This window comes from Paenibacillus sp. SZ31, from assembly GCF_012912005.1.
Classification (GTDB): domain Bacteria; phylum Bacillota; class Bacilli; order Paenibacillales; family Paenibacillaceae; genus Paenibacillus.
In genome coordinates this window covers 1-115,343 of record NZ_JABBEA010000014.1, presented here as the reverse complement: position 1 = coordinate 115,343, position 115,343 = coordinate 1, and the positions used below count along the sequence as shown (strand labels likewise).

Below are 115,343 nucleotides of genomic sequence, written 5' to 3'. Positions count from 1 at the left end.
TCAATTGTCAGATAACCGGTGTAACCAATCTCCTGAAGCGCTGCAAAGTATCCGTCAAAATCAACGCCACCCTCGCCCAGCGGCACCTCACGGAAGAAAGTCCCGGAAGAGACCATCTCGGCAATCTTATCGTGATCCATAGGGGCATAACCGACCGCTCCGTATACGTCTCGTGGGTCAACTTCCTTCAGCCGCACACCATCCTTCACATGGGTATGTACGATGTAATCCTTAAGCAGATGAACGCCCCGCGCCGGATCATCTCCGGTCACCATCACCATATTCGCCGGGTCAAAATTCACCGATACTCCGTTGGTCGACAGCGTATCCAGGAATCCTTTTAAGTCAGCAGCCGTTTCCGGTCCTGTCTCAATGGCAAAGTATGCGCCAACACTTTTGGCGTATTGGCCCAGTTCCTCACAAGCAGCGTGCAGCGTGGCATACACCTCCGATGAAGGGTCGTGTGGAACAATGCCGATATGTGTTGTGACGATGTTGGTGCCCAGATCAAGGGCCAGATCCACTATCCGCTTCGACTTCTCCACTTTCCACGGATTATCTTCCTTGACCTGAAAACCATGTCCACCCAGGTCGCCAACCAGTGCTGAAATTTCAAGACCCAGAGAATCGATGTAACTCTTCAACTCTTTACGCGCCGCAGGTGACAAATTTTCAGGGTCCATCTCTCCCTTGACGGCGTAGATCTGCACACCTTCTGCACCTACGTCTTTGGCTTTGTTCAACCCTTCCCGTACACCTACGCCAAAGCTATCCACGATGACACCGATCTTATTCGTTAATTTCATGTCATACCTCCTGAAGATTACGTATTTGGATTCACTGGAACAAGTTTAACCGACTTAATTTCGTACGGTTTGAATGTCAGTTCGAATGTGCCGTTCGGACAAACCAACGGATGGATCTCATCCTCCAGCAGATTAATGATGGACGCTTTGATTTCCTTTTCAGCCCACTGAACCTGTACCGTTTCCCGACCTCCTGATGATTCGTAGAAACGCAGCACCGTTCCCGAGCCATCTTCCGCAGCCTTAATAGCATCTAGAATGACATGCTCACTACGGAACTGAACCCAAGCATGTTCAGCTGGCAAGTGACCGGAAGACTGACTCGCTGCCACAACTTCCACCGGATAATTAAGCTCCATCGCCCGGCGAACGACGGCAGCTTGTCGCCAATCGCCCTGGTGGGGCAGGATCGAGTACGTGAATTCATGATCGCCCTGATCGGCATGTTCATCCGGCCATTTCGGGGCACGAAGCAGGGACAGGCGGATCGTCCGATCCTTGATGTCGTATCCGTACTTGCAATCATTCAGCAAACTCACACCGCTATTGCCCTCCGAGATATCCGCCCAACGATGCCCACAGACCTCGAACTGCGCCTGTTCCCAACTGGTGTTGTTATGAGTTGGACGCTCCAACGCTCCAAATGGAATCTCATAGGCTGCTTTGGCTGCCAACAGATCCACCGGAAAGGCCACCTTGAGCAGCTTATGGCTCTCCTTCCAGTTCACTTTCGTATGGAAATCAACACGCCGCTGGTGGCGATGTAAAATGACATCCTGGCTGATCTCCGACTGATTCAGCCTCCATACAAAACGTAGTACATCTCGCGTATCCCCGCGCTGTACAACCTCTCTGGAGATCAACTGCACGGCACCTGCTCGCTGGGATTCAAATCGTGGATCGATATCCCATGCATCCCAGTACGTCGGTTTGTCGTGGAAAAACTGCCACTCATTCGCCCGATCACCGGGCTTCAGCCAGTCGCGTCCTACCGTTTTGTCATACCATCGGGTGATCTCTCCCAAGTCATTGAACTCAAGGGTGTAAAATTCGGTTTCCCATATGGAAGGGAATTGTTCTTCTTCCCTTACTGGAAGGATAACATCCGATGCTTCGCGCAGCCATATGGTTGTATACCCAAAAGCAGGAATCGACGGAACATGCACGAGCAACGTATACTTGTCTTCCTTTTGTTCAAGATCACAGGCCAGACGGTTTCCTTGACGATCAAATGCAGCCATCCTGGCGAGGTGAGCATCCCCTGTAATGGTGATATTTTCTCCGCGTTTCCAGCCGAGGCTGTTGAATATAATATAGGGGAGACCATCGACTTCATCTGTTGCAATGTTCTCCGCAAGGGTATCCAGCGTTTCCCGCAGTGCGGATGTACCCAGTGCAAATACCTTCGTGTATTCCTCGGTGGACGTTACGTAAACTTCAGGAATCGACGTTCCCGGAATAATGTCATGGAATTGGTTGAGCATAATCAACTTCCAGCCTTCATCCAGATCATTCTTCGTGTGTATGGCGTAAGCCCCGGCAAATTGCCCCCAGATCTCCGCTTCCCGATATAATACCTCTGCCTTACGGTTGCTACGTTTGTTCCTTGCATGGGTTGTGTAAGTTCCGCGATGCAGTTCCAGATACAAGTCCCCGTGCCATTTTGGCAACGTCGGATTATTTAATGATATGTCTTCAAAAAAAGCGCCAGCTGTGCTGAATTTGCTGATTGGCTGTCCCACCATCAAGTGGGATCGCTCCGCAAACTCTACCATCTCATTGGTTACTCCACCACCACCATCGCCATGTCCGTAAAGCAACATTTGCTCAGGGTGCACATCTTTTTGTTTAAATGATTGCCAATGTTCATCCACATCTTTGGGACGCGTATGCTCATTCACGCCATGGTTCAGATACGCAAGCACCGAAGTACCATCAATGCCTACCCAGTCGAAGAGGTCATAAGGAAACGCATTGGTATCATTCCAATTCAGCTTGGTGGTCATAAAATAAGGAATATCCGCAAGCTTCAGCATCTGCGGCAAAGAAGCACAGTAGCCGAAGGTATCCGGTAGCCACTCGATGTTGGAGCGCTTGCCAAATTCCGCCTGGTAGAAGTTCTGTCCATACAAAATCTGCCGAACCAACGATTCTCCACTCGGAATATTCAGATCCGGCTCCACCCACATGCCTCCAACCAATTCCCAGCGTCCTTCGGCAATGCGGGCTTTAACACGCTTGTACAGCTCCGGGTAATTATCCTTCACGAAGGCATACAACTGCGGCTGGCTCTGGGAATACACAAAATCCGGGTATGTGTCCATCAACGTACACATGGTCGAGAACGTGCGACTGGACTTGCGAACCGTCTCACGTACAGGCCACAGCCAGGCAATATCAATATGGGATTGTCCAACCAGATGCATGAAGCCACTTCTATACTCCTCCGGGTCTTCCTGCTGTACCGACTGTACTAATCCATGTTCAAAGTTCTGTATCCAGGCTGCATCACTCCAGCGGTTCGGGTCATTGTACATGTCATCCATCACCTGATGAATGGCTTGAACAAGTGCCATCCGCTTGGGTTCCTTCTCGTTATATGCCCGGAGCGACTCGGCGAGTACCGTCACGCTGTACATTAGGCTCTGCAAAGGCTGATTAACATGAACCAGTGCTGCCCGAATGCCCTGAATAGGCGGCTGAATAACGGCTTGTCTGTTGAGTGGATCCTGCGGCTCGGGAATCGGATCGTAGAGTTCAATCTCCAACTGCGGCGTATCACCTACCCGACTTCTCGGCAGGGGTACGAATCCGTGGTTCCGGTCCAGTCCATGATAAGGTAAGCCATTCACCTTCAGCAGCCCTTCTCCTCCAGCCTCGAAGATTAGCCCAACAGCTTGATCTTGCCATTCCGCCGGAATCTCCACACGATTACTCAGAAAATACGTCGTGCCGTGTACGCTGTTCAGCGGATTCAAGCTTTGCATGGCCTTGTCTGCCTGCTCATCTTCATTTTCATATCCCTGCTCGTACTCGTATTCCCCTGGCCGAATGTATCTGGCCCTCTGCATCTCCCACGCTGGAAGCTCGATCGTATCCAGCCATTGCCGCTGCTTCAGATCTTCGATGAATCGCTGAATTCGAATCATACCTCCACCCCCACCTTCTGGATGTGCAGACTGCAGGCGGTCCAATCCATAGAATTGCGGCCAACCATGAGCCTGAATTCACCCGGTTCTACGACAGACTGGAGACGAGAGTCGATCAGTGCGAGGTGTTCTTTTTGCACAGGGAATGTAACGGTCTGGGTCTGTCCTGGCTTCAGATGAATTTTACGAAAACCCTTAAGTGACATTTCAGCCCGCGTAACCGAAGCCGACACATCCGTGATGTACAACTGCACAACCTCGCTTCCCGCAACCGCTCCGGTATTCGTGACTTCAACCATCACCTGAGCTTCATCGTCCGGGCCGATGATTTCTGGCATTACTCTTACATTCTCGTATTTGAATTCGGTGTAGCTCAGTCCATATCCAAACGGGTACTGCGGCGCCAGATCCATCTCCAGATACCGTTTGCCACGAGTGCGTTTGGCATGATAGTAGACCGGAAGTTGCCCAACATGCTTGGGAATGGAGACGGTAAGGCGGCCAGATGGATTCACATCGCCAAACAGAATATCCGCAATCGCGTTACCACCTTCCTGTCCGGGGTACCACGCTTCCACAATCGCATGGACATGCTCATCAATCCAAGGTTCAGCAATGGGGCGTCCGTTAATATACACCACGATAACGGGTTTCCCCAGCCTATGTACCTCCTGCACCAGCTCTAATTGAACACCCATGAGATTCAGGGAAGCCCGGTCAATGCCCTCACCACACTCCATGTCGTTCCAAGGATCATCGGTCACCATTGAAGCACCTGTCCGCAAATCGATCGTACCTTCACCAAAATCGCGGGCGCTGGAACCACCCATCACCATCACGATGACATCGGCCTGTTCCGCACAGACGAGCGCTTGTGCAAAGCCCTCTCTGGAATCGCCTTTAATCCGGCAGCCAGGTGCGTACAGCACCTGCCCCGAATCCGCGCCAAGCTTGCGCGTAATGCCATCCAGTACGGTGACGATCTGTTCTCTCGGCTGTGGCGAGGTATAGTCCCCAAGCTGGTTATAGATATGGTTCGCGTTCGGACCAATGACAGCTAGCTTTGGACCTGTTTTGGCAAGCGGAAGAGTATTTCCCTCATTTTTCAGTAAAACAATCCCCTCTTGTGCAACTTCCCTTGCCAGCTGAATATGATCTTCACATCCAATAACCCGCTCTGCAAACTCTGGATCAACGAAAGGCTTTTCAAATAGCCCAAGTCTGAATTTCATCTCCAGCACTCGCCACACAGCCAAGTCCAGATCCTTCTCTTTGATCAATCCCTGCTCAAGCGCCTGACCAAGATGTTTGCGGTACATGTACCCGGACATCTCCATGTCTACACCTGCCTGAAGGGACTGTGCCACGGCCTGCTCCCCGTTCTCGGCGGTGTTATGTCCATGAACCAGCATCTGAATGGCACCAAAATCAGTAATGACAAATCCCTCAAAACCCCACTGCTCGCGCAGAAGGTCATTCAGCAGATACGTACTGGACGTGCACGGTACGCCATCTATCTCGTTATAAGCGGTCATGACGGAACAACCCCCGGCTTCCACTGCTTTTTTGAACGGCAACAGATCTATTTCATGTAATTCACGTAATCCCATATGCACAGGTGCTGCATTACGTCCACCCTCTGAGCTGCCATAAGCCGCAAAATGCTTAAGTGTAGCGACAATCGTCTGGTTGGAGTCGAGCCGATCACCCTGTAGTCCCTTCATGGCTTCTACTGCAAATTCACCGATTAGGTATGGGTCTTCGGCAAAACATTCCTCTGTCCGTCCCCATCTCGGGTCACGTACCACATCAAGCACCGGGGAATACGTTGCCGCTCCCCCCTGGCTCCGGGTCTCCACAGCGATGGCTTCACACATCTTGCGGTATAACTCCATATTCCACGTGCTACCCACCATTAACGGTACCGGAAATACTGTCGCCCCGATCGCCATATGCCCGTGGGAACACTCTTCCCCGAACAAAATGGGAATGCCCAGCCGGGAATGCTCCATGGCATACTGTTGAATAACATTCGTGGCAACGGCTCCCTGCCGTGGGGTAAGCCCCGTTTCCAGCGTCACTTCAGTCCATGGATCGGCCCGGAGCACACCATACAGAGAACCGACACCGCCCTGTTCAATGTCCGCTTTGAACTCTTCCGTCACCTGTACTGTACCATCAGGTGCTTTATCATACGTCTTCCACCCCATCGGCTGAATGAGTTGTCCAATCTTCTCTGCCGTTTTCATCCGTCCGATCAGATCCTGAACCCGTTCCTGAATGGGAAGCGAAGCATCTTTATAGTCCATATGCACATTCTCCTTATGCGTTCGGAATTAGTTAGGCGCATGCACTCACATGGCTTTGCGGTAGTCACTTGGTGCCACACCCACCACGTTCTTGAAAGCCCGGTTGAAGGAATTATAGTTCGTGTAACCCACTTCCTCACTGATCTCCTGAATAGCCTTATCCGTCTCCTGCATGAGCAGCTTGGCTTTTTCAATGCGATGACTAATGAGCAGATCCACAAACTTCTCCCCAATCTCATCCTTGAAAAGCTTACTCAGATACTTCGGATTAATATCGAATAGATCACTAAGGTAGTTCAGTGACAGATCAGGATTGTTGTAATGCTCTTCGATGTATTTGCGAATCTCCAGAATATGTGATCTGTGTTTTCGGGAACAGTGCAGTGTCTGCATCTGCAACGCCAGTTCTCTGAACCCTTCCCAGCACAGCTCACGCAGATCGTCTAACGTCTCCCAGCCCTCCAGCCTTGGAAGAAGTGGGGTGAATATAGCGGCCCATGACTCCTGATACTCTCGTGGAAGTTCGGCGAATTCCCGATTGTAATGTTGAAATAACAATTGGATCGTATTCATAATCTCCTGACGGGACAGAACGGACTCACTGATTTGTTCAAACAGTCTCTCAAAATGCTTTTCCCACACATCGTCCGATAAACGCATCGCCTGCACCAGCAGTGAGATGGTCTTCAGAAACTCATACACATCATTGGTCGAATTCGGCACATCACTACACGGAATGATGCGATTTATGCCCAGTACAGCCTTGTACTCCAGCGCGTGCACAGCTTCTTTCAATGAAGCTCTCAACCCCCGAATATCAACAGCGACCCGACCAACACCAATGGTCACAGTGAAGTTCAGATACTGATCGATTCTGTCCAGATAACCAGCCAGCAATCGGTGCTCGGTCTCCTCGGCCTGTTCCATTGCCGGAATCCAGAGGATGGCGTACAAACGCTGATCGGAGATCCATTCAGCCCATACTTCCGTTCCTTCATGACGCGCACTCTCCTGCAGGATACTGGATAACACAAATTTCAAGAGGGATTGGTCCTGATCATGATACTCCGTCACAAATGCATCATACCGATCCATTTCAACTACCATGACGGCCCAATGATGCTCCAGCTCAGGCAGTTTGAACTTCTTCATCTCCGCTGTCAGCTCCGTGCTCGTAAAGTCTCGTGTGCCCTCCAGCAACTCCTGAAAGAACATTTTTTTCTGCAAAATCAGATTCTCTTCGTGCTCCTCCTGATATTGTCTCGTCTGATCAATCATGCGTTCCAGCGTTGTATGGATGAATCGAAACTCATTCTCCTTGCCATAGTTGAGCCCCGATTGCTTCTGCGAAGAGACGGTCTGAATTAACGTGACAATCTGCTGAATCGGCTTGTAGTTTCTGCGGGTAACATAGATCACCCACACCACACCAATCAACACAACCACTACAGCAAAGGCAAACCAGATATTATAAAATTGCAGCGTCCATTTGACGATTTTTCCATTGTTAAGACCTGTCTGCACCTTCCAACCACTATAACTCGACGTAAATTCGGAGAAGACTTCTCCCGACGTGGTTTTAGTATAAGCTGCAACCCCTCCTGGCATGCTGCTATCCCACAGATTGCCGCCCGAACGGTTGAAGATGTTCACAAACGTAAATTCCGGATCATACATCTGCATAATGGATTTCCTCAGGGTACTTAGGTCCACGTTTGTCACCACAAGTCCTTTGCCGTTTCCTACAGTTCGCACAATCGTAATCACCTGCTCCGTCGCTTGCGAAGGAAAAGCTCGGAACGCTCGTGCCCCTGCCCACTTCTGTTCATCCCTTGACCGGCTATCTGCAATAAAGTCTGCATCCGGGAACTCTTCAATCGGAACAGCCTTCCCGTTACTGAAGACCGTGCCATCCCCGTATCGAACGAGATAAATTGAATCAATCAGCGGATACTCTATTTTCAATTCATCAACCACCTGGACCGCCTGAATGCCGGCATACACATCATCGCTGCCAGATACCGAGAAATAATTCTTCAAGTTAGGGTTGGTCAAAATCTCACGCAGTACCTTGAAGTCGATGGAACGCAGGGAGTTGTCCAGATATTGCGTGACCTGAGAGGCCAGAAATTCATTGGCCTTGAGCGCTTCTCTGCGGTTCTGTTCATTGAATACTTGAAAGAAAATAAAGAATAGAATGGTCGTCACAATAAAGAAAACAGGCAGATACGATAACAGCAAACGTCTAAACCAATTGTTGTTCATCTCCGAGATCCCCCCACCGTTACTGTTCATGCTGAATGACGACAAACATCTGTGCTGATCGCTAATTTTCCATAAATATTCAGTACATTATATCGGATGACGTGGGGTTGTCATAGGAGAAGACCGTCCCGGTCACGGGTGACAGACGGGACAGCCTCTATATTGAATCCTTCAATTATTGATTCTTCTCAATGGCACGCTGGTAGATCTCAAGGTAATTACTCAGTCCGAGACCATCAAAGCCTTTGACATACGAATCCCATTCCTTTTCAATGCTCTTGCTGCCAATAATGAACTGTGCCATATTCGTCTGCACATAATCCTTGATGGCCGTAGTCAGTTGTGCAGCTGATTCCGTATCCTCTGGACGAATAAATACGTTCGCAGGGTATACTTCTTTGGGTGCATAAGGTTCATACACATTGGTAGCTTGAGCCAGACGTGTACCATAACCCTCTGCTTCTAAAGGATTCTGTCCTTCCGCAAACAGATTACGGAACGTGTTGGACAAGTCATGTGCTCCGATCTGTGACCAACTCTCGTTCACAACAACGTTTGGATCACGCTCAGGCAGGTTGTAGTAGCTGTATTTGGCCGGCTCACCATTGATGTTTTTCTCATCGGCATCTGCCTTCTTCCAGCCTTTTCCTTCAGTTGGTCCATACTCCGCGTACAGCGCACCTTCTTCACTGAACATGTAGTCTACGATTTTGATGGCGGCAATCTGCTGTGCTTCTGTCGCTTTGTTCGTAATGGCAAACTCAAACTCACCTACGCTCTGCGTGGCGCCTGTCGTCTGCACTCCATCTGGTCCTTTCAATGGAGGAACGATCTCCCAGTGCTGGTGACGGGTGATGTCTTTGTCATAAGTATTCACGAGATAACTGACCAGCGCCGTTGTAATGGAGCCGACCACTTCATCGCCTTCCTTGTTCCCCAGCTGTCCAATTGCCTGATCATTCTGTGTAAAGGAAGCCGGATCAATCAGGCCATCTGCATAGAGCTTGTTCATGTACTCCAGCCCTTTCTTCCAGCCTTCCTGATTGGCGGCAAAACTCACCTTGCCATCGTTCACGATCAGATATTTGTCGTTGTCATTGTATATAAAGCTATTCATCAGGTAGGCATCAATGTTGCCATTCCATACATACTTGTTCGGTGCGCCTGTAAGTGGAATCTCGTCCGCTTTCCCGTTACCGTTTGGATCTTGTGTCTTAAACGCCTTCAGAACGGTATACAGTTCATCAGTTGTGGTTGGCATTTTCAGGCCCAAATTATCAAGCCACTCCGTGTTGATCCAGTATTTCTGTGCATACGTACAGTGGTAACATTCATTGAAGATCGGCAGCGCATAGATGTTGCCATCCGGTGCCGTAATAGCTTCTTTGAAGTATGGCTTCTCTTCCATAATCTTGGTCAGATTCGGACCATACTCCTGAATCAGATCTTGTAGCGGAAGGAACACGCCCTGTTTTCCATAGGTTTGAAGATCTGAGGTGGTGAACTTGCCGTGAAGAAACACTTCGGGATAATCACCACTAGCCAGCAGTAATTGTCTGCGATCCTGCAAAGCGTCCGTTGGGGCCAGATCCCATTTTAGGGTAACGTCGAACTTGTCTTCGATAAATTGGGTGAATTCATTCTCTTCCATGGACGCTTTGCCTTGCGGAGCAAAGAGGGTCATGGTTACAGGACCGCCGCTCTCCCCGCTACCGTCGCTACTTCCACCCGATTCCTCGGATGAACTGCATGCGGACAACAAAGCCATCGAAGCAAAGACCAGAAACAACATCGAAATCCAAGATTTTCTCAATCTGACTCCTCCTTTTTGTTCATAACGGCAAATTATTGACTTGTACTGCACGTTTATAAAATCGACCCCGGAAGCCGGCGTGTTCCTTCCACCTCCTTTCAAGAGGCAACCAGGCTTAACTCACAAGGATTAACCTTTGAGGGAACCAACCATGACCCCTTTAACAAAATGCTTCTGTACAAATGGATACATGATCAGAATTGGAATACTCGCCACAACGATCAGTGCATATTTCAACACCTGCTCGAACCCTTGGTCCCGCATCTGTTGGCTGGTATTGGCGAGCATCGCCGGATCAGCCGCGTTCAGGATAAGCAGATTGCGAAGCACGTATTGTAGAGGGAACAATTTCTCGGAACGCAGGTAGATCAATGCATCAAAGTACGCATTCCAGTGGCCTACGGCATACATAAGTGTCATGACCGCCAGAATGGGCTTTGATAAGGGAAGAACTACGCTGATCAGATACCGGATATCCCGGCAACCGTCCATTTCCGCGGCCTCCCCGAGTTCTTCCGGAATGGAAGATTGGAAGAAAGTTCTTGCCACGATGACCTGGAATACTGCGAGCGCCCCGGGCAGCCACATCGCCCAACGTGTATCGAGCAGGTGCAAATCCTTCATCAAGAGGTAGGTGGGAATCAGACCACCATCAAAGAACATCGTGATCATCATGAAAATAATGATGGCACCTCGTCCATAGAACGATTTTCGTGACAAAGGATACGCCAGCATGACGGTCAGCACCACGTTAATGAACGTGCCCACCACGGTGTAGATGATCGTGTTATAAAAACCGAGCATAAGCTGTTGGCTTTTGAAAATGGAGATGTACGCCTTGATGTTAAAGTCTACCGGGAACAGCCACACCTGACCGGATGTCACGGCTCGTGAAGAGCTGAACGAAGAACTGATGATATACAAGAGTGGATAAAACACTGTTAGCAGTATGGCGAACAGAAAAATATAGTTAAATGTCATGAAAATGCGGTCACCAAGCGGGTCCTTGATCCGGTTACGATTAATCAGGTTGAACATGGATAAGCTCCTCCTTTACCACAAGCTGTTCTGGGATAGTTTGCGCGATATGCCGTTGACGATAACCAGCAGGATCAGGTTGATAATGGAGTTGAAGAACCCTACTGCCGAGGAGAAGCTGAAATTTGCCCCGATCAGACCTACCTTGTACACATACGTGGAGATGACCTCCGAAGCGCTTGTGTTGAGTGGATTCTGCATCAGGTATATTTTCTCAAAGCCCACGCCCATAATGCTGCCCAGACTCAGAATCAGCATGATAACGGTGACTGGAACGAGCGACGGGAGGTCGATGTGCCATATTTTCCGAAGCCTTGATGCGCCGTCCATCTTTGCTGCTTCATAGAGAGATGGATCAACACCAGCAAGAGCTGCGATATATATAATTGATGAATATCCCATGCCCTGCCACACACCTGACCAGACATAGATCGATTTGAAGTATTCCGGAATACCCATGAAGTTCGTCATCGGGAAGCCGAGCAGTGTGAACAGCTTGTCTACCACGCCGACATGCGGGGAGAGCATCAGAATGATAATGGATACCATAACAACCGTTGAGATAAAATGCGGAGCGTAAGTGACCATCTGCACAGTCTTTTTGAAGTAACCCGTTCGAATCTCATTCAGCGCCAGCGCCAGAAGGATCGGAATGGGGAAACCGGCAATTAAGGAATAAAAGCTGATGCCTATCGTGTTTTTGATTAACAGCCAGAAGTTTGGAGATTGGAAGAAGGCTTCAAAGTGTTTGAATCCGACCCACGGGCTTCCCCAGATTCCTTTGACTACACTGAAGTCCTTGAAGGCGATCTGGACACCCACCATAGGAATGTACTTGAAGATTAACAGATACAATACCGGGGGCAACACGAGCAGGTAGAGTTCCCAGTGTTTCTTGAGGCTTTTGATGAATGGATGCTGCCGCTTGGGCTCCACATGTTTCCTCTGTTGGAGTTCCATCTTGGCGGGTATGCTTTCCGTAGCTCGACTCATTTGCGTCACTCCTTCTACACCTCAAGTGTAATAATACATTACATTTACATCCCTTAAATATCCTTTTTTCTGTTCATAGTTCCTTGTTCAACAAATATGATGTAAACATTCATATCAGGTAGCGCTTTCTTGATTTGATAGTACATCGCCCGATAAACTTTTATCAATTTGCAATTTTCTCCGACTTCTCTTTATTCCATAAATCCTTGTGTGACAAGCGATTACGAGCCGTTTCTATCGGAAATTGTATTCCTTATGTATGAATAAAAAAATCCCGGAGGTGGTTATATCTCCCCCGGAATTGACATGGCATTCTATGCGCTTGTGACCAATCTGAACGTATGTGTGATGGGCGCTTCACTCGTTGCAGCGGATTGGGGCAGATCCACAAGAAGTCCGTCTCCCGTTTGCTGATACGAAAGTACGTCATCGCTACCGACGAGTTCGATCCGCTCTACCTTTTCCAGATAAGGAATGGTTAACTGTGGTTGTACGGTCTCATTCTCGTTTCGGTATAAACGGAAGGCATATACGGTGTTGATCTCTTCCTTCTGGGTGAAAGCCCAATCCTTCGTAAAATATGGCCCGCAGATCCGGGTTCCATAGACGCCTTCTCCATGAGTACCCAACCATTCACCGAGGCCCTTGATGCCTCGAATAGCCCCTTTTGGCAGACGCCCATCGGGTTGCGGTCCTACATTCAGTGCCAGGTTACCACCCTTGGACACGACTTCGAGTAGAATATGTGCCAGCTGTCTTCCCGTTTTATACTGATCATCAAATCCAAAAGCAAAGGAGTTCCCCACGGTAATACAGCTCTCCCATGGAATGTTCATCGGATGTTCCGGTATGGTCTGCTCGGGGGTAACGATATTCTCATACGGCCCACCCACGGTGCGATCTGCGGACAGAAGCCAAGGTTGTGTGGTCTGACGCGCCCGTTCCACGACTTCTCCCAGCCTGATATCCTGACCATGGCGACCTTCGCGCACCCAGCCGGCATCCAGCCACAGACATTCGATCCTCCCGTAATTGGTCAGCAGTTCCATGATCTGCTCATGTGTGAACTCTACGAATTTCTCCCACAACCATGGATACTTATGGGGATCATACGAAGGGCCGCGCCACATATGACGTCCACGCTCCATGCCCGGTGCCCAGTAATACGGGGTATGCCAGTCCGCTTTGGAGAAATACGCTGAGATGCCCAATCCCTTGGCCCGAAAAGCGTCAAACAGTGCTCGACAGATGTCCGCATACTTATGGGTATGAAAAGGCGTGTTCTTACCCGTAATCCGGTAATCCGTCGTCTTGGTATCCCACATGCAGAAACCGTCATGGTGCTTGGTGGTGAACAGGAAGTATTTGAACCCGTTATCTGCCGCCATCTGTGCCCATTCCTCGGGTTGGAAACGAATCGGATTGAAGGTTTTATTCAGATCGAAATATTCCCGCTTGAAGTCTTCCATGTCATCCGTCCAGTCGATGTCATCGCGCGACCAATCGCCATCCTCGTCGCTCAGCGCCCAGGATTCCACGAGACCAAGCTGGGAATAGGGTCCCCAGTGCATCATCAGCCCCAGCTTCTGATCCTTGAACCACTCCAGCCGCTCATTCAGCAGCGGATCTTCCGGTTTGATCCATTCATCCTCTTTGCTAAAATTGTGCACGCCGGCTTCGACGATCTGCTCTTCCTGCTCCAGTAAGGTTTCATTGGTTTCGCTCATTCTGTTTCATCTCCTTTGGATTAGATAAAAGATAAACCTTGTATGTTACGCCTGGTCACTCCGAGTGCAGTACCATCTTTTGATCGCTGTTATCCCCAGATTTCTTTTATTTCACTTTATAATTGTTGGAAATCCGGGGATAAAGGCGAGCGCTTCGCTTCTTCAGATTGGTTCTGCACTCTACGTTTTGGCGTAAACGCTAGTTTAACTATTAAGGGGCGTAGTAACTTTGTTATTTCGATTGCGGTGCCATCTTCAATTAATATGAACCCAATTTCCCTCTTTTCTATAGGGAAATCCAAGCGACTGATCCTGGCGAATGAGTAAAGTTTTTTTCTAAGGAACTCAGGGCGTCTTATTTAGCCTTTTGGTCCTCTTTTTAAATTGTAAGAAACATCAGACACGTTATTTTCCGAAATTAGGTGGTAAAAACGCTGTAATTGGCTGTTTGTTCTGATATAGCGTGTCTCAGGTTCCTTAGATTTCTGCTAGCGCTCCAAATCCTTGAATAAGATGCCTCAGATTCGTTAGTGCTCGCTCTCTGCTCCAACCGTGAGCGGGGAGGAAGAATCCGAATCCCGCCGGAGCGGAGCTAGATCATTGGCAGGAGAAAAGTGCTCATAACTTTCAATGCCACGGGAGTAGTAAAGTATCAACGTGATTATCAACGCATTACAGTTCTATCTCTATAGTGTAATTTCGCGACCTTGGCGGGCTGATTCGTATATGGCGCAGAGCATTTTCATTACCTCGACGCCATCCTCGACGGGACTAAGTGTCTCTTTGCGGCCCTGCGTGCTATCTATAAAATGGTTGATTTCATTGCGGAACGAGCCCATAAAGTCAAATGATTTGAAATCCACCTGTGGAGTCATGTTCAAAATGGTGTTGAATTTCTCGCCAATGATCGAAATTTCCGGCTCCAGCTCTGCACCGCCTTTGTCGCCATATAGTTTGACCGAGGTCTCATCCGCTTTGGCATGGAGCGTGAAGCTAACGTCCACGAGTAGGCTCGCACCGTTCTCGAAACGAATCAGGGCATTCGCCATGTCCTCAACGGTGTTCTGTTCCGCATCATAATCCGCTGCTTTGTAGAATGACAGATTGTTAATGTTCGAGCGGTTCCCCAATCGGTTAGATACGTTAGCGGAGACGGATTTTACCTTTGGTCTGCCCATCAGATACCAGCAGATATCGATCACATGCACCCCGATATCGATCAGCGGACCGCCGCCGGAGCGGTTAATATCCGAGAACCAGCCACCCGGATTGCCCAGACGCCGTAGACTGGAGGCTTTGGCATAATAGATCTCGCCCAATTCACCTTCGTCAATAAACTTCTTCAGAATCTGTGCATTGTCGCTATAGCGGCGAACAAAACCGACCTGCAGAAGCTTTCCGCTGCGATGAACGGCCTTCTCTACTTCGAGCGCATCCTCAACGGTTTGGCAGAGCGGTTTCTCACACAGCACGTTTTTACCCGCGTCCAGAGCAGCAATGCTAATCTCCGCGTGAGAGTCGTTCCATGTACAGATGCTGATGGAATGGATCTCGGGCAGTGCGAGCAGTTCCTTGTAATCGGTAAACACATGAGGTGCATTATATTGCTTCGCCACTTCTGTGGCACGCGCTTCATTAAGGTCACAGATGGCGTATATTTCAACGTCGGGATTACTGGCGTAGGCTTGCAAATGACAATCGGATATGGATCCGGCACCGATAACGGCGACTTTCAATTTGGACATAGTGCTGATTCCTCCATCGTTTTCATATGAATTGACTCAAGAAATTATACTCGGCTTAACGTAACGACGGTGAATGCTTGGACTTTCGGCCGCTGTTGTCTGCAAATTTCTTTTATTGACCGCTCTAGCGGTTGAAATCCGCATACAAAGGCGGTCGCTAACGCTCCTACAGTTCCAAGCTTCACCTCTGTTACTCACGCCTTCTTTAAAATTTGATTCAATTTTATTCATTTAAAACAAATACTCAGCCCTATGCCTCTTCCCATAGGCGGCGAACGTTATCCATGGCAATGCGTGAAGCCGTTTTGCAATCCTCCATGCCTTCAAATTCAACCGAGATATATCCGTCATACCCGGATTTTTTCAACACACGGAACACTTCAGGCATGTCGATATCGCCTTGGCCCACAATGGCACCGCGCAGGTAATTGCCATGCGAGGTTTGGAACCAGCCTTCACCGGGATTTCGGTACGAAGGTCTCCAGTAGAAGTCTTTGGCGTGCACGATCGACGCGTACGGAATGTTATTTTTTACGGCACTCACCGGATCTTCATCCACACAGAGGAAATTGCCGACATCCAGCGTAGTCTTGAAGTTATCCCGCGCCGTTTCGTGGAGCACACGCTGAATCCGCTCACTCGACTGCACATAATACCCATGGTTCTCCACGCTTGTTGTGATTCCAAAACCCGCTGCATAATCAGCTATCCGCTGACAAGCTTTCACTAGTACCGGCAGGTCGATCTCGAACTGTGCTACGGTTCCCTCTGGTGCGGGGCGGAAAGCCACGTCATGACGCATCAGCTTTACTCCCAACGCAGCAGCCACATCCACATGTCGCATCACATTCTGGATCTCTTGCTCCAACGCTTCGGCGTCCTCCTGAACAGCGAAGTTTGCGCCGATGGCGTAATTGGAAATGTCGATCCCGACCTCTTTTGCCACAGCTTTAATCTCATCAATCAACTCCGGATTATCAATCAGACTGAATCCCATCGGTACAATCTCCACATGTTCCCCGCCCTGATCGGCGATCCAGCGAATGGCATCTGGTACGGTCAATTCTTTGCGATCCAATGCTTGTTGCAGACTGTAGGTGCTGAGTCCAACTTTCATTTTCCCTCATCCTCTCCTGTAGGACGTGTCTCAAAACTCACTGAAGTGCATCTTTTACCGCCTTTTCGCCCCCTGCTGCGTCACTTTCCCTTGACGTGCCCCGGCACGCCTGCGGAAAATCTCCTTGCTTGGAACGAAAATTCGGCAAAATCTGCGTCCTTCGGAGTTTTCAGACACGCCCTAGTCAATGTCCATACCCAACGTACAACGTATACCTTTTTCCGGCGGACACGACAATTCTCAATAATCGTTTGGCTCACCTATTTTCCTTTTCCTAGCCCAAATCCGGTGTATCTACAAACGTTACAGCCAGTTCAGTCGTCTGATGAAGCTCGAATACCATGATTTCATTCTCACCCTCGCGAAGGAGCGGAGCAGGTACATACCATGTTTTTTGCGGTCCTTTATCCCAGAAGCGCCCCAGATTGAATCCGTTTACAAATACAACTCCCTTGGTCCAGCTATCCAGTCGCAGAAAAGTATCTCTTACATCCGTGATATTAAACTCTACTCGATAAAATGCTGGTCCCTGTACTTCATTAACTGTTTCGTTAATTGCTTCGCTAATCACATCACTAAATTGCAAACCCGACAGATCAGTTAATGGCAGACAATGAATCGTCCAATCATATAAAAATTGAAAGCCGTGTCGCACACCCTCCGTAATGCCCTTCGGATCTCTCAGGTACGGGCCATAGTTGATTCGCCCCATATTTTCGACAAGGATCAATAGATCTGCGCCCTCCGGCGGCACTTCAAAGGAAATCGATAATGCCGTATTTCCCCGTTCAAGCACGCCCTGTAATTGCCTATCAACAAACACAAGCGCACGGTCACGCACCTCCTGAACCACCAGTTCCTGTCGCTCCCTAGGCCCGGATATTCGGGTTTGATAACAAATAAAGCCATAATCCTGACCCAGCTTCTCCATTGGTTCCGGATTCGTACGTTTCAACGGGGCTGATATCCGGTCCAACTGCGCCAGTAATGGCGCCTGCTGGTTCAACTCCACTCGCCCATAGGCGATGGTCCCCTTCGATTCTGGCAGCACAATCTCACCCAGACCTTCATCGCTATACCGAGCAATAAGGTCCCTCACCGCATGGAATTTCGCTGTCGGCTCCCCGGATTCGCTGAGCAGTGAATCGTAGTCGTAACTTGTAATCGTGGGTTCGTATTGATCCTTCTGCTGACAGTTCGCCCCGTTGTAAAATCCGAAGTTTGTTCCACCGTGGAACATATAAAAGTTGACTGAGGCTCCTGCTCGAAGCATCTCCTCAAATACACCAGCCACATCTGCGGCTTCTCGGGTATGGTGCGACTCTCCCCAGTGGTCGAACCAGCCATTCCAGTACTCCATGCACATCAAAGGTTCTTCTGCCTGATATTCACGCAGCTTGGCGAACGCTCCCTCCGTTCCTGATCCAAAATTGACCGTAGCCAGATGCCCCGCCACTGATCCCGCTTGCAGCATGTGGTCTGTCGGCCCGTCCGAGGTAAATAACAATACATCCATACCGCGCCCCACCATGCCATCACGTAAATATCGCAGATAACTGGCGTCGTTCCCAAAGCTGCCGTACTCATTCTCAATCTGCATCGCGATGATCGGCCCGCCATGGGTGCTCAGAAGGGGTTTTAATTTGGACAAAAGCACATCATAATAACGATCCACATTCGCCAGAAATTTTGCGTCATTACACCGCAGACGAATCTCATCATCAGCAAGCAGCCAGGCAGGTAATCCGCCAAACTCCCACTCGGCACATATATAAGGACTCGGGCGAACAATCACATGCAGACCCACATCCCCTGCAATGCGAATAAAACGTTCCAGATCAGCTATGCCTTCAAAACAATACTGCCCCGGCTGCGGCTCATGAACATTCCACGGCACATACGTTTCCACCGTATTGAAACCGCAGGCTTTCAACTTGAGTAACCGATCCTCCCAATAGTCGGGGACCACTCTGAAATAATGGAGGGCACCCGACAAAATCCGAATGGGCTCGTCACCATAGATGAATTGTGAACCTTTATACGTCAGTACCGGCATGTAACAGCCCTCCCCGTTCACTCAGATATATGCCTAACCCGGACAACGTAGGGTACCATCTGGATTCATGAATGGTTAATCGCATCTTTCTCGATGTGACCTGTGGGAAACAGCATATTCGCTTATACCCCACCACAGTCCCCGTGTAGAACGTTTCCCAACCACGATCTTCCCTCTGTGACTCCATTGTAAAACGCTCAATCCGTTGGCCTGTCTGGATATGTTCCATCAGTACCACTCGGTCAAATGATCGTTCCTCCTGCAAATCCAGCTCGATCCAAGCCTGCTCGGTTCCTTCAAAGGGACACCAATACGTATCCCGACGTTCCGTCAGCACCTCAAATACGGCATGTTGTTCATCCATCGTCTCCGATGCTTTTACCAGCGCCTGCAAGGCGAAATTTTCCTGAAAAATGGTGCGCAGCGAATCTCCCAATTCCTGTAGTCGCTCGACATCCGTTTCGTGAATGAGACCACGCGTATCCGGTGGCAGATTGAGTAAAAAGGTGGCATTGCCCCCCACTGCGCCGTAATAGACGGCGAGCAGTTCTTCCAATGTTTTGACCTGATCATCTTCACTGGCATGATAGAACCATCCCGGGCGAATTGAGGTATTCACCTCGGCAGGGTACCAGATCAGTTGCTCACCTTGGTAACAAATGACCTCCCGGCTTCCCAAATCACTATCCTGCGTATTGATCCTTGTGGCGAACTCACCATCATCCACCTGCTGCGATTGCTCCTGAATCTTCTCATTATCCTGCATATGCGCTGGCACAACGCTCCATTCCGATTCCCGCGTATGTCCCGCCTCATTGCCACACCAGCGAACATCCGGGCCGCATACCGAGATGACAGCTTCGGGCTGAAGTTCACGAATAAGCGCATAATAGGCGTCCCAGTCATAAACCTGCCTTTTGCCATTCGGACCCTCACCACACGCACCATCAAACCATACACAGAAGATGTCGCCATAATTCGTGAGCAGCTCGCGCAACTGTTGGAGGAAAAACTCGTTATATCTCTCCGAATCCCCGTAGGAGGTTTCATGCCGATCCCAAGGAGAAAGGTACACGCCAAACTTCAACCCGCCCTCACGGCAGGCATCGGCAACTTCCTGAACCAAATCACCCGCACCATTTCTCCACGGACTGGCTGCAACTGTGTGCTCTGTAAACTGACTTGGCCACAAACAAAATCCATCATGATGCTTGCACGTCAAAATCAGCCCCTTCATCCCCGCAGCCTTGCACGCCTGCACCCATTGCGCTGCACTCAGTGCAGAAGGATTGAAGATAGCCGGGTCTTCCTCCCCAGTGCCCCATTCGCGATCCGTGAATGTATTTACCGTAAAATGAATAAATGCATAGAACTCCATCTCCTGCCATCTTAGCTGGCGTTCGGATGGGCTTATCTGTGCTGCGGACTTAATCCATTCGGCTGGTTGCAGTTCATAATTCATGGCGTATCACTCCTTTTATTTAGCGCATCCCTATATCATTGGACCACCCTTGCTTGGACCGCTACTCAGTTCACTACTGTCCATGAATGGCTGTGATGCAAGCAATAACTGCTGCTTGGCTTCTTCGACCAAATGTGGATCAATGGGATAATTAAAGCTGCCTTCGTACCTCACGCCTGATCCCATATGGATTTCCATGATACCCGTCTGCCTCACTAGCGTTTGTATTCCCTCTATGGTGACCCCCGACCCTGCCATGACAGCGATGTTCAAGGTTTGCCCCAATTGCTGAAGTTGTTTCAGTTCCAGTATGGCTTCAGGCGCTGTCTGTTTCCCTCCCGATGTAAGCACACGCTCCACGTTGCCCAATGTGTTAATGGCCTTGAGCGCCTCGGTCAGGCTTGTGCTCACATCAATAGCACGATGAAACGTAACGCCCAAACCCTGAGCTTCGGCCATACATAATTGCATGGGTAAAAGGTCCACTTCACCATCTCCGGTGAGGGCACCGATTACGATGCCAGCGGCTCCAAGTTCCCTCGCCACGCGTACATCCCTGGTCATGGCGTGGATGTCATCTGCGCTATAGCGGAACGAGCGGCTATGGGGACGGATCATGACATACACCGGGATGGAGACTTGTGATACTACTTGCTCGATTACACCATAACTGGGGGTAAGCCCTCCTTCGGACATCGCTGACACCAGTTCAATCCGATCAGCCCCTCCCTGTTCAGCGGCTCTGGCATCTTCCACATCCACAGCGATGACTTCCAATACAGGCTGTCTGTTCATAAGGGTCACTCCCTTCATCCATATAAAATTTAGAGATGATAAGTAATCGTAGGACGTGCGCACATCAGAAATGATTAGCCCCTTTTCTCATCGACCGTTCCAGCATTCATAAACATTATCGTACTGGTACAGTGCAACGCTCCATGACATATAGGACCGACAAAGCGTATTATCAGCGCTCCTGCGGTCCTTCTTCATCGTTATGAGTGACGGTCAGCTTCCAGAACGCAATCCGATCCCTTTTCCACGTATAGGTGACATATAGATCCTTCTCTTGAGATACGATCGCCGGATACGAGTATTCCCCCGGTTCATTTTCCAACACATATTCATCACCCCAGGTCTGACCATTGTCCGTTGAAAAAGTAATCACCAACGGTGTTCGAGGGCTCTCTGTTGTATATCCACTGACCGGATTGTAGACAAGCGCAAGCAAACCATGCTCCATGCGTGTGGCATCAATTCCGCTATTGTTGTTGGGTAGTTCTGTAGCGTAAGCTTCACACCATGTGCGTCCACCATCTGGCGAATTACTGCGAAAAATAACCCCTTCGGTACTACGCAGAAGCATGTGCACACGCTCTCTACCAGAAGACCACAATGTAGGCTGGATCAGCCCCTTGGCAAACCAATGCTCCGCCCCAACATAGGTGGACAGGTCCATCGGCACATATGTACTTTTCGTCCATGTCTCCCCGTGATCTGTTGAGATATCGACAAATGACTCCCAAATCTGCTTGCCTAATACCTCAGGGTCCAATCGTTCAATGGATGCGGGAGCCAGCATTGTTCCATCCTCCAGCTGAATAGGTTTATTCCGGACCGGCCCACGACCACCAATATCTCCGGGCACCAGCTCCCGAGAAGCCGTCCACGTATATCCGCCGTCCCCTGAACGAATGATGCGGGTATGCCAATCCGTAATTTCATACCCTACTTCATAAAAGAGTATCAGCGAATCACCCTGTGCATATAGCACCGGGTTCCAGTGAGCAATACCTTGCTCATCCGCGACTTTACGTGGAACAGACCACGCTCCGCTATGATCCTGCCTTGCGAGCCAGATCGCTACATCACTCGCCTTCTCATGCTGACCTGCAAACCAAGCAACAAGCACTCGGCCATTTGGTAAAACAGCAACGGTGGACCCATGACTACTCTGAAAAGGCTGACCTTCCTGAAAGATATATTGTTTGTCGGCAATGATCTTCATGAATGGATTCTCCTTTGGGGACCGGAATGGGATAGCAAATAGAGAGTGCAACGGACATCATGTACTTTTCCTGATGAACTTTGTTATTTTAGTTATTATTAACGTTATTATTTATTAGCAATAGTCTAAAACGTTAGGTTCAGAACGTCAATACAAAAAAAGACACCCCGGGGGGTGTCTCCTGTCTTGGATAACCTTTCGGTTATCCGAGCTTATTCTATTTTTTACGCCGAGCCTTCGTCATTCGATTAAACATAATCAGTGCAGCAATGATCATGGCAATCATGGCAATATTACTCGCCACTTCTTGTGATAAGCCAAAAAGAACTCCCAGGTTAGTCACCAGGCCTCTTACAATCAGCGCCACTACAACCAGCAGGATTGGACTCAAAAAATTATAATTTCTCATTCTTCGCAACACCCCTGACCCCATTGTTCAGAACTTCAGAATCCCATAACACTATCATAACAGTAGCTATTCTGTGTTACAACAAAGGGCACCCGCGAACAGTGCCCTTTGTCATGTACCCACGTATTCTACTTTTGATGACAGAACAATCTTTAGATTGCTGTTATGACCTAATATATCCGATTATCTTCTACACCTGCTTGAATTCGATCCAATCAATCTGGAGCCCTGGTTTCGTGAAGTCCAGTTTCAATTCATACAGTCCTGCTTCAAGATCTACTTTGACAAGTTTCTGTCTGATCCATTTGCCTTCCGTACCATTCGTTTGGATGGTGGTCACCAACTGATCATTCAGGAGCAGGTTACATGCACTTTGAGCGAGTTCCGGCTCAGGGGACATGATCTGTACGATAATCCGATAATGGCCGGCCTCGTCCACTTTCATGTAGACCGGTTCAGCTACCGCAGGTTTCACCTGTGCGTTCTCAACCAGCGCCTGAGCTTGTGCAGTAGATAGGGATGCATTCGCTTGGAACGAAGCGACGTTCTCCACGATCTCGTGTTTTCTGCCGGACACCGGTGCATTCATGATGAACTTGCAGATGTTAATCGCAGAGCGTTGCAGTTCTCCGCGCGTAAGTGTTCCATTTTCCAAGGATTCAATCGTGTTATCGTCCCAGCCGTTAATCTCTGCGCCATAGTTCGGTACAACCATGTAGAGATCATTCTGCGCACGAATCATCCAGTTCGTGTATTTGCGATCAGCCTCGCCACCTTCCGTCACATCGTTCATAATCGCCCACCAGTCGGTCATTACGATACCCTCGAAATTCCATTCGCCACGCAAAATCGTGGTATTCAGGTCGTAGTTGGATGCCGCCCAGTGTCCGTTAACCGGGTTGTAGGAGGTCATGATGGAATTCGCTCCGCCTTCTTTTACAGCGATTTCGAACCCTTTCAGGTAAATTTCACGCAGTGCACGCTCAGAGACAACAGCATCTACTTTGCTACGGTGTTTCTCCTGGTTGTTGCAGGCAAAGTGTTTCAGTGTGGCATTGGAACCACCCTTCATAATGCCTTTCGTACATGCTGCGGCAAATACACCCGAGATCAGTGGATCTTCAGAGAAGTACTCAAAGTTCCGGCCATTGAGCGGGCTCCGGCGGATATTAAGTCCAGGTCCGAGCAGAGTATCCACCTGATTTCTCAGCAACTCCTGTCCTTCCATCACATACAACTCTTCAACGAGATCCTTGTTCCATGTCGCCGCAAGCAACGTACCGATGGATACCTGTGTTGCCTTCTCCCCACTATCCATACGAATACCAGACGGGCCATCTGCCGTACATGCTACCGGAATACCGTAGTTGAACAGGCTGTCGCTGACACCACCAAATGCGGATGCCGTTCCCGAAGTAACGAGCGGGCTACTCATGCCTTCACCACGGACAATTGCCGCCAGATCCTGATCACTCAGTTGAGCGATGAAGGCTTCCAGACTTACTTTGCCAGCCTTAACATCACTCAGCTTGTAGCCCTGGTTACCCGTCTGCTCCAGCGTTTGCGGGAGATTCTGCTCAATCCGGTTCGCCATGGATACCTTACGCTTCGGCACTTCCGCATAAGTCAGTTCATAAGATCCATCTTCCTTGCGCAAACCCGGTTTCATCCGTGTAAAATCTTCGGTTGGCGCCATCGCTTCTTGCAGTTGCTCCACCAATTCAAGGGATTCAATAACGTATCCATCCTGGCCATCGATGCTGATGTGCTGCACTTGTTTCACACTGGTTCCTACATGCAGTCGGTATGTGCCTTCTTCCAGAACGTATGCGGAAGCATGACCTGTAACACCCGCATCATCGTAGGATGCCATGGCATGGATCGGGAAGCTGATCGTCAGAAGTTCTGACTCGCCCGGCTGCAACAATCCTGTTTTGCCGAAAGCTACCAAAGCCTTCAGCGGTTGTCCCAGTTTGCCTTGAGGTGCTTCATAATAGACCTGCACAACTTCTTTGCCCGCATATGTTGTACCGGAGTTGGTCACATTGACACGAACTTCAATGTAGGTTTCGCCGTCTTTGGACACTGATTTTGCTTCTTCGTGCTGGGCCAAAAACGTCGTATAAGACAGGCCGTAACCGAATTCAAACTGAACACGCTCAGGTCGAAACGTTTCGAAATAACGATAACCTACATAGATATCTTCCTGATAAAGGTTCTTGAACTCATTGCCGTAGTTGCTTGTCGAAGGATAATCTTCGATGGAATATGCAATCGTATCTGTCAGTTTACCGCTTGGTGTAACGTCGCCCGCCAGCACATCAGCAATCGCATTGCCACCTTCCATACCACCATGCCAGGAGTAAATTACGCCTTGGATCGGATGTAGATACGTTTCGTTTAACCAGCTCATATCGATGATATTCGAGACGTTCAACACAACAATTGTGTGTTCAAACTGCGAAGTAACTTGCTTCAGCATCGCTTTCTCATCTTCTGTCAGCTGGTAACTTCCTGCCGCATCCGCATTATCCTGATCTTCTCCCGCTGTACGTCCAATCACGATAATAGCTTTGCTGGACTTGCTTCTGGCCTGTGCGACCAGTTCATCCGTCAAAGGCATTTCTTTCTGATTCCACGGCTCAGCCGCCCATACTTTTCCGCCATCATCAAACGGATTTTCTTCAATCCATTTCTCATAGACAGCTGCCAGCTCTTCGTTCACTGTAAAATTCTTTTTGCTACGAAGACCATCCAGCAGATTAGTTGTGTAGGCCACATGAACACTACCGCCCGAACCCGTACCGCTGCGATAATAATTGACTTGAATCCGTCCAAAAACTGAAACGTTTTCGTTTTCACGAAGTGGAAGCACTTGGCCTTCATTTCTGAGTAGAACGGCTCCTTCTGCGGCAACCGTACGACTAAACTCTGCAAACCCTTCCAATGGAACTCCGATTTGATGTGTGCTCAATGATTTCCCTCCTGATTGTCATCCCCATACCTACGAATCGCTATATATAAAATGAACTATATAAATTGAACTAAAGAATATTTACACTGGACACTCCGATGACAGAATAACCTTCCGATCGCTGTTATCCCCAGATTTTATGAATCCCCCTTATATGGGGAAAATCCGGGGATAAAGGCGAACGCTTTCGCTTCTTCAGGTTTTTTCTGTCCTCTCCGTTTCGTGTAAATGTTTAGTTCAATTTATATAACAAAACGTACACTCATTTTATATAAAAGATATTCTATGATCTGGTAGATTCACTTGTTCATAGTCTCATATTAACAGATTCTATCGGAGAAATTAAATTAGATTTGTGCTTTATTGATATTATTAAAGCTTGTCCCCGATTAGCGGCATAACAAAAAGCCACGGACGCCTGTTGTCCGTGACTTTTCTTCATTCTATTTTACTCATATCAAGTCGTAAGTTTCGCATACACCAGGAAGAATAACATGTCTTCGCCCATGATGACATAGCCTGGAACTCGATAGACCAGATCCACAAGGACAAATGCCACCAGCAGTCCTACCATCACCGCCAGATGACGTGGCCGGAGTCGTAGATGTGCGTGTCTGTAGCGATGGAACACAAGGGAAGTCGACAAGAAATACAGCAGCGCTGATCCAAATACAAACCCTATCATGAACACATAGTTCAACTGATTCTGATATAACAACTGAATTGATGCGGCGATCATGCTCATGGAGATGTAGATGAATAGATGGCCGTATATGATCGCTTGCCCGGCAGTCTGAATCTCTTTGCTGACCTTTTTCTCCACGTTGTCGAAGTACTGCCACCACATCGCAATGACAAATATGGACGTAAAGGCGGCAAACAAGATCGATTTCATATCCCAATGGTCGGCTTGCAGCACAGCGATAATGCTTACCACCGATTCACCCAGCAGGATAAGTGTAAAGAGTGCGAAACGTTCCAACAAGTGATGGGTCTGAACCGGTACTTTCACCAGATTTTTGCGTCCGATCAGCGGAAGCACAATGTCTACTGCAATGCCCACATACAGAATCAAGTATCGTAACCAGGAATCGAAAAACAGTGAACCCGATGAGATTAATATCCCAATAAGGAAACAGATGCCCAAGTAACGAGCCGCTTGCTGCTGATGCTCGCTTTTTGACTTGTGAGCCGTCAGATACTGAATGGCCGTAAACGCCCGTGAACCGATATACCCGATGAAGAAGGAAAGATAGTATTGGTCAAAATGGGTAGAGAGGCTTGCCGTCATGACCATAACGGACAGGAGCTGAAGGATGAGGAATATTCGATGGATCAGGATATCCTGACCATAGCGGTTAATAAACAAGGTCTGACCGACCCATGCCCACCAAACAGGGATAAAGATAAGCACAAATTTCATTAAATATTCAAACGTAATTACTCCGTGTTCGGCATGCAACAAGACATGACCCGCTTTTGAAACGGCTGCTACGAAGAGCAGATCGTAGAACAGCTCCAGCCAGGTAACCTTTTTCTCCATCATCCTTCAATGCTCCTTTGGTTATTCTCATAATCTAACGTCAGCTATATAAGTTGAGCTAAAGATGATTCACACATACACTCCGATGACAGAATAACCCTCCAATCGCTGTTATCCCCAGATTCTTTTGATTCCCTTTTCCTAAGGGAAAATCCGGGGATAAAGGCGAACGCTTCGCTTTTTCAGGTTTTTTCTGTCCTCTCCGTTATTGTGCAAATAGATAGTTCAACCTATATAGTAATAGAACTCTAATCAATTCGCAGCTGTAGCAGGTACGAGCGTTCTTACCACGATCGGTTGCAGATTATCCTCAATTTGTGGGCGGTATTTCTCAAACCACTCAGGCAGCATCAATTTTTGTCCAAGCAAATCAGCAGGTTCATCTTTGGCAAAGCCCGGAGGATCTGTAGCAATTTCGAACAGAATGCCGCCTGCCTCTCTGAAGTAAATTGCGTTAAAATACTGACGATCCCGAACTGGAGTCGGTTGGTACCCGTAATCACGTACAGCTTCGCTCCACTGTGCATGCTCCTCATCGTCTTTTGCGCGCCATGCAATATGATGCACGGTTCCTGCGCCGCCCATACCCAGAGGTATACGGGTCACTGGAACATCTACGACATTACCGATATCCCCGCTGGACCGGAAACGAGCATACTCTTCATTTTCACTCACTCTGACAAATCCCAAAATTTTCTCAAGAGCATCCATCGTTCTTTGCGGATTAACACTGAACAGGACAGCACCGCCGAAGCCTTTGATCGCTTTATCTGTTGGAATGCCTTCGTGTGCCCAAGTGCTGGTTGCTCCCTCTTCCCGTTCAACAAGCTCAAGCCGCAGGCCTTCGCCATCTTCGAATTGAAGCAGCTCTTCATTGAAGCGACTTGTTTTGGTTACCTCAATGTTATACTGTTCCAACCGGTTCTGCCAGAAGCCAATCGACCCAGGAGGAATGACATAGGAAGTGATGCCGACCTGACCTCCGCCAATTTTGCCCCGTGGTGATCCAGCGGATGGGAAGAAGGTGATGATGGTACCCGGGCTTCCGTGTTCGTCTCCAAAGTACAGATGATATACATCAGGCGCATCGAAGTTAATTGTTTTTTTCACGAGACGAAGTCCCAGAACTCCGGCATAAAAATCAACGTTGGCCTGTGGATCGCCTGCGAAAGCTGTAATATGGTGAATACCTGCTGTTTGAATAGTCATGATTAATTCCTCCTTGGTTTGGTAAGCATGTTTTGAATTGATTTATAGTAAGTTTGTATTATCTTTAAATTAAGATATATGGTCTAGCGAATTATATGCTAGTTGTTATTTTGATTGGCCTGTTCTTGTTTCAATTTATCAGGAGTCACGTCATCGCCGTTTGGATCATAGATGGTTGCATTCAGCAGAATGTCGTTGACCGAACCGCGAAAAGTTTGCAGATATTCCTGGCGAAGACGAACCTGTTCCTCTTTCTCCATCTCCGTCAATCCGCCCTCTTTGGCTTTTCTTGAAAGTTCATTTATTCTGGTCAATGTTGGGATCATCATCTTGATCTCTCCTCATGTTATGGATTAAAGATATTTGTTTGGGTTGTTATTTATATTTAAATTAAATATCTTAAGTTAAAGATAAATGATTTGTGATCGGTTGTCAACTCTTTTATCTAAACTAAATTAAATGAACCTGCTTCTCACTTAACACCCTGCTGCTTTAACTATGAATTCAGACAAAAAAAGGGCTAGCTCCGCAGTAATTTCACTTACTACGAACCTAGCCCTTCATGTATTTAATTCATTAGCCCAGCTTTTGACCACAATTTGGACAGAAGTTGGCTCCTTCATTTTTGGCTCCACAGTTCGGGCAGAAGTTTGGCTTCTTGTTGCCTTCTGTAGATGAAGAGTTACCTGAATCACCGTTGCTATTTCCCGCTGGTTTCTGGTCGTTATTTTGATTCTGGGACGAACCCGCATTATTGTTCTGATTTTGGCCTTGGTTCTGGTTCATGTTTTTCATCATTTCATTCGCCATGTTCATACCCATCATCATGCCCGCCATATCTGAGGCCGCGCCGCCGCCCTGTACTTTACCGGATGAGATGCCATCTGTCATGCTGACCTGCTGATACTTTTGCAGATTACCAATCATCTCATGCGAAGCGGTCTTCGTAATCATATCCTGAATCTCTTTTGGATAATTGAAGCTCATTACCTGGAAACCGGTAATCCCAATGCCGATGTCCATCATCTGCATATCCAGATCTTCCTGAATCCCCTTGGCAATATCCGATGCATTGGCCTGCAGGTTGAACATATCCTTCCCTTCACGGCTAATCCACTTCATTAGAAGCTGATCCAGCACGGAAGTGATTCGGATTTTGACATCCTCCACCAGATAACTCTGTTTGATGCCTGCAATCTTATCAATCAGGGTCACATAGTCACTTACTTTAAAATTAAATGTTCCGTTGGCTCGAATCGGCATCCCGCCCGGCAGTTGTGGTGTCGGAATCAATACAGGGCTTTGCGTGCCCCAGCGCACGGTGAACTCTTTTGTATTCACAAACAATACTTCGACCCGCATGCCGCTGTTGAATCCGAATTTGAACCCTTTTAAGGTAGAAAGAAACGGAATGATCTCCGAATCGATATTAAATGATCCTTCGTCCTCGAAAATGCCTTCCACTTTACCGTTATTCAGGAAAATGGCGTCCTGACCGGAACGGATGATGAGTTTACTCCCCTTCTTGATCTCCCGGTTGCTCCACTTCCAAAATATCATGTCATCTCTAAACTCTTCCCACTCCACCACATTCGAAAATTGATTTCTGAAAAATCCCATACTCGTTCCCATCCCTTCTAATTAAAAAATCCGCATACTCAATAGTGACTAGAACGAACCTCTACTTCCACTGTGTGAATGACCGCCTCGGGAGGTACCCCCTCCTCCTCCTCCGCCACCGTTGTTGTTGTTCTTCTCGATTTTGCGCTTGGTTACGGTTGTACGGATATAACGATCCTGACGATCAATTACACTGGAATTGCTTGAATCCTCATAAGTCGCACGATTGACTGTGACACGTCCCCCGGAACGATAGATCATCATACCAACAACAATACCGCCAAGAACTACAGATACTCCCAACTGAAACCAACCGTTGAACAAAATATTGTTCGGATTCACACCGGGTTCATACCCCATATATTTGTAAGAGAGCTCAATGTATTTCTCAAATGCGAGTTTATAATCTCCACTGGACAATTCAGAGGTAATTCGGGTACGGATAGCATCAAGCCGCTGATCGCTCAGATATTCTTTTGCCTTATAAAATCCAGCCAGATACACTTCGCGATTATTCATATCCATCGTCAATATGACAGCATTACCAAATTTCTTATCGTACCCTAACCCCTGCTCATCATAAAAATCTTCCGTTAAGAGCATAACATCCTGATTCTCAACATTATTGGAGGTATAGATAACAAAGTCCGTCTGCCGCTCGGCGCCATACTGATTCGCAAGTAGATTCAGTTCACTTATCTCCTGCTCACTCAGCAGGTTGGCCTCATCGTAGATGAGATTTTTACTCTCCGCTGCGGATGCCGATGACATGGGAATCAACGGAGCGGCAAGGGTTATCATAAGTAAAATGAGCGTAGCCATCACGGCCAGAGGGGTTCTTTTTCTCATAAGAATCCACCTCCCATCATCCAAGAAACCAGCTTCAGTGACAGCAAGGAAACCGCGGATACTCCTGCGAACCATCCGGCCACTTTGGCTTTGCTGATCGGTGGTTTACCGACCACTTTACCTGTCTGTCCATTCATGGCAAAGGTATACTGTGCACGATTATAGTCATAGTTGACCATCCACACCGGGAGCAGCACATAGTCCGCATGTTTGAGTGTGGTATCAATCTGTTTGTCCGTGTAGCTCACACTGCTATACCCAGATACGGTTGAGGCAATATAAGAATCAATGTAAGATCTCGTTTTATCCTTGGCCCGTGGAAAAAGTTCCTCGTCTGTATAACTGTATTTTTCCGCAATATACCCCGCCAGATACGGGGTCTTGAACAATTTCAACTGATTATATGGAAAAGGCTCGAGCTTATCCATCAGTTCATCCTTCATTTTCTCCGATGCATCGATGGGCAGATTCACGTAATTCAGCCGAATCCGGCGGTATATATCGAAATGCTGTGTTTCCGTGTAATGGTAGTCGCCCTGGGTGTAGGATCTAACCTTGGTGCCACGACCATGCACTTCGATTTTATTATGTAACTCGTACAACCAGAACGGCACATACATGCCCGTAATGCTCTGAATCCGATTGGCGGACATGAAGCCACTTGGCGTTAAGAGACCATTTTTGCACCACTTTTTGAAAGCCTGCTTGGCTTGATCCTTGTTGATCGAAAAGGGAATCACCATCGCAGGGGCTAGATTGCCCGTCAGCCGATCACTGAGTACAACCGCTGCACCGCAGAAGCTGCATGTCGTCGCACTGGTCTCCGGCTCTGTCACGATGTCAGCTCCGCAGCTGTTACAGTGGTATTCCTTGACCTCATTTTCCGTGAACACTTGTCTCTTCAACGGATCTGGGATCTGCTCTATGTTGTCTTGGCGGCCGCAGCTGGGACAGGATAATGCACCTGACACACTGTCAAAGATCATGCCACTGCCGCAGTTCGGACATTTATATTCAATAACCGGCATCTGCTCACCTCAATGTTAACGAAATGGTATAACGTATTACTTATTCTTCAGCTTCTCCTGGATCGCTGCGAGTTCTTCCTCTGCACTTGGCGACGCATTTTCATTATTACCCGCATCTGCGTTCATGTCTCTCTCCAACTGGGCAATTAATTCGTCCAAATCATCTTCCTGTGCTCCAGCGCGTAGTTCCTCCAAAGCCTCTGCTTCGTTCAGCGCCTGGTTCGCCTTATCTTCCATGGCCTTCAATGCGGCATCAGCTCTGCCCGTAGATGCTTTCCGTTCATTGGCCTGTTGCTGCGCTCTCGCATCTGCCATTCGACCTTTCAGTTCTGTATGCCGCGCTTCCAGTTGCCCCAGATCGGCAACTAGTTTATCATTCATATGCTTCATCATCTTGGCTTTGGCGGAAGCCCGTTCATAGGCCGCCTGTAATTCGTTCAATTTGTCAGCCAGCTTCACTTTCTTCTCCAGAAAACCACGTGCCTTGTCTTCGTCTCCCGACTCCGCTGATTTCTCAGCGTACCGCTGTAACTTTTTGACCTCGGCACTACACTCATCCAATGCTCGCTTCGCCCGGCTCTCATCTGACAGCACCGCTGCCGTCTCCGCTTTTACCTGACCCAGATCACTGCTCAGGCTGCGCATATAGTCATTCACACTCTTCTCCGGGTCTTCCGCCCGCGACAGCATGTGGTTCACATTGGCCTTCATCACGTCTCTAAACCTCGATAAGATTCCCATGACTTGTTCCTCCTCCGAAAAGTTCATATGTATACTATAATACATGAATACGCCGACATACGTTTCACATTTCACGATTGCAAGTGGAGTTAATACGATCCAAATCCATACTATAACAACGCAATATAAGAAAAGACGAGCACTTATAGTGTCGCCTCATGATCCAAAAATCCTCTCCTCATTCTCAGTATCTTTCTTCCTCAATCACAGTTCGTTAATGAACAGCACACTTTCCTCTGCAATCCGATCTGGATCCGTATTATGTATGTAATGACCACCATCTAAAACCTGATATCGTCCCATCTTCACAGACTCGATATAACCTATTAAGTACATTTGCCAATTCTCAATCGGTAACTCTTCACCATTAGATATGAAAAAATACATCGACACATCCGGAATTCCCTGTGTGGCAACTTTTGCTGCATTCTGTTTAATTATGTTGACTTCATCATTCATATTCGATGTCTGCGTATTCTTGTAGAATAGCGCCCGGTAAAGTTCCTCTTCCTGCGGAGACAGGTGATTCTCCTTAATCGCAGCGGATGAATCCACAATCCCGGGGAAAAAGCGTGTAATCCCTATTCGTGCTCCCAAACCTGTAAGACTCATCATACCTCCAGAGGGCAAAGGATATGCTTCATATACCTCTGGGATAGCAGGGTCCAATCCAATGATTGCCTTCACTTCGGTTGGATACTGTTGTGCCCAATATAATGCTTCAATGCCTGACATGGAATGTGGAAACAACACATACGGTGGATTCTGGCCTGCCAAAGTCAGAGCTGCTCTGGTTTCTTCCAATATCGTATCGATATCTCGTGACACCTTGGCCGTTTCACTGAAGCCATACCCTGCCTTCTCAACTACAGCAATTTTGTATTGTTCAGACAATCTGGAGTAAAGTGCCTTGAAATCCAATACAGGAGCGGATGTACCCCCACCTGACAGAAAGACCAGTGTCTGTGACCCAGAACCTTCTGTATAGACATGCATTTGGTGATTATTCACGTTAACCATTGCACCTGGCGGCAACAGAATACTCAACTCACTCTTGAGTTTAATCGTATGATTCGTGAAACTAATTACAATGAACAATAGCATGACACCCAATATTGCCAAGGCACCATACCCCAATCTCTTCAACACAATTCTCATTGGTTCCCCTCCAACATAATGTACACTCTTATTTATTTTACCATGTACATTGGAAGTTATATGAGATCTAATCCTTTTATCATCGCGCTCTAATAAATCGTTACCTAACTACGGTTCAACCGGAAGGCTCTCCACCGCTGTGAAAAACACATCCAGTAGCTCAACATTGTACGTAATGCGGACGTATTCGGTTATTAACGCCACATCCTCTTCCCTCTGATACTCCAGACATGGACGGCCTTCACTCCACAGCACCCTGCACGGGAACTTTCCGACAACATCCTTAATGATGTGATCCGGCTCAGCTACTTTATGAATGTCTCCCATATGAAATCTCCTTATTTCTCTGCACTTATCTTGTGCAATTATCCTTTAATTTTGGAATAGATGACGGTTTGATTCAGTGCACTTCATCACATTCAACTCAATGAGTTATGGCGACATACCAATTAGGCATTTTGCAGACATGACCGTGTTGGTTCCTCCAAAGGTGCCATTCCTTCGCAATTTGGCTATAATAAGGAGATCAATGATTTCTATAAAAGGCAGGAAAATTATGCGTACACGAGTTCACTTTATTGCTCCCTACGAATCGATGATTCCTATTATACAAGAGTGCATTCCTCGCTTTCCCCAGTTAGCCATTCAGACGGACGTGGGCGATTTGGCGAATGGTGTGGAATTAGCAACACAAGCTGAGAAAAACGGTGCAGAGATTATCATCAGTCGTGGCGGGACGGCTCAATTGATTAAGAAAGCAGTGACCATTCCCGTCATTGATGTGCAGTTATCGGGCTATGATATGATTCGTTCACTTACCCTGGCAAGCCAGTTTAACGGCCAAACGGCCATCGTTGGCTTCTCCAACATCACCTCTGGTGCACAATCCATTATTGATCTAATGGATCTGCCTCTCAAGGTCTATACCATACATAGCTCAGAAGATGTAGCGCGATTGCTCTTGGAGTTGAAGGCTTCTGGTTACCGCCAGATTGTCGGAGATGTGATCACCGTCAACACCGCGAAGACCTACGGTCTGGAGGGATTGTTGATTCAATCCGGCCAGGAATCCATCCTTAGAGCGATGGAAGATGCACAGCTGGTCTACCGTTATTTGAGCAAAAATCATGCGATATCGATCATACTGAATGACCTGGTTACACGGGAACATCCCAATTTACTTATTTTAAATGAACGGAATGAAGTTGTATTCGAGAAGCTGACCGATTTTGAGAAAAATCCGCTGACCGATAATCACATGTATCTGACCAATACCAGCCTGGAGTTCCATCAATCCCAGATCCAAAATGTGTTCATGGTGGACGATTACCAGCTTACGGTTAACGCCTATGAAACGACCCTGGACAACAAGAACTACAAGGTATATATGCTGGAAAAAGGACAACACTATGCCTTTGCACAATTCGGCATAACAACGTTCACGGACGCATCGATGGAGCCTATCGTTGCCGAATCCCCTGCCATGCAGGCGGTATTACAGAACATTCGAGCACTTTACGAGAATCATGAACCGATCTATCTGCGGGGCGAAGCAGATTCCGGTAAATCTTTTCTGGTCAAACATATTCATCAGATGTACTCCGGTGGCGGACTCTTATTACAGATGGATCTCTCGCAAGTTACGCCCGGTCATTTGCACAAGATACCACTCGCCAAAGTTCGAAATGTTGAGATTAATCATACGGAAGCACGTATGGAAGATCCGGAGTTGCTCGCCTTTATCCAGAGCTGCCTTCAAAATCAAATAGGGGTGTTTATACTCGGGGAACAGATATTTAACCCGCAGTGGTCACTCGATCTGGAGCTTAATACAATCATGATGCCAAATCTTGCGGACAGATCAGAGGATCTGGCTCCACTGATGCAGCATTTCCTTACGGGTTATTACCAGAAATATGGAACTACTGCGGTGAGGATAAAAGAAGATGCACTACAGCTGATCCGGGATCAGATCACACATATAAACGTCAACCAGTTGAAGCATTTGATCAAGCAGGCTGCACTTAATGAACAGGATTATGTAATTACCACGGCTACCTTGTCCCGCTTGCTGGATCAGCAACCTGTTTCAAGCCAAATGAAGTTGAATGGAACTCTGAAGGACATCGAAAAGGAAGTTATTCAGTTCGTGCTTCAGGAGGAAAATAATAATCAATCGAAGGCTGCAGAGCGTCTGGGGATTAACCGGGCCACATTATGGCGTAAACTTAAAGATTAACTTTAAGTTTGCGTCTTTTTTTTCGCCTTCATGTGTTGCATTTTTAAACAGTTAAGTGTGTATTTAAAATTTACAATAATTTATTGTTGCTATATTAAACGATATGGGATAACATAATCCCTGCAAGCGCTTCATAAAAACGATTACTTCATAAGGAGCTACTACTATGAACATTAAAGCAACTTTAGATCGCATCCCTGGCGGTATGATGGTCGTTCCCCTGTTACTTGGTGCTACCATTAATACATTCTTCCCAAATGCCCTGCGCATTGGCGGATTCACGGAAGCTCTCTTCGTTAACAGTTCCAGTACGTTGATTGCACTGTTCCTGTTAATTGCCGGTACACAGATTACGTTCAAAACAGCTGGTTCATCCGTCGGCAAGGGTGTTACCTTGCTAGTCGTCAAGTGGGCGATCGGTGCAGCACTTGGTCTCGTTGCCATTTTGTTTGCAGACTCAAGCGGGTTATTCCTGGGTCTGGCCCCACTTGCCATTATCGCTGCGATGACCAACTCTAACGGTGGTCTTTACATCGCACTCGCTGGTCAATACGGTAAAGAAGATGACAAAGCAGCCTATCCATTCCTCGCGCTCAGCGATGGTCCATTCCTAACCATGGTAGCGCTCTCCATCTTCGGTGCGATGGGCTTTGCCAACGGCATGTTCTCTCCTATGGCATTCGTTGCTGTATTGCTTCCGCTCATCGTTGGTGTCATTATTGGTAATCTGGACCGCAATCTGGCGGAGTGGCTGCACAAAGGCAGTGACAAACTTGTTCCGTTCTTCGCCTTCTCACTGGGTATGGGAATCAACTTCTCATCGATTATCCAAGGTGGACTTGGTGGAATCATGCTTGGTGTTCTGACCGTGCTTCTCACAGGCGGAATCGGTTTCCTGCTCTTTAAAGCCATCGGCTGGAATCCCATCGTTGGTGCCTCCGAAGGTTCAACAGCCGGGAATGCCGTAGGTACACCTGCTGCCATCGTGGCTGCTAATGCTTCATTTGGACCTATTGCTGAGATTGCAACAGTACAGATTGCCGCGAGTGTTGTCACTACGGCCATCCTGCTACCGATTTTCATCGGGTTTCTCTCCAAACGATTGGAGAAATCAGGCGGAGTCGAGAAATACAATCAACGACCTACCACATAAATGGTTTTCACCTGATCTAATGTGCTTAATCTGTGATTAATTGATTGATGATCTGAACGGACTTTTACTAAATTGTGCTTACAAAGGAGGGATGACTGCATGAAATTAGCCATTATTGCAGATGATTTGACCGGTGCCAATGACAGCGGGGTGCAGCTTGCCCGTCATGGCTTGAAAACCAGTGTTCTTTTTAATATGGATGAGGAGCCTCTTACGCGTTACGATGCCGTCGTCTTTGATACAGATAGTCGTTCCATATCACCGCAGGAAGCATATGACCGTGTATATCAGGCTGCTGAATTGCTGACGAACAACGGATTTGAGACGATTTTCAAAAAGATGGATTCGACCATGCGTGGAAATATCGGTATCGAGATCGATGCCCTGTATGATGTCGTCAAACCTGACTTTATGATGATAGCTCCGGGTTATCCGAAAAATAACCGTACCATCCATGAGGGGATTCATTATCTGAACGGCGTTCCGCTCGCGGAAACCGAGATTGCGAATGATCCGAAGACGCCCGTAACTCTTTCCTACCTTCCGGACCTGCTGAAACAGCAGACGAATTATGAGGTGGGCGAAATTACGGTTGCTGATCTGGAGGTTGGCCAAGACCATATTCAATTGAAACTAGAACAGTTTAAACAAAATAACATTCCATATGTACTCGTAGATTCCACAGAAGAACGGCATCTGGAGATGATCTTGCAGATGACTGGCGAATTGGACTATACCTTTGCCTGGGCAGGGTCTGCTGGCATTGCCAACTACCTCCCAGCTCACTACGAGCTTGAATCCAAGTCCGCCGAACTCACGATACCGGAGAATCCCGGTCCAATCCTGACGGTTGTGGGCAGCGTAAATAAAAACTCCCGCGAGCAGTTGTATCGCTTGCTGCGCCAATCTAAGATTGCATCCGTTTCTTTCCACTCCTTCAAGGCTGTGTCTGCATCAGCAGACCGAGCTGAGGAAATGGAACGTGTGTATGCAGAGGTCAGATCCAAAGCACTCGAAGGACAAGATGTCGTCCTCTACTCCACCGCAGAACAAGTCGATATTGAACTGGCACGGGCAACGGGCGACATTCGCGGTCTCAATCACACGGAAGTCAGCAACGAAATCGTACTCGCGATGGGCGAGATCTGTGCCAGACTGCTGGAAGAGGGACTTTTCAAAGGTGTGTCCATGACTGGTGGCGATACGGCAAAACAAATCTGTCTGAAATGGAATATTAGCGGCTTCGAGCTGCTGGATGAGCTTGAAATCGGTGTGCCGATCTCCAAGTTTATAGGGATTGATGATCTGCATGTGATTACCAAAGCAGGCGGATTCGGCAAACCCGATGTCTTTATCCATGCGATTCAAAAATTAAAAGGGGGTATTCTCGTATGAAACCTACAATTGGAATTACAATGGGCGACGCAGCAGGTATTGGACCGGAGATTATTATGAAAGCACTGGGTCATCAAGAAATGTACGATCAGTGCAATCCACTCGTTATCGGTGATACGAAGATTCTGGAGCGTGTGTTGCCAGTCATCGGCTCAAGTCTGAACGTTAACGCGATTCAAGAACCTTCCGAAGCCAAGTATGAATTCGGTACTGTGGATGTGATTGATCTAAATCTCGTTCCTGCCGATCTGGAATACGGTAAAGTATCTGCCGTGGCTGGAGATGCAGCATTTCAGTTTCTCGCCAAAGCCATTGACCTTGCCAAAAAGCAGCAGATTCACTCCATCTGCACAGCGCCTTTGAACAAAGAAGCTTTGCATCAAGGGGGGCACCTGTATCCGGGGCACACCGAGATTTTGGCTGACCTGACGGATACGCAGGACTTCTCAATGATGCTGACCACGCCTAATCTGAGAGTTATTCACCTGACAACACACATGGGTCTGATCGATGCTATTGCGAGTATTAATCCGGAAAGAACCTACACCGTCGTGAAGCTTGCTCATGATACGCTGAAAAAAGCAGGCTTTGAGAATCCGCGCGTTGCCGTATGCGGAATCAATCCTCATGCCGGGGAGAACGGCTTGTTCGGCAACGGAGAAGAAGAAGAGAAACTGCAGCCCGGCATTGAGCGTGCGCAGAAGGAAGGCATTAACGTCGTTGGTCCACTCCCGGCGGACACACTCTTCTTCCGCGCTGGTCGCGGTGACTTCGATATCGTCGTAGCCTGCTATCACGACCAAGGCCATGCGCCGATCAAAGTGATGGGCATCGAGGAAGGTGTGAACATCACTGTTGGCCTAAAAGGCGGGATCATCCGTACGTCTGTCGACCACGGTACAGCCTTCGATATCGCCGGCAAAAACATCGCCGATGATAAAAGTATGCTGGCCGCCATCCGCTCAGCTATTGAGCTGGCGCCAAAGGACTTGGTGTAAAATGTAGAAGCAAAACAAAAGGCAAACCCTCTATAAATCAGAGAGTTTGCCTTTTGTTTTATATATCCTCCACTTATGTATCTACTCTCATAGAAAGAATATTCGATGATAAGCTCACGCCTCAGATGGAGCTTTCTTGAAGTAAGATTCAAGCACACGCTTTGCTTCCTTCACACTTTTTTACATTTTGGTAAAAATTTTTAGATGTGTTTATTTCCTAACCTGCTTGTGGGTGTGGTGAATCATAAAATAAGGTAAGTTAAAAAAGTATTATGCAAAGTATAAGGGTTTTCATTCATTAGGAAGCCGATAAATAATAAAATTTATTAGAGGACTCTTTAGCAGTAAAAATTATACTACTATAAATATATTTGTAGAAAATATAGTGTTTAGTGCTTAGAAAATTGTATACTATTGGGAGTAGATAAAGAAAGGTGAGCTGTTTAATGAATGTGAATGATACTTCTATTGAAAATAGTACGTGGGAGAGTATTATACAAAAAGTAAAAAATCCAATAGATCATTTTCAGCCTCCTATTGGTATGAAACTTTCGACTAAAAATCTGATTACCATCTTCAAACAGGCTGCTGAGGAACAATGGGAGAGTATAAACTTAACTGGTGCTGGTATTAATGAAATACCAAAAGAAATTGGGGAAATTAAATCACTGAAGAGTCTATCTATTAGCAGTTTCGGATTTTTTCCAGATGGATTAAACAATACACTTAAAGTGTTACCTGATGAAATATGTGAACTTGTTAATCTGGAAAGTATAGATATTTCAGGAAACCCTATTTGTAGCTTTCCTTCGAGATTTGATAAACTGTCTGGGTTAAAATACATTGATTTACATTCTACAGCATTCGATTCTTTTCCCGAGGAGATTTTATGCTTTGAACACCTAGAAGAATTAAATATAGGTTGGTGTAATATAAAGGGTTTCCCCGCTAGATTAAGGAAGTTGGAAAAATTATCAGCAATATATTTTCATAGTACTGATATTGATGAATTTCCCGAGGTGATTTTAGACCTTACTAATTTAAAGGAGTTGAGTATTTCTCCAAAAATAAAACAACTCCCTCCAGATATATCCAAACTATGTAATCTAACTTCTCTAATACTTACTAAATCTCAAATAACAGAGTTGCCTGAACAAATAGGTACGCTTACAAAATTGGAGCGAATTTACCTCACTGAAAGTAAGATACAGAGCTTCCCAAAGACTATTAAAAATCTTATTAACATAAAGAAGCTTGATATTAAGGGAACAATATTCGAAGATATCATACCCCCAGAAATATTAAACCAACCTGCTTTTGACGTTGTAAACTATATCATAAGATATCAAGAAGATCCGAACAAATTAAAATTGAATGAATCTAAGATGCTTATTGTTGGTCAAGGAGGAGTAGGGAAAAGTTCTTTGTTACGTCGATTGATATATAACAGCTTTAGCATGTCAGAAGTAATTGAATCTACTGAGGGTATTGATATTGAACAATGGAACTTTCCTATTGATGGTCAGGACTACAAATTGAATGTATGGGATTTCGGTGGACAGGAGATCTATCATTCAACTCACCAGTTCTTTTTGACAAATAGATCAATGTATATACTAGTTTGGGATGCAAGACAAGAAGATGAATATGGGCGTATCGATTACTGGCTCAATACAGTTGAATCATTTGCTGGAGAAAGCCCAATCTTACTGGTAATCAACAAATGTGATGAACGTAAGAATATTAAACAAGTAGATCTAAAAAGCCTACAAGATAAATATCCTCAAATTGTTGATGCTTATAAAGTAAGTTGCAGTAGCGGAATAGGTATATATGATTTAGAGAAAACAATTAAAGAAGAGTCGGTTAAACTTCCTTTAACGAATATAGTTTGGTTATCATCTTGGATCAAGATCCGCAAACATCTTGAAGAATTGTCAAATTCACAGGATCTAATAACATACGCAGAATACCAAAAAATATGCTATCAGTATGACGTCAAAGAAAGTGAAGCAAAAAGTTTAAGTCAGTATTTGCACGACTTAGGAATTATACTGCACTTCCAAACCGATGTTTTACTAAAGGATTATGTTATCTTAAGTCCTGATTGGGGAACAGATGCTGTTTATAAAGTATTAGATGCTGAGGATGATTTATTACAAGATCGTAATGGAATGTTGTACATAGACGACCTCCCAGAAATATGGAAAAACAAAAACATTTATCCAGAGGATAGATACTCACTCATTCTAAGGCTAATGGAGAATTTCCAACTATCTTTTGAAGTAGAAAGAAATAAGACATTCCTTATTCCTGAACTAATGGAAAATGAAGAGATTCAGTTAAAAGAGATTGAGTTTAGTGATGAAACTTGCCTTACCTTTCAATACGAATACGAATTTCTTCCTGCTGGTGTGATGACTCGATTCATTGTAAAAGCTCACAATTATCTACTTAATGATAGTGAAGGTAATAGGCTATGTTGGAAGAAGGGGGCCTATTTAAATTACAATGGTTCTGTTGGAAAGATTAGATTATTCGATAATGTCTCAAATAAACGAATCGAAGTTCATATTTCGGGTACGAACAAAAGACAAAATCGAGAATTACTTCTACGCATACGCTCATTTTTCGATGAAATTCATAAAAGCATCAAAAAATTGAAATTAATTGAAAAGATTCAATGTAATTGTGATGTTGATTGTGATCATAAATTTGATTATAAAATGCTACTAAGGTATGAAGAACATGGACACGAAGAGGCGGTATGTGATAAATCAATGTTAAGGGTGTCAGTTTCTAATCTTCTGGATGGAATTGAATCATTTACAAATAGACAAAAAGAAAGAGAGTTATTTATGGATAAAACACCTCACATTATATTAAATAACACAATTAATAATGAAAACCACAACAATAATAACAGCAACAGCGAGTCTAAAAATATTAATACTAATAAGAATACTACAACAATTACTATAGAAATTAAGAACGTTATTGACGCTCTACAGGGTGATTTACTTGATATGAAGGAAGAGGTAACCGCTAAGGAGCCAGAATTAGCTAATGAATTCGATAAATTAGAGAAAGGGATAACTCAGTTAAATAGTGCAATGTCCAAGGAAGAAATTATCAGGTCAGGAGGACTTAAAAAGTTTAATCGTTTTATGCAAGAAGTACAAGATGAAGAGTCGCTACTTGGAAAAACTATAAAAAACATTAAGTATGGCACATCAATTGCTCAGGATATAGCAGACAAATATAATTCAATTGCTGAGTGGTGCGGTCTCCCTGTTGTACCTAAACTATTTTTGAATAAAAATAAGAATGGTGATAGTAACTAAGTCAAATGAATTACAAAGATAGAATTCGCAGTTGAAATAAGGGGGATGGATGAGGGAATTCCCATGGTTGGTAACGGCCGGTTGACAGGGTGTAGCAAGTATTCCTATTTATTTATCGGAACTGCGTCTGCAATGCTTCATTAATTAACAGCACTATCAGACGAGGATTTTTATTAGTAGATTAGAGACTATCAGGCTTGAGTAATGAGCTAAAGTAGCTTCAAAGCTAAGAGATAGGGAAAATGATTAGCCCTGTTATATTAAGCTCTAACCACAACCATGGGTAGACTCGAATGAGATAGAGAGCCCTGCCCATTAGGATACAATGGTACATATAGACATGCGAATTTTGCATGTCTGTTTTGTGTGTGCGCAATAACCTGTGATGATTGAATCATTCAGTATTTAATTCAATAACTTACATTTTATCCTTTAAAATCAATGCAGTTCTCCTTATCATCACATCGTCTTCTTTTCTGTCCATCACTCTCCTCTCCTCTCTCACTCTAGGTACCCAAGTGACTCGGGTCTCTCACCCACACGCATCACTTCCCGCTCGCTCTGCGATTGTCTGCTTCGGCGATATGCACTTGGTGACATGCCATTCAGTTTATTGAAGATGCGATTGAATTGAGAAAAGCTGGCGAAGCCGCACTGTGCCGCAATATCAGTGATTTTTTGGTTAGAGTTTAGGAGCATTTGTTGGGCGTTGCGAATTCGGGTCATCTGAATATACTCGGTAAATGTAAAGCCTGTGACTCTGTTGAATTGACGGGATAGATGATGGGCACTCACGAAAAACCGTTTGGAGATCTCCTCAAGGGACAACTCGTTCTGATAATGGCTGTGAATATACGATGCAATGGCATACATCCGCTGCGACATAGACGAACCTGTCTCTTCACGAACGTAGCTATTCTCCGCTGAGTATCGATGGATTGTACAGAGAAACTCAACGAATTTACTATGAATTGCAACCGAATGAATTACGGAGGGATTTTGTGATAGAGCAAAGATTTCGTTTAAAGGAGCTAATACCGCCTGACGCCGTTCTTCTGTAAATCGGAATATCGGGATTGGTTCATCAAAGATCGAAAACAGTTCTGTGTAACCGTTCTCAAGACCGGTTGTATTGCGTGGCATGGCAAAGGTAATCATCAACCGTTTGGGTGGCACTCCCTTGGGATATTGCGTTTTATGTAGTAAGGAAGGCCGCAGCAGAACGATATCATACGGCTGAATCTCGTACAAACTGCCTTCAATGATATGTGCAGCCGTGCGATCCAGAAGAATACAGATCTCATAGAAATCGTGGAAATGCTGAAACTCCATATTCAGTTCGTGGGAGCGTTCATCATAATCCAGATGATAAAAAAGTGAATCTCCAGGCTCGTTCACATGGATCGCATATCCCTGCTCGTATGCCAAAACCGATGGTGTCATGGACATGCCCCCTATCCCGATTCTAATGAGTTTATTTTAGCATGAAATGCAATAAAAAGACGTTATTTTCAGCATACAATACATAGTTTCGCCCATTTCTCTTTTGGTATGATAAAGTTGATATGTTAGCGCTTGCATTATTTTCGTTCCAACAACGGCTACAGCCTGTACTTACTACAAACCAAGGTGGGAAACCAACATGAAAATGAATTCCTTGTATACTCGAATCCATACCATTGTGAAACACTTGGAACGTGCACGACTGACCTCAAAGACATATATACCGGAGCTTTATCATAAAGAGAGTGGTTACCACTCCTGGGAACTGGTTCATGAGGACCCTTCCTCTTGGAACGTGTTTCGTAAGGGTGATGGTTGGGGTGGTAAAGATGTACACAGCTGCTTCAAAACCAAGATTCGCATCCCGGATCATATGGAAGGAAAAAAAGTCGTTTGTACCATCGTCACTGGTGCTGATGACATCTGGAACTATGATAACCCGCAATTTCTGGCATTCCTCAATGGGGAACTGATCTGCGGTCTGGACGTGAACCATACGGAAATCGACCTGACACCTGCTGCGGTAAAAGGTGAAGAATTCGAACTGGCACTATATGCGTACTGTAGTACTTCGGCAGCGGATGTCTTTCTCAATGTATATATAGCTGAGCATCATCAGCCTGTCACGGATTTATATTACGATCTTAAGGCTGCACTCGATGCCGCGGATCTACTGCGTGAGGATGACCTGGAGCGGTTGAAGCTGATTGAACATCTGAATCGGGCGGTAAATCTACTGGATTTGCGTCAGGAAAATAGTACTGCTTTTCATGCATCGGTGCTGGAAGCCCGCCTATATATGCAAAAACATATCTACGGTGAAACTCGCCCTGCGGGTGACCACATCCCCACCGTTCACTGCATCGGTCATACCCATATTGATGTGGCATGGCTATGGACACTGGACCAAACTCGGGAGAAGGTCATTCGGAGCTTCGCGAGTGTACTCTACTTGATGGATAAGTTCCCGGAGTATACTTTCATGTCCTCGCAACCGCAGTTATATGCGTACCTGAAAGCAGACTACCCGTCTCTCTATGAGAAAATCAAGGAAAAGGTAGCCGAAGGACGCTGGGAAGCGGAAGGTTCAATGTGGCTGGAAGCCGACTGCAACCTGATTTCGGGTGAATCCATGATCCGTCAGATTATCTACGGCAAACGTTTCTTCAAGGAAGAATTCGGTGTGGAGAACCGTGTGCTCTGGCTGCCGGATGTATTTGGTTATAGTGCAGCGATGCCGCAGATTATGCGCAAGAGCGGCATTGATTATTTTATGACAACCAAAATTGCCTGGAACGATACGAACCAGATTCCGAACGACACGATGTACTGGAGAGGCATTGACGGTTCTGAAGTTTTAACCCATTTCATCACAGCGACAGACTATGACAAGCATCCGGATTTCAGGCAACGGCGTTTCGAAACGACCTACAATGGACGATTCAATGCATCCCAAGTCAAAGGCACATGGCAGCGATACCAGAACAAAAACATCAATGCAGATGTGTTACAGTGCTACGGCTTCGGCGACGGAGGAGGCGGTCCAACGGAGGAGATGCTGGAGCATGGCAGACGGCTTGAAAAAGGATTACCAGGCGTACCGGACGTGAAACGTACTTTTGTACGCGAGTTCTTCGAGAAGCTGGAACAGAATCTGGACGATGTTCGTTCCGTTCCGCGCTGGTCAGGAGAGCTATATCTGGAATACCACCGGGGGACTTACACGTCCATGGCTCGCAACAAACGGTATAATCGTCATAGTGAATTTGCACTGGCGGATGCCGAGCTGTATGCCATGATTCATCGTCAGGCGAATGCACAGGCGGTCTACCCGACCGATGCACTGGAGCATGCTTGGAAGCTGACGATGCTGAACCAGTTCCATGATATTCTTCCCGGTAGCTCCATTGAGCAGGTCTATGTGGATTCCAAAGAGCAATATGAAGAGGTCATTCATGTCACGGATGAACTGAAGAACAGCGCGCTGAACGGCATTGCGAGCCGAATTACATCTGATGGCGAAGCCATTGTTGTATTCAACACGACCGGATTCGAGCGGACGGATGTGGTTGAACTGCCTTCTTTTGCGAAAAAAGTGACGGTCTATGATGGTGATCGGCCTGTAGCGAGCCAGCGTACTCCCGAAGGCGGACTCGTGTTCCTTGCAGAGAACGTGCCTGCATCTGGATATAAGTCCTTCCGAATCACACCGGATCTGACAGACGAGCTTATCGCGGGCGTATCGGTTGCACAGTGGGAATCGGAACAACGTCTCATCCATACACCTTGGTATGATATCCACCTGAATGAATCTGCCGAGTTCATAGCGGTTTGGGACAAGCTGGAAGGCCGTGAGCTGCTTCAGTCTGGCAAGCGCGGTAACGTGCTGCAAGTGTTCGAGGATCGACCTGCGGAATACGAAGCGTGGAACATTGACGATTATTATGAACAGCATATGTGGGAGATTAACGACCTACAGTCGCTGGAGTGGGTTGAAAGCGGGCCTGTGCGTTCCGTGTTGCAAGTGAAGCGACAGTTCTTAGACTCTGTCATTGAACAGACGATCATCTTCTACGCGAACACGCGCCGGATTGATTTCCGTACATTTGTGGACTGGAAGCAGGAGCATCTGTTGTTGAAAGCCGCTTTCCCGCTAGATATCTGGAGTGAAAAAGCGGTCTATGAAATCCAGTACGGCAACGTGGAGCGTGCTACCCACCGTAATACAAGCTGGGATCAAGCTCGGTTTGAAGTATGCGGACAGAAGTGGGCCGATCTGGCGGAGAACGGGTACGGCGCTGCTCTGTTGAACGACTGCAAATACGGATATGATATTCATAACTCCGTGATGCGTCTGTCGCTGATCAAGAGCGCTACGTATCCCAATGAGAACGCCGACAAAGAACAGCATGTCTTCACATACTCCCTCTATCCGCACAAAGGAGACTTCCGTGAGGGACGTGTCATCCAAGCTGCTTACGATATCAATCGTCCTTTGGTTGCTCGTGAGATTGCATCGCAAACCGGAACGTTGCCTGGGGTGTGGTCACTCGCATCGGTTGATCAGGAGAATGTCGTGTTAGAGGTTATCAAAAAAGCCGAGAACAACAATGATATGATCATCCGGGTCTACGAAGCACATGGCCGCCGCTGTCGGGCTTCCCTTCAATTCGCTGGGGGGTCAGGTGATAAAGCATATGCCTGTGATCTGTTGGAAAATAACGAGGCAGAATGCATCGTGGACAACGGCCGAATTTCTTTTGATATCAAACCGTATGAGATTCTAACCTTCCGGATTCCGAGAGCGTAGCGGGCACATACGGGTAAGTATGTAGCATAGCCGTTCATATTATGGGTGCTTCTTGTCATTACTGACAAGGGCACTCTTTTTCTTTGTGACTATATAAGTTCAACTAAAAATTATTCACACTGATACTACGATGACAGAACATCCTTCCAATCGCTGTTACCCCCAGATTTTTTGATTATTTCTCAAGGGGGAATCTGGGGATAAAGGCGCACGCTTCGCTTTTTCAGGATTTTTCTGTCCTCTCCGTTACCGTGTAAATCATTAATTAAACTAATATATCCTCTTTCCCTAGAAATACAAAACACCCCCGGAATAACATCGGTAGAGCCAGCAGGCTGTGCCATGTTTATTCACAGGGGTTTCTGATCACAGATGATAGATTATACAGCAACCCAACTTAGCCAGTGGATATGTCATCCTTAAAATTCTTCGTACTCACTCGGGTCCTGATCCCACAATCGTCCATCTGGACGGCTGAATGAAGAGATAACCTCCATCTCCTGCGCAGTCAGCTCAAAGTCGAAAATATCGATATTTTCTTGCTGATGCTGAAGCGAGCTGGCTTTCGGAATTGGAATAGAGCCTAGCTGGATATGCCAGCGCAAGATGATTTGGGTAGGTGTTTTCCCATGAGTTTCCGCGACGCGGAGGATTTTTTCGTCTTTGACGATATCCTGCACGGCATCATTGCCACGTCCGATTGGACTCCAGGACTCGTTCACAATGCCATGTTTCTTATCCTGTTCCCGCTGATCGGCTTGGTCAAAAAACGGATGCAGCTCAATCTGATTCAGACTCGGTGCTACCCCCGTCTCCTTAATGAGGCGTTCATTGTGCTCGGGCAGGAAATTGCTCACTCCGATGGATCGGATATATCCGCGTTTTTTCGCTTCAATTAGAGCCTGCCATGCCTCCACATACACATCCTTTTTGGGATTAGGCCAGTGAATCAGGTAGAGGTCGTAATAATCCAGGTCGGCTCTATACAGGGATTCCTGGATTGCCACAAGTGCTTTATCATGAGTGTGATAGCGCCCTGGTAGCTTCGAGGAAATCAACAGCTCTTCTCTGGCGACGGAGCTCTGCTTGATTGCTTTGCCCACTGTTGCCTCATTCTCATAGTTATATGCCGTATCAATTAATCGATAACCCGCATCCATCGCAGATGCGATCGATTTAACGCCTTCTTCACCTTTTAAACTATAGGTACCAAATCCAATTGCGGGTACTTTCAAGCCATCGTTCAATGTATATTCCGGAATGTGATGCTTCATGTGAGAACTCTCCTTTGCCAAAAGGTTGGATTTTCGATCCGAGATTAGACTGTTAGAAATTGATCATCCTCTCGTTATTCTACCCCTCCCAGTGGGCTTGAATCAATTTGGCATAAGAGAGACCACAGGGTATTGGACGTTCTAGTTCTTGTTTCCGACCAGTATATCAACAATGATGTCCAGCTGCTGCTCTACCGAAATGGGGTCACTGAGCAGAAACTCGTCAAAATCAATATTGTAGACCTTATTCGCTTTCCCTGCTGGCGATTGCTCAATCAGTTTCTGTACATCCTTGAGTTTATCCTCCGCCCCGTCATTCACAGCAAGGAATAACCGGTCACCAATAAAGTCAGGTATTACCTCAGAAGAAATTTCCCACGTCTCACCTTTGATCACGTCTGTCTCTACCTTGGCGGTTGGCTTCAACCCGAGATACTTGTAGATGATATTGCCTCCCATATTGGTATCCCCGTATACAAAAAGTGCATCTGGACGCACGTTTAGTATGGAGAACGTCTCATCGACACCTACATAAGGGCTAATTTTCTCTTTGTACTCCGTGATTTTGGCCTTGAATTTCTCGTTCCATAACCGCGCTTCTTCTTGCTTCCCAAGAATATCACCAAACATCTCCACATCTTTAATCGGGTCGTTGTACTGCTCGACAACAATGGTTGGAGCGATCTGACTCAGTGCATCATACCCGCCTTCCACAGCCTCCGCAAATGTTGCCGTTGTCACGATCAGATCTGGCTCCAGTGACAGAATTTTCTCGGCATCTGGCGGAACACCCACATCTGAAATACCGGAAGTATCACTTATGAGTGGATTATTTAAAATAAATGTCGTTGTGCCAACCGGCTTCACCCCAAGCGCCATCATCTCACCCATGTGATAGAAGCTGACGATTCGCTGTGGATTGACAGGGATCTCGGTTTCGCCTTTCAAATGTTTATACATCCGCGTTTCCGCAGCTGCGCTGTCTGTAGTTACAGCAGTATTCGTATCTGATGAAGCTGGCTGGGAAGCCGTTGCTCCTGGAGTACTGCTTGTCTGGCATGCACTTAGAAGCAAGGATGTACATAATAACATCATCGCTCCAAAGGCCGGTCGTGAAAATCTAAACATGGATGTTTCCCCTTCCCCAATCCGTTGATAATAAGTCTCATTCTCATTATGAGAATCGGAGTCAGGGGTTACAATAGACGATTCTAACCCGCGTAATGGATTATACTGAACCTGAATCTGTTGCCGATGTTCCGCACGAAACTGAAGTGGCGATAATCCGGTATGCTTTTTGAACAAGCGACTGAAATAATACACATCTGCATAACCTACGTTGCTCGCGATTTCCTGGATACGAGCCTCAGATCTTAGAAGGTAATTCTTTGATCTGTGAACGCGCACATGAATGAGATATTCAATGGGTCCTAGTCCAATCTGGTTTTTGAACAAACGGGATAAATAGCTGGCGCTGCAATGGTATCTCTTAGCTAGTTCCTCGGCTGTAATAGGCTCGCTATAGTGATCGTGAATATAGAGGATTGCCTCAGTGACGATGTTGGGCCTGACGCTTTCCTTTTTGGTCGATGTCTGGATCTGTTGCTGCATAATCTCGTACACCAATGGAAGAAAGATCGACTGCGCCTGTAGTTTGTCTATAGGAGTGGGCTCTTGCCACAAACGGTTCATAGCTTCACACTTTTCCTAGACAGGGAGTACTGCATACGGAGCAAACGCATACGTCATCTGGAAGCTCTCCCAATCTTCAGGCGATGCACACTCTGCTGTATATAAAATCAGATAGCAGGCAAAGTCCTGATCCAGCGGCACAATACTCAGCTCAGAATCTGCTCCCCCATGTAATATGTAAGGTGAACGGGTCTGGTAGACCTTGCCCGATATACTTACCCTAGCCTCTCCATGAGTAGTGATCAAGAAAAAGTTGGTATGCGCCGCATAATGATAAGGAACCGTTCCATGCTCTGCACGATAATGCCGAATATCCAGCAATCTAACGGCAGTTCGGCTCCACCGTTCGATATGGGCTTCCCAATCCATTCACGTTCCCCCTACTTCATCGTTCTTAAAATATGCCTATTATATCACAGACAAAAAGCCATCAACCCAGATGGGTTAACGGCTTATGAATTGAAAAAAAACCTAATACTCTCGTGCAAATTGTTTATCCTCTTTCAGTTGCACAATATCATGCCCGGTTGGATTCTGGAATGCACGCAGCCCAAAGGTTTGCGCAACCGCAAAAATGTGGTCAAAGATATCTGCTTGCACATTCTCATACACACCCCAGTTAATATCATTGCTGAATGCGTAGATTTCAAGGGGTAGTCCGCGATCTTCCGGTGCTAGTTGTCTCACAATCATCGTCATATCTTTATTGATTTTCGGATGATTTCTCAAATACTGATGGATATATTCTCGGAATACTCCCACATTGGTGAGCTGTCTTCCATTCACATTGCTTTCCGTATTCACCTGGTGCTCCATGTTGTATGCTTGAATTTCCTTCAATTTGGCTGAGACATAATCGTTCAGATAATGAATCTTCTCAAATTCCGCGACCATTTCCTCGGTACAAAAACGGATACTGCTGATATCGATATAGACACTTCGCTTAATACGTCTGCCACCAGAGACCTGCATGCCTCTCCAGTTCCGGAACGAGTCCGAAATGAGGGCGTAGCTTGGAATCATCGTAATGGTTTTATCAAAATTCATCACTTTCACTGTGTTCAATGTAATATCGATGACGTCGCCGTCCGCATTATACTTTGGCATCTCGATCCAGTCACCGACGCGTACCATATCATTCGAAGATAGTTGAACGCCGGCTACCAGACCTAATATGGAATCCTTGAAAACCAGCATAAGTACAGCCGATAACGCACCAAGTCCACTTAGAATGATCAACGGATTCTGTCCGATCATGTTCGAGATGACGATAATCCCACCTATAATGAACAGGAAGATTTTAGCGACCTGAATGTAACTCTTAATTGGTCGAATCTTGGAGACTTCATAGGAACGATAGATATCATCGAAGACATTCAACAGTGCGTTGAGTACCGTAATCATGATAACGATCATGTACGTCATCGCAGCCTTTTCAATCAGGGCCTGATAGGGTGGAAAAATATAAGCAGAATAATAGATGATAATCGCCGGCACGAGATGCGACAGTTTATGGAATAATTTTTTCTCCACAATGATGTTGCCCCACTTGTACCGATTGTTGTTAACGATGTGGTTAATCGTCTTCAGCACAATCTTTTTGGCTATAAAATTCGCCACCACCGAGATCACCGCTATAAAAATAACCATAATTATATTCGAAAGATATCCAATGGATGGCTCACTCATGCCCATTCCCTCTAGTTGATTTCTGATAAAGTCCATTGTTTCCTCCTAACGCAGTCTAGTTTAGCCTATTATTATAAAGTAGATTAGGGTGGTAAGCAAAGTTTGTGCTTCCGCTCCGTTCTTCCTTTGCATTATATATATTAAAAAAAGACCCTTTCATTCAAAGAATGATGGGCCCACTTGATTATGTCGTCTTTTCATCATGCTCACGAGAAATGTCCAGCAACTCACTTACTGTCACCAAACGGTACCCATCCGCGACCAGCTCATCCACCAACACACGAACCGCCTCCGCCGTCTGGGAACGATCCCCGTATCCGTCATGGAATATGAGCACGCTGCCGGGTTTCACCGCAGACCGGGTATGCTCCAGAATGTGCTCAACGCCGGGATTGTCCCAATCTCTCGCATCACCGTTGACCGCACTAATCGTGCGATATCCGCTCTCCGCCGCCAGAGACAGTATATCATCATTTACTCCAAAATAGGGCGGTCGGAAGCTGCGGGCAGGTTGCCCCGTGACTTCTTGGACAAGATTTTCTGCGCGTTGCAGCTCCTCCCTGGCTTCCTCCAGCGTCAACTTGGTCAGGTTCGGATGCGTGTACGTATGGTTGGCGATCTCATGCCCTTCCCGGTGCACCTCTGCCGCAATCTCCGGGTGAGCCTCCATCTCTTGGCCAATCATGAAAAACGTTGCCTGCCCACCCGCACGGCGGAATATCTCAAGCACTTGAGGTGTGTACACCGGATGCGGCCCATCATCAAACGTGAACGCCACAACCTTTTCCCGAACAGACTCCTGCTCTACCATCGCGATATTGACCATAAATAATGACCCCTCTCTGCAATTGACTGGCTACATCCCCCTTATTATTCCATGTCTATACGCCGCGGTCTAGTCAAGAAATCACAACTTCACCTGCTCTCTAATCTAACCTTTGATCGCACCTGCGATCATGCTCTTCTGTCTGGAGGCATACTTATTAAAATTTGCAATGAGTCACATAAACAAGCCACTCAGTCACTACTGTTTTTTCGAGTATTCCTCAAACTAACTCCCCCTGTATCTCTTACTATTCAAAACGGCACCTGTCCAAAAGTTTAGTAGATGTAGAATTTCAGAACGAGAACATTCTAAATGTAGTAGCTAGTGGTTTAATAAGCCTATCATTCTTGAAATTCAGGGGCATTAGAGCAGCAAAAGGTTGAACTGGAAACGAAGTTGTTAGAAGCCCATTAGGTAAAAGAAAAAGCAGTCATTACAGAAGAATATCTGCAACAACTGCTTTCTGACTTAAGGACCACATCTCTAGACGTAACCTTCTTGAAATCAAGAAGGTGATTGGTAATTACGAAGAAAAGGTACTCGTATACAAGGAAAATATGGAGTCACGTCATCTTTAAGCTACAAGTTGTGGATTTGAGGTGAGGGAAGTCGAACCCCTTTCCGAAGATAACGACACATAAGCTTCTACGGGGGTAGTCACAGTTTTAACGATTCAATATTGAATAAATCATACTAGCGACAATACCAGAACCTACACCAGTAGAGAAATCATAGAAAAGTTGAGAGGCTCTAGACCTTATCTTCTCTAAAACTAATTTAGAATTACCTTGTTTTGATATCATTTTAATTTCTTGAATATCAATAAGTAACCTTTCCTGTCTTCCATCCCTATCCAATGTATTTAATAATTTTTCTTCAATATCATTGAGTTCTTTAACGATTTGATTTAGCTCATCCTCACTAACGTTTACATTCATTATGTAATTGTTATTATCTGATCTTGAATTGTCCCCAACCAATCCAATTTGGCTGTTATTTATTTCATACTTCCCCATCACTGTCCCTCCTTTATTATCTTAAAATTAAAACGAGTTAGTCGATGAAGAATTATCCCCAACAGACCCAATCTGACTATCACGAATTTCATATATAGTTTTTTTCCCAGCCCCCTTACTTTTCAATATACCGTCAATGAAATCATTTGTTGATTGTAAGCCGTCAGGGATAGATTTTTTATGGATCTCATTTTTCAAAAATTCAATCACATCGAATATTTCTTGGTGAGTCAAACCTTTTAAAACAATAATTTTAACATCTCCACCAAATCTCTCCCATACAAGCAATGCCGGGAACTTAGTGTTACTACCGTTCATGTAAACTAGTTTTTTAACTTTTTGATAGCACGAGGAATTATTCTTAATATCATCTTCAGTGTAATAGATGTCCATAGTATCACCTGTCATATGATGAATATCTTCTAAATACTCATCCAAAAAACGCGACATTTTACTATACCTTGGAAACAACAATATTCCATGTAACTTAGGAACATGCAATCGTTCAATCGAGAAGTTTTTTCCTTGCTCTTTATAAAACAATTGAAATACGCGAGATAAAACCTTCTTTTTTCTTAAAATTTTTAGCGAAATTCATTAAAACTTTTTTGTGTTCTTTACCATATTCATGACAAAAACTCTCAACACGTTTTAATAGAAGAGGCAGTGCTATATTGTTATTAATATCTAGTTTCGAATGCTCTAAGTAATGCATAAATTCTAATAAAATATGGTCTTTCCCCAATACTTCTTTGTATGAATGGAACACAGTGTTGTCATTATTCCATATAAAATTTTCAATTCTATCTGTAGACACCATATTTTTAAGGTTATTTCTTCTGTCATTAAAACTGAAGCTATGTACTTCACCTATTAAATAGTCATATCTATTTTTCTTATTTTGTATCCATAAAACATAATCTTGGAACAAACTGTATGTCAATGTATTACCTTGATATTTATCCAATTCTCTAGCTATATCCTCGCTGGCAAAACTAACTGATTGTTTGAACCACCATTCTAAACTTAAATTTTCTTTATAAGCAGTTGCCGCAATATCTAATAAAGTAGTATTTATTTGCTGGTAAACACCCACTTCTTTTAAATAATTCACAAACCCACTTAAGCAAGGCTGTAGACGAACTTGCTTGTCAATGCTCTCAGGAATTACATATCTTAAAGATGACTCACCTGAGCAAAAAATTCGAAATTGTTTTCCTAAATCCAACTCCTCAAAATCCCTAAACTCATACAAGGTATAATCCTGAAATAACTTTAAAAATAACCTAATTCCCCATTTTTTGGTATTTTCGTATAAATATTTTTCAATCCATATATCTGTCTCTTGCTCGTTTTCAAAAATATTTATATTAGCTTTTTTATTTACTAACCACTTATAGAATGCAATCTCTATGTAATAATTTAATTTTATCATTTACTCCTCCATAGCCATTACTAGATTGTTAGTTGCATGTCCAAGAACCTGTTACATTTCTCATGCTTAACATGAATTACTGCTAATACGAGCAATCCGAAACAGCATTTCTTTACGAGATAATTGTTATCAAAATGGAAAGTCTCTTTTCTTATCATATCCCAAAGATTGCTGGAGCACAAAATAAAATTAAGAAATGTGTCTAATTCTACAATTGAAAATTTGAGTTCCTGAGTTCATATAACTACATATCTTATACGGTCTAAGCATAAAAATTAATTTGATCAGCTCTTTTACAGGCTAATATCATAATTCTGATTAGCTTGTTTTTCTGTTAAGTTATTCATAATTTTTTTTGCAACAATAAACCTGCTGGGTAATTTAAAAAAATCAATTCAATGTTGTATTATGCAGCAAATCATTGTTCGTCAACCATTTTTGCAGATCGCCACTAACGTATCAAATAGCTCGTAGAATTTATCTCTAAATATCCCTATAAATAAAACTTTTGTAAGCACATGCATATTACAAAGAAAGACCGCCTAAATAGGCGGTCTCACTGATACTACTGATGGAGGCGAACCGTGGCTAATCAAAACCACAATTCGCCGACAGTTAATGTTTAGATAACTCGAGGAGGTAGAGTGCAACCTCCTCCTTCAAAAGAAACTCCCTTCGTCTTTGAACCGAACGTAGCAACATCCTAAATATAGTGATATTTTGCAGATCAACATACGAATGCGATTGATTTACGACCGCAATATAGCTTTTCCAAAGAGGGTATCTTAAGAGTTTCCGATATGAGTAGTAACCCCTCAAGATATATCTGTAAAAAAAACATAAGTGTTTATAAAAGTTAAATACTAGAATTAAATAAATTATTTTCCGTAAGTCAATAATTGCATTATATCTTATTTGAGAAAACCGTAAAAGTAACTCTTTTATTTTTTTCCACCTAGTTAAGTGTCCTTAAATGGATGATTTCATCAACCGTTTACTTCCATATAAACTTCATTCATCATATCTTCCATAATCACAGTTTTGAATTCATTATTTTCCAATATCTTCATAAAAAACTCTTGATTACTGCTCATACGGTCAATAACAAAATTCATAAAGGATTTTTCAAAGGCAAATTTAAAATTTTCTTTTGTATTGTTTTTTGCTCTTCGGCGAAGGTCCTCATCATTTAAGATGTCTTCTTTTACTTGCTCGCGAGAAAGGAAATCCGTTTCTGTGAATTGTGTACCGAAGCGCTCATTTAACTTATCTAACACGCTCGATAAACGAACTATTTCATCCTCAGCTGCACCACTAGAACCATGTTTCTGAGGATCTAGGTCGTAGCCACCTATTTTCTCAAGCACAATGCTACCTTCAAACATTTTCTGATTACGATAATATTCAAGTGCTACATCATCAGCCAAATAAACGTCTTTGTCTCCTTGACCACGTGGTAATTTACGTAAAAAGTACGTTAAATAAATATATTCCTTGTGCAAACCTAGATCGATAAATGTTACAACTTGCAATATAAAGCCATACGTACGTGTAAATTTCGTAGCCGCTTGTTTAAATGTAAATTGTTCTTCTACCGAAAGCTTTTTAAAACGCTCTACACCTTTATCGAGGACCGCATTCAACTCGGCTTGAGCCTTAGAAGACTTCTTCGCACCGCCTATTACCTCAAGCTCATTCACCCTTTGCACTTCTTCTTCCGTAAACACTTGATATAGCTCTAGCTCGGCCTGCATATCATAAAGGATATTTGGATCAGTAATTTCTGATAGACTTGTCGATTCATAATAAGGCTGGAAAGATGCCTTCATTTCTTCTGGATCATTTACAAAATCCAATACGAATGTATCGTCTTTACCAGGGCATGTACGATTTAAACGAGATAGTGTTTGCACCGCCTTAATACCGCTTAATGGCTTGTCTACATACATTGTGTGCAACAGTGGTTCATCAAATCCAGTTTGATATTTTTCCGCAACAAGTAGCACTTTGTATTCGTCAGAGTTGAATTTTTCAGGTAACTCTTTTTCAGAGAACTGATTCATTTCTGGCTCGGTATAATTAATCTCGCTATCTTTCACCGTACCTGAGAAAGCGACTACTGTTTTTAAATCATTGTAGTTCATTTCATTAATGTACTTATCGAAAGCCAATTTGTAACGTACTGCATGTAAACGGCTAGCTGTTACAACCATTGCCTTTGCACGACCGCCAATTTTGCGCTGTACAAAATTACGATAATGCTCGATAATAATTTCTGTTTTTTGTGCGATGCTATGCGGATGTAGTGATACGTATTGCGCTAACTTTTTCGTTGCTTGTTTTTGTGATACCTCTGGGTCATCGTCTACTGTTTTTGCAATTTTCCAGAATGTTTTATAGGTCGTATAGTTTTCAAGCACATCTAAAATAAAACCTTCTTCAATTGCTTGTCGCATTGTGTACTCATGGAATGCTACTGGCTTACCATCTACACCAACTGTACCAAATTTCTCTAATGTCTTCGGCTTTGGTGTCGCCGTAAATGCAAAGAAAGATACGTTATCTTGCTTACCACTTTTCATGATTGCTTCAACGATTTTCTCGTCCACGTCATCTAAGTTCTCTTCCGCAATACGGTCTTCCTCATAAGCTGCTTCTAACGTTTTATCCGATAACACATTCGTTAACGCAGTTGAAGCTTTACCGCCTTGGGATGAGTGTGCCTCATCAATAATGACCGCATACTTTTTACGCTCTAAGCCCGCTACTTTTTCTAAAATAAACGGGAACTTTTGAAGCGTCGTTATAATAATACGAGTCTCATTATTAATAGCACGTACTAATTGTTCTGAATCTTTATCAATCGGCTCTACCATCCCTGCTTTATGTTCCAACTGATACACCGCATCTTGCAATTGCTTATCGAGCACTCGGCGATCGGTAATAACGATTACACTACTAAAAATTGATTCATTGTCCTCGTTATGTAGCTTCGCTAAACGGTGTGCAAGCCACGAAATTGAGTTCGTCTTGCCCGATCCCGCAGAGTGCTGAATTAAATAATTATGACCGACAAGCTTTTGTTCAACATCTGCTTCTAACTCACGTACAACATCTAGTTGATGGAAACGAGGAAAAATGAGCATTTGACGCTCACCAATCGTTTCACCGTTTGAATCTTTAATGTCGTCCTTCTTAATAAAGATGAAGCGATATAATATGTCGAGTAAGCTATTCGGGGTTAAAATTTCTTCCCATAAATAATGTGTACGATAATTGTCACCGTAACTTAACGGATTACCCTTCCCACCGTTATTGCCTTTGTTAAATGGTAAGAAGTATGTTTTGTCTTTATCAAGCTTTGTCGTCATAAATACTTCATCTGGGTCAACAGCAAAATAAACGGCAACACGCTCATTAAACTTAAACAGTTGCTCACGTGGATCACGGTCAGTCTTCAACTGTTTCATCGCATGTTCAACTGTTTGATTTGTTAATGGATTTTTTAGCTCCATTACAACAAGGGGCAAACCGTTTAAAAATAGCACCATATCTAAGCTATTGCTATGCTTATCACTGTAATACACTTGGCGAGCAACGTTAAAGCGGTTTTTCCCATACTGCTCATTTAATGTTTTATTCATAGCCGTAGGTGGCTTATTATACGCAAGCTGTAATGTCACACCACGGTCTTTAATCCCTTTACGTAGGCATTCGACCAAACCTTGACGATGTAGCTGGTCTTTAATACGTTTTAAAACTTCTTCTTTATAAGAAGGACCATACGATTTCTCTAGCGTACGCATACGTTTTTCCTGCGTATCCTCCAAAAAAGCAAATAGCTCTTCTACGTCGATAGCATGCTGCTTAAAAGCAGCACTCCCTTCTCCTTCTAACACACGCTTTTTATAGCCATTCGCAATTAATGCTATTTCAATATTCGTTTCAAAACCTTTTTCTGAAGTATCCACAGCCATCAAAACTCACCTCACTTCATGGAGTTCCATTTCACTTACATCGATTTTGCCGGTTACTGCTTCGTAGATAAGGGACTGGCGGTATTCTTTTAATTTTTCGATTTGGATCTTTACTTTTTCGAGCAAGGAATCATTTTCCTTTAGTTTATCTACAAGATATTTAGCAATCTGTTGTTGCTCAATAATAGGCACAATTAAAATAGGAGTATTTCTCAAAGTCTCTAAGGATAGATTTTTAATCGTAGTGCCAGCAAAAGATTTAGTAAAATAATTTTCTACATGTATACTTTTCAACCAATAGTAAACATATAAAGTTTCAATATTATTTTTCAAATTAATAAATCCCGCACTCTTACTTAACATGATTTTTTCATTATTATAAATAGATACGTTGCCTATGGTACCATTCAAGGAAACCAAAATTGTATTTCCACCTATTTTCTGACCATGTGATATAAATTCAGCCTTATTAATTTTATTGGTTTTTTCATTAAATCGAATAGATATATCACCAAGATTATTCCCATTAATAAAATGGTACTCGCCTTGATCATCATATACAGGTGTTCCGTGTAAACCGTCTCCAATTCTTACAGCATGATATTTTAACTTACTTATCTCCCAATGCTCAGGAATCTCACCAATCCACTCAATACCTGAATCTTTCATTTTCACATTCGGATTTAAACCTTTTGTAACAGCTTCTGTGATGATTGATTGGCGTTGTTTTTCCAAAAGTGTCATCATGTTTTCCTTATTTTTAATAACTTCATCTACTAGTTTAATTTTACGATTTAAAAACAAACTTATTTTTTTTTGCTCTAATCGTGTAGGTAAAGGATAAGAAAAATTTTCAAATGTTTCTTGATATAAATGTTTAATTGTTGAACCTGTTTCAAAGAATTTAATATATTTATCGAAGACTTGAGAATTAAGCATCCAGTACATAAAATCAACTTCATATTTAGCTGATCTCGTTACAAAAATGCCACTATTTAAAATAGCTTTATCTGGCATATCTCTAACAATAGCTATTTTACCAATGGTTCCATCTTTAGTAATTAATAAATCATCTTCTTTAAGTTGAATAGGTGGGGCTTCATGATATCTCTCCTTTGAAATATGATGACAACTCCCCCAATCAATTCCTTTTCCAATAAAATTCGTTCCTGTAACTAAATAAGGTCCTTCATCGGTAAATTCATCAGATTTTAAACCTTGCCAACCAATTCTACCTTTAACATACGTTGTATACTTGATTTTTTCTACAGACCAGTTTGCTGGTACTATTCCTATCCATTCTACTCCTGAATCATTTAACTCTCTGCTCATCCCATCACCTTCTTCAACTGCTCAGCAAGCTCCGCTTCTAACGCACGAATCTCGTCCATAATTTCAGCTGAGCTGCGTAGTGCTGTGTATTTATAGAACTGGCGAGTGAATGGAATTTCGTAGCCAATTTTTGTTTTTGTCTCGTCAATCCATGCATCATGTACGTGAGATAATACTTCACGAGCAAAGTAGTCATAAATATTTTCTTTCAATGGCACGTTTTCAGTATCACGTAAATCCGTATCTGGCTCGATGTCTGTTTTATTTTTCATACATACATCTGCTGTTTCATCCTTTTCAGAGAGCCCTGCTAAAATTGCTTTTAACAATGGAGATCCGATAGTAATACCAGCTTGCTTCAATGCATCTTTTACTACTTTCGTGAACTCGTCACGATTTTTATATACTTTGTCATTTTCTAACGTGCGTAAAACATATAATATTTGCGTTTGCAGCTTTTTGCCTTCTTCAATTTCAAAGTGACCTGCGTCGCCTTTTTTCTTCGATGTTGCTAAGTTCGCAAAGACTTTTTCCTCTACTACATGTGCAAGACGCTCTTCATTTACTTGGAAGTTTAAACGTAATGGACGTTCTACTGTAATTTTTGCGTAGCCGAAGTCTTCATTATCAAAGATCTTCACGTACTCGTTTGGCTGTGCATCACCGTATAAACAAACAATCTCGCTTATTTGCTCTTCTGTAATTTCGTTACGCTTACTCCCCATCGACTTTTTCATTTTTTTCGAGAAGTCTACGGCATTGACTAAACGTACTTTACCTTTATGAAGAGGTGCTTTATTGTTCGTTAAAATCCAAATGTACGTTGCAATACCTGTGTTGTAGAACAAATCGTTCGGTAGCGCCACAATACCTTCTACTAAATCATTCTCAAGAACATATTTACGAATTTCGCTTTCGCCAGATCCCGCATCACCTGTAAATAATGGTGAACCGTTCATAATAATCGCTAAACGAGAGCCTTGTGGGTTTTCCGCTGTGACTGGCTTCATTTTTGATAATAAGTGCATTAGAAATAATAGTTGCCCGTCACTTGTACGAGGCGTACCAGGACCGAAGCGACCGTCGAAACCTTGTTTCTCATGTTCTTCTTTAATTGACTTCTCATATGATTTCCAGTCCACTCCATAAGGGGGATTTGAAATTAAGTAATCGAATTTATCACGTGGAAATTGATCGTTTGACAACGTATTTCCTAAACGGATATTGCGTGCGTCTTCTCCCTTTATAAGCAAATCTGCTTTACAAATTGCATATGATTCAGGATTGATTTCCTGACCAAAGAACTCCAAGTGTGCTGTTGGATTTTGACTCAGTAAATACTCTTGTGCCACAGAACCCATGCCACCTGTACCAGCTGCACAGTCATATAACGTTTGTGTTAAGCCTGGCTTCGTTAAAACACTCGCGTCATCATGTAAGAACAATAAATGCGTCATCAAACGAATTACTTCACGTGGTGTGTAGTGATCCCCTGCTTCTGCATTCTCGTTGAAACGACGAATTAGTTCCTCAAATACATAACCCATCTCAATGTTTGAAACTGTTTCTGGATGTAAGTCAATTTCACTAAAGCGTTTAATCGTTAAGTATAATAAGTTGTTTTGATCAAGTTTATCGATTTGGCGATCAAAGTCAAAGTGATCCATAATATCACGAGCCACTTTTGAGAAACCATTTATATAGTCACGTAAGTTATCAGCAATGTTATCAGAATCTGTTAATAACTTGTTAAAATCATACTCACTTGTGTTGTGGAAGTTTTGCTTTGAAACACGATTTAAAATCGGCTCACGAGCATCTTCATTCATTCCAGTAAACTGCTCTGCCTTTGCTAATACTTCCCCTTTGGTGCTCTCTAATACGCAGTCAAATCGACGTAATACTGCTAATGGTAAGACTATTTTACCATAGTCCTCTGGTTTATACGGTCCACGCAAGATCTCTGCGATCGACCAAATGAAACTTACTTTATCCTGGAAGTTGATCATAAGTAATCTCCTTAATTGGTAAAAAAGTTTTCGATATTTAGAATAAGAATTTAAAATTGAAATACACTGAGAAATTTATATGTAAAGAAAACTCAATAAAAACCAACTGCTTTGATAGATCTTTACACTTCGCTACTAAATACAATTATAACTGCTTTAGCAACCATAATTAAGATAATCCAAGACACCTACGTGCAGGAAGTAAAAAACATGACGTAAGTGCATATTAAAAATCCACACCTGTTTTCAGGTGTGGATCTTTAGAATGGAGGCGAGGGGAGTCGAACCCCTGTCCGAAGATAACGACACATAAGCTTCTACGGGTGTAGTCACAGTTTTGATGTCACCCGAGTATCGCCCCGTAACCGGCTATACGTTGGGTCAGCCTGATTGTCTTCTTCAGCACACCCCAGGCGGAGATGTGACAGCGTATCCCACTACTTGTTAGCCCCTAATCCTGTCACATGGGCGATGCAGGTTAGAAGCACGCACACAGTTTCTTAGGCTGCGAAAGCGTAGTTTGTTTGTTGTTTGCCGTTTAATAGGCTTTAGCGTTGATGAAGCGGACGCGTCCCCACTACCCGCTACCCATGCTCGAACTATCCCCGTCGAATCCATAAACGCCCCCTCAATGAAGAAGGGCTCCAGGATTAATCCGTGAATACGGAGCAAAGGTGCTGCACATCTTTTTCCTCCAAGGTAAAAAGATGCTTCTTTCAAACTCGGCATTCCTGTCTGCTACATGAGTAATCATAACATAGGACACATCACCGATATAGTACAGATTGCTGGAAGACATTCCAGCAGGCTGAGCACGTGTGCAAGGTTATCCAATACAACATGCTCAATCGTCTACATATTATACCGCGTCACCAATCGGAAGTAAAGTTTACCCAGATTGGATCACGAACAACTGTACCTAAGTATCTTACCCACTACCCTGACAAACTACGCAACAGCTGAAAAATTAGATTTTTCACCGCACTTAGCTTCATGCTCCTAGCAATTTACTTAATCACACACAACAAAAATCAGCCAACTGCATACTACAGCTATTCACATCAAATTACCTTCCCCAAATACAAATAAAAAAAGCCTCAGGCTTGCCCGTTGCAGGACAAACCTTGAGACTCCTTAACTCGTTCAACACTCTTCCTAGCTCCATCACGAGAACTAACTTACACCTAAGATGCAGCTTTCCACGCCCAACGCTTCACTTAACGCGCAACCTTCTGCTTCTCGCGCATTGCCCGTTGAATATCACGTTGTGCATCCCGCTTGGCTGCAGTCTCGCGTTTGTCGAACTGTTTCTTACCTTTACCCAGTCCGAGCAAAAGCTTCGCATAACCGTTGCGGATATAGATCTTCAAAGGCACAATGCTGTATCCGTCCTGTTTCGACAGCCCGAGCAGCTTGTGAATTTGCACTTTATGCATCAGCAACTTGCGTGTACGTGTTGGATCAAGTGGATTATTTCGGTTTCCTTGTTCAAAAGGACTAATATGCATATTGTGAATATGAATCTCACCGTTCCGAATCGTGGCAAATGCATCACCAATATTCGCACGGCCGTTGCGAAGAGATTTGATCTCCGTTCCGGTAAGCACCATGCCCGCTTCATACGTATCTTCAATGAAGTAGTCATGGGAAGCCTTTTTATTCTGTGCGAGCACTTTACTCTGTCCATCATTCTTGCCCATGTCCTCACTCCTTCTCCGTAAAATAAGCCGGTACCATGCTCTATTGCAGCGCACCCAATGTTGCACATAGGTACCACGTGCCAGACCTTAATTGTAGCAAGTACGGCTGTTAAAATCAAGAAAGAGGCGACCTCTGCCGCCCCTTCTCATTACACCACTTTCAGACTGTGCGAAACAACACACAACCGAAGTGACTATCTCACTAAAGCTTAACTTGGAGGAACTAATTGCAATCCAGTTCTCCAAGTGACTGAAGCATTATTATTTTTTCTTTTTACGAACAAAAGCCGCTGTGCCGTTGCCAGAAGAATCTTTGTTCTTCTTCCGCTTACGACGTGGTGCTCCGCCTTCCTGAGCGCCACCAGGTGTTGCTGCTTCTCCGATAAATACGCCGCTCGGTGAAGTGTTCTTGCGTCCACTTCCGCCTTTGCCACCTTTACCGCCGCCCTTGCCGGACTTGAAGCTTCCCTCACCGCGACTACCGCTGTTCAGGCCACTTCCTTGTCCACTCGTTGAACCACTATCCGGTCCACCCGATGTAGAGCTATAACCGCCTTTACCTGAGCCAAAACCAAAGCTTACCGCGCCTTTGCCACGGCCAGTCGATCCGCTAGCTTCACCAGCACGACGCTCGCCTTTTGGTTTGCCGCCACCTTTACCTGCATAGCCACCGGATGAGCCTGCGCCCGCACCTGCACTCGCAGCTCCACTACGACCGCCACGGCTACCTTTGCTGCTCTCTTCCGGTGATCTGCCACCACGGTTGGCTCCAGCGCCAGCTGAGCCGCCTTTGCCGCCACGCGAACCACTGAATCCACCTGGTCCACCCTTGGCACCACCGCGTCCGCCCCCGCTTGCTGGGCGTCCACCTTTACCGCCACTTCCGCCACCGAAGCCGCCGCCAGGACGTTCACCGCGAGGTTTCATATCCACCATTTCAAAATCAATCGTATACTCTTCCATGCTTACACGTGCCACACGGATCTTCACTTCATCACCGATGCGAAAGACTTTTGAGGTACGTTCACCAATCAGAGCCATATGCTGATCGTCAAAATGGTAATAGTCGTCCGTGAGCGCGCTCAAGCGAATCAGACCTTCAACCGTGTTTTCCAGTTCAATGAACATACCGAAACTGGTCACACTGCTGATCATGCCTTCGAACTCTTCGCCTACTTTATCGAGCATGTACTCGGCTTTCTTCATCTTCTCTGTATCCCGCTCAGCTTCTACCGCCACACGTTCACGTTCCGAAGATTGCTGCGCAATATCGGCCATGCGTCCAGCCAGGTACTCCTGACGGTTCTCCAGCAAAGCGCCTTTGTTCTCGATCACTTCGCGAATCACCCGGTGAATGACGAGATCGGGATAACGACGAATTGGAGACGTAAAGTGACTATAGAATTCTGCCGCCAGGCCAAAGTGACCTGACATTTCGGAATCATACTTCGCCTGTTTCATGGAACGCAGCATCATCGTACTGATCACGGTCTGTTCCTTCGTACCGCTAATATCCTCAAGCAACGATTGCAGTGCACGTGGATGAATTGCGTTGCCACGTCCTTTGACTTGGTGTCCAAAATTCGCCGCAAAGGCGAGAAAATTTTGCAGTTTTTCCTGATCCGGGTCTTCATGCACACGATAAATGAACGGAACCTTCAACCAGTGGAAATGCTCTGCCACTGTTTCGTTGGCCACAAGCATGAACTCTTCAATGATTTGCTCCGCAATCGAACGCTCCCGTTTCACGATATCCACCGGTTTGCATTCTGCATCCACAATGATTTTGGATTCTTCAAAGTCAAAGTCAACCGCACCACGGCGCATACGCATGGCACGCAGCTTCAAGGCGATCTCTTTCATCAGATGGAAATCATCCACCAGATCCTTATATCGCTCGAGCAATTCCGGCTCTTCACCTTCAAGGATTTTGCGAACGTTGGAATACGTCATCCGCTCTTTGGTTTTGATCACACTCGTGAAAATGTCATGTTTCACAACCTTCATCTGGTCGTTAAACTCCATCTCACAAGACAGGGTCAAGCGGTCTACCTGTGGATTCAAACTACAGATCCCGTTGGACAGACGCTGTGGCAACATCGGAATAACCCGGTCCACCAGATACACACTGCATCCACGGTTGTAGGCTTCCTGATCCAGCTTGGAATTTTCCTGCACATAATAGCCAACGTCGGCAATATGAACACCCAGACGATAGTTACCGTTAGGCAGCTTCTCTACATTTACAGCATCATCCAGATCCTTGGCATCTTCGCCATCAATCGTAACAATGTTAAGTCCGCGCAGATCACGGCGACCCTGTTGTACAATCTCTTCATCGGTGATGGAGTCTGGTGCTTTCTCAGCCTCTTCTACCACTTCATCCGGGAAAGCTTCAGGCAGCTGATGCTTGCGAATAACGGACAAAATATCAATACCCGGCTCATCCTTATGACCGAGAATCTCGATCACTTCACCTTCAGCTGCAGCACGACCCTCTGGGTAGCTGACGATCTTTGCTACGACCTTCTGTCCATCAACAGCCCCTGCAAAGTTGGTACGTGGGATGAAAATATCGCGATTAATCCGTTTATCATCCGGAATGACGAAGCCGTACACCTCATGGCTTTGGAACACACCAACAACCTGTGTTACAGCACGAGTAACAATACGAACGATCTCACCCTCCAGGCGACCGCCAGAAGGTCCTTGCGATGTTACTTTAACGAATACCGTGTCACCATTCATCGCACTCTTCATATCATTGGCATGAATGTACACATCCGGGTGCTCCCGATCCTCAGGAATGAGGAAAGCAAACCCTTTGGCGTGAGCTTGTAAACGTCCGCGTACCAAATCCATGCGCTCTGGCATGCCATAGCGATTGTTACGGGTCAACAAAACTTTGCCGGATTCCTCCAGCGTATTAAGCATAATCAAAAAGGCTTTGAAATCAGCTGCATCTTCGATCGCGAAGTGCTGTTCCAACTCCTGATAAGTCATCGGTTTATAAGCGGTTTCCCGCATGAAGTCGAGCAATTGTTGTTCTGTTATCATTAATATATTCACCTCGGGAAACATAAAAGTGTAATCAAGTCTCATCTCTTTATGTATCGGAATACTTACCATTTTCATGCAATACCATGTCACTGTCGTGAAGAGTGTAGTAGTGCATCCCTACTATCTCATACCCTAGTATACACGAATTCAATCCGGCCCATCCGTACCTCGCAAAAAAACCACAGTTGCCGGGCGCTCCTCTATAATCACGCTTTCACGTATCTCTACAGACATTTTATGCGATACAAGTGCTGTACGCATCTGGAAAAAGACTATATCCGAAAATTTTCTGTACACATGACATTCATTATAAGGAGTAAGTTCGCGTAACGAATAAGCGAGGGACATACCATACATGATAGGGGTGTGTTGCACACTAAGGAAGGAAAACCGAACAGAAGTGAGAAGAAGACCGAAATCATGGAGTCTATATATCGTTGGAAAACTTTGGACGCGTAAGAATTTATTAAAAAACCCCCGTTTCTCCACGAAACGAAGGTTCATCAATTAAGCCATTAGCTTAAGCTATTCATTGCTCAGCAGATCCAAGTCTTACTTGGAAACAACCGTAACAACAATAGACAAAATCATAAATCCTGCACCCAGTACCACCGTTGCACGTTGCAGGAAGAGATCCAATCCGCGCGCTTTCGTTTTACCGAAAAGATGTTCCGCACCACCGGAGATGGCACCCGCCAAACCAGCGCTTTTCCCGTGCTGCAGCAATACTACAGTGATTAGACCGATCGAGAAGACAACGAGCAGCAATTTCAAAGCAATATCCATTCTTTCCACCTCCTACCCATGTGGGCATAACATCTCACCATAAAAACAGTTACTTTAATTGTAACATAGCTATTGTTGTACTACAAGTAGTACAGTTCATAGAATGCCCTAAATTTCACCATCTACTTAATCCGTAAGGCATACCATTATTACGTTTCAATAAAAAAAGACAAGCCGGTTACCCGGCTTGCCCGTAAAAGCTGGATATCCAGCTTATTTTTTAAGGTTGTAGAATCCTTTAAGACCATTGTATTGAGCCAATTCACCCAGTTGATCTTCAATGCGAAGCAATTGGTTGTATTTCGCAATACGGTCTGTACGGGAAGGAGCACCCGTTTTGATTTGACCAGCGTTAGTTGCAACAGCGATGTCAGCGATTGTGCTGTCTTCGGACTCACCGGAACGGTGGGAGATTACAGCTGTATATCCTGCACGTTTAGCCATTTCGATTGCATCGAATGTTTCAGTCAATGTACCGATTTGGTTAACTTTGATCAGGATGGAGTTACCGATACCTTGGTCGATACCTTTACCCAGACGCTCAGTGTTCGTTACGAACAAGTCGTCACCAACGAGTTGTACTTTGTCTCCCAGTTTTTCTGTGAGCAATTTCCAACCATCCCAGTCATCTTCGGACATACCGTCTTCGATTGTGATGATTGGGTATTTCTCAACCCATGAAGCCAGAAGGTCAACATACTCAGCGGAAGTGTAAGATTTACCTTCGCCAGCAAGTGTGTACTTACCATCTTTGTAGAACTCAGTGGAAGCAACGTCCATACCCAGGAATACGTCAACGCCTGGTTTGTAACCTGCTTTTTCAATAGCTTCGATGATTGTAGTGATTGCTTCTTCGTTCGAACCAAGGTTCGGTGCAAAACCACCTTCGTCACCTACAGCTGTGTTCAAGCCTTTGGAGCTCAATACGGATTTCAGGTTGTGGAAGATTTCCGCACCTACACGAAGAGCTTCTTTGAAGCTTGGTGCTCCAACTGGAAGAACCATGAACTCTTGAACGTCGATGTTGTTGTCAGCATGCTCACCACCGTTGATGATGTTCATCATTGGTACTGGCAGTGCTTTAGCGTTGAATCCGCCCAGGTAAACGTACAATGGCAGGTCCAGAGCATCAGCAGCTGCGCGAGCTACTGCCATGGATACAGCCAAGATTGCGTTAGCACCCAATTTAGCTTTGTTTGGCGTACCATCCAAAGCGATCATCAATTTGTCGATACCCAGTTGATCCAATGCGTCCATACCGATAACTTCTGGAGCGATTGTTTCGTTTACGTTTTTAACAGCTTGCAGAACGCCTTTACCGAGGTAACGGGATTTGTCGCCATCGCGAAGCTCAACTGCTTCGTGGGCACCAGTGGATGCACCGGATGGAACGATTGCGCGTCCGATTGCGCCGGACTCCAGGTATACTTCAACTTCTACTGTAGGGTTACCGCGGGAGTCGAGGACTTCGCGAGCGTACACGTCAGAAATAATAGTCATTTGTGATAATCTCCTTTAAATTTGAATTTATTATAAATTAGGACCACTTGTGTTTTCCCTTTTCCACTACGTTAGCAGAATTGTCCTCTGATCGCTGTTATCCCCTGATTCCTTTGAACTTATTTTCATAAGTTGGAATCATGTGATAAAGGCGAACGCTAACGCTTCTTCAGACAATTTCTGCTTCCTTCGTTCAGGGGTAAACTCCAAACTTCCCAATTTCATATATGTTGTTACGTAACTTATTTACGGGTAGCGATGACGGATGTACCTGTCATCTCAGCCGGTTTAGGCAATTGCATCAGGTCAAGGATCGTTGGCGCGATATCCGCCAAGATTGCACCTTCACGCAGGGTTACATTTGCATCGGTAACGATAAATGGAACTGGGTTCGTAGTATGAGCTGTGAACGGACGTCCTCGCTCATCGAACACCATATCCGCGTTACCATGATCCGCAGTGATCAGTACAACGCCGCCTTTGGCAAGTACTGCATCCACAACACGGCCCATGCACTCATCTGTTACTTCAACCGCTTTAATGGTAGGTTCCAGCATGCCGGAGTGTCCAACCATATCAGGGTTAGCAAAGTTCAGAATGATGGCGTCATGTTTGTCTGCTTCGATCTCGCGAACACATGCGTCAGCCACTTCATACGCGCTCATCTCCGGTTGCAGGTCATACGTTGCAACTTTTGGTGAGTTGATCAGTACGCGAGTTTCGCCCGGAAGCTCCACATCACGACCGCCGCTGAAGAAGAAGGTAACGTGCGGGTATTTCTCCGTTTCTGCAATACGCAGTTGTTTTTTATTGTTCTGCACCAAAACTTCACCCAGCGTGTTGTCGAGGTTCTTCGGCGAATAAGCCACATAACCTTCAACCGTCTCACTGAACAAAGTCAAGCATACAAAGTGCAAGCCCACTGGGAACTTCGGTCCACGATCGAAACCGCGGAAATCCTGGTTCGTGAATACTTGCGACAACTGGATCGCACGGTCAGGACGGAAGTTGAGGAAGATAACGGAATCGCCGCTCTCTACCAAACCTACCGGCTCACCATCCGCTTTGACAATAACCGTTGGTTCAACGAATTCATCAAATACGGATTTCTCATACGATTCTTCAACCGCTTTGAGTGGGTCAGTGTATTTCGGTCCATCTCCATAAACGATGGCGCGGTATGATTTCTCAACCCGTTCCCAACGTTTGTCACGGTCCATCGCGTAATAGCGACCTTGAACCGTTGCGATTTTACCTACACCGACTTCTTCAATCTTAGCGATCAGTTTCTGCATGAAGTCTTTACCACTGTCTGGCATAACATCACGGCCATCCATGAAAGCATGAATATATACATCATTCATTCCTTCTTTTTTGGCGAGATCCAGCATAGCAAACAGGTGGTCGATGTGACTATGTACGCCGCCATCGGACAACAAGCCGTAGAGATGAAGCTTTTTACCGCTTTGTTTCGCTTCGCGAACAGCTTTGACAAGTGTTTCATTGTCGTAGAACTCGCCGTCACGAATGGATTTGGAGATACGGGTCAAATCCTGGTATACGATCCGGCCGGCACCAATGTTCAGGTGACCTACCTCGGAATTTCCCATTTGCCCTTCTGGCAAACCTACAGCTTCACCGCAAGCAGTGAGTGTTGTATGTGGGAATTGGCTCATGAAACGGTCGTAGTTCGGTTTCTTGGCTTGCGCTACCGCATTACCTTCCACCGTGTTACGCAGACCAAAGCCATCCATGATGATCAGTGCTACAGGTTTTGGAGCTGTCATCTTACTTCGCCCCCTCAACAAGCGCGATGAACGAAGCCGGCTGCAAGCTGGCACCGCCAACAAGTGCGCCGTCGATGTCGCTTTGTCCGAGGTATTCTGTTACGTTTTCTGGTTTAACACTGCCGCCGTATTGAATACGAACTGCATTCGCAACCGTCTCGTTGTACAGATCCTTCACCAGCGTACGGATGTAAGCAATAACTTCATTCGCATCTTGGGAAGTGGAGGATTTGCCTGTACCAATCGCCCAGATTGGCTCATAAGCGATAACGACTTGTGCAGCTTGCTCTGCGGACAGACCTTCAAAAGCAGCCACCGTTTGTACTTTGCATACGTCTTTTGTTTGGTTCGCTTCGCGCTCTTCGAGCGTCTCACCAAGACAGAAGATTGGAGTCAATCCGTGACGGAATGCTGCATGCAACTTTTTATTGACAGTCTCATCGGTTTCCGCAAAATATTGACGGCGCTCCGAGTGACCAATAATAACGTAATCCACACCAAGGTCTTTCAGCATTACGCCGCTGATTTCACCTGTGAATGCACCATTGTCTTCAAAGTGAAGATTTTGTGCACCAATTTTGATGTTTGTGCCTTTAACGGCTTCTACCAGGGATGGCAGATTTGTAAACGGTGCGCAGATTACAGTCTCTACGCCTTCAACTTCCGCTTTTCCTTTAACTTCCTGAATGAAGTCATTGGATTCGGAAACCGTTTTGAACATTTTCCAGTTACCTGCGATAATCGGTGTTCTCATGGGTTTCAACTCCTTCATGCTATAGACTAAAACTTACTTGTCGTTCAATGCCACTACGCCTGGAAGCACTTTGCCTTCCATAAACTCGAGCGATGCACCGCCACCTGTAGAGATGTGGTTCATTTTGTCAGCCAATTTGAACTTCTCAGCTGCTGCTGCGGAGTCACCGCCACCAATTACAGTGTAAGCTTCTGTCTCTGCGCAAGCTTCTGCTACTGCACGAGTACCGTAGGAGAATGGCTCGATTTCAAATACGCCCATTGGTCCGTTCCATACAACCAATTTGGAGTTTTTGATTACGTCAGCATAGATCTCACGTGTTTTAGGACCGATGTCGATGCCTTCCCAATCTGCTGGGATACCATCGATGTCAACGATTTGTGTGTTAGCTTTCGCACTGAAATCGTCAGACACTACGATATCTACCGGCAGGTAGAAGTTTTTGCCCAGTTTTTTCGCTTTTTCGATGAAACCGAGAGCTACATCAAGTTTGGAATCATCCAGCAAGGATTGTCCAATTTCATGTCCTTGTGCTTTGAAGAACGTGTAAGTCAGACCGCCACCGATGATTACGTTGTCTGCAATGTTCAGCAGGTTGTCGATCACATCGATTTTGTCCTTAACTTTGGATCCACCAATGATAGCTGTGAAAGGACGCTCAGGGTTGGAGATTGCTTTACCCAACACTTCAAGTTCTTTCTCCATCAACAAACCGGACACTGCTGGAAGCAAGTGAGCGATTCCTTCAGTCGAAGCATGTGCTCTGTGAGCCGCGCCAAACGCATCGTTAACGAAAACGTCAGCCAGTTCAGCAAATTGTTTTGCAAGTTCTGGATCATTTTTCTCTTCGCCTGCGTGGAAACGAACGTTCTCAAGCAACAATACGTCGCCGTTGTTCAGTTCAGCGATTTGAGCTTTAACAGCGTCGCCAACAGAACCGTCAGCTTTAACCACTGTTTTACCAAGCAATTCAGACAAACGCTCAGCTGCTGGAGTCAAACGCAAGGACTCAACCACTTCGCCGTTAGGACGACCCATGTGGCTTGCCAAAATGACTTTAGCGCCTTTTTCAATCAAGAAGTTGATTGTAGGAAGCGTTGCACGAATACGTTTGTCATCTGTAATTTTACCATCTTCGAGCGGCACATTGAAATCTACACGGACAAAAGCCCGTTTTCCTGTCAATTCGATATCGCGTACACTTTTTTTGTTCATCTGTATTTCCTCCGCACCCATGTATTTGGTGGACCAATCAAGAGCTAGAATCCCCTGTCAATCCTGGTGTTTTTGAGAAATTTGCAAAATGTAGATATATAAAGAGCGGAAACAATAGCATCTGTTTCCGCTCTATGTTATTGCAGATATTACTTAATCATTTTTGCAAAGTGCTCCAAAGTGCGAACCAATTGTGCAGTGTAGGACATTTCATTGTCATACCAAGCTACAGTTTTAACCAATTGTTGGTCGCCAACAGTCAGAACTTTAGTTTGAGTTGCATCAAACAGGGAACCGAAAGTGATTCCTTGGATATCGGAAGATACGATTTCGTCTTCTGTGTATCCGAAAGTTTCTGGATCGGAAGCTTCTTGCATAGCTGCATTAACTTCTTCAGCCGTTACTTTTTTGTTCAGAACAGTTACGAGCTCAGTCAGGGAACCAGTAGCTACTGGTACACGTTGAGCTGCACCATCAAGGATGCCTTGCAGTTCTGGGATTACCAGACCGATTGCTTTAGCAGCACCAGTTGTGTTAGGGATGATGTTTTCAGCTGCTGCGCGAGCACGACGGAAGTCACCTTTAGGGTGTGGAGCATCCAACGTGTTTTGGTCGCCAGTGTAAGCGTGAATTGTAGTCATCAAACCTTGAACGATTCCGAATTTGTCTTGCAGTGTTTTTGCCATAGGTGCCAGGCAGTTTGTTGTGCAAGATGCGCCGGAGATTACAGTTTCAGTACCGTCGAGGATTTCATGGTTTACATTGTAAACGATGGTTTTCATGTCGCCAGTAGCTGGTGCGGAAATAACAACTTTCTTAGCTCCGCCTTTCAAGTGTTTCTCAGCTGCTTCTTTAGTTGTGAAGAAACCAGTACATTCCAGAACGATATCTACGCCCAGGTCGCCCCAAGGAAGTTCTTCTGGGTTACGGTTAGCCAATACTTTAACTTCTTTGCCGTTCACTTTGAAGAAGCCATCGTGTACTTCAACATCGCCATCGAAGCGACCTTGAGTTGTATCATATTTGAGCAAATGAGCCAGCATTTTAGCGTCAGTCAAGTCGTTGATTGCTACTACCTCGATGCCTGCTACATTTTGAATACGGCGGAATGCCAAGCGTCCAATACGTCCAAAACCGTTAATACCTACTTTAATCATGAGTAAGTTCCTCCCAAGTTTTGATTAATTTTTTTTATGAAACTTATATATTCAAGACAGACGGTGAAGTCCGTCAAGACAACAATGGTTGTGATGAAAATTGAACTCTTATTCCATTTCGGCTACGATGACTTCGGCAGCTGCCTCATCAATAATCAGAATATCTTCCTGACCAAATCGCAGCACGGAGTGTATGGCAGCAGCTTTGCTTTTGCCACCTGCAATTCCGATCACGACATCGGTTCGTTCAATATCCTGAAGTCGCATTCCCAGTGTAAGCATGGTATGTACCACCTCACCCTGATCATTAAAGTAATAACCGAAAGATTCAGATACGGCCCCTTGCTCCTGGAGTTCATCTACAATCTCCGTCGCAAGTTTGCGTCTCGTTGCCATCTCCACGGCATCACCAATTCCATGAATAACAATCCGCGATTGCCTGATCAGCTGTAGAATCTCCTGAACACTCGGGTCCTGAATTAATGATTCATAGGCATGATCACTAAGCAAATCCGGTACATGCAGGAGTTTGTATTGCGCTCCTACCCGTTTTGCCATTGTGGATGCGATCGTATTGGCCTGAATTTCAAGACTTTCTCCAAGTCCACCGCGTGCCGGTACGAACCAGACACCTTTGAGCGATGTTGGTGGATTAAGTTGCTCTGCGACTTCGGCCGTTGTTGATCCGCCAGTAACGGCGACAACGTCGTTGTCACTCATGATATTGCCGAGAGCCTTCGCTCCGGCTCTGCCCAGTTCCCTTTTGGCAAATGGAGAAACATCCGAATCGCCAGGAACCACAACTACCTTTTGCAGACCGTAGGCTTGCTTGATGCGCTCTTCCAGCTCGGATAATCCGAACAACTCTTTGGCAACGGGCTCTAACTGCTGCAGCAAATCATACCCTGCCTCGCTGATCTTCATTCCTGCACTGTCAATTTCAATAAGTCCCTGAGCCTTTAACAGATCGGTCTCAGCCCTCAGAACCCGCTCGGTCATCTGCATGGAATTAGCTAACGTTCTCCGTCCGATCACATCCGATAACATGATCTGTTGCAGAATCGTATACCTCTTTTTCAAGATATCCATGAGATCAGGCAGAAGCTGCTTTTGTATTTCTAAAATCGTTCGCATGCTTTCCACTCCCGCAAGTTCTCGTTCCAAGCTCTCTTTCGTGGCCCTAAAACGTCCCGGGTTAACTTTTTAAGTCCCACGTCTATTCTACCTAAAACTGACGTGACATGCAAGTGTTTCAACGTGTTATTTCGACACGCTTTCAGCGTTTGTACGCGCCTATTTTCACAATCCTAGACTTCCATGATCTAGGACTGCCTCACGCATACCATATATAGAAGAAACAAATTATTCTCGTCTACATATCGCTCAGAATCACATTTCATACGGCATGTCCAAAACCTCTAATAGCATTTACTTAAATGCACTCTTTATCCACTCTTCTTCATCATGATCATTTTTAGCTCAATCCAAACCAACATACATAACGAACTGCTTGCAATTAAATATTCCATGAGCTATAATCAGTATTGCTGTCACATAATGTGCGCCCGTGGTCCAATGGATATGACGTAGGCCTCCGAAGCCTGAGATCCAAGTTCGATTCTTGGCGGGCGCGCCATTTTTTATTTAACAGCTCATAACCCTTTTAACCAATGAAACCGGAAAGGTTTCTTTTTTTTGCAAGTTAGTTTGACTTTCTTTGACTTTTTGTTTGGAATTGTTTATTATGTGGGTAATACGGTAACAGTTTAAGTATAAACACCAATAACATTTACATTTCCGAGGAGGTTTTTCACGTGAGTTTTATTCCTATGGTCGTTGAACAGAGCAACCGGGGTGAGCGCGCCTATGACATCTATTCCAGATTGCTGAAGGATCGTATTATTTTCCTTGGTAGCGACGTTAATGACGTTGTGGCAAATGCCATCATGGCGCAGATGTTGTTCCTAGCTGCGGAAGATCCGGAGAAAGACATTCACTTATACATCAACAGCCCAGGCGGATCCATTACAGCTGGTATGGCCATTTACGATACAATGCAATTCATCAAACCGGATGTATCTACCATCTGTGTAGGTATGGCGGCTTCCATGGGTGCATTCTTGCTGAATGCCGGTGCGAAAGGGAAACGTTTTGCGTTGCCTAACAGTGAAATCATGATTCACCAACCACTTGGTGGTGCTCAAGGTCAAGCTACCGACATCGAAATTCGTGCTCGCCGCATCCTGAAAATGCGTGATACCTTGAACCGCATCATTTCTGAGCGTTCAGGTCAACCGTTGGAGAAGATCGAGAAAGACACGGATCGTGACTACTTCATGAGTGCTGCTGAAGCTGCCGATTACGGTATCATTGATAAAGTTATCGAAAACGTAGGTTCCCAAGGCATCTAAGTGTGACGTAGACTACGGTCTACAAGTTAACATAATCAACACCCAACGTAATCAGCAACACATCATTGTGTTGTCTATACGAGAAGAAGCCCCCATCATGAACACATGATGGGGGCTTCTTCTTTTTATTTTATTAAGAAAAATAACGTATGAGTGCACAATAATGATCCGTTATTTCGTCCCCGTTACGTCACTAAAAGGTTCTGTGCCTTTAGGGAGAAGCTCTTTATACGTAAATGGCATTTCAGGGAATCCCTCTGCGTACGCCGTATACTCATACAGCTGGAAGAACACGACCACACCCGTTGGTGTCACATAGAAATCCTGATCTTTATTTAAGCCTTTGTAACCCTCGAGGTATCCACCGCGAGCTTTCAGCTGTTCGCCGACTTTTTTACCCAACGTCTCGCGCATCGTTTTGTTATTTTGCAGTACATCATCTAACGTAAGCTCCTTGCCTGTGTCCAGTGCAAACGTGTGGCCCGTGCGGAATGTCATACCGTGAGCGCCAGCATAATCCTCGTATCGTTGTGTAATGAGTCCCAGTACGCCGCTTTCATTGTAGGTCACCACATAAGAGCTCTCAAATGCATACGGGCGGTTGGCGGTTGCGCCACCGAACTCAGATGTCTGTTTCTTGAAGTCAGCTACATATGCATCCACTTCATCTTTCAGCACCTTGTTGATCGCCGCTTCAGCTTCTTTGCTTGCAAGTCCACTCACTTGCGGGTACTGAACATCCACTTCAGCATTTTTCACAGTAACATTGACTGTCGCCGCTTTAACTTTCACACTATTTTGTTTTACCTTACTGAGCGTCAACGTTTTGGTTTTGCCATCCCAGTTCCCCTGTACACCCAGATAATCTCTCATAGCTGAGAATGGAATATATAATCTGCCGTTGATCAGCTTCGCGTCCACTTGAGGATAATAGTTGTTAATCCGAACACTCGGCTGGCCGTCCAAAAGGCTGATGGTCATCGTGTTATTGGCTGCTGTCAGAGCATACTCTTTGGTTTTCGCATCATATTTCAAGGTTCCACCTGCTACATCTTTAACTGCCGTAAGAGATACCCAGGTTGAGCCTCCTTGTAGAAGTCCTTTTTGAGTCAGTGTTTTCCCACCTGATTTCAGGGTCACCTCAGCCGGGGTTGTTACTTTGGAGGATACAGAAGCCGCTTGTACCGAACTATCTTGCCACACTGCACCGCTCCCCACAATAATTCCTGCTGCCAGCAACGCACTTGTCCATTTTTTCCATGATGTCATATATAAAACTCCTCTCTGAATTTACAATTAGGGATCATTGCGTATGTAATCCTGAACTGATCGCATATCTCATACGCTCACCTCTCTATTATAATTAACCCGATTTCGGAAAGGTTTACAGCCCGAGTTACAATGTTGATGAATATCAGAGGGAAAATATAACGGGATATGACCTTTTTGTCACGAACAACTATACAAAAAAGACACCTAAAGATAGCATTTTAATCAGCTTCAAAAGGGTGCCCTCTCTTCTAACTTCATCAAAGTCTGATTTTGCAACAAAAAAGACCCTGTCCTGAGGACAAAGTCTTTGTCATTATTTCGTTGCACTCTTTCGAATGACACTTAAAAGGTTACTCTAGCTTACAATCCTAATTCAATCTTGTTTATTTCATTTCATACGTGATATTCAAGATTGTGCTTACTTTAACTTGGCCTGTTTCAATCTCAGTGCCACCTGCTGTATCTGCTGCTTTGGACATCAAAGCCTCACTTGCATAGAATACAGGCACATTGGCATCGCCTTGGCTCACGGAAAGAACAGCACCCAGTTGACGTTTAACTGCTTTTGCAATAGCTCCAGCTTTCACATCTGCATTGGCAACAGCTTTCTCAATCACTTGGGACTCATAACTTTCCGGATTTTCTACAGTAAAGCGCACGTTCTCAATATTATTGGCACCTGCTTGTGAAGCAGCATCGAGCAGCTCGCCGATTTTGTCCATCTCACGATATGTGACCGTCAGCGTATGATGCGCTGTGTATCCTTTAATTTGTTGTCCGTCTTTTTCGCTATACGTGTAGTTGGGTTGTACAGAGAACTGACTCGTTTGAATGTCGTCTCCACTGATCTTCCACGTATTTTTCAGCAAATTGGATACCTTTTGAACTTTGGCAGCATTCGCTTTTTGGGCAGATGCAGCTGTCTCTGCAGTGCTGTTCACACCAATGGATAGGTAAGCAATATCCGGTTTCACCTGAATCTCACCTTTACCCACGACATTAATCACATTCTGTTGTACGCCCTGAACCTCTGCAGCGTAAGCATAGTTACCTGGTGCAACCCATGCTGTTCCTCCAATAAGCAACGTACTTGCCACCAGCACCGCACCAAACGGTTTCATCCATTGTTTACCCATCACGATAGCCCCCTTGTGTGTTAACATCTCAAACTTTAAAGCATTTGATACCTTAACAGACGGGACAAATTCCATAATGTTGCACTTGACGATGGCGAAAACAATAAAAACGCAAAAAAGCCCCTTTCGGGACTTCTTCATTGAAATGAATCATATCTTATTGGTTTTCGAGCTCTTCCTTACTTACCAGACTAACTAAAGCGTTTACAGCCTGTTCGGCATCCGCGCCTTCTGCACTAATCTGGATTTCCGTACCTGTGCTGATCGCAAGGCTCATGATCCCCATGATACTTTTTGCATTAACTTTTTTGTCGTCCTTCTCGACGAACACTTCAGATGAGTACTTATTCGCTTCTTGAACGAACAGTGCCGCAGGTCTGGCATGGAGACCCGTTTTCAAACGGACAACTACCGGGTGCTTTGTCATGGAAACTTACCCCCTATTATGAAATCTGGACATTAAATACACAATTATATTTATACAACATTATAACATTAACCTGTGCCGGACACTAGAAGAAAAAACTCAGGGTGCTTTTGAGGGCATTACTATGCCCCTTTTCATCACCATTACACATGGCACCAAGCTGCCTGAGTGACTCTTCTGGTTCCTTTACATCCGGCTTGTCTGCTACGTTTTTGTTCAACAGAAACAGCCGACTTTGTTACTTTACCCTACTACGTCTTAACCATAACGTTCTGTGCGTACTTTCTCAGCCAGCTCATCAATTTTGCGAAGCCGATGGTTCACTCCCGACTTGCTGACTGAACCTTTAAGAAGTTCGCCCACTTCCTTCAAGTTGATATCCGGATGAGCGAGCCGAACTTCCGCTACTTCGCGAAGCTTCTCAGGTAGCGATTCCAGACCAACTTCCTTTTGCAACAAACGGATATTATCAATTTGCCTTACCGCCGCTCCGATGGTCTTATTCAGGTTGGCGGTCTCACAATTGACAATCCGGTTAACGGAGTTACGCATGTCGCGCATAATCCGTACGTCTTCAAACTTGAACAAGGCCTGATGAGCACCAATGATGCTAAGCAGCTCAATGATTTTCTCGCCTTCCTTGATATATAGGATGAATCCTTTTTTCCGTTCTATACACCGGGCATTCAGATGAAATTCATTCGCCAGATCGACCAGTGCCTGACAGTGCTCCTCATACATGGATGCAATCTCCAGATGGTACGAGGAACCTTCCGGATTATTAACCGATCCACCTGCGAGAAATGCACCGCGAAGATAGGCCCGTTTACAACAGTTTTGCTGAAACAGCTCCGTACTGATCCCTGGCGTAAACAGAAAGCCCTCAGATACAATATGAAGACTATTGAGAATCTCCTGTACCATGGTTGGAATACGAACAATATATACATTGTTCTTTTTCAGCCGCATTTTTTTGCGGACCAGTAATTCCGTATGCACTTGAAAATGCTTTTTAAGCAGAGAGTATGCCCGTCTTGCAATCGCGGCATTCTCCGTCGAAATATCCAAGATCACTTTTTTATTCGATAACTGCACTGCACCAAGCATACGGATGAGGGCTGAAAGTTCCGCCTTTTCGCAGCACGGTTCGCTCTCGATCATGGTTAATTCTTTTTTGGTCTGTGCTGCAAACGACATGGGACTTCACCTCTTCCGTAACATCCAATTTTGTACCAGTTGGTAGATGTGATGACTTAACTTGTCGGCATCATGACGCAGATAGGTTTTGAACAGAACAAGGGTATCTGCAACCACCTGATAGCCGGCACTTTCGAGTACATTCATGTCCAGTACAACCGGTTTTGCTCCTTTTTCCGCATACTTATTCTGTACTTGCAGCGGAATATCACCATTATTTACGATAACATAGTCAAAGAGCTGATGACCTATATGTTCGTGTACCGCCTTAAGGTGGTCACTTACCGTATAGTTATCTGTTTCTCCCGGCTGTGTCATCACATTACAGATAAACATCTTCACCGCGTCAGCCTCTACCACAGCCTCTGCGAGCTTCGGCACGAGCAGATTGGGGAGGATGCTTGTATAGAGGCTGCCTGGTCCGATTAGAATGGCGTCAGCTTGTCGAATAGCCTCTACCGCTTCTGGCAACGGCTCCACGTGATCCGGTTCAAGGAAAACGCGTTTGATGCGTCCGCCTGCCTCCGGGATCTTGGACTCACCTGTAATAATTGTCCCATCTTCCATCTCAGCATGCAACACAACAGCCTGACCGGCGGCTGGTAATACCTCACCTCGAACGGCAAACACGCGGCTAAGTTCCCGCACCGCGGTCACGAAGTCGCCCGAAATATCCGTCATTGCAGCCAAAATCAAATTCCCCAAGCTGTGGCCTGCAAGCCCCGCGCCTGTATTGAAACGGTACTTCAACATATCTGAAAGCAATGGTTCTACATCAGCCAGTGCCGTAAGCACGTTGCGAATGTCGCCCGGAGGCGGCATTTGTAGCTCATTGCGCAGGATGCCTGAACTTCCACCATCATCTGCAACTGTGACGATGGCCGTGATATCCAGCGGCTTCTCTTTCAAACCGCGCAACATCACGGATAATCCGGTTCCGCCGCCCATTACAACTATTCTCGGACGTTCTCTTCGTGGTCCGGCCTCTTTCATCCCTTCACCCTCTTCAATGACGGTCCCGGTCAGCGTCGCGATGGCTCACGGTGACAGCTTCAGTCTCGCTGCTTCCCAACATCTTGCCCAAATATTCCGATATTGCTACCGAACGATGCTTGCCTCCGGTACAGCCGATTCCAATAATAACCTGGCTTTTGCCTTCCTTCCGGTATTGCGGAATCAGGAAATGCAGCATATCCAGCAGCTTTGTCAGAAACGCCTGTGTCTCTGGCCATTTCATAACATATTCATACACATCACTATTCTGTCCCGTATTTGGACGCAAATGATCAATATAATGCGGATTCGGTAAAAAACGTACATCAAATACCAGATCGGCATCGATCGGAATGCCATACTTGAAACCGAACGACGTAATATTCACCGACAGCATTTGGCTTTCCAGATGAGAAAAGCGGGATATGATACGTTCTTTCAATTGAGCAGGCTTCATTGTACTTGTATTCAGTACCTGAGTCGCGGAGTTTTTGAGTTCCTCCAACATCTTGCGCTCCAGCCTGATGCCGTCCAGCGGCATACCCTCAGGAGCCAATGGATGTCTGCGCCTACTTTCTTTGTAACGCTGAACAAGTACAGAATCTGTAGCATCCAGGAATAAAATTTCGCAATGAATGGTAAAATGATCTTTAATATAGTTCAAAGACTCGGACAGAGCCGTAAAGAATTCACGCCCGCGCAGATCGATAACCAATGCAACCTTACCAATCTTGCCGTTTGACTGTTCAATCAGTTCCGCAAATTTTGGAATCAATACCGGTGGCAGATTATCCACACAGAAGAACCCCAGATCCTCCAGGCTTTGTACTGCAATGGTTTTACCTGCTCCGGACATGCCCGTAATGATAATGAGCGTGGCGCCTGTGCCTGGTGAGCCTTCACCTTCAAGCATAAATGTCCCCTCCTTATCATATTGCTGTCTTCATATATTGTTACGAGGTTACTAGGAACGCAAGAGAAGACCTGCTGCACCCACAATACCTGCATTATTACCAAGGGTAGCTTCCAGAATCTGAACCCCATCTTGCAACGGTTCCGGTGTCAACTTAGCAAATACGGTACGTATTTCATCGAACAGGAAATTGCCCGCTTTGGATACGCCACCACCGATGATGAACATCTCCGGGTTAATGACAGCTGCTACAGTAGCCATGGACTTGCCCAAGTAGAAGGCCGCACGGTTTACAATACGCTGTGCCACTTCATCGCCTGCCTTGGCAGCATCAAATACTTCTTTGGCTGCAATCTTGTCAACGAGTGCCAGTGACGTATGATCACCGCGTTCTACTGCATCTTTTGCCATCCGGATAATACCTGTTGCAGACGATACCGTCTCAACACATCCCATTTTACCACAGCCGCACTTGATGGCTTCCAGATCAGGGACAACACTGATATGACCCAGCTCTCCCGCCATACCGGAGAATCCTTGATAGATGTTACCATTCAGGATCAAGCCTCCGCCAACGCCCGTACCAAGGGTATAACATACGCAATTGTCTACGCCTTTGCCAGCACCTGCCCATACTTCACCCAGTGCAGCTACATTGGCATCATTATCTATTTTGATTGGCTTGCCCAGACGTTCTTCCAGAATCGAACGAATGGCTACATTCCGAAATCCGATGTTAGGGGCATGAACGATAATTCCCTCACGTACATTCGTGAAACCGGCCACTCCAGCACCTACACCCTCAAGTTGTTCCCAACTGTAAGGTGATTCGGCTACGATATGTCGGACATACTTCTCGATGTTGGCGATGACCGTGTCTACGCCCTTATCCACTTCTGTCGGTCCTTCAAACGTATGCATTAGCTGACCTTGTTCATCGCATATACCGACCTTGATTGCTGTTCCGCCGAGATCGACCCCAACGTAGATTTTCTCAGACATGCTGCAAGCCACCTTTATCTATCTAAAATAGTTTAAGTCCTACGTACCAACTATAATTGAAGGATACGCCTGGGTCAAGACGAGAAGACCTCTAGTACCTCCTGCTCCGCCGGGGTTGTGAACCACATCACACACCGTTTTTGAATACGTATACATCCTCATTATCTTCATTTATAAACGCACGCTTCATTCCTTCCTCTATAACAGAGGAAGCCTCCACTCATGATATTGCATCATCACTCGTTCCATTCATAAAAGATGATCATCGTCACCTCATCGTGGTGACCCATCTCACTCAATCCACCACCAGTCATTCTCATACAGAGAGCTATCGAATGACAGCATAGTCAACACAAAAGCGCCTTCCGCAGATGGAAGGCGCCCTTACTTTTTCAAAAACATCTGAAGTTGTTGAACTTGGTTCAACTCGGTCAATCCTCTTACATTATAACTTCGTTTCCACACGCACCGGCTCTTCTGTCTTCTCCATCTTGTTAACATCCAGAATATCGAGCAGGAAGACGAAGATTGGAATACCAATGATCAGTCCCCAGATCCCCAGGAAGTGTTGCGACAGAATCAGTACGATAAAGGTGTAGAACATCGGCAATTTGGTCTTGTGTGCCATCAGCTTTGGATTCAGGAAGTAGGTTTCCAATGCATGAATGATAATAATCATGATGATCACGATAATACTCAGTTTCAGTCCACCCATCTGATACCCAATCAGACAGAGCGGCACCAGAGAGATAATCACCCCTGCCACTGGCACCAAACTTAACATAAATACGAGAATGGTCAGCGCGAACAAATACGGATAGCCCAGAATCCAGAGCCCCAGCATCGTCAGCACCGTATTGAATACGGCAATCAGCAATTGCGCCTCAATAACTTTACCGAAAGAAGAAACGAACTTGTCGCCCAGGTAAGCTACTTCAGTATAAAACCAGCCGATTTTGCTTGTTTTGAATTTGGATGTGAATTTGGATATCTCCTGCTTCTGCAACAAGAAGAACAGACTCAGAATGATAACGAGCAGAATAAACTCCAACCATTTGCTCAAAGCGAAAATATATTTCAATGCATCATTGGTGTAGTTTTTGATATCGAAGGATTGGAGGTAACCCGCAATCTTGGAAGCAAAATTATCACCGTCTGCACTGTCCAGAAACTTCATAATCTCGTTCGTCAGCTGCACAACCTGATCCACGATCCGTGGTGAATATCTGGAGATACCCAGCACAATCACTGCGATAACGATCATATAGAGCAGGATGACCACGACTTTATAATTGATCTTAAATAACCGATTCAAACCACCTGTAATAAAGTGCTGTAGCCTGTTCATGACATACGTCACCAGGAACAACAGCAGAATCATGTGCAGCATACTCCCCATACTGAACAAAATTAAACAGAACAAGAGCAGAATCAAAAACCGTCTCACTGTTGCATTCTGTAACCAATCTTTTATCATTTCCCCCAAAATCTTCACCTCACAGCTAATATGCCCCATATGTATACGAACTCATGCCCACTGTAGTTTCAAAAAAAGAGAAGCCTTCCGGCTTCTCTCATTTCATGAGACTTCCCGTTGTCTCTTATTCCTAGCATATGACTACCCTCACGCATGTCATGCTTACTTATCCAACGTTTCGCTCCAATCATGCACAATGCTTCCTTCAAGGAATTTCTCGCAATCCATCGCGGCCATACAACCTGATCCGGCTGCCGTAATGGCTTGACGATACTTCGTATCCTGAACATCACCACAGGCAAATACACCCGGAATATTGGTCTCCGTTGTTCCCGGTTTAACGACAACATAGCCATGTTCGTCCAGTGCGATCGCATTACCCAGGAATCCGGTATTCGGTGTGTGACCAATGGCAACGAATACGCCATCCGCTTCAAGTAACTCTTCCTGCCCCGTCTCGTTGTTACGCACCTTCAGCCCTTTGACACCCAGCGCTTCAGGTACGACCTCAAGAGGAGTACGGTTCAGTGCCCACTTTACCTTCTCATTGCTGCGAGCCCGATCTTGCATGATCTTGGATGCACGCAACTCATCCCGGCGGTGAACCAATGTGACGTCCGTTGCAAAACGAGTCAAGAAGCTTGCTTCCTCCATGGCGGAGTCACCACCGCCCACGACCACAATTTTTTTACCGCGGAAGAAGAAGCCATCACATGTCGCACATGTACTTACACCACGTCCCACATTCTCCTGCTCGCCCGGAATACCCAGATAACGAGCAGAAGCACCTGTGGAGATGATGATCGATTCAGCTTCCAGTTCACCCATTCCTCCAACTTTGACCTTGAAGGGAGGTTTGCTGAAATCCACCTCTTCTACCCAACCATTTTTGAATTCCGCTCCAAAACGTTCTGCTTGCTTACGCATGTTGTCCATCAGTTCCGGACCCATGATACCTTGCGGAAAACCAGGAAAATTCTCAACTTCCGTTGTCGTCGTCAATTGACCACCCGGCTGAAGACCTTCGATAACCAGTGGGTTCAGATTAGCACGAGCCAGATATATCGCTGCTGTCAGACCCGCAGGTCCCGTTCCGATCACAATCGTTCTGTATTTAGACATATAGATACAGCCTCCTTAATAAGGTGAGAGTGTGTTGTACTAGCGATGAACTTGCAAGATGATATCCTACAGGCGTTTACGAGGCCCATTCGTTAAGTTTACCCGTTTTCCCGGTTGTTGTATCCTTCACCTTATGATGTCTTTCTGAAAACGAGTTGAAGCGAACTTTCTTTCTATACAAGTGGTGGGTTGCTGTTACAAACCCGATGGATCTGTTTAGCATACTTGCTAACCGTTGATGCCGATATCCCATACCGCTCAGCTACGCTTTGATAGGTAACAGGTCGACTGTGATTCTTGGCAGCCAAATATTCAAGTCCCGCAGCCCAGCCTTCAATCTGCTTCGTTCCCGGAACCTCGGGATGTACCCGGGATACATAATCCGTCCAGAGCCGTTCCATCTCTTGCTGCAACTCAGCCTTCGCCTCAGACATCTGGAGCGCACGATCAACAACAGCCTGCCAATGAGAGGTTGAGTGAGTCTCCGATTGCTCTGATGTGGATTGAGCCTTCCCGATGGACTTCAAAGCTACAGGAGAAAAGGGACGAACCACCTGTGTATTCTGCTCCTCTTGTTCAGCCGATTTCAATCCATCCAGCACAGCTTGTGCTGCCTCAAGCAGATCCTGTTCTTCTCCCGGTTCCTCAATAAAGGATTGTAGCGCCTGCTGCACCTCATAATCACCGATCATCCCAAGTGCATGAATAACCTGCAGCTTGGTTGCCCGATCACCATGTCGCAAAGCCCAGAAGAACGATGAACGAATTAGTGGATCATTCTTCATTTCTTCAGGTATGCCGTTACCATAGTTCTCCCACTGTCTGAACTGCTCGTCAAACGGCAAATGATAGTGATAACTCAGCTTCTCCGGCTCTTGCTCGCCTTGCCGTACAGCCTCAAGACCTGACAGATAGTACCGGGATACTTCGGAACCCGGATCAAGCTTGGACACATAATGCCATAGACGCTCAGCAGCGTCATAACGCTCTGTATTATAAGCCGCCACTGCCGCATAGTGAGCAAGTGCCGGATCTGCTGCTGTCTCTTCGTCCTTAAGCAAACGACGGAAGTGAACATAAGCCGTATCGTGTTGGCCCAGAATTCCCATCGTTGTAGCCAGCTTGTAGACTTGTTCGTGCTGGAATGGCACGATAACACGCAATTTTTTGATCAGAAGCAGCACTTGATCAGCCCGGTTCTCATTTTGATGGAAAATGGCCAGATTACAGAGTGCATGCAGATTACCGGGCTCCTGTTCAAGCACTTCGGCAATGGTCTCTTTCGCTTTGGGAAACAGCCCCATATAATAGTAGGCAAGTGCCAGATTGTTACGGGCAGCCAAGTAGTCAGGATAATCCGATGACATGCCTTCGAGCAACTCAGCAGCCTGTGCGAATTTCCCTTCTTCCAACAGTTCCCGTGCCTGATCGTGCTCCACTACACCTTTACGTGATTTAATTCGATTCAGTTTGGCCGGACGATCCAGCTCATAGTACAGCAGCTCCATCATCTCTTCAGCTTCTGTCATGAACTGACCCTGGGTGTCCTCCTCCAAGTAGGTAACAAGTGCTTGCTCGGCTTCCTCAAACCGGTCCATATTTGCATAATTGTTCGCCATATAAAAATAACATTCCGTCATCGACGGATCTACCACTTCCAGCACGTTAGCCAAAATGGCATTGGACGCTTCGTAATCGCCCTTCTCCGATAATATACCCGCCATATTACAATGATTTACCGGATTTTCCGGTTCGTATTCAACAGCTTTGCGAAAATATTTTAATGCCTTGTCGACATGATTACGGTCCAGCGAGCGGACAGCTCTTTCAAAAAAGAAAGAAGCATCCAAGTGAATCGGTATAATATTGGCAAGGTGTCCCTCAGCCCGCACTAGCTTGCCCTTCATCTCCAAGGCACCTCCTCTTTGCATTTCATTCATACTCTTCAGTATACCACATCTTATGGCCCACTTCTCAATATGTAGTTTCATGTCGTTTATGAAAAAAATGCAAATAAAGATGACCTTCCATCCTTGTCGGTTAAGGACGCTCAACTGGCTTCTTTCGACTATGGTAAGATGATAAGATAAATGTAGCTCTTGATTTGATGCTCCATCTGAATATTTTTCATAATTGCATTGTATACGAATCAGCCATGTGCCATTTATTTATTCTTCAACTACGGTGTCACTTCATATTACAAGGTAGCATCATTATTATTTTTAAGGAGAGGGTATATTGATTATCTCAAAAATAAAACCACTTCTATTTATCTTAATATGTTTGTTTGCCTTGAGCGGATGTTCAGAAGATATAAAAAATGAAGAAAATAATCTCACACTAGATGATGTAGTAACAGCGCTTGAATCTCAAAACTTGAATTTAGTATCCTTTGGCATAACCGGGTATCCACTGAAATTAAATGATGTTATACCTGAAGTGTACTCCATTGGAGTCCCCGTGGAAGAAGAACCGGATAACCCTGAATTTATACATTTTTATATTTTCAATTCTGAAAAGGATCGCATAAAGGGGACTATAGAATTCAATAAGAACATGGAAGGTGCCCATTTTACAACGTTCCCTTTTCTATATGAGAAAGGAAATGTTCTTATCGTTTACTGGAGTAAGACCAAAGAGAATCCTCTGTTAACTACACCAATTGAAACTGCATTAGAGCAACTGAAATGATAAGAAGACCGAGCCTTTTGGCTCGGTCTTCTACAGTTATGACTTAAAACGAAAACACAGTCGTAATTTCAAAACCCCTATAAAGACTCCATGGATTTAAAGCTTCAATGCCATCGAAGGAGAAAGAGAAATTTGAATGGTTTTATCAAATGGCGTCATGAAATTGACCAGCACAACCTTGCACTTATCTGGCAGTTTCGCCTCCCGCACCGATGCTGCCAGATGCCCCAGTTCGCCCCCGGTGATCTCCAGCCAGTCATCTCCGCAGGTATAGCGCATTGTACCGCCTTTCCACAAGTAGTGGCCTTCACTCGTTTCAATCGCGTCCTCGCAGGTTAGCTCACCTTCGCTTCCGAATACAAAGGACAGCTGCATCATAATGTCTTCCGGTTCCTGCCCTGACAGATGCATGGTCCATCCGTTTTCCGTTGGTCGCACTTCTGCCCCTACACGGAAGGTCTGCTCATGAGTGAGCTGACGGCTCTGATGAGGTAACAAGTACCATGGACTGATAGCCGATGCGGCCGATTCCGGCAGTAGATTCGCAGGAACTGGGCTGTAATAGCCTTTTTTCTGCTCACCAGTCAGTTGATATCCCTCCGAAAGCCTCGTCATTTGATGCATAGGTATATACCCTGGATTAAAGTAAGAGGCCAGTTGTACCGCCAGCAGACGCACCTTGCCATGACGAAGAGCGAAGAAGGAAGGAACCTCTGTCATCACCGTCACGCTAGTAGCACCATCCCGAATTCGGGCTACGGGAGCACCAAAGTCCGTATGCATCCGACTGTGTGAGATACGTCCGTGATGCCCTACTGCGTCCATCTGCTCCAGATATTCGTCGCGTACAAAATGCTCATTCAGCATGACCTCATACTGTTCCGGTAATGCATCACGTGCCTCAATCGCCTGCTGAAGCTCAGGCTCAAGCATCAAACGAATGAGCGTATTCACTGAGCATACTCCCGGATCTGTTAATGTATCTCCCGCCCAGGCTGCCATGCCTGCAAAGAGTGGATCACCGTCGAGCCGGGCCAAAATGGCATAAGGCAGATAATAAGGTGACAGATCATGAACACTGCCCAGATCCTGTCGACCTGAATAATCCGTAACAATTTCACCGGTAGGATGCACAAGGTACACCATCATGCGGAGATTAAGCCTCACCGGTTCCAGCAGTTCAGGACGATTGAGCAGACGCGCGGCATGAATTAACATGATGTCGCTAACTGCGCTATATATCCCATTGCTCCGTTCTGTCCACTCCCCATCGGGTGTGATATCCATCCCTTCATCCATCCACTGCTCTGCGCGCTGCACAGCTTCCTCCAGATCAAATAGCTCATGCAAGAAACCGAGCGCCGCGCATAGCACCCAGCGATGATTAGGCGTATGACAGCCTCCCGTAAGCATAGTTGGGATTGTACGTTCCAGAAACAGCCTCATATTGTTCAGTACAGGTTGCAGTGGCTCCCATTCCTGCTGCTGAAGAAGCTGATACAACTGTGAATACCCTACTACAACAAATGCGGTATCGGGAGGGGAATGGTAATTGGTCCAGCCAGGCGATATTGAACCATCTTCATGCTGGAAGCGAAGTACATATTCCGTAGCTAACAGCAGTCGATTTAACAACGCCTCATCCCGGTAATAGATAGAATCGGGATGAGAGATCGCAGCTCCCCAGTAACACATATCCGTGGGCGTTCCAGTCGTGTGGTTTACCCAGGCAACACCTGTGAAGGGATCGATTGTTCCTCCATAGTAACGGCTTTCCGGGTCAAGCATCTGCCGGGATATGCCTCTTTCTACCGCTCTGTCATTACTGTCTACCAGTTGTTTGTACATGTGCAGTCCCCTCCATACCAATGCATTCTCCCGATGTGCGAAGTATGTTGCTTCAGCCCCTTGAGTTTAGACTGGCAGCTTACTCATACCGCCCTTAGGTGAGTTCATTTTTTCTCGTCAGTATATACCATATACCGACAAAAGTCGCTAGAAAAACAGTTCTTGTTTCACCACATTTTTGTGTGGTCTTCATCACCAGGGAAACAGCCATTCAACGCACGCTTTGAACACGCAAACTGTTCCTAATGTCACGACTCCATTCTGCTACTCTGCCACTCCAAGCTTCTTCATAAGCAAGTCATGACTCTCGTGGATCTCTTCTGGCTTACAGGCAGACTTCAACTCATACACCTTCACCTGTGCCCGGCGTATCATCGGCAGGTAGGCGTCATAGAAATTCATGTCCTTACTGTGTACATAAGGGCACCAATGATCAGAGAGACCCAGTGTCTCATGGATATGAACACCCACGATATCATCCATCAGCCCCTGCATTTCTCCCACACTATCATAGAGACCCATTCGGTCCATCATGATGGCATGACCCGTATCGTACCAGATACCAACCGGGGCTCCTTTGAGGGCCATGATGATGGTCTTGGCCTCGGCAAGGGTAGGAATCTGTTGTGGTCTGGATCTCGTCTCGATTCCAAAACGAACATTCAGACCTTTAGCTGCCGCTTGATTACACACCTCATCCAGACTGGCGATAATTTTCTCTACATAGCCAGAACTGAGTGCCTCTCGCCGCTCCATCAGTTCCGCCCATTTGCTGCGATACTTCGGTGAATCCGGACCTTCCTCGTTATAGAGCTTTCCAAGATCTTTGCTGATATCCTGAGGAAAAGGTACCTCTCCGGGGTGTACAACAACAGCTTCTCCACCATAACGCTGGGCATATTCAGCCGACTCTACCAGCAACTCGATCGCCCGCTTACGTTTCACTTCATCGTCGAAGCCGAGCAAGATGGAATCCGTACCATAATCGGGATCAGGGTCATGTGGAAACGTGTTATGAACACTGGAGACGCCGATGTCTCCGCGTTCAATCATGGGCTCAATCGTCTTGAGCATTTCCTTCGTGACATTATAGTTGAGCTCCACTCGGCGAAAGCCGAGATCCGCAATCTCCCGTATCATGTCTTCCCCGACATCATGTTTTCGGATATTCCAACACGTCGAAAATGAATATATCCCTTTATCTTTTTGCTGCATCTGATTTCCTTCTCCTTCCCAACAGCTAGAGCTTGCCCAGCAGTTTTATATCAACCTTTTACCGCGCCAAGCATGGCACCGCTGACAAAATACTTTTGCAGCCACGGATAGACAAGCAGAATGGGGACCGTTGCGAATACAACTGTAGCTGCTTTGAGACTTTCCGGAGTTAGTGGTGTGCGGTTAGCACCTTCCATCAATGTAAGTTCGCTTACCATGTTGTTTTGAACCATTTGGAAGAGCTTCAGTTGTAGTGGATACAACTTCGGATCATTAATATACAACAGTGAATCCTGGAATCCATTCCAGCGGCCAACCGCATAGAAAAGCGCTAATGTCGCAATTACAGGCATGGATAATGGAAGTATGATTTTGAATAGTGTGTGCACATGTGAGCTGCCGTCAATTTCTGCTGATTCTTCCAGACTTTCAGGAATGCCTCTGAAGAAGGAAATCAGGATAATCAGGTTAAATGGACTCACCAGTCCCGGTAAGATCAGTGCCCAGACTGAGTTAAGCATATTGAGATCACGAATGAGCAAGTATTCTGGAATCATCCCGCCACTGAAGAACATCGTAATGATGATGACATACATGAAGAGCTTGCGCCCTTTCATTTTTTTCTTGGTTAGCGGATATGCAGCAGCAAGTGTGAATAACATGCACAACACTGTGGTTGCCACTGTCAGAACAGTCGTAAAGCCCAGTGAGTAGAGCATGGATTGATCAGAGAATACCTGGATATACGCATCCCAGTTAAATTCTTTAGGAAATATGGTCACTTCTCCCGAAGTAATCGCGCGGTTAGAGCTTAGAGATATCGCAATGGTATGCAAAAATGGAGCCAGACAGAATATAACAAACAAACTGATAAAGGAGATATTAACGATATCAAAAATCCGATTTGAGGTGCGTTCACTCATATGCGCACAACTCCTTTACTGATGGTCTATACATACAAGCCGATTGGCGTATCTTTCATGCTTTGACAACTTATAAAATGCCTTCGCCGGTTGCTTTCTTCGAAATATAGTTAGAACCGAGTACAAAGATTAGTCCCACAACGGCCTGGAATAGTCCTACGACAGTTGCAAGTGTGTATTGTCCTGATTCAAGGCCGACCCTGTAAACAAAGGTACTAAGTACATCTGAATATTCACGTACGGCTGTGTTACCGATAATATAAGGCCGATCAAAACCGATGCTGACCATATGTCCGAGATTAAGAATGAGCAAGGTCACAATAGTTGGTTTAATACTTGGCAATGTAATATGCCAGATTCTCTTCAGCCTTGAAGCTCCATCAATCTCGGCAGCCTCAAACAATTCCTTGTTCACACCGGTTAATGCCGCCAAATAAAGAATGGTTCCCCATCCTGCACTCTGCCAGACACCTGTGAACAGGTATGTCACAAGCCATGGATTTTTCTCTGTCAAAAATGGTATTGAATTTAAGCCCATACTCTCCAACACACCGTTAACCATACCGGATTGATTACCGAACAATTGGTATACAATTCCCCCGATGATAACCCAGGAGATAAAGTGAGGAATGTACAGAATCGTTTGCGATATTTTTTTGAACCATTTGAATCGAACTTCATAGAGCATGATGGCCAATATAATTGGAGCAGGGAACGAAACAAGCAGGTCGAGGAAATTTAGCATGAAGGTGTTTCGCAATGTGGTGTAGAAGTCCCGCATTCCAAATACCTCGCGAAAAGCATCGAAACCGATCCACTCACTGCCGTTGATTCCCTGAAACAGGTTAAAGTCCTTAAAGGCAATCTGTACACCGTACATTGGTCCGTAACGAAAGATCAAAAAGTAGATGAGTGGCAGGGAGATCAGTGCGTACAATTGCCAATACCTTTTCAAGTATGTGATGGTCAAGTCGGTTTCCTCCTATCAACAAAGAAACGGCTGTGCCGCTTAAGTCCGGCGGCACACGTTCCTTCAAAGTTATGCGATTAAACGAACATCTGTCTTCAAATCATGAGGTGTGAAATGTAACGTTTATTTACTTTGTAGCAAGTTACTGAAGTGCTTCTTCAAGCTCTTTCTTCAGTTCTGTACCACCCAATGACATGAAATCAGCTATTTCCTTTTCATATACCGCATCGAATTCAGCCGGCTTAGCCATGGCTGTTTTTACGATAAGCACTTTTAACTTATCATTTAGCGCTGTACCATATTTAGATTCTGCTTCGATTGGTTTGCTGAAGATAACCGGGCCGATCGTATCCGTATTAGCGATATCAATAGACTGTCTCATCAGCTCATGGTTACGTTCTGGGAAGCCTGCAATCCATGCGGCTTCATTGGCTGCCTGATCTCCAACTACTTTACCGTTGGCAATAATGGCCATATCACCACCGTTGTAGAGACGATCTTTGACATCCTGTGGTGCATCATCTTTAACAACTGGAACACCATCAACCATATCGTAATTTTCACCTTCGACACCGGTGTTCATCTCCAGCAAGTTCGTTCCAGAAGCCATCCAGTCTAGGTATTTCACTGCTTCAATCGAACGTTTGCTGCTTTTTGGAATCATGATGTACATACCGTTGCTACCATAACGTGATTTGATGTGTTTGTTGTCCACATTCAGGTTGGTGTAAGCGTCAACTGCTACAACTTTGCTATCCGGTACATTTTTGTACAAATTATCAAGCATACCATCTGCATATAGAATCTGACCTACGTCCTCAGACATGTAGCCAATATTACCGTTCTGGAAGTCTTTGACCAATTGCGTTTTTTCTTCATCAAGACTGAAGTCTTTGCTGATCAGACCTTCATTGTAAAGCTTGTTAAGGAACTGCATCGCATCTTTGAAGCCATCATGCAATGGTAGCTCGTATCGCTGACTGTACGTAAGCCCATCTTGTACGGGTTTAATAAAGGAGTAAATCAATGTTTCGTACTGCGCTGGAGCAAGTGCCATACCCATTGGGATGTTTTTGCTGCCAAGATTGCCCGGATCTTTCTCTTTGAATGCTTTCAGTGTTGCGTAAAGCTCATCCGTTGTTGTTGGAGCATTCATGCCGACTTTATCTAGCCAATCCTGGCGGATATATGAGTTGTAACGAGCCGTAATGGCACGTTTACCCGGAATAGCGAATTGCTGACCTTCAAGCTGACCAAATTTCAACAAGTCTTCACCCAGATATTCTTTTAGATTAGGTGCATGTTCATTAATAAGCTCACCTACGTCAGTAAGTCCCCCCTGCTGGGCATAGCGGTAGAACACACTTGAGTCATATACAAATACAATGTCCGGAACGTCGCTAGCGCTGGCCATTAACACGTTGAGCTTGGTTGTTTCTTCTGAACGTTGAACAGGTACGAATTGCACATCAATGTTATTCGGATCGCCGAATTTCTCTTGAACAAATTTAGTTAAGTAGTTGTTCGTGATCGTATGTGGAGAAGGACTGTTACCACGATCGAAAACCTCCACTTTCAAAGTAACACGCTCACCATTAGTTGTTGCCCCGCCTTCTGCTGATTCTTTTTCTGATGCAGACGAGCACCCCGCAAGTAAGGACACTCCCATTACTATCGTAAGTGCCAGACCCATCCATTTCTTCTTACTCCCCTTAGTTGCTTTTCCAATCATTTTGTCATCCCCTTTTACTTTGCGTGAATGTTTAAGGCTTGCTCCGAGTATTCCACATCTTTCCGAACTCTAGCAATAAACCAATTTCGGAAGCGCTTACAAAAGGAATTTAGTTTATGTGTTAAGCCCATTTTCGCAGACTGATTATTTTCCCAAAGTTGCACTGCCCTAGGCTGTGATGGCTCTCAACGCCTCACGAATTGGAACTGCCTGTCCCAATTCGGATAAACCATTTTCACACACTGCCTATTTTCGTAAACGGGGAAAAACAGGAATACCAGCTTGCTATCCTGCGAAAACAGTTGCCTCGATCTCAGGCAGCAGAGAACTGTTCAACGAAAACAGGGCGAACCTCTGCAAGCCTGCTCTCCTGGTGGAAAGTAACTGCATGAAATTCACCCTGTTCTATCCTGATGTACAGATCTCAGAATATGATCACTTTTGCGTTACTCTTCGGGTTCTCGATGTTCACGTTTCAAACGACGATAATCTCCTGGTGTAATGCCCGTTACCCGTTTAAATACACGTCCCAACGTAATTCCATTTGCATACCCAACCTTCAGGGCAATATCCTGCAAAGAGTAATCAGTATTGAGCAGAAGCTGCTCTGTCTCCTTCATTCGAAGCTCTGTAACAAAATCAACAAACTTCATGTTGAATTCTGTCTTGAACAAATAACTCGCATGTTTGCCCGTAATCTGGAATCGGTCGCTCAGATGTTGCAATGAAAGATCGGGATTCGCAAACTGTTCTTCAATATAATTTTTCATTTCGTTGACCATTGCTTTGTAACTCTTGGTTTCCGTTACCGCCACATATGTTCTAAACAAGTCTGTCAGACCATCGAACAAAAGATTTTTCACATCCGTAAGCGTCTCTGCCTCTTCCACAGCACTCAACCATCTGTTGATGTTTTCTTCGGACAGCTCTTCCTGAAGCCCTTCCGACATCATAGCCACTTCTCGGCTGAGCATCTGTAACATGGCTTGAATCAGAGAACGAATCTCGTCATCTGGCAGTTTGTTCTTTTCAAATGCTGTAAAGATCTCCTCCAGCTGTTCCCGCCACTGTCCACTCGACATCCGGAACCGCTTCACAAAGTCCGCAATCATCTGTAGATAAGTATAGGTATCCAGCAAAGGATGCTGTGGTTCGCCGCAGTCGGCTTGGCCGACATCTCCATTCATCAATAGTTTGCGATGCATTACCCCTTCTGCGGCCGCATAGGAGTCTCGTATTGTACCGATTCCCTGAGCGATAGGTCCAATAGCAAAACTTAAGGAAATACGTAGATTTTGTTCTACCCAGGATTTGCATTCCTCAGCTAAAATACGAATCTGCCCAGACATGTCCAAGTTGTTATCACTCTGTTCTTTGAACACAAAAAGGATCGCAATTCGATCTACACTAATCCATTCCGTCCAGCATTGTACTCCCGTATTACGTGACAGCTCTTGCAAAACGTTCATCAAGGCAAATTTCAGCGTATTTTGTTCACCTCTCGTGTACCTCTCCTGAAAACCCTTCTCATAACGGTTAATCTCTCCAACAACAACGACAAAGCGCGACGAGTCATGCACGTCATTCAGTGGAGAAAGCTCTTTTAATTGCTCTGCAGCATTTTCGATATGTTCCCCATGCAACAGGGCATTGAACAACTTGCTGCGTTGCATGAGTACATTTTCCCTGCTTTTCTTGTCATAATCCATCATATGATTAATCAGATTCTCAAGCACACCATCAATCATCTTCATCTCATCCGTGCGAGCACCCGTGTGTTCAAACGCCCGAATCTGATGTGACTCAATCCGGTTCATGATGATCTGAATGGGTTTATAGTTACGGCGAGTAATGTACACGATATAAACAATCGCACAGATGACAGTCACAATCGCAATGATTACCCATACATAAGACACGACAGATACCCAGCCAAATAAGTTGCCGGCTTTAATTCCACTGGATATTGTCCAGCCCAGTCTTTCTAGCGGTAGCGTATTCAGTTCCTGACCGTCTATCGAGCCTTCTTGGTCCGAGTGTGCATTGTACACAACCTTACCATCCCGATCCGTAATTGTCAGGAACGAGAGCTGACCATTAACCATACTGTCTACGCTCTGTTCAATGCTGCTCATCTTGATATTAATGACCAATGTACCCTGAGAGCCAAAAGGCAAAGGCATATCCTTGTTCACGGTTAATACACGAATCGGGGTACGCTGAACAGAGTCCGCATCGAATTCCCGGACCGGCTGCCAGCCCGAACTGATAGACCCGGTAACCATCTTATCGATCCATGCCTTATCCGAGAAACTTTCCACTTCTCTGGAACCACTTACGGTCAGTACATGTTTATTTCGCTTGTCATACAGATAGATGGATTGAATCCATGAGGACGAATTGGTTAGCTCACGTAAACTCTGCGCAATCGCATATACCGTGTCTGAGCTGGTCTGGTTTGTGTTATTAAAATAGAGTTTGTAGGCCTGCTGACTCTGTGCCGTTTCAAGGATAGATAGTTCAATATCTCTGATTGTACGATCCACCGTGTCTAACATATAACTTGAGGAGATCCGGTCTGCTTTTTTCGTTTCCTCCTTGGAGATGTCATTAATGAAGACAAACGCGATGAAAATGAGTATGGTCACCGTAAGAAAAAAAATCGGGAAATACGAGAACAGTAACCGGTAGTACCAATTACGAGACAATAGACCCCACTCCTCACTCCACGATGCCAATGTTCTCAGCCGTGGTTCTACTGTTCAGCATCCATCTCACCTCAGGGCTGAATACTATATGATAACGCTATCATAACTGATTTTATGTTATTATAGCACAAGCCTCTGAACAGCAAAGCAAGAATTGAATTCACAGAGTCAAAAGCAAAAAAACCGTGCTGAGCAGATAACAACTCAGACACGGATCAGTTAATCTGGTAAAACCGTTAAATCCTCGATGCTCTAAATGCCGGAATCCTTAAACAATGTGGCCATGGAGCCACCATCCACAATAATACGTACGGCGCGGGCCAGCATTGGCGCAACGGGTAATACTTTGAAGCATTCAGGATGGTCATCTGGCAGTGCGATCGAGTCCGTAACCACCACCTCTTCAATAGACGGGTGATTCAATTTACTCACTGCCCCATCCGAGAACAATCCGTGTGTTGCACATACATATACATTTTTGGACCCACGTTCCTTCAATCCTTCCACGACATTCAGAATCGTTGTTCCGGTGTCGATCAGATCCTCAATAATAATGGGTGTCCGGCCCTCTACATCACCAATGACATGGGTAATCACTGATTCATTATGGCTTGGACGTTTCTTGATCATAATGGCAAATGGAGAATCCAGACGATTCGCCAGCTTCTCTGCCATCGATGCTCGTCCCGCATCCGGGGAGACCACGACAGGGTTCTCAATGCCTTTGCTTAACAGATAGTCACTAATCAGATCCAGCGATGTCATATGGTCAACCGGAATGTTGAAGAATCCCTGTATGGCCGCTGCATGCAGATCGATCGTTACGACCCGATTGGCGCCAGCTGTCGTTAATACATCTGCTACCATCTTGGCCGAGATCGGCTCCCGAGGAGCGGATTTACGCTCTTGACGAGCATAGCCGTAATACGGAACAATGATGTTCACAGTGCGCGCTGAAGCCCTCTTGGCGGCATCAATCATCACAAGCAACTCAACAAACAGCTCATTGATCGGATGAGACAACGACTGTACCAGAAACACATCACAATTACGGATCGTTTCTTCATAATGAACGTAAATTTCTCCGCTCTTGAACCGGGACAGCTTGATCTTGCCCAGTTGTACTCCCAGCTTGTCACATACCTGTTCTGCCAGCTTAGGGTTCGATGAACCGGAAAAAATACGTAACGAATGCTGCATAATGCCCTCCCGAGGGTTGAAATCCCTATATAATCCCTTATCTAAAAGTGAGTGTTCAAAAAGACCGGTTTTCAGTACCGAGAAGATGGAATAAAGCTAGAAATGGAGTAGCGGAGCGTAGGCAAAACTACGTGAGCAACTACAATGTTTCCAGAGGAAACATACTTCGTAAGCATCCACCCATTTCGGCTGAATTCCAGCTTCGATGCTGATGATGCCATTAGGCATCCTACGTAATCAAAAGCGGACTTTTTGAACTACCTTTAAAAGGTTATTTCCTACCCTCATTATACTCCACTGGCTTATACATTTAAAGGAATGAAAGAACGATGACGGCCTTCAAAAACAGCGACTTCTGTACAGCCCAACTCACGTAAAAGTGCTTCAGCTTCGGGCAAATAATCGCCCAGTTTCATTGGGTCATGTGCATCAGAACCCATGGTTAACGGAATACCCAAGCGAATAGCTTCTGTCAGCATTCTGCGACTCGGGAACATCTCGGCACAAGGCTTGGACAATCCGGAAGCATTCAGCTCCATGGCGCAGCCACTTTTGGCAATAGCCTGCAGAGCTGCGTTCTCCAATGTAATACGTTCTTCTGTCTGCTCCGCTGAAGGAACAAATCCAAACCGTTTAATAACATCTGCATGTCCCATAATATCGTACATGCCCGTTGCTGCTGCCTTGCTTACGGCATCATAGTACTGACGATATACTTCAAGGACGTCTTTGCCCTCCCAGTGATGGGTCTGGCGGAAGTCTGTAATATCCCATTCCCCAAGGAAATGAACGGAGCCAATCACATAATCCCATGGATAACGCTCAATGATTGCACGGATCTCTGTTTCCCAGCCTTCAATATAGTCACCTTCCAGACCAACACGTACGTCAATCTGTCCACGGTAACGTTCTTTCAGGGAGAAACACTCCTCCACGTAACGCGGCAGTTCATCCATAGGCATAGCCATTTCCGGATAATATTGAGCCGGATCGACATGCAACAAGGGCATGTGATCGGACAATCCAATCTGGGATAGTCCGATCTCCACACCACGCTGCACATACTCTTCCAGTTTGCCAACGGCATGTCCACACCGCTCATGGTGTGTATGATAGTCTATACGCACGTAACTCGCCTCCTAATCGCGGCGAGGCCGTTCATGACGGCGGCTCAGCTCTGACATAATGTCGTCCAGCGGCAACTTGCGCTCTTGTAACAGGACGAGCAGGTGATACATTAGGTCACTGACTTCCAGACGAAGCTCGTCATTATCTTTATTTTTGGCGGCAATAATCGTCTCGGACGCTTCTTCACCGATTTTTTTCAGTATTTTATCTACACCTTTATCGAACAAATACGTTGTATATGCACCCTCAGGGCGCTCACGTTCACGTTCTGCAATAACGGATTCAAGCTCAGCCAATACCTCGAAGCGGCTTTCGGAACTTGAATTTGCAGCAACGGCATCCGCTCCATCTGAAGTCTCGTCTCCTGATTTCTCTGGCAAACCAATAATTTCATTATGGAAACAAGTTACCGCACCTGTATGGCAAGCAGGACCATTTGGTTTGACCTCAACCAATAAGGTATCGCCGTCACAATCATATTTCAGGGAAGTAATCGTCTGCACGTTGCCGGATGTTGCCCCTTTATGCCACAACTCCTGACGAGAACGTGACCAGAACCAGGTCTCACCGGATTCCAGCGACAACTTCAGGGATTCACGATTCATATAAGCCATCATTAAAACTTCACGAGTATTCACATCCTGCACAATGGCAGGAACCAAACCATCACTCCAACGAATGTGTTCCACAACCTGCTCCAAGGACAGCTGTTCCTTGATTTCATCGCTCACTTTAGTCACGGATCTCCACCCCTTGTTCTCTCAAATGTTGTTTTAGCGCCGGTACGGCGATTTCTTTGTAATGGAAAATTGTTGCGGCCAGACCTGCATCCGCTTTGCCTGTGGTGAATACATCATAGAAATGAGATTCCTTGCCCGCACCGCCCGATGCGATGACCGGAATACGCACAGATTCGGATACCGCTGCCGTCAGCTTCAGATCGAAGCCGTCTTTCGTTCCGTCTGCATCCATACTTGTCAGCAGAATTTCTCCCGCGCCCAAGCTCTCTGCCTGTTTAACCCATTCCAATGCCTTGATCCCAGAGGGTTTTCGTCCACCATGCGTGTAGACCTCCCACTCGCCCCAAGCTTCATTATACTTGGCATCGATCGCTACGACGATACACTGCGAGCCAAAGCGACGTGCACCATCTGCAATCAACTGCGGATTAAGTACCGCGGCTGTATTCACTGCGATTTTATCCGCTCCTGCACGGAGAATACGCTTCATGTCCTCCACCTTGGAGATGCCACCACCTACCGTAAAGGGAATAGCGATCTCGCCTGCTGTCTGCCGCACGACTTCTTCCATCGTTTCGCGACCTTCCACTGAAGCGGAGATATCGAGAAAGACCAATTCGTCCGCGCCCTCGCGGTCATATAGCGCCGCCAGCTCTACCGGATCACCCGCATCGCGGAGATTAACGAAGTTGACGCCTTTGACGACCCGGCCGTCCTTCACGTCCAGACAGGGGATGATTCTTTTTGCCAGCATGCTACCTCTTCCTCTCTACCCGAATATCCTTTACTTGTTTACCGCACGTACTGCTTCAGACAGATCGATACTCCCAGTATACAGCGCTTTACCCACGATCGCTCCACCAACACCATCATCCGCATGACGACTCAGACGAAGCAGATCATCCATCACACTCACACCACCAGAGGCAATAACCGTCCGTCCGCTCGCCTTGGCAAGAGATACAATCGCTTCTACGTTAGGACCCTGCATCATGCCATCACGGGATATATCCGTAAAGATAAACGTTTCTGCGCCATATGCCGCCAGTTCCTTCGCGAGCACCTCTGCCTGTACTTCCGATGTTTCAAGCCATCCGCGAGTTGCTACGTAACCATTTCGAGCGTCGATACCAATGGCCACTTTGTCGCCGTAACGTCCCAGTACTTCCTCTGTAAAAGCACGATCTTCAATCGCTGCTGTTCCAATGATGAGCCGGCTAACACCCAGACCCAGCAAACGCTCTACATCCGCTACCGTACGAAGTCCGCCACCAACCTGAACGGGTACGTTTACCGCCGAGGCAATCCGTCCGATCAGCTCATCGTTAACAGGATGTCCTGCTTTGGCACCATCCAGATCCACCAGATGGACGTATGTACCGCCTTGCTTCTCCCAGGATAAAGCCACTTGAACCGGGTCATCGTTATACACGGTCTCCTGATTATAATCTCCCTGCACCAGTCTTACACATTTGCCGTCCCGGATATCAATCGCCGGATATAGGATAAAAGATGACATACAAGGCCTCCTGAATATTGATTAGATTTGTACGCTTTCTGTAGTTAAAAAGAGATGATGTTTTACCTTTGTACAACCGATCCTGTCAGAGCCAGAAAGTTGCCGAGTAGCTTCATACCAAGCTCGCCGCTTTTTTCCGGGTGGAATTGCATACCGAAGTTCGATCCTCTGCCTACAATGGCTGTAACCGGACGTCCGTAATCCGTCACTGCCAGCAGATCGTCCCTGTTTTCAGTAAGCGCATGATAAGAATGGACAAAATAGACATGACCTGCCTCAAGACCCGTAAATAGCGGGTTTTCGGCTTGCAGGAATTCCAAACGGTTCCAACCCATGTGAGGAACCTTCAGTTCTCCTGGTGCGAATCGCACCACTTTACCTGGCAAAATATCCAGTCCCTCATTCTCTCCATGCTCTTCACTTGAGCTGAACAACAATTGCATGCCCAGACAGATACCGAGCAGTGGTTTGGACCCGGCAGCAGCTTCCTTCACCACCGTATCCAATCCACTCTCCCGCAGATGAACCATCGCATCACCAAAAGCACCTACGCCTGGCAAAATGACACCATCTGCGCCCAAAATCTCTTCCCGGTCACCCGTGACCAGCGCTTCGTAGCCAAGACGTTCGACCGCTTTGCCGACGCTGTGCAGGTTCCCCATACCGTAATCGACAATTGCAATCGCCATCGTCTACAGCACTCCCTTCGTGGAAGGCACACCCGTTACACGTGGATCAATCATCGTTGCTTCATCCAGTGCACGTCCTAACGCCTTAAAGATCGCTTCAATCATGTGGTGCGTGTTCTGGCCATAATGAACAATGACATGCAACGTAATCCGAGCTTCCAGTGCCAATTTCCACAGGAATTCATGTACCAGCTCTGTGGAGAAGCTGCCAACCTGTTGGGAAGGGTATTCTGCACGGTATTCAAAGTGAGGTCGATTACTCACATCAATAATGACCTGAGCTAGCGCCTCGTCCATCGGCACAAAAACACTGGCGTAACGCTTAATACCGCGTTTGTCACCCAACGCTTCTCTCAACGTCTGTCCAAGACAGATTCCGATGTCTTCAACCGTGTGATGATCGTCGATATCAATATCTCCGCGGGCCTGCACGTTCAGGTCGAATTGTCCGTGCTTTGTGAACAGATCCAGCATATGATTCAGGAAAGGTACATCCGTTTCAATCGTGGATTGTCCTGTTCCATCTACATTAAAGGCCAATTGGATATTGGTCTCGTTTGTTTTGCGGTCAACCTCTGCTTGGCGCACTGCACCTTTGTTTTCAAGTTCAACACCATTATTTTGCTTATCCATTGTCCGATTCCGCCTTTCCTTCCTGTTCTAACCGTACAGCGATTGCACGGGCATGTCCCTCAAGACCCTCATGGCGGGCCAACTCTATAATAGCCGCTCCGTTCTGCAGCAGCGCTTCTTTACTATAATAGATCAGACTCGACTTCTTGATAAAATCATCCACGTCCACCGGTGAACTAAATCGCGCTGTGCCATTGGTCGGAATAATATGATTCGGTCCGGCAAAGTAATCCCCTACCGGCTCCGAGCTGTATGGGCCGAGGAAGATCGCACCAGCATTCTCGATCCGGCCAGCGTAAGCCATCGGCTCCTGCACCATGATCTCCAGATGCTCCGGTGCGAGCCGGTTCACCACGTCGATCCCTTCATCGATGGAATCGACCACAATAATCGCGCCATACTGCTCCACGGAAGCAGCAGCGATATCACGCCGCGGCAGCACTTCAAGCTGCCGCTGCACTTCGCCCTGCACGGCTTCCGCCAGCGTGGTCGAATTCGTGACGAGAATGGCCGATGCCATCTCGTCATGTTCCGCCTGCGACAACAGGTCGGCGGCGACGTACACTGGATTCGCCGTATCATCGGCGAGCACCACAATCTCACTCGGCCCGGCGATACTGTCGATATCGACCGCACCGTACACCTCGCGCTTCGCGAGCGCCACGTAAATATTGCCCGGTCCACAGATCTTGTCGACCGGTGCAATACTCTCCGTGCCGTAAGCCAGGGCGGCGATAGCTTGAGCGCCGCCAACCCGGTACATCTCGCTCACGCCTGCTTCCGCAGCAGCAACGAGGATGTACGGGTTAATACCTTCGCCACCATTCGTAGACGGCGGCGTCACGAGAACAATCTCCGGCACGCCTGCCACTTGTGCCGGAATCACATTCATCAGCACAGACGATGGATACGCTGCTTTGCCGCCAGGTACATAGACGCCGACCCGCTTCAGCGGTCGGATGACCTGGCCCAGCAGGCTGCCGTCCGGCTGCCAATCCATCCACGAGTTGCGTTTCTGTTTCTCGTGAAACGCACGAATGTTGGCGGCGGCTTGCCGAATCGCCGTCACAAAGGATGGCTCCACGGCTGCATAAGCCGCCTGCAGCTCTTCCTGCGGCACGCGCAATTCCGCGGCCGTCAGCTTCGTGCGGTCCAGCTGCTCCGTGTAACGCAGCAGTGCCGTATCACCCTCACGGCGAATGTCGCTGACAATACGCCGTACCGTTTCATTTTGCTCCGGCGTGCCATACTCCACTTCCCGCTTCAGATCAAACTCCCGTGCAGGTACAATTTTCATACGTACAACCTCCTCATCCTCTGTAATGCCTGCCTAATTATGGCCGATTCGTTTCTTTGTTGTGTCTCTTACTCTTGCTCTTACTCTTATTCTTGCTTCTGCTTTGCATGTTTCTCATCTATGTTTCCAACGCATTAGTTTATCCCCGAAGGCTTCCCGCCGAAATCTCATTCGATGCCGGAATGACCTGCTGAAGTGCATCACACAAAGCCTGAATTCGTGCATTTTTCATCCGATAACTTACCCGATTCGCGATAAGACGGCTCGTGATATCCAGAATGCCCGTCATCTCCACAAGTCCGTTCTCTCGCAGCGTCTGACCTGTCTCCACCAGATCGACGATCCGATCTGCCAGACCAATCAGGGGTGCCAGCTCAATGGAACCATTCAGCTTGATCACCTCGACCTGCTGTCCCTGCTCCCGGAAATACTGTGAAGCAATCCTCGGATACTTCGTTGCGACACGTTGCTGGATGCCGGGCTTCCAGTCCGGAAGTCCGATTACAGACATACGGCACTGGGCGATTCCCAGATTCAACAGTTCGTACACGTCCCGATCTTCCTCCAGCAGCACGTCTTTACCGACAATTCCGATATCAGCAACACCGTACTCCACATACGTTGGAACATCTACTGGCTTCGCCATAATGAATTCCATTCCCGCTTCCGGTACTTCAATGACCAATCTGCGTGTATCGTCCACGTCTTCTGGAATATCCAGCCCCGCTTCACGGAACAGTTTGGAGGCTTTTTTATAGATTCGGCCCTTCGGCATGGCCACCTTCAGAATATCCGACATCTCAGCGTCCTCCTTCTTCAGATCCGTAAGTAATAACCTGCTCCGCTTGAACGGTTGTTGCTCCATTTGATACAGCATTTGCCTCAGCTCCGGCTTCAGAAAGGAGGAGCGTGACTACATTTTGTCCCATACTACGTAATCTTGCCGCTTCTGTTAGTGCCTCGGCCCGACTTTTCGGGCTATATTGGATAAGTATTGGTTTTTTCTCTTCAATGATGATGCCGTGAACGCCATCAATAATCCGGTTGGTTTTCAGTGCAAATCCTGTAGCTGGCAACGAGCGCCCAAACTGTTGTAACAGATTATCATACCGTCCGCCGCTACATACCGGTGAGCCCAGTTCTGCTGCATACCCTTCAAACGTCATGCCCGTATAATAGGAGAAATCACCGATCATCGTCAGATCAATCAGCACATGTTCGGATACACCGTAAGCTTCCAACACTTCGAATACTGCACATAGATGTGCAATCGACTGGGCTGCTTCAGCACTTGAACTTAGCTCTGCCGCATGTGTGCATACTTCCTTACCTCCGCGCAAACGCAGGATCGCTTCAAGCTGTTCTTTCAGCTTCGGCTCCAGATTTAATGCTTCAATCGACTGGCGATACCCGACATAATCACGTCCAAGCAACCCTTCCTTCAATTGCTCCTGCTCAGCGGTCTGGCCTGGAATCACTTCCTCCAGTAAACCGTTAAGGAATCCCATGTGGCCCATGGCTATTTTAAAAGAAGACACGCCCGCTGCCTGCAAAGAGGCAATCGCAAGCGCAACAACTTCTGCATCCGCCTCAGGTGAGTCGTCCCCTACTAGCTCCACGCCAGTTTGGAAGAATTCAGCCTCACGTCCGGCTTCCTCTTCAATGGAACGAAATACGTTCGCATGGTAGGACAGACGCAGCGGTAACTGCTCATCTTTGAGCATGGATGAAACGACGCGTGCAATCGGAGCCGTTAGATCCGATCTCAGCACCAGCGTGGTTCCCCGACTGTTCAGTAATTTAAACAATTTGCGATCAGATGTAGAGCTTGCTACACCTACCGTGTCGTAGTATTCAATTGTTGGTGTGATGATCTGACGGTAACCCCAGCGTTCCATACATTCCAGTACATTCCGCTCAATCGTACGCAGCTTGGATACTACATGTGGTGTATAGTCGCGAAATCCGGTCGGTTTTTCAAAGCCTTTTGGTTTGGACATTGGTATTATTCACCCCGAGTCAGTAATTTAAGAGTGTTGCTCGTTCTATTTCAACAGGATTTATGTAGTGTAAATCCCCATTCTATCTTGTAACCCTGAATCACCGTTTTGCTTCAAAAGCCTTAAACTATTGGTTTAGTTCAACCTTTATCACGTTAAATTATCTTGAAATACTTTCGCATGGTAAAGTGCTAACAAACTAAAGGATATGGGATATGATAACATGAAATCCTCACCACAGTCAACAATACCGAAGCTTGATCACCCTTGGATGGACATAATGTTTTATACACACACCGCTACCTTCACCAATCGGTATTTATATACGAAAAAAGCTGCCATCAGCAGCTTTTTACTTCAATCCATCTTCATTAATTCCTCTTCATTCATCACTTTATTGATTTAATGCACACTCCCCTGAGAAGAATCATCCGTGTAAAAGACAGTCTCTTCCGTGGAAGCTGCCGAACGGGATAAATCACGCAGTGGATTGCCTCCAACAAAAGCTCCTGGAGCAACATCCTTATGTACGACTGCTCCCGCAGCCACAACGGCTCCATCCCCGATCGTTACCCCGGGCAGAATCGTTGTATTCGCACCAATCAGTACATTTTCCCCGATAATCACCTCACCGAGCCTGTACTCCTTAATGAGATACTCATGAGCGAGAATCGTTGTGTTGTAACCGATAACCGAGTTTTCACCGACCGATATTTTCTCCGGAAAAAACACATCCACCATCACCATCAGGCCGAAGGCCGTATGTTTTCCCACCTTCATACCGAGCATCCGACGGTAAATCCAGTTCTTCACCGAGAGAATCGGACAGTAGCGTGACAACTGAATCCAGATAAAATTACGAACGCCCTTCCATGGACTCACTGTCTTGTAGATATGCCAAAGTGCATTCTGGTCCTCTACCGGATAGCGGGTTACTTTTCTCATGAACGTCCCGTTTCAATGCGGATGAGTTTCAACAAGTCTCTCATGTCGTGCAACATGTGATCCGGGCCATATCCATTCAGGATCGTTTCTCCTTTAAGAGACCATGCAACTCCCGCTGAGAGAGCGCCCGCATTCTGTGCCGATTGGATATCCACCGGACTGTCACCCACCATTAACGTTTTGGCAGGATCTGACCCCAGTTCCGTCATGGCTTTCAGTACAGGTTCAGCGTGCGGCTTCGGATTCGTTACGTCGGTCACTGTTACAATCGTCTTCATATACTTCAGTAGGTCAAAACGCTCCAACACTTTTAATGTAGATGGACGAATTTTGGTTGTGACCACACCCATCACAATGCCAGCCTGATGCAGCGCCTCTACTACCTCAATAACATGTGGAAAGGGTCTAACCATCGCTTCATGATGGATATCATTATAGGCACGGTAACCTTTCACGTACTCGGAGACTTCCTCCTGGCCAGAGAAAGTCCGCATTTGCTGCTCCAGTGTGCCACCCATATGCGGAATAATCTGTTCCCGTGTCCATGGAGCTGAATGTTCCCATCCCCCCATGACGTGCTGGAATGAGCTGATAATCAGCTCATTGGTATCAATAATCGTTCCATCCAGATCGAACAATACCGTGTCAATCATGTTGCATTACTCCTTTTTGTCATCAACTTGCTTGGATTCATCTTTGGCTGGAGGGGTTACCTTGTTCTCTTTGCCAGCAACCGTTCCCGTATGCTCCATATCATCTGCAGGAACCTTGGACGATACAATCGGATCACTGTAACGAACATCCGCTTTGCCTGTCACTCTTCTCACCACAATGAATACAACAGCTACAATAATGATGCCAATAGCGAGCAGTTGCGAGATTCGTACGTTACCGTAAGCAGGATCCAGATATCCTTGTTCAAAGCCCATTGCAGTCATTGGAGACCACAGCCCGTTCACTAACGAAGCAACCCACTGCGGAGCCTGGAAGCCCAGACTGTCTGTACGTAAAGCTTCAATGAAGAAGCGGCCTATAGAGTACCAGATGAAATAAGACATGAACAGTTCACCTGAACGCAGAAACTTCTGACGACGCAGAACCAACAGCAAGACCAGACCAACGAGACTCCACATCGATTCATACAAAAATGCAGGATGGTGGAATACGCCATCCACGTTCATTTGATTCACAATAAAGTCCGGCAGATGAAGCTTGTCTCTCAAAAATGCTTCTTCCACAGGACCGCCGTAGGCTTCCTGATTCACAAAGTTTCCCCAGCGTCCGATCAACTGTCCAACGAGCAGCCCAGGCGCACAGATATCGGCCATACGCCAGAAGTTATATCCTTTACGACGGAAGAAAATAACTGCACAGATAATAGCACCAATAAGTGCACCATAGATGGCGATACCGCCATTCCATATTTTAAAGACATCCCAGAAATTATCTTTATAATCTTCCCATTTAAATGCTACGTAGTAGATGCGGGCACCGATGATAGCAGAAGGCACACCCAGCAGGACCATGTCCATAAACACTTCCTGTGGAATATTGTAGCGTTTGCCCTCCCGGATCACGAGCAGTAATCCTATAAGTGCCGCAGCACCAAGAATAAGCCCGTACCAGTGAACCTTTAACGCTCCAATAGAGAACGCAATCGGGTTCAACAGTAATAATGTATCCATTCATTCACACTCCTATAAATTCGCTCAATCGTACGCATGACGAATGGTTGGCATACACTGCGCCTTAAGAGAAGCAGTACATGTCAACCATCTGTCTTCTTTTCCTTGTATAAAACGTTCCTTAATCCATGTCTTCCATATCTTCCGAAATGGTTGCTGTCAGCTTGTTTGTGAATTGCAGTGCAGCATTCAGACCCATTTGTTTCAGACGATAGTTCATGCCAGCCACTTCAATAATAACCGCCAAGTTCCGTCCCGGACGAACAGGGATCGTAACCAGAGGCACATCGGTATCAATGATACGTGTAGTCTCTTCATCCAGACCCAGACGATCATATTGTTTATCTTGCTGCCAAGCTTCCAGACGTACAACCAAGGTAATCCGCTTGTTATTCCGAACCGCACCGGCTCCGAACAATGTCATAACGTTGATAATGCCGACACCTCGAATTTCGAGTAAATGGCGGATCAATTCAGGTGCTGTACCGTGCAGCTGAAAATCTGACGTTTGACGGATCTCTACCGCATCATCGGCAATCAGTCGGTGTCCACGTTTCACCAGTTCAAGGGCTGTTTCACTCTTACCAATTCCGCTACTACCCGTGATCAGCATACCTACGCCATAGACGTCACAAAGTACACCATGGATGGTTGCTGTTGGTGCCAGTTTCTTCTCCAGGAATCCCGTAATTCGGCTGGATAGAATCGTTGTCGCCATGTTGCTGCGAAGTACCGCCAGATTCTGTTCTTCACTGATATCAATCAGCTCTTGTGGAACTTCCAGTCCACGCGTTACAACGATACAAGGCGTCTCTTCCGTGCATAGACGTTGCATGCGATCGCGCCGCTCTTGCTCGGGTAACATTGCAAAAAAGGCTAACTCCGTTCTTCCAAGCAGCTGTACCCGTTCTTGTGGATGGTATTCAAAATAACCGGCCATTTCCAGACCAGGACGGTTCAGATCATCTACCGTAATGACTCTTTTCAGTCCGTGAGATCCAGAAACAACCTCTAACTGAAACTGCTGCACCAATTCGGATACTTTCACTTTTTTCGCCATTTGTCTCTTCCTTTCAGCATTCGCTGTGCCTCTATGTACATCAGATCGTGTATCAGTTCTTTCCATTATTAGCGCATTCACAACATTGGGTACAAATGCATGCCCTTCCAACAGCCCATTCTCTTAATGATAAGAAGACAGACCTTCAAATAATCTTAAATGAATTCCGGGCTGAATGCAATCGCGGCCTCCCACAACCATTAGTAAAAAAAACCTCTCATCGAACACTATCGACGATGCTACATTCGTGTTTTAGCGGTTGCTTTTATTACAGTTATCAAATCCTTTAGCCCGGCTGAAAACTTATAAATTATAATCTTAAAAAAAGCCCCTTCCAGCAATAACGGAAGGGGCTCTCATTACAATGTATAATTGCGTTAACTGTCAGGTTCCATCGTCACCGAGGAATCTCAGTTATATTAGTCTTGAAGAAGTACGTTCACTTCAGTCTCTTTGTCAAAGATATGAACCTTGTTCATGTCAATGGCCATTTTAACTGTGGAACCATCACGAGTGTTAGAACGTCCGTCTACACGTGCGATCGTTGTATCGTTACCAACACCGCTCAAGTAGAGGAGCATTTCGTGACCCAGGTTCTCTGTAACATCTACGTGTGTAGAGAATACGGAGTTCGGGGATGCTTCCAGGAATACTGGCTCTTCATGAATATCTTCTGGACGAACACCCAGAATCACTTCTTTGCCAATGTATCCTCTAGATTTCAACACTTGTGCTTTACCTTGCGGGATTTCAACGTCCACGCCTGGAGCTACGAAGTGCAAGTTAGCACCTTGCTCAGCCAGTTTACCCGAGATAAAGTTCATTGTCGGGGAACCGATGAAACCAGCTACGAACAGGTTAGCAGGCAAGTTATACAACTCTTCCGGAGAAGCTGCTTGTTGGATGATACCATCCTTCATAACAACGATCCGATCACCCATCGTCATAGCTTCGATCTGGTCATGCGTTACGTAGATAACAGTTGTTTCCAAACGTTTCGCAAGTTTAGTGATCTCTGCACGCATTTGACCACGCAGTTTGGCATCCAAGTTGGAGAGAGGCTCATCCATCAAGAACACTTGTGGATCACGGACAATCGCACGTCCCAAAGCGACACGCTGACGTTGACCACCGGACAATGCCTTAGGTTTACGCTCAAGCAAATGCTCGATATCCAGGATTTTAGCTGCTTCACGTACACGTTTGTCGATCTCATCCTTTTTAACCTTACGCAATTTCAAACCAAACGCCATGTTTTGATATACGCTCATATGCGGATACAAGGCATAGGATTGGAATACCATCGCGATATCGCGGTCTTTAGGTGCAACATCATTAACGACACGGTCACCGATATAGAGTTTACCTTCAGAAATTTCCTCAAGGCCTGCGATCATACGCAGTGTTGTTGATTTACCACAACCGGACGGGCCTACCAATACCAGAAATTCTTTATCTTTAATGTCCAGGTTAATATCAACTACAGTTGCTTTATCAGAACCCGGGTATTTTTTGAAAATATGCTCTAAACGTACTCCAGCCATGATTGTTGCCTCCTCAGAGATCATTTTGTAATCGAATACAATTTGTATTTTTATAATACCCTATCTGCATGAGATCTGACTATTCGCAAACTGCACAAAAATATCAATGCTTTTTCGTCACTTTGTACATAAGCAGTAAAAACTGCACTAGAACAGCACTTTCGAAGTGCCTTACATCGTAACCAATCTCTTGTTTTATTTTGTCCAGACGGTACACCAGTGTATTTCGATGAATGAAAAGTCGTTTGGCTGTCTCGCTAACATTACAATCCAGGCTAAAAAAGGTCTCCAGCGTAGCAAGCGTCTCACTATCGTTGAAGATTAACGTGTCTTTGCCTGTTTCCTGTATAAAGCGTATAAGTTGTTCATCTGGAATGCTCGCTACCAACCGTTCCAGATGCAGATCCCATGGAAGATGAATGTGCTGCGTAACATGGAATGCTCTGCCCAAGTGAACACTTTCTTTAAGAAGAGCAGTGACCGATACTAGTTGTTGTGCGGGAATGCATGGTAATGATGCAGAGAGATGGAACACACCTGCCCACTCACTGGCAACCAATTCATACAACCCCAGACAAAAAGCGTTCAATGAATCTTTTTTGGCTTCCGTTGTATCTTCCTCGGCTTCTTCTGTAACAATCTCTTTATCACCCATAAAAATCCACTCTTGCTCCCCTAAAGGAATCAATACAATCTCCTCGCCAAAGTAACTCTCAAGCAACTTGTTCAGTTCTTTGGATCGTAAACGATGTGCATCAGGGGTATCCCCTTGTAGCAAGAACAGAATTTTCTCAGCATTCAATCCTGCAGCCACAACAAAGCGATCAGGAACACTTTCAGATTCCTGCTTGATTGGTTGTTCGATCTGCTCTTTAAGCCAGAGACCCAATTCAGTCAGATATTGCTCTCTATCATTCTCATATACAACAGGCTGTATCTCATCAGGTAGTCCCATGTTAGTACGGATCAAAAGCTCAATCAATCGACGTGTTTCCACGGTAATAGATCTAGCAGCGCATCCCCAACATACGACGGTCTCTTCTTTCTCATTCATCCGAACTTTAAAAAATATACGCTCTCCCGTATTCAAACTGATCACATCGGATAATGTACTTCGGGATATAGATTGATTAGGTATCCCCTGAATCTCACCTTCGTCACCACTGGTCTCTGAATTCCCATGAAGACCAACCAAATTTGCCACGGATTGCGTCCATTCTTGTATTGTGATTTCATATTCGTCCAAAGTTGTGCCTATAATGACTTCAATTTGCTGTTTTAGATCAGGTATGAGCTTCATATAATGAACGTCACCACTCTGCATGTTTTCTATTAGTTTATCATATCTTGCCCAGCATTAATAAATATCCATATTCCTTTAAAATTACATAACAAAAAAGAGTGACTAATCAAATTAATGATTAATCACTCTTTTCTTAAAGATGAGTCATGAAGGGCTCGAACCTTCGACACCCTGATTAAAAGTCAGGTGCTCTACCAACTGAGCTAATGACTCATAAAACTGGTGGAGGATGATGGATTCGAACCACCGAACCCGTACGGGAGCAGATTTACAGTCTGATGCGTTTGGCCGCTTCGCTAATCCTCCAAGGATTAAAGGTGGCTCGGGACGGAATCGAACCGCCGACACGAGGATTTTCAGTCCTCTGCTCTACCGACTGAGCTACCGAGCCAT

Annotated in this window: 86 protein-coding genes, 4 tRNA genes and 1 other RNA gene (1 of these 91 running past the window's edge); 9 read left to right on the top strand and 82 right to left on the bottom strand. The window is 45.7% G+C overall.

Going from position 1 to position 115,343, the window contains the following annotated elements:
• The 25 genes from HF638_RS22545 to HF638_RS22425 all read right to left on the bottom strand — a co-directional run.
• A protein-coding gene (locus tag HF638_RS22545) for a sugar phosphate isomerase/epimerase family protein (RefSeq protein WP_047841499.1) crosses the window boundary here: on the bottom strand, positions 1 to 806 show its 5' portion. 70 nt of this gene lie to the left of the window's left edge; the window shows 806 of its 876 coding nt (coding positions 1-806); its start codon is at positions 804 to 806; the stop codon falls past the left edge of the window.
• A gap of 17 nt (positions 807 to 823) precedes the next feature.
• Positions 824 to 3,955, bottom strand: coding sequence for an alpha-mannosidase (locus HF638_RS22540; RefSeq protein ID WP_169482153.1), 3,132 nt, complete (start codon positions 3,953 to 3,955; stop codon positions 824 to 826).
• Positions 3,952 to 6,264, bottom strand: a complete 2,313-nt coding sequence (locus tag HF638_RS22535) for a glycoside hydrolase family 3 N-terminal domain-containing protein (protein ID WP_169482152.1) — start codon at positions 6,262 to 6,264, stop codon at positions 3,952 to 3,954. Before HF638_RS22535 ends, HF638_RS22540 begins: the two co-directional genes overlap by 4 nt.
• Before the next feature lie 45 nt (positions 6,265 to 6,309).
• Positions 6,310 to 8,529, bottom strand: a complete 2,220-nt coding sequence (locus tag HF638_RS22530; protein ID WP_169482151.1) for a helix-turn-helix domain-containing protein — start codon at positions 8,527 to 8,529, stop codon at positions 6,310 to 6,312.
• A gap of 175 nt (positions 8,530 to 8,704) precedes the next feature.
• Positions 8,705 to 10,342, bottom strand: a complete 1,638-nt coding sequence (locus HF638_RS22525) for a type 2 periplasmic-binding domain-containing protein (RefSeq protein ID WP_211175743.1) — start codon at positions 10,340 to 10,342, stop codon at positions 8,705 to 8,707.
• A gap of 129 nt (positions 10,343 to 10,471) precedes the next feature.
• Complete coding sequence (locus HF638_RS22520) at positions 10,472 to 11,380, bottom strand: carbohydrate ABC transporter permease (protein ID WP_017691189.1); 909 nt, start codon at positions 11,378 to 11,380, stop codon at positions 10,472 to 10,474.
• A 15-nt stretch (positions 11,381 to 11,395) separates the two neighbouring features.
• Positions 11,396 to 12,373 (bottom strand): ABC transporter permease subunit, encoded by a 978-nt coding sequence (locus HF638_RS22515; protein WP_169482150.1) that lies wholly within the window; start codon positions 12,371 to 12,373, stop codon positions 11,396 to 11,398.
• A 314-nt stretch (positions 12,374 to 12,687) separates the two neighbouring features.
• On the bottom strand, positions 12,688 to 14,100 hold the full coding sequence (locus tag HF638_RS22510) for an alpha-L-fucosidase (RefSeq protein ID WP_169482149.1): 1,413 nt from the start codon (positions 14,098 to 14,100) through the stop codon (positions 12,688 to 12,690).
• 686 nt (positions 14,101 to 14,786) lie between these two features.
• A complete protein-coding gene (locus HF638_RS22505; RefSeq protein WP_169482148.1) occupies positions 14,787 to 15,845 on the bottom strand; it encodes a Gfo/Idh/MocA family protein in 1,059 nt (352 codons plus the stop codon).
• 250 nt (positions 15,846 to 16,095) lie between these two features.
• The gene (locus tag HF638_RS22500) at positions 16,096 to 16,962 is read right to left on the bottom strand and encodes a sugar phosphate isomerase/epimerase family protein (protein ID WP_169482147.1); all 867 of its coding nucleotides are present in this window, start codon (positions 16,960 to 16,962) and stop codon (positions 16,096 to 16,098) included.
• Between the two features lie 274 nt (positions 16,963 to 17,236).
• Positions 17,237 to 19,018: a glycoside hydrolase family 35 protein gene (locus HF638_RS22495; RefSeq protein WP_169482146.1), complete on the bottom strand. Its 1,782-nt coding sequence runs from the start codon at positions 19,016 to 19,018 to the stop codon at positions 17,237 to 17,239.
• Entirely contained in the window at positions 18,999 to 20,480 is a 1,482-nt protein-coding gene (locus tag HF638_RS22490; RefSeq protein WP_169482145.1) for an alpha-L-fucosidase, read from the bottom strand. Before HF638_RS22490 ends, HF638_RS22495 begins: the two co-directional genes overlap by 20 nt.
• A 30-nt stretch (positions 20,481 to 20,510) precedes the next feature.
• Positions 20,511 to 21,275, bottom strand: coding sequence for a copper homeostasis protein CutC (locus HF638_RS22485; RefSeq protein WP_169482144.1), 765 nt, complete (start codon positions 21,273 to 21,275; stop codon positions 20,511 to 20,513).
• Between the two features lie 172 nt (positions 21,276 to 21,447).
• Positions 21,448 to 22,488, bottom strand: coding sequence for a sialidase family protein (locus tag HF638_RS22480; protein WP_169482143.1), 1,041 nt, complete (start codon positions 22,486 to 22,488; stop codon positions 21,448 to 21,450).
• Between the two features lie 217 nt (positions 22,489 to 22,705).
• Positions 22,706 to 22,897 carry a hypothetical protein gene (locus tag HF638_RS22475; RefSeq protein WP_062837718.1) on the bottom strand — a complete coding sequence of 64 codons (192 nt, stop codon included), beginning with the start codon at positions 22,895 to 22,897 and terminating at the stop codon, positions 22,706 to 22,708.
• Positions 22,898 to 23,087: 190 nt separating this feature from the next.
• A complete protein-coding gene (locus tag HF638_RS22470) occupies positions 23,088 to 25,871 on the bottom strand; it encodes a glycoside hydrolase family 3 C-terminal domain-containing protein (RefSeq protein WP_169482142.1) in 2,784 nt (927 codons plus the stop codon).
• 457 nt (positions 25,872 to 26,328) lie between these two features.
• Positions 26,329 to 27,417, bottom strand: coding sequence for a low temperature requirement protein A (locus tag HF638_RS22465; protein WP_145153459.1), 1,089 nt, complete (start codon positions 27,415 to 27,417; stop codon positions 26,329 to 26,331).
• A gap of 249 nt (positions 27,418 to 27,666) precedes the next feature.
• Complete coding sequence (locus HF638_RS22460; protein WP_169482141.1) at positions 27,667 to 28,623, bottom strand: ring-cleaving dioxygenase; 957 nt, start codon at positions 28,621 to 28,623, stop codon at positions 27,667 to 27,669.
• Positions 28,624 to 28,721: 98 nt separating this feature from the next.
• Entirely contained in the window at positions 28,722 to 28,949 is a 228-nt protein-coding gene (locus HF638_RS22455) for a DUF896 domain-containing protein (RefSeq protein ID WP_076254330.1), read from the bottom strand.
• Between the two features lie 250 nt (positions 28,950 to 29,199).
• The gene (locus tag HF638_RS22450) at positions 29,200 to 30,243 is read right to left on the bottom strand and encodes an SPFH domain-containing protein (RefSeq protein ID WP_062837721.1); all 1,044 of its coding nucleotides are present in this window, start codon (positions 30,241 to 30,243) and stop codon (positions 29,200 to 29,202) included.
• Between the two features lie 48 nt (positions 30,244 to 30,291).
• Positions 30,292 to 31,092, bottom strand: coding sequence for a TPM domain-containing protein (locus HF638_RS22445; protein ID WP_169482140.1), 801 nt, complete (start codon positions 31,090 to 31,092; stop codon positions 30,292 to 30,294).
• Positions 31,089 to 32,120: a TFIIB-type zinc ribbon-containing protein gene (locus HF638_RS22440; protein ID WP_169482139.1), complete on the bottom strand. Its 1,032-nt coding sequence runs from the start codon at positions 32,118 to 32,120 to the stop codon at positions 31,089 to 31,091. Before HF638_RS22440 ends, HF638_RS22445 begins: the two co-directional genes overlap by 4 nt.
• Before the next feature lie 36 nt (positions 32,121 to 32,156).
• The gene (locus HF638_RS22435; protein ID WP_169482138.1) at positions 32,157 to 32,861 is read right to left on the bottom strand and encodes a PspA/IM30 family protein; all 705 of its coding nucleotides are present in this window, start codon (positions 32,859 to 32,861) and stop codon (positions 32,157 to 32,159) included.
• Positions 32,862 to 33,065: 204 nt separating this feature from the next.
• Positions 33,066 to 34,019 carry an alpha/beta hydrolase gene (locus HF638_RS22430; RefSeq protein WP_169482137.1) on the bottom strand — a complete coding sequence of 318 codons (954 nt, stop codon included), beginning with the start codon at positions 34,017 to 34,019 and terminating at the stop codon, positions 33,066 to 33,068.
• A gap of 108 nt (positions 34,020 to 34,127) precedes the next feature.
• A complete protein-coding gene (locus HF638_RS22425) occupies positions 34,128 to 34,346 on the bottom strand; it encodes a hypothetical protein (protein ID WP_169482136.1) in 219 nt (72 codons plus the stop codon).
• 229 nt (positions 34,347 to 34,575) lie between these two features.
• On the opposite strand from HF638_RS22425, the gene HF638_RS22420 reads away from it, so the two are divergent.
• The 5 genes from HF638_RS22420 (at position 34,576) to HF638_RS22400 (ending at position 43,148) form a co-directional block, all read left to right on the top strand.
• Positions 34,576 to 36,258, top strand: a complete 1,683-nt coding sequence (locus tag HF638_RS22420) for a sigma-54-dependent transcriptional regulator (protein WP_169482135.1) — start codon at positions 34,576 to 34,578, stop codon at positions 36,256 to 36,258.
• Positions 36,259 to 36,424: 166 nt separating this feature from the next.
• The gene (locus HF638_RS22415; RefSeq protein ID WP_169482134.1) at positions 36,425 to 37,411 is read left to right on the top strand and encodes a 2-keto-3-deoxygluconate permease; all 987 of its coding nucleotides are present in this window, start codon (positions 36,425 to 36,427) and stop codon (positions 37,409 to 37,411) included.
• Positions 37,412 to 37,510: 99 nt separating this feature from the next.
• The gene (locus HF638_RS22410) at positions 37,511 to 38,806 is read left to right on the top strand and encodes a four-carbon acid sugar kinase family protein (protein ID WP_169482133.1); all 1,296 of its coding nucleotides are present in this window, start codon (positions 37,511 to 37,513) and stop codon (positions 38,804 to 38,806) included.
• The gene (pdxA, locus tag HF638_RS22405; RefSeq protein ID WP_169482132.1) at positions 38,803 to 39,804 is read left to right on the top strand and encodes a 4-hydroxythreonine-4-phosphate dehydrogenase PdxA; all 1,002 of its coding nucleotides are present in this window, start codon (positions 38,803 to 38,805) and stop codon (positions 39,802 to 39,804) included. The genes HF638_RS22410 and pdxA overlap by 4 nt, the downstream gene beginning before the upstream one ends.
• Positions 39,805 to 40,250: 446 nt before the next feature.
• A complete protein-coding gene (locus HF638_RS22400) occupies positions 40,251 to 43,148 on the top strand; it encodes a COR domain-containing protein (RefSeq protein WP_169482131.1) in 2,898 nt (965 codons plus the stop codon).
• 501 nt (positions 43,149 to 43,649) lie between these two features.
• Here the strand turns inward: HF638_RS22400 and HF638_RS22395 are convergent.
• Positions 43,650 to 44,591: an AraC family transcriptional regulator gene (locus tag HF638_RS22395; RefSeq protein WP_169482130.1), complete on the bottom strand. Its 942-nt coding sequence runs from the start codon at positions 44,589 to 44,591 to the stop codon at positions 43,650 to 43,652.
• 199 nt (positions 44,592 to 44,790) lie between these two features.
• Here HF638_RS22395 and HF638_RS22390 point away from each other — a divergent pair, with 199 nt between their 5' ends.
• On the top strand, positions 44,791 to 47,961 hold the full coding sequence (locus HF638_RS22390; RefSeq protein ID WP_169482129.1) for an alpha-mannosidase: 3,171 nt from the start codon (positions 44,791 to 44,793) through the stop codon (positions 47,959 to 47,961).
• Between the two features lie 419 nt (positions 47,962 to 48,380).
• On the opposite strand, the gene HF638_RS22385 is transcribed toward HF638_RS22390, so the two are convergent.
• The 21 genes from HF638_RS22385 to HF638_RS22285 all read right to left on the bottom strand — a co-directional run bounded on the left by HF638_RS22385 (position 48,381) and on the right by HF638_RS22285 (position 76,304).
• A complete protein-coding gene (locus tag HF638_RS22385; RefSeq protein WP_169482128.1) occupies positions 48,381 to 49,235 on the bottom strand; it encodes an aldo/keto reductase in 855 nt (284 codons plus the stop codon).
• A gap of 141 nt (positions 49,236 to 49,376) precedes the next feature.
• Positions 49,377 to 50,927, bottom strand: coding sequence for an AraC family transcriptional regulator (locus HF638_RS22380; protein WP_169482127.1), 1,551 nt, complete (start codon positions 50,925 to 50,927; stop codon positions 49,377 to 49,379).
• Between the two features lie 15 nt (positions 50,928 to 50,942).
• Positions 50,943 to 51,296 (bottom strand): hypothetical protein, encoded by a 354-nt coding sequence (locus HF638_RS22375; RefSeq protein WP_169482126.1) that lies wholly within the window; start codon positions 51,294 to 51,296, stop codon positions 50,943 to 50,945.
• A gap of 102 nt (positions 51,297 to 51,398) precedes the next feature.
• A complete protein-coding gene (locus tag HF638_RS22370) occupies positions 51,399 to 52,652 on the bottom strand; it encodes a mechanosensitive ion channel family protein (RefSeq protein ID WP_169482125.1) in 1,254 nt (417 codons plus the stop codon).
• Positions 52,653 to 52,800: 148 nt separating this feature from the next.
• Positions 52,801 to 53,442 (bottom strand): polysaccharide deacetylase family protein, encoded by a 642-nt coding sequence (locus HF638_RS22365; protein ID WP_169482124.1) that lies wholly within the window; start codon positions 53,440 to 53,442, stop codon positions 52,801 to 52,803.
• Between the two features lie 665 nt (positions 53,443 to 54,107).
• Positions 54,108 to 54,458 (bottom strand): hypothetical protein, encoded by a 351-nt coding sequence (locus tag HF638_RS22360; protein ID WP_169482123.1) that lies wholly within the window; start codon positions 54,456 to 54,458, stop codon positions 54,108 to 54,110.
• Positions 54,459 to 54,485: 27 nt separating this feature from the next.
• Entirely contained in the window at positions 54,486 to 54,908 is a 423-nt protein-coding gene (locus HF638_RS22355; protein ID WP_169482122.1) for a hypothetical protein, read from the bottom strand.
• An 82-nt stretch (positions 54,909 to 54,990) separates the two neighbouring features.
• A complete protein-coding gene (locus tag HF638_RS22350; protein WP_169482121.1) occupies positions 54,991 to 55,893 on the bottom strand; it encodes a hypothetical protein in 903 nt (300 codons plus the stop codon).
• A 986-nt stretch (positions 55,894 to 56,879) separates the two neighbouring features.
• The gene (locus HF638_RS22345) at positions 56,880 to 59,870 is read right to left on the bottom strand and encodes a type I restriction endonuclease subunit R (RefSeq protein WP_169482120.1); all 2,991 of its coding nucleotides are present in this window, start codon (positions 59,868 to 59,870) and stop codon (positions 56,880 to 56,882) included.
• 6 nt (positions 59,871 to 59,876) lie between these two features.
• Positions 59,877 to 61,202 (bottom strand): restriction endonuclease subunit S, encoded by a 1,326-nt coding sequence (locus tag HF638_RS22340; protein ID WP_169482119.1) that lies wholly within the window; start codon positions 61,200 to 61,202, stop codon positions 59,877 to 59,879.
• A complete protein-coding gene (locus HF638_RS22335; RefSeq protein WP_169482118.1) occupies positions 61,199 to 63,211 on the bottom strand; it encodes a type I restriction-modification system subunit M in 2,013 nt (670 codons plus the stop codon). Before HF638_RS22335 ends, HF638_RS22340 begins: the two co-directional genes overlap by 4 nt.
• Positions 63,212 to 63,474: 263 nt before the next feature.
• Positions 63,475 to 63,839: a transfer-messenger RNA gene (gene ssrA, locus HF638_RS22330) on the bottom strand.
• Between the two features lie 589 nt (positions 63,840 to 64,428).
• On the bottom strand, positions 64,429 to 64,911 hold the full coding sequence (gene smpB, locus HF638_RS22325) for an SsrA-binding protein SmpB (RefSeq protein ID WP_062837738.1): 483 nt from the start codon (positions 64,909 to 64,911) through the stop codon (positions 64,429 to 64,431).
• A gap of 261 nt (positions 64,912 to 65,172) precedes the next feature.
• Positions 65,173 to 67,968 carry a ribonuclease R gene (gene rnr / locus HF638_RS22320; RefSeq protein WP_169482117.1) on the bottom strand — a complete coding sequence of 932 codons (2,796 nt, stop codon included), beginning with the start codon at positions 67,966 to 67,968 and terminating at the stop codon, positions 65,173 to 65,175.
• 555 nt (positions 67,969 to 68,523) lie between these two features.
• Positions 68,524 to 68,757 carry a preprotein translocase subunit SecG gene (gene secG, locus HF638_RS22315; RefSeq protein ID WP_036616231.1) on the bottom strand — a complete coding sequence of 78 codons (234 nt, stop codon included), beginning with the start codon at positions 68,755 to 68,757 and terminating at the stop codon, positions 68,524 to 68,526.
• Between the two features lie 213 nt (positions 68,758 to 68,970).
• Positions 68,971 to 70,257, bottom strand: coding sequence for a phosphopyruvate hydratase (gene eno, locus HF638_RS22310; protein WP_169482116.1), 1,287 nt, complete (start codon positions 70,255 to 70,257; stop codon positions 68,971 to 68,973).
• 242 nt (positions 70,258 to 70,499) lie between these two features.
• A complete protein-coding gene (gene gpmI / locus HF638_RS22305) occupies positions 70,500 to 72,044 on the bottom strand; it encodes a 2,3-bisphosphoglycerate-independent phosphoglycerate mutase (protein WP_169482115.1) in 1,545 nt (514 codons plus the stop codon).
• Between the two features lies 1 nt (position 72,045).
• Positions 72,046 to 72,798 carry a triose-phosphate isomerase gene (gene tpiA, locus HF638_RS22300; protein ID WP_076333467.1) on the bottom strand — a complete coding sequence of 251 codons (753 nt, stop codon included), beginning with the start codon at positions 72,796 to 72,798 and terminating at the stop codon, positions 72,046 to 72,048.
• Between the two features lie 33 nt (positions 72,799 to 72,831).
• Positions 72,832 to 74,013, bottom strand: a complete 1,182-nt coding sequence (locus tag HF638_RS22295; protein WP_169482114.1) for a phosphoglycerate kinase — start codon at positions 74,011 to 74,013, stop codon at positions 72,832 to 72,834.
• 149 nt (positions 74,014 to 74,162) lie between these two features.
• Positions 74,163 to 75,170, bottom strand: a complete 1,008-nt coding sequence (gap, locus tag HF638_RS22290) for a type I glyceraldehyde-3-phosphate dehydrogenase (protein ID WP_017691243.1) — start codon at positions 75,168 to 75,170, stop codon at positions 74,163 to 74,165.
• A gap of 108 nt (positions 75,171 to 75,278) precedes the next feature.
• Complete coding sequence (locus tag HF638_RS22285; protein WP_169482113.1) at positions 75,279 to 76,304, bottom strand: sugar-binding transcriptional regulator; 1,026 nt, start codon at positions 76,302 to 76,304, stop codon at positions 75,279 to 75,281.
• 427 nt (positions 76,305 to 76,731) lie between these two features.
• Here HF638_RS22285 and HF638_RS22280 point away from each other — a divergent pair.
• Both HF638_RS22280 and clpP read left to right on the top strand, forming a co-directional pair.
• Positions 76,732 to 76,806, top strand: a tRNA-Arg gene (locus tag HF638_RS22280).
• Positions 76,807 to 76,984: 178 nt separating this feature from the next.
• Entirely contained in the window at positions 76,985 to 77,581 is a 597-nt protein-coding gene (gene clpP / locus HF638_RS22275; protein WP_169482112.1) for an ATP-dependent Clp endopeptidase proteolytic subunit ClpP, read from the top strand.
• 171 nt (positions 77,582 to 77,752) lie between these two features.
• Here clpP and HF638_RS22270 read toward each other — a convergent pair whose 3' ends face one another.
• The 10 genes from HF638_RS22270 to HF638_RS22225 all read right to left on the bottom strand — a co-directional run bounded on the left by HF638_RS22270 (position 77,753) and on the right by HF638_RS22225 (position 89,027).
• Positions 77,753 to 78,850, bottom strand: a complete 1,098-nt coding sequence (locus HF638_RS22270; RefSeq protein ID WP_169482111.1) for a stalk domain-containing protein — start codon at positions 78,848 to 78,850, stop codon at positions 77,753 to 77,755.
• A 386-nt stretch (positions 78,851 to 79,236) separates the two neighbouring features.
• The gene (locus HF638_RS22265; protein ID WP_169482110.1) at positions 79,237 to 79,989 is read right to left on the bottom strand and encodes an SIMPL domain-containing protein; all 753 of its coding nucleotides are present in this window, start codon (positions 79,987 to 79,989) and stop codon (positions 79,237 to 79,239) included.
• Between the two features lie 157 nt (positions 79,990 to 80,146).
• Positions 80,147 to 80,416: an HPr family phosphocarrier protein gene (locus HF638_RS22260; protein WP_017691248.1), complete on the bottom strand. Its 270-nt coding sequence runs from the start codon at positions 80,414 to 80,416 to the stop codon at positions 80,147 to 80,149.
• Positions 80,417 to 80,674: 258 nt separating this feature from the next.
• Positions 80,675 to 81,613 carry a DNA-binding protein WhiA gene (gene whiA / locus HF638_RS22255; RefSeq protein WP_169482109.1) on the bottom strand — a complete coding sequence of 313 codons (939 nt, stop codon included), beginning with the start codon at positions 81,611 to 81,613 and terminating at the stop codon, positions 80,675 to 80,677.
• 6 nt (positions 81,614 to 81,619) lie between these two features.
• Positions 81,620 to 82,606: a gluconeogenesis factor YvcK family protein gene (locus HF638_RS22250; RefSeq protein WP_017691250.1), complete on the bottom strand. Its 987-nt coding sequence runs from the start codon at positions 82,604 to 82,606 to the stop codon at positions 81,620 to 81,622.
• 13 nt (positions 82,607 to 82,619) lie between these two features.
• Entirely contained in the window at positions 82,620 to 83,519 is a 900-nt protein-coding gene (rapZ, locus tag HF638_RS22245; protein ID WP_017691251.1) for an RNase adapter RapZ, read from the bottom strand.
• A 51-nt stretch (positions 83,520 to 83,570) separates the two neighbouring features.
• Positions 83,571 to 84,521, bottom strand: coding sequence for an ROK family glucokinase (locus tag HF638_RS22240; RefSeq protein WP_169482108.1), 951 nt, complete (start codon positions 84,519 to 84,521; stop codon positions 83,571 to 83,573).
• A 445-nt stretch (positions 84,522 to 84,966) separates the two neighbouring features.
• Complete coding sequence (locus tag HF638_RS22235; protein WP_076333536.1) at positions 84,967 to 85,998, bottom strand: AI-2E family transporter; 1,032 nt, start codon at positions 85,996 to 85,998, stop codon at positions 84,967 to 84,969.
• Between the two features lie 162 nt (positions 85,999 to 86,160).
• Positions 86,161 to 87,120, bottom strand: a complete 960-nt coding sequence (gene trxB / locus HF638_RS22230; RefSeq protein WP_169482107.1) for a thioredoxin-disulfide reductase — start codon at positions 87,118 to 87,120, stop codon at positions 86,161 to 86,163.
• Positions 87,121 to 87,293: 173 nt separating this feature from the next.
• Complete coding sequence (locus HF638_RS22225) at positions 87,294 to 89,027, bottom strand: tetratricopeptide repeat protein (protein ID WP_169482106.1); 1,734 nt, start codon at positions 89,025 to 89,027, stop codon at positions 87,294 to 87,296.
• A gap of 331 nt (positions 89,028 to 89,358) precedes the next feature.
• Between HF638_RS22225 and HF638_RS22220 the strand changes: the two genes are divergently transcribed.
• On the top strand, positions 89,359 to 89,811 hold the full coding sequence (locus HF638_RS22220; RefSeq protein WP_169482105.1) for a hypothetical protein: 453 nt from the start codon (positions 89,359 to 89,361) through the stop codon (positions 89,809 to 89,811).
• A 96-nt stretch (positions 89,812 to 89,907) separates the two neighbouring features.
• Here HF638_RS22220 and HF638_RS22215 read toward each other — a convergent pair whose 3' ends face one another.
• The 25 genes from HF638_RS22215 to HF638_RS22095 all read right to left on the bottom strand — a co-directional run bounded on the left by HF638_RS22215 (position 89,908) and on the right by HF638_RS22095 (position 115,341).
• On the bottom strand, positions 89,908 to 91,659 hold the full coding sequence (locus HF638_RS22215) for a hypothetical protein (RefSeq protein WP_169482104.1): 1,752 nt from the start codon (positions 91,657 to 91,659) through the stop codon (positions 89,908 to 89,910).
• Between the two features lie 264 nt (positions 91,660 to 91,923).
• Positions 91,924 to 92,874 carry a sugar phosphate isomerase/epimerase family protein gene (locus HF638_RS22210; protein ID WP_169482103.1) on the bottom strand — a complete coding sequence of 317 codons (951 nt, stop codon included), beginning with the start codon at positions 92,872 to 92,874 and terminating at the stop codon, positions 91,924 to 91,926.
• 50 nt (positions 92,875 to 92,924) lie between these two features.
• Positions 92,925 to 93,797, bottom strand: a complete 873-nt coding sequence (locus HF638_RS22205; protein WP_169482102.1) for a carbohydrate ABC transporter permease — start codon at positions 93,795 to 93,797, stop codon at positions 92,925 to 92,927.
• 70 nt (positions 93,798 to 93,867) lie between these two features.
• Complete coding sequence (locus HF638_RS22200; protein ID WP_062837760.1) at positions 93,868 to 94,767, bottom strand: ABC transporter permease; 900 nt, start codon at positions 94,765 to 94,767, stop codon at positions 93,868 to 93,870.
• A gap of 142 nt (positions 94,768 to 94,909) precedes the next feature.
• Positions 94,910 to 96,499 (bottom strand): extracellular solute-binding protein, encoded by a 1,590-nt coding sequence (locus HF638_RS22195; RefSeq protein WP_169482101.1) that lies wholly within the window; start codon positions 96,497 to 96,499, stop codon positions 94,910 to 94,912.
• A 446-nt stretch (positions 96,500 to 96,945) separates the two neighbouring features.
• Entirely contained in the window at positions 96,946 to 99,207 is a 2,262-nt protein-coding gene (locus HF638_RS22190; protein WP_169482100.1) for a helix-turn-helix domain-containing protein, read from the bottom strand.
• Between the two features lie 252 nt (positions 99,208 to 99,459).
• Positions 99,460 to 100,407, bottom strand: coding sequence for a ribose-phosphate diphosphokinase (locus HF638_RS22185; protein WP_036616184.1), 948 nt, complete (start codon positions 100,405 to 100,407; stop codon positions 99,460 to 99,462).
• Between the two features lie 302 nt (positions 100,408 to 100,709).
• The gene (gene hisJ, locus HF638_RS22180; RefSeq protein ID WP_169482099.1) at positions 100,710 to 101,534 is read right to left on the bottom strand and encodes a histidinol-phosphatase HisJ; all 825 of its coding nucleotides are present in this window, start codon (positions 101,532 to 101,534) and stop codon (positions 100,710 to 100,712) included.
• Between the two features lie 12 nt (positions 101,535 to 101,546).
• Positions 101,547 to 102,275 carry a bifunctional phosphoribosyl-AMP cyclohydrolase/phosphoribosyl-ATP diphosphatase HisIE gene (gene hisIE, locus HF638_RS22175; protein WP_445255363.1) on the bottom strand — a complete coding sequence of 243 codons (729 nt, stop codon included), beginning with the start codon at positions 102,273 to 102,275 and terminating at the stop codon, positions 101,547 to 101,549.
• Positions 102,268 to 103,029, bottom strand: a complete 762-nt coding sequence (hisF, locus tag HF638_RS22170; RefSeq protein WP_017691268.1) for an imidazole glycerol phosphate synthase subunit HisF — start codon at positions 103,027 to 103,029, stop codon at positions 102,268 to 102,270. The genes hisIE and hisF overlap by 8 nt, the downstream gene beginning before the upstream one ends.
• 30 nt (positions 103,030 to 103,059) lie before the next feature.
• The gene (hisA, locus tag HF638_RS22165) at positions 103,060 to 103,794 is read right to left on the bottom strand and encodes a 1-(5-phosphoribosyl)-5-[(5-phosphoribosylamino)methylideneamino]imidazole-4-carboxamide isomerase (RefSeq protein ID WP_047841450.1); all 735 of its coding nucleotides are present in this window, start codon (positions 103,792 to 103,794) and stop codon (positions 103,060 to 103,062) included.
• Positions 103,795 to 103,856: 62 nt separating this feature from the next.
• The gene (gene hisH, locus HF638_RS22160; protein ID WP_169482098.1) at positions 103,857 to 104,483 is read right to left on the bottom strand and encodes an imidazole glycerol phosphate synthase subunit HisH; all 627 of its coding nucleotides are present in this window, start codon (positions 104,481 to 104,483) and stop codon (positions 103,857 to 103,859) included.
• A gap of 3 nt (positions 104,484 to 104,486) precedes the next feature.
• Entirely contained in the window at positions 104,487 to 105,116 is a 630-nt protein-coding gene (gene hisB / locus HF638_RS22155; protein WP_036674766.1) for an imidazoleglycerol-phosphate dehydratase HisB, read from the bottom strand.
• The gene (gene hisD / locus HF638_RS22150) at positions 105,109 to 106,413 is read right to left on the bottom strand and encodes a histidinol dehydrogenase (RefSeq protein ID WP_169482097.1); all 1,305 of its coding nucleotides are present in this window, start codon (positions 106,411 to 106,413) and stop codon (positions 105,109 to 105,111) included. Before hisD ends, hisB begins: the two co-directional genes overlap by 8 nt.
• 139 nt (positions 106,414 to 106,552) lie before the next feature.
• Complete coding sequence (gene hisG / locus HF638_RS22145) at positions 106,553 to 107,212, bottom strand: ATP phosphoribosyltransferase (RefSeq protein WP_091012003.1); 660 nt, start codon at positions 107,210 to 107,212, stop codon at positions 106,553 to 106,555.
• Position 107,213: 1 nt separating this feature from the next.
• Positions 107,214 to 108,413, bottom strand: a complete 1,200-nt coding sequence (locus HF638_RS22140; protein ID WP_169482096.1) for an ATP phosphoribosyltransferase regulatory subunit — start codon at positions 108,411 to 108,413, stop codon at positions 107,214 to 107,216.
• Positions 108,414 to 108,815: 402 nt separating this feature from the next.
• A complete protein-coding gene (locus HF638_RS22135) occupies positions 108,816 to 109,358 on the bottom strand; it encodes an acyltransferase (RefSeq protein WP_169482095.1) in 543 nt (180 codons plus the stop codon).
• Positions 109,355 to 110,011 carry a pyrophosphatase PpaX gene (gene ppaX / locus HF638_RS22130; protein WP_169482094.1) on the bottom strand — a complete coding sequence of 219 codons (657 nt, stop codon included), beginning with the start codon at positions 110,009 to 110,011 and terminating at the stop codon, positions 109,355 to 109,357. Before ppaX ends, HF638_RS22135 begins: the two co-directional genes overlap by 4 nt.
• Positions 110,012 to 110,017: 6 nt before the next feature.
• A complete protein-coding gene (gene lgt, locus HF638_RS22125) occupies positions 110,018 to 111,043 on the bottom strand; it encodes a prolipoprotein diacylglyceryl transferase (protein WP_169482093.1) in 1,026 nt (341 codons plus the stop codon).
• 121 nt (positions 111,044 to 111,164) lie between these two features.
• On the bottom strand, positions 111,165 to 112,103 hold the full coding sequence (gene hprK / locus HF638_RS22120) for an HPr(Ser) kinase/phosphatase (protein WP_017691278.1): 939 nt from the start codon (positions 112,101 to 112,103) through the stop codon (positions 111,165 to 111,167).
• A 419-nt stretch (positions 112,104 to 112,522) separates the two neighbouring features.
• On the bottom strand, positions 112,523 to 113,647 hold the full coding sequence (locus HF638_RS22115) for an ABC transporter ATP-binding protein (protein WP_062837775.1): 1,125 nt from the start codon (positions 113,645 to 113,647) through the stop codon (positions 112,523 to 112,525).
• A gap of 103 nt (positions 113,648 to 113,750) precedes the next feature.
• Positions 113,751 to 114,947: a PucR family transcriptional regulator gene (locus HF638_RS22110; protein ID WP_169482092.1), complete on the bottom strand. Its 1,197-nt coding sequence runs from the start codon at positions 114,945 to 114,947 to the stop codon at positions 113,751 to 113,753.
• Between the two features lie 143 nt (positions 114,948 to 115,090).
• A tRNA-Lys gene (locus tag HF638_RS22105) sits at positions 115,091 to 115,163 on the bottom strand.
• A gap of 7 nt (positions 115,164 to 115,170) precedes the next feature.
• A tRNA-Tyr gene (locus HF638_RS22100) sits at positions 115,171 to 115,256 on the bottom strand.
• Positions 115,257 to 115,268: 12 nt separating this feature from the next.
• Positions 115,269 to 115,341 (bottom strand) — tRNA-Phe (locus HF638_RS22095).
• Between the last annotated feature and the right edge of the window lie 2 nt (positions 115,342 to 115,343).

Bases quoted from the DNA above. Each gene is read 5' to 3' on its own strand.
- HF638_RS22540 (WP_169482153.1), bottom strand. From the start codon at position 3,955: ATGATTCGAATTCAGCGATTCATCGAAGATCTGAAGCAGCGGCAATGG.
- HF638_RS22535 (WP_169482152.1), bottom strand. From the start codon at position 6,264: ATGGACTATAAAGATGCTTCGCTTCCCATTCAGGAACGGGTTCAGGAT.
- HF638_RS22530 (WP_169482151.1), bottom strand. From the start codon at position 8,529: ATGAACAACAATTGGTTTAGACGTTTGCTGTTATCGTATCTGCCTGTT.
- HF638_RS22520 (WP_017691189.1), bottom strand. From the start codon at position 11,380: ATGTTCAACCTGATTAATCGTAACCGGATCAAGGACCCGCTTGGTGAC.
- HF638_RS22515 (WP_169482150.1), bottom strand. From the start codon at position 12,373: ATGAGTCGAGCTACGGAAAGCATACCCGCCAAGATGGAACTCCAACAG.
- HF638_RS22510 (WP_169482149.1), bottom strand. From the start codon at position 14,100: ATGAGCGAAACCAATGAAACCTTACTGGAGCAGGAAGAGCAGATCGTC.
- HF638_RS22505 (WP_169482148.1), bottom strand. From the start codon at position 15,845: ATGTCCAAATTGAAAGTCGCCGTTATCGGTGCCGGATCCATATCCGAT.
- HF638_RS22500 (WP_169482147.1), bottom strand. From the start codon at position 16,962: ATGAAAGTTGGACTCAGCACCTACAGTCTGCAACAAGCATTGGATCGC.
- HF638_RS22495 (WP_169482146.1), bottom strand. From the start codon at position 19,018: ATGCCGGTACTGACGTATAAAGGTTCACAATTCATCTATGGTGACGAG.
- HF638_RS22490 (WP_169482145.1), bottom strand. From the start codon at position 20,480: ATGAATTATGAACTGCAACCAGCCGAATGGATTAAGTCCGCAGCACAG.
- HF638_RS22485 (WP_169482144.1), bottom strand. From the start codon at position 21,275: ATGAACAGACAGCCTGTATTGGAAGTCATCGCTGTGGATGTGGAAGAT.
- HF638_RS22480 (WP_169482143.1), bottom strand. From the start codon at position 22,488: ATGAAGATCATTGCCGACAAACAATATATCTTTCAGGAAGGTCAGCCT.
- HF638_RS22475 (WP_062837718.1), bottom strand. From the start codon at position 22,897: ATGAGAAATTATAATTTTTTGAGTCCAATCCTGCTGGTTGTAGTGGCG.
- HF638_RS22465 (WP_145153459.1), bottom strand. From the start codon at position 27,417: ATGATGGAGAAAAAGGTTACCTGGCTGGAGCTGTTCTACGATCTGCTC.
- HF638_RS22460 (WP_169482141.1), bottom strand. From the start codon at position 28,623: ATGACTATTCAAACAGCAGGTATTCACCATATTACAGCTTTCGCAGGC.
- HF638_RS22455 (WP_076254330.1), bottom strand. From the start codon at position 28,949: ATGATCCCAACATTGACCAGAATAAATGAACTTTCAAGAAAAGCCAAA.
- HF638_RS22450 (WP_062837721.1), bottom strand. From the start codon at position 30,243: ATGGGATTTTTCAGAAATCAATTTTCGAATGTGGTGGAGTGGGAAGAG.
- HF638_RS22445 (WP_169482140.1), bottom strand. From the start codon at position 31,092: ATGAGAAAAAGAACCCCTCTGGCCGTGATGGCTACGCTCATTTTACTT.
- HF638_RS22440 (WP_169482139.1), bottom strand. From the start codon at position 32,120: ATGCCGGTTATTGAATATAAATGTCCGAACTGCGGCAGTGGCATGATC.
- HF638_RS22435 (WP_169482138.1), bottom strand. From the start codon at position 32,861: ATGGGAATCTTATCGAGGTTTAGAGACGTGATGAAGGCCAATGTGAAC.
- HF638_RS22430 (WP_169482137.1), bottom strand. From the start codon at position 34,019: ATGAGAATTGTGTTGAAGAGATTGGGGTATGGTGCCTTGGCAATATTG.
- HF638_RS22425 (WP_169482136.1), bottom strand. From the start codon at position 34,346: ATGGGAGACATTCATAAAGTAGCTGAGCCGGATCACATCATTAAGGAT.
- HF638_RS22420 (WP_169482135.1), top strand. From the start codon at position 34,576: ATGCGTACACGAGTTCACTTTATTGCTCCCTACGAATCGATGATTCCT.
- HF638_RS22415 (WP_169482134.1), top strand. From the start codon at position 36,425: ATGAACATTAAAGCAACTTTAGATCGCATCCCTGGCGGTATGATGGTC.
- HF638_RS22410 (WP_169482133.1), top strand. From the start codon at position 37,511: ATGAAATTAGCCATTATTGCAGATGATTTGACCGGTGCCAATGACAGC.
- pdxA (WP_169482132.1), top strand. From the start codon at position 38,803: ATGAAACCTACAATTGGAATTACAATGGGCGACGCAGCAGGTATTGGA.
- HF638_RS22400 (WP_169482131.1), top strand. From the start codon at position 40,251: ATGAATGTGAATGATACTTCTATTGAAAATAGTACGTGGGAGAGTATT.
- HF638_RS22395 (WP_169482130.1), bottom strand. From the start codon at position 44,591: ATGACACCATCGGTTTTGGCATACGAGCAGGGATATGCGATCCATGTG.
- HF638_RS22390 (WP_169482129.1), top strand. From the start codon at position 44,791: ATGAAAATGAATTCCTTGTATACTCGAATCCATACCATTGTGAAACAC.
- HF638_RS22385 (WP_169482128.1), bottom strand. From the start codon at position 49,235: ATGAAGCATCACATTCCGGAATATACATTGAACGATGGCTTGAAAGTA.
- HF638_RS22380 (WP_169482127.1), bottom strand. From the start codon at position 50,927: ATGAACCGTTTGTGGCAAGAGCCCACTCCTATAGACAAACTACAGGCG.
- HF638_RS22375 (WP_169482126.1), bottom strand. From the start codon at position 51,296: ATGGATTGGGAAGCCCATATCGAACGGTGGAGCCGAACTGCCGTTAGA.
- HF638_RS22370 (WP_169482125.1), bottom strand. From the start codon at position 52,652: ATGGACTTTATCAGAAATCAACTAGAGGGAATGGGCATGAGTGAGCCA.
- HF638_RS22365 (WP_169482124.1), bottom strand. From the start codon at position 53,442: ATGGTCAATATCGCGATGGTAGAGCAGGAGTCTGTTCGGGAAAAGGTT.
- HF638_RS22360 (WP_169482123.1), bottom strand. From the start codon at position 54,458: ATGGGGAAGTATGAAATAAATAACAGCCAAATTGGATTGGTTGGGGAC.
- HF638_RS22355 (WP_169482122.1), bottom strand. From the start codon at position 54,908: ATGTCGCGTTTTTTGGATGAGTATTTAGAAGATATTCATCATATGACA.
- HF638_RS22350 (WP_169482121.1), bottom strand. From the start codon at position 55,893: ATGATAAAATTAAATTATTACATAGAGATTGCATTCTATAAGTGGTTA.
- HF638_RS22345 (WP_169482120.1), bottom strand. From the start codon at position 59,870: ATGGCTGTGGATACTTCAGAAAAAGGTTTTGAAACGAATATTGAAATA.
- HF638_RS22340 (WP_169482119.1), bottom strand. From the start codon at position 61,202: ATGAGCAGAGAGTTAAATGATTCAGGAGTAGAATGGATAGGAATAGTA.
- HF638_RS22335 (WP_169482118.1), bottom strand. From the start codon at position 63,211: ATGATCAACTTCCAGGATAAAGTAAGTTTCATTTGGTCGATCGCAGAG.
- smpB (WP_062837738.1), bottom strand. From the start codon at position 64,911: ATGGGCAAGAATGATGGACAGAGTAAAGTGCTCGCACAGAATAAAAAG.
- rnr (WP_169482117.1), bottom strand. From the start codon at position 67,968: ATGATAACAGAACAACAATTGCTCGACTTCATGCGGGAAACCGCTTAT.
- secG (WP_036616231.1), bottom strand. From the start codon at position 68,757: ATGGATATTGCTTTGAAATTGCTGCTCGTTGTCTTCTCGATCGGTCTA.
- eno (WP_169482116.1), bottom strand. From the start codon at position 70,257: ATGACTATTATTTCTGACGTGTACGCTCGCGAAGTCCTCGACTCCCGC.
- gpmI (WP_169482115.1), bottom strand. From the start codon at position 72,044: ATGACAGCTCCAAAACCTGTAGCACTGATCATCATGGATGGCTTTGGT.
- tpiA (WP_076333467.1), bottom strand. From the start codon at position 72,798: ATGAGAACACCGATTATCGCAGGTAACTGGAAAATGTTCAAAACGGTT.
- HF638_RS22295 (WP_169482114.1), bottom strand. From the start codon at position 74,013: ATGAACAAAAAAAGTGTACGCGATATCGAATTGACAGGAAAACGGGCT.
- gap (WP_017691243.1), bottom strand. From the start codon at position 75,170: ATGATTAAAGTAGGTATTAACGGTTTTGGACGTATTGGACGCTTGGCA.
- HF638_RS22285 (WP_169482113.1), bottom strand. From the start codon at position 76,304: ATGCGAACGATTTTAGAAATACAAAAGCAGCTTCTGCCTGATCTCATG.
- HF638_RS22270 (WP_169482111.1), bottom strand. From the start codon at position 78,850: ATGACATCATGGAAAAAATGGACAAGTGCGTTGCTGGCAGCAGGAATT.
- HF638_RS22265 (WP_169482110.1), bottom strand. From the start codon at position 79,989: ATGGGTAAACAATGGATGAAACCGTTTGGTGCGGTGCTGGTGGCAAGT.
- HF638_RS22260 (WP_017691248.1), bottom strand. From the start codon at position 80,416: ATGACAAAGCACCCGGTAGTTGTCCGTTTGAAAACGGGTCTCCATGCC.
- whiA (WP_169482109.1), bottom strand. From the start codon at position 81,613: ATGTCGTTTGCAGCACAGACCAAAAAAGAATTAACCATGATCGAGAGC.
- HF638_RS22250 (WP_017691250.1), bottom strand. From the start codon at position 82,606: ATGAAAGAGGCCGGACCACGAAGAGAACGTCCGAGAATAGTTGTAATG.
- rapZ (WP_017691251.1), bottom strand. From the start codon at position 83,519: ATGCTTGAAGGTGAAGGCTCACCAGGCACAGGCGCCACGCTCATTATC.
- HF638_RS22240 (WP_169482108.1), bottom strand. From the start codon at position 84,521: ATGTCTGAGAAAATCTACGTTGGGGTCGATCTCGGCGGAACAGCAATC.
- HF638_RS22235 (WP_076333536.1), bottom strand. From the start codon at position 85,998: ATGATAAAAGATTGGTTACAGAATGCAACAGTGAGACGGTTTTTGATT.
- trxB (WP_169482107.1), bottom strand. From the start codon at position 87,120: ATGTCTAAATACAGAACGATTGTGATCGGAACGGGACCTGCGGGTCTG.
- HF638_RS22225 (WP_169482106.1), bottom strand. From the start codon at position 89,027: ATGAAGGGCAAGCTAGTGCGGGCTGAGGGACACCTTGCCAATATTATA.
- HF638_RS22215 (WP_169482104.1), bottom strand. From the start codon at position 91,659: ATGTACAAACAACTGGTAGACAGTAATGACAGAGCGGTAGAAAGAGGC.
- HF638_RS22210 (WP_169482103.1), bottom strand. From the start codon at position 92,874: ATGCAGCAAAAAGATAAAGGGATATATTCATTTTCGACGTGTTGGAAT.
- HF638_RS22205 (WP_169482102.1), bottom strand. From the start codon at position 93,797: ATGAGTGAACGCACCTCAAATCGGATTTTTGATATCGTTAATATCTCC.
- HF638_RS22195 (WP_169482101.1), bottom strand. From the start codon at position 96,499: ATGATTGGAAAAGCAACTAAGGGGAGTAAGAAGAAATGGATGGGTCTG.
- HF638_RS22185 (WP_036616184.1), bottom strand. From the start codon at position 100,407: ATGCAGCATTCGTTACGTATTTTTTCCGGTTCATCGAACCCTAAGCTG.
- hisF (WP_017691268.1), bottom strand. From the start codon at position 103,029: ATGCTGGCAAAAAGAATCATCCCCTGTCTGGACGTGAAGGACGGCCGG.
- hisA (WP_047841450.1), bottom strand. From the start codon at position 103,794: ATGTCATCTTTTATCCTATATCCGGCGATTGATATCCGGGACGGCAAA.
- hisH (WP_169482098.1), bottom strand. From the start codon at position 104,483: ATGGCGATTGCAATTGTCGATTACGGTATGGGGAACCTGCACAGCGTC.
- hisB (WP_036674766.1), bottom strand. From the start codon at position 105,116: ATGGATAAGCAAAATAATGGTGTTGAACTTGAAAACAAAGGTGCAGTG.
- hisD (WP_169482097.1), bottom strand. From the start codon at position 106,413: ATGAAAATTGTACCTGCACGGGAGTTTGATCTGAAGCGGGAAGTGGAG.
- hisG (WP_091012003.1), bottom strand. From the start codon at position 107,212: ATGTCGGATATTCTGAAGGTGGCCATGCCGAAGGGCCGAATCTATAAA.
- HF638_RS22140 (WP_169482096.1), bottom strand. From the start codon at position 108,413: ATGTCCAAACCAAAAGGCTTTGAAAAACCGACCGGATTTCGCGACTAT.
- HF638_RS22135 (WP_169482095.1), bottom strand. From the start codon at position 109,358: ATGAGAAAAGTAACCCGCTATCCGGTAGAGGACCAGAATGCACTTTGG.
- ppaX (WP_169482094.1), bottom strand. From the start codon at position 110,011: ATGATTGACACGGTATTGTTCGATCTGGATGGAACGATTATTGATACC.
- lgt (WP_169482093.1), bottom strand. From the start codon at position 111,043: ATGGATACATTATTACTGTTGAACCCGATTGCGTTCTCTATTGGAGCG.
- hprK (WP_017691278.1), bottom strand. From the start codon at position 112,103: ATGGCGAAAAAAGTGAAAGTATCCGAATTGGTGCAGCAGTTTCAGTTA.
- HF638_RS22115 (WP_062837775.1), bottom strand. From the start codon at position 113,647: ATGGCTGGAGTACGTTTAGAGCATATTTTCAAAAAATACCCGGGTTCT.
- HF638_RS22110 (WP_169482092.1), bottom strand. From the start codon at position 114,947: ATGAAGCTCATACCTGATCTAAAACAGCAAATTGAAGTCATTATAGGC.